The organism is Bradyrhizobium sp. WCU1, from assembly GCF_053474805.1.
In genome coordinates, this window is record NZ_CM130280.1 from 6,000,239 (window position 1) to 6,112,518 (window position 112,280).

General features: G+C 65.5%; 105 protein-coding genes (2 of these 105 running past the window's edge). 59 read left to right on the top strand and 46 right to left on the bottom strand.

What is annotated here, in order from left to right:
- Positions 1-979: the 5' portion of a caspase family protein gene (locus ACTUWL_RS27985; RefSeq protein WP_021080519.1), read on the bottom strand. Its footprint begins 740 nt before the window's first position; 979 of the gene's 1,719 nt are visible here — the first part of the coding sequence; the start codon lies at positions 977-979; the stop codon falls past the left edge of the window.
- Positions 980-1,178: 199 nt separating this feature from the next.
- On the opposite strand from ACTUWL_RS27985, the gene ACTUWL_RS27990 reads away from it, so the two are divergent.
- The 3 genes from ACTUWL_RS27990 (at position 1,179) to ahcY (ending at position 5,472) form a co-directional block, all read left to right on the top strand.
- Entirely contained in the window at positions 1,179-2,534 is a 1,356-nt protein-coding gene (locus tag ACTUWL_RS27990) for a hypothetical protein (RefSeq protein ID WP_021080520.1), read from the top strand.
- A 61-nt stretch (positions 2,535-2,595) separates the two neighbouring features.
- The gene (gene metK, locus ACTUWL_RS27995; RefSeq protein ID WP_021080521.1) at positions 2,596-3,792 is read left to right on the top strand and encodes a methionine adenosyltransferase; all 1,197 of its coding nucleotides are present in this window, start codon (positions 2,596-2,598) and stop codon (positions 3,790-3,792) included.
- Between the two features lie 252 nt (positions 3,793-4,044).
- A complete protein-coding gene (gene ahcY / locus ACTUWL_RS28000) occupies positions 4,045-5,472 on the top strand; it encodes an adenosylhomocysteinase (RefSeq protein WP_021080522.1) in 1,428 nt (475 codons plus the stop codon).
- Positions 5,473-5,997: 525 nt separating this feature from the next.
- Here the strand turns inward: ahcY and ACTUWL_RS28005 are convergent.
- The 3 genes from ACTUWL_RS28005 to ACTUWL_RS28015 all read right to left on the bottom strand — a co-directional run bounded on the left by ACTUWL_RS28005 (position 5,998) and on the right by ACTUWL_RS28015 (position 9,833).
- The gene (locus tag ACTUWL_RS28005) at positions 5,998-6,792 is read right to left on the bottom strand and encodes an IclR family transcriptional regulator (protein ID WP_021080523.1); all 795 of its coding nucleotides are present in this window, start codon (positions 6,790-6,792) and stop codon (positions 5,998-6,000) included.
- 127 nt (positions 6,793-6,919) lie between these two features.
- A complete protein-coding gene (locus tag ACTUWL_RS28010; RefSeq protein WP_021080524.1) occupies positions 6,920-8,623 on the bottom strand; it encodes an FAD-dependent oxidoreductase in 1,704 nt (567 codons plus the stop codon).
- Between the two features lie 10 nt (positions 8,624-8,633).
- Positions 8,634-9,833 (bottom strand): ABC transporter substrate-binding protein, encoded by a 1,200-nt coding sequence (locus ACTUWL_RS28015; RefSeq protein ID WP_021080525.1) that lies wholly within the window; start codon positions 9,831-9,833, stop codon positions 8,634-8,636.
- Positions 9,834-10,186: 353 nt separating this feature from the next.
- Here ACTUWL_RS28015 and ACTUWL_RS28020 point away from each other — a divergent pair, with 353 nt between their 5' ends.
- Positions 10,187-11,116, top strand: a complete 930-nt coding sequence (locus ACTUWL_RS28020; RefSeq protein WP_021080526.1) for an aspartyl/asparaginyl beta-hydroxylase domain-containing protein — start codon at positions 10,187-10,189, stop codon at positions 11,114-11,116.
- A gap of 225 nt (positions 11,117-11,341) precedes the next feature.
- On the top strand, positions 11,342-13,045 hold the full coding sequence (locus ACTUWL_RS28025) for an NAD-dependent malic enzyme (RefSeq protein WP_021080527.1): 1,704 nt from the start codon (positions 11,342-11,344) through the stop codon (positions 13,043-13,045).
- Between the two features lie 25 nt (positions 13,046-13,070).
- Here the strand turns inward: ACTUWL_RS28025 and ACTUWL_RS28030 are convergent, their stop codons facing one another.
- The gene (locus tag ACTUWL_RS28030; RefSeq protein ID WP_291737062.1) at positions 13,071-13,343 is read right to left on the bottom strand and encodes a hypothetical protein; all 273 of its coding nucleotides are present in this window, start codon (positions 13,341-13,343) and stop codon (positions 13,071-13,073) included.
- A gap of 204 nt (positions 13,344-13,547) precedes the next feature.
- Here ACTUWL_RS28030 and ACTUWL_RS28035 point away from each other — a divergent pair, with 204 nt between their 5' ends.
- Positions 13,548-13,775 carry a hypothetical protein gene (locus ACTUWL_RS28035; RefSeq protein ID WP_021080528.1) on the top strand — a complete coding sequence of 76 codons (228 nt, stop codon included), beginning with the start codon at positions 13,548-13,550 and terminating at the stop codon, positions 13,773-13,775.
- A gap of 69 nt (positions 13,776-13,844) precedes the next feature.
- On the opposite strand, the gene ACTUWL_RS28040 is transcribed toward ACTUWL_RS28035, so the two are convergent.
- From ACTUWL_RS28040 to galE, 3 genes are all read right to left on the bottom strand, one after another.
- Positions 13,845-14,546, bottom strand: coding sequence for a fumarylacetoacetate hydrolase family protein (locus tag ACTUWL_RS28040; RefSeq protein ID WP_021080529.1), 702 nt, complete (start codon positions 14,544-14,546; stop codon positions 13,845-13,847).
- 37 nt (positions 14,547-14,583) lie between these two features.
- Positions 14,584-16,395: an ABC transporter ATP-binding protein gene (locus ACTUWL_RS28045; RefSeq protein WP_021080530.1), complete on the bottom strand. Its 1,812-nt coding sequence runs from the start codon at positions 16,393-16,395 to the stop codon at positions 14,584-14,586.
- Between the two features lie 97 nt (positions 16,396-16,492).
- Complete coding sequence (gene galE / locus ACTUWL_RS28050) at positions 16,493-17,506, bottom strand: UDP-glucose 4-epimerase GalE (protein ID WP_021080531.1); 1,014 nt, start codon at positions 17,504-17,506, stop codon at positions 16,493-16,495.
- 131 nt (positions 17,507-17,637) lie between these two features.
- Between galE and ACTUWL_RS28055 the strand changes: the two genes are divergently transcribed.
- Positions 17,638-18,684, top strand: a complete 1,047-nt coding sequence (locus ACTUWL_RS28055) for a glycosyltransferase family 4 protein (RefSeq protein ID WP_021080532.1) — start codon at positions 17,638-17,640, stop codon at positions 18,682-18,684.
- Here the strand turns inward: ACTUWL_RS28055 and waaF are convergent.
- Positions 18,666-19,730: a lipopolysaccharide heptosyltransferase II gene (gene waaF / locus ACTUWL_RS28060; RefSeq protein WP_106940357.1), complete on the bottom strand. Its 1,065-nt coding sequence runs from the start codon at positions 19,728-19,730 to the stop codon at positions 18,666-18,668. The two genes, ACTUWL_RS28055 and waaF, sit on opposite strands and share 19 nt — an antisense overlap.
- A 136-nt stretch (positions 19,731-19,866) precedes the next feature.
- Between waaF and rfaD the strand changes: the two genes are divergently transcribed.
- The 6 genes from rfaD to ACTUWL_RS28090 all read left to right on the top strand — a co-directional run bounded on the left by rfaD (position 19,867) and on the right by ACTUWL_RS28090 (position 27,842).
- Positions 19,867-20,847, top strand: coding sequence for an ADP-glyceromanno-heptose 6-epimerase (gene rfaD / locus ACTUWL_RS28065; protein ID WP_021080534.1), 981 nt, complete (start codon positions 19,867-19,869; stop codon positions 20,845-20,847).
- 18 nt (positions 20,848-20,865) lie between these two features.
- Positions 20,866-22,338: a D-glycero-beta-D-manno-heptose-7-phosphate kinase gene (rfaE1, locus tag ACTUWL_RS28070; protein WP_021080535.1), complete on the top strand. Its 1,473-nt coding sequence runs from the start codon at positions 20,866-20,868 to the stop codon at positions 22,336-22,338.
- Positions 22,339-22,346: 8 nt separating this feature from the next.
- The gene (locus ACTUWL_RS28075) at positions 22,347-23,627 is read left to right on the top strand and encodes an O-antigen ligase family protein (protein ID WP_021080536.1); all 1,281 of its coding nucleotides are present in this window, start codon (positions 22,347-22,349) and stop codon (positions 23,625-23,627) included.
- A 100-nt stretch (positions 23,628-23,727) separates the two neighbouring features.
- Positions 23,728-25,641 carry an SDR family NAD(P)-dependent oxidoreductase gene (locus ACTUWL_RS28080; protein WP_448212494.1) on the top strand — a complete coding sequence of 638 codons (1,914 nt, stop codon included), beginning with the start codon at positions 23,728-23,730 and terminating at the stop codon, positions 25,639-25,641.
- A 48-nt stretch (positions 25,642-25,689) separates the two neighbouring features.
- Complete coding sequence (locus ACTUWL_RS28085; RefSeq protein ID WP_021080538.1) at positions 25,690-26,904, top strand: glycosyltransferase family 4 protein; 1,215 nt, start codon at positions 25,690-25,692, stop codon at positions 26,902-26,904.
- A complete protein-coding gene (locus ACTUWL_RS28090; RefSeq protein ID WP_021080539.1) occupies positions 26,901-27,842 on the top strand; it encodes an NAD-dependent epimerase/dehydratase family protein in 942 nt (313 codons plus the stop codon). Before ACTUWL_RS28085 ends, ACTUWL_RS28090 begins: the two co-directional genes overlap by 4 nt.
- A 4-nt stretch (positions 27,843-27,846) precedes the next feature.
- Here ACTUWL_RS28090 and ACTUWL_RS28095 read toward each other — a convergent pair whose 3' ends face one another.
- Together ACTUWL_RS28095 and ACTUWL_RS28100 are read right to left on the bottom strand one after the other, a co-directional pair.
- Positions 27,847-28,857, bottom strand: a complete 1,011-nt coding sequence (locus ACTUWL_RS28095; protein ID WP_021080540.1) for a 3-isopropylmalate/(R)-2-methylmalate dehydratase large subunit — start codon at positions 28,855-28,857, stop codon at positions 27,847-27,849.
- Between the two features lie 28 nt (positions 28,858-28,885).
- Entirely contained in the window at positions 28,886-29,854 is a 969-nt protein-coding gene (locus ACTUWL_RS28100) for a lysylphosphatidylglycerol synthase transmembrane domain-containing protein (RefSeq protein ID WP_021080541.1), read from the bottom strand.
- 344 nt (positions 29,855-30,198) lie between these two features.
- On the opposite strand from ACTUWL_RS28100, the gene ACTUWL_RS28105 reads away from it, so the two are divergent.
- The 6 genes from ACTUWL_RS28105 (at position 30,199) to ACTUWL_RS28130 (ending at position 38,638) form a co-directional block, all read left to right on the top strand.
- Entirely contained in the window at positions 30,199-31,611 is a 1,413-nt protein-coding gene (locus ACTUWL_RS28105; protein ID WP_021080542.1) for a mannose-1-phosphate guanylyltransferase/mannose-6-phosphate isomerase, read from the top strand.
- Positions 31,612-31,859: 248 nt separating this feature from the next.
- Entirely contained in the window at positions 31,860-32,876 is a 1,017-nt protein-coding gene (locus ACTUWL_RS28110) for a Gfo/Idh/MocA family protein (protein WP_021080543.1), read from the top strand.
- A gap of 50 nt (positions 32,877-32,926) precedes the next feature.
- Entirely contained in the window at positions 32,927-34,078 is a 1,152-nt protein-coding gene (locus ACTUWL_RS28115) for a DegT/DnrJ/EryC1/StrS family aminotransferase (protein ID WP_021080544.1), read from the top strand.
- A 43-nt stretch (positions 34,079-34,121) separates the two neighbouring features.
- Entirely contained in the window at positions 34,122-35,651 is a 1,530-nt protein-coding gene (murJ, locus tag ACTUWL_RS28120) for a murein biosynthesis integral membrane protein MurJ (RefSeq protein WP_021080545.1), read from the top strand.
- A 128-nt stretch (positions 35,652-35,779) separates the two neighbouring features.
- Positions 35,780-38,089: a xanthine dehydrogenase family protein molybdopterin-binding subunit gene (locus ACTUWL_RS28125; RefSeq protein ID WP_021080546.1), complete on the top strand. Its 2,310-nt coding sequence runs from the start codon at positions 35,780-35,782 to the stop codon at positions 38,087-38,089.
- Positions 38,090-38,191: 102 nt separating this feature from the next.
- A complete protein-coding gene (locus ACTUWL_RS28130; RefSeq protein ID WP_021080547.1) occupies positions 38,192-38,638 on the top strand; it encodes a c-type cytochrome in 447 nt (148 codons plus the stop codon).
- Between the two features lie 106 nt (positions 38,639-38,744).
- Here the strand turns inward: ACTUWL_RS28130 and ACTUWL_RS28135 are convergent, their stop codons facing one another.
- Positions 38,745-39,167, bottom strand: a complete 423-nt coding sequence (locus ACTUWL_RS28135) for a CHRD domain-containing protein (protein ID WP_021080548.1) — start codon at positions 39,165-39,167, stop codon at positions 38,745-38,747.
- A 166-nt stretch (positions 39,168-39,333) separates the two neighbouring features.
- Here ACTUWL_RS28135 and ACTUWL_RS28140 point away from each other — a divergent pair, with 166 nt between their 5' ends.
- On the top strand, positions 39,334-40,257 hold the full coding sequence (locus tag ACTUWL_RS28140; RefSeq protein ID WP_021080549.1) for a c-type cytochrome: 924 nt from the start codon (positions 39,334-39,336) through the stop codon (positions 40,255-40,257).
- Between the two features lie 71 nt (positions 40,258-40,328).
- On the opposite strand, the gene ACTUWL_RS28145 is transcribed toward ACTUWL_RS28140, so the two are convergent.
- Together ACTUWL_RS28145 and ACTUWL_RS28150 are read right to left on the bottom strand one after the other, a co-directional pair.
- Positions 40,329-40,733, bottom strand: coding sequence for a hypothetical protein (locus ACTUWL_RS28145; protein WP_146160385.1), 405 nt, complete (start codon positions 40,731-40,733; stop codon positions 40,329-40,331).
- Between the two features lie 29 nt (positions 40,734-40,762).
- Positions 40,763-41,410 carry a formylglycine-generating enzyme family protein gene (locus ACTUWL_RS28150; RefSeq protein WP_448212501.1) on the bottom strand — a complete coding sequence of 216 codons (648 nt, stop codon included), beginning with the start codon at positions 41,408-41,410 and terminating at the stop codon, positions 40,763-40,765.
- A 453-nt stretch (positions 41,411-41,863) separates the two neighbouring features.
- Between ACTUWL_RS28150 and ACTUWL_RS28155 the strand changes: the two genes are divergently transcribed.
- Together ACTUWL_RS28155 and ACTUWL_RS28160 are read left to right on the top strand one after the other, a co-directional pair.
- A complete protein-coding gene (locus ACTUWL_RS28155) occupies positions 41,864-42,823 on the top strand; it encodes a DUF4399 domain-containing protein (RefSeq protein ID WP_448212503.1) in 960 nt (319 codons plus the stop codon).
- A gap of 86 nt (positions 42,824-42,909) precedes the next feature.
- Entirely contained in the window at positions 42,910-44,160 is a 1,251-nt protein-coding gene (locus ACTUWL_RS28160; protein ID WP_021078024.1) for a caspase family protein, read from the top strand.
- Between the two features lie 112 nt (positions 44,161-44,272).
- On the opposite strand, the gene ACTUWL_RS28165 is transcribed toward ACTUWL_RS28160, so the two are convergent.
- Positions 44,273-44,521: an Lrp/AsnC ligand binding domain-containing protein gene (locus ACTUWL_RS28165; RefSeq protein ID WP_021078023.1), complete on the bottom strand. Its 249-nt coding sequence runs from the start codon at positions 44,519-44,521 to the stop codon at positions 44,273-44,275.
- A gap of 207 nt (positions 44,522-44,728) precedes the next feature.
- On the opposite strand from ACTUWL_RS28165, the gene thiD reads away from it, so the two are divergent.
- The 4 genes from thiD (at position 44,729) to ACTUWL_RS28185 (ending at position 48,705) form a co-directional block, all read left to right on the top strand.
- Complete coding sequence (gene thiD / locus ACTUWL_RS28170; RefSeq protein WP_021078022.1) at positions 44,729-45,526, top strand: bifunctional hydroxymethylpyrimidine kinase/phosphomethylpyrimidine kinase; 798 nt, start codon at positions 44,729-44,731, stop codon at positions 45,524-45,526.
- Positions 45,527-45,757: 231 nt separating this feature from the next.
- On the top strand, positions 45,758-46,570 hold the full coding sequence (locus tag ACTUWL_RS28175) for a UDP-2,3-diacylglucosamine diphosphatase (RefSeq protein WP_021078021.1): 813 nt from the start codon (positions 45,758-45,760) through the stop codon (positions 46,568-46,570).
- On the top strand, positions 46,567-47,658 hold the full coding sequence (locus ACTUWL_RS28180; protein WP_021078020.1) for a glycosyltransferase family 4 protein: 1,092 nt from the start codon (positions 46,567-46,569) through the stop codon (positions 47,656-47,658). Before ACTUWL_RS28175 ends, ACTUWL_RS28180 begins: the two co-directional genes overlap by 4 nt.
- A gap of 57 nt (positions 47,659-47,715) precedes the next feature.
- Complete coding sequence (locus ACTUWL_RS28185) at positions 47,716-48,705, top strand: threonine/serine dehydratase (protein WP_021078019.1); 990 nt, start codon at positions 47,716-47,718, stop codon at positions 48,703-48,705.
- Positions 48,706-48,764: 59 nt separating this feature from the next.
- Here ACTUWL_RS28185 and ACTUWL_RS28190 read toward each other — a convergent pair whose 3' ends face one another.
- Together ACTUWL_RS28190 and ACTUWL_RS28195 are read right to left on the bottom strand one after the other, a co-directional pair.
- On the bottom strand, positions 48,765-50,348 hold the full coding sequence (locus ACTUWL_RS28190; RefSeq protein WP_021078018.1) for a caspase family protein: 1,584 nt from the start codon (positions 50,346-50,348) through the stop codon (positions 48,765-48,767).
- Positions 50,349-50,485: 137 nt separating this feature from the next.
- Complete coding sequence (locus ACTUWL_RS28195) at positions 50,486-51,790, bottom strand: hypothetical protein (protein ID WP_021078017.1); 1,305 nt, start codon at positions 51,788-51,790, stop codon at positions 50,486-50,488.
- A 75-nt stretch (positions 51,791-51,865) separates the two neighbouring features.
- Here ACTUWL_RS28195 and ACTUWL_RS28200 point away from each other — a divergent pair, with 75 nt between their 5' ends.
- On the top strand, positions 51,866-53,065 hold the full coding sequence (locus ACTUWL_RS28200) for an MFS transporter (protein WP_021078016.1): 1,200 nt from the start codon (positions 51,866-51,868) through the stop codon (positions 53,063-53,065).
- On the opposite strand, the gene dgcA is transcribed toward ACTUWL_RS28200, so the two are convergent.
- Entirely contained in the window at positions 53,035-54,036 is a 1,002-nt protein-coding gene (gene dgcA / locus ACTUWL_RS28205) for an N-acetyl-D-Glu racemase DgcA (protein WP_021078015.1), read from the bottom strand. The genes ACTUWL_RS28200 and dgcA overlap by 31 nt on opposite strands.
- A gap of 144 nt (positions 54,037-54,180) precedes the next feature.
- On the opposite strand from dgcA, the gene ACTUWL_RS28210 reads away from it, so the two are divergent.
- From ACTUWL_RS28210 to ACTUWL_RS28220, 3 genes are all read left to right on the top strand, one after another.
- Entirely contained in the window at positions 54,181-55,314 is a 1,134-nt protein-coding gene (locus ACTUWL_RS28210; protein WP_021078014.1) for an MlaE family ABC transporter permease, read from the top strand.
- 2 nt (positions 55,315-55,316) lie between these two features.
- Positions 55,317-56,087 carry an ABC transporter ATP-binding protein gene (locus ACTUWL_RS28215; RefSeq protein WP_021078013.1) on the top strand — a complete coding sequence of 257 codons (771 nt, stop codon included), beginning with the start codon at positions 55,317-55,319 and terminating at the stop codon, positions 56,085-56,087.
- A 133-nt stretch (positions 56,088-56,220) separates the two neighbouring features.
- Positions 56,221-57,093 carry an MlaD family protein gene (locus tag ACTUWL_RS28220; protein ID WP_021078012.1) on the top strand — a complete coding sequence of 291 codons (873 nt, stop codon included), beginning with the start codon at positions 56,221-56,223 and terminating at the stop codon, positions 57,091-57,093.
- A 39-nt stretch (positions 57,094-57,132) separates the two neighbouring features.
- On the opposite strand, the gene ACTUWL_RS28225 is transcribed toward ACTUWL_RS28220, so the two are convergent.
- Both ACTUWL_RS28225 and ACTUWL_RS28230 read right to left on the bottom strand, forming a co-directional pair.
- Positions 57,133-57,630, bottom strand: a complete 498-nt coding sequence (locus ACTUWL_RS28225; RefSeq protein ID WP_021078011.1) for a hypothetical protein — start codon at positions 57,628-57,630, stop codon at positions 57,133-57,135.
- 105 nt (positions 57,631-57,735) lie between these two features.
- A complete protein-coding gene (locus ACTUWL_RS28230) occupies positions 57,736-63,633 on the bottom strand; it encodes an apolipoprotein A-IV repeat region-like domain-containing protein (protein ID WP_106940359.1) in 5,898 nt (1,965 codons plus the stop codon).
- Between the two features lie 380 nt (positions 63,634-64,013).
- Here ACTUWL_RS28230 and ACTUWL_RS28235 point away from each other — a divergent pair, with 380 nt between their 5' ends.
- Positions 64,014-64,391 carry an Hpt domain-containing protein gene (locus ACTUWL_RS28235; RefSeq protein ID WP_021078008.1) on the top strand — a complete coding sequence of 126 codons (378 nt, stop codon included), beginning with the start codon at positions 64,014-64,016 and terminating at the stop codon, positions 64,389-64,391.
- A gap of 162 nt (positions 64,392-64,553) precedes the next feature.
- Positions 64,554-64,874: a 2Fe-2S iron-sulfur cluster-binding protein gene (locus tag ACTUWL_RS28240; protein ID WP_021078007.1), complete on the top strand. Its 321-nt coding sequence runs from the start codon at positions 64,554-64,556 to the stop codon at positions 64,872-64,874.
- Positions 64,875-64,880: 6 nt separating this feature from the next.
- Here ACTUWL_RS28240 and ACTUWL_RS28245 read toward each other — a convergent pair whose 3' ends face one another.
- A complete protein-coding gene (locus ACTUWL_RS28245) occupies positions 64,881-65,342 on the bottom strand; it encodes an acyl-CoA thioesterase (protein ID WP_021078006.1) in 462 nt (153 codons plus the stop codon).
- A 163-nt stretch (positions 65,343-65,505) separates the two neighbouring features.
- On the opposite strand from ACTUWL_RS28245, the gene ACTUWL_RS28250 reads away from it, so the two are divergent.
- Positions 65,506-66,534, top strand: coding sequence for an NAD(P)/FAD-dependent oxidoreductase (locus tag ACTUWL_RS28250; protein ID WP_021078005.1), 1,029 nt, complete (start codon positions 65,506-65,508; stop codon positions 66,532-66,534).
- Between the two features lie 123 nt (positions 66,535-66,657).
- Positions 66,658-67,230, top strand: coding sequence for a DUF2147 domain-containing protein (locus tag ACTUWL_RS28255; RefSeq protein WP_035650739.1), 573 nt, complete (start codon positions 66,658-66,660; stop codon positions 67,228-67,230).
- 52 nt (positions 67,231-67,282) lie between these two features.
- Here the strand turns inward: ACTUWL_RS28255 and ACTUWL_RS28260 are convergent, their stop codons facing one another.
- The 3 genes from ACTUWL_RS28260 to ACTUWL_RS28270 all read right to left on the bottom strand — a co-directional run bounded on the left by ACTUWL_RS28260 (position 67,283) and on the right by ACTUWL_RS28270 (position 70,719).
- The gene (locus ACTUWL_RS28260) at positions 67,283-69,241 is read right to left on the bottom strand and encodes a pyruvate,orthophosphate dikinase (protein ID WP_021078003.1); all 1,959 of its coding nucleotides are present in this window, start codon (positions 69,239-69,241) and stop codon (positions 67,283-67,285) included.
- A 102-nt stretch (positions 69,242-69,343) separates the two neighbouring features.
- Entirely contained in the window at positions 69,344-70,420 is a 1,077-nt protein-coding gene (locus ACTUWL_RS28265) for a lysylphosphatidylglycerol synthase transmembrane domain-containing protein (protein WP_021078002.1), read from the bottom strand.
- Positions 70,421-70,446: 26 nt separating this feature from the next.
- Positions 70,447-70,719 (bottom strand): hypothetical protein, encoded by a 273-nt coding sequence (locus ACTUWL_RS28270; protein WP_146160386.1) that lies wholly within the window; start codon positions 70,717-70,719, stop codon positions 70,447-70,449.
- Positions 70,720-71,026: 307 nt separating this feature from the next.
- On the opposite strand from ACTUWL_RS28270, the gene ACTUWL_RS28275 reads away from it, so the two are divergent.
- Positions 71,027-72,445 carry an MFS transporter gene (locus tag ACTUWL_RS28275; protein ID WP_021078001.1) on the top strand — a complete coding sequence of 473 codons (1,419 nt, stop codon included), beginning with the start codon at positions 71,027-71,029 and terminating at the stop codon, positions 72,443-72,445.
- 198 nt (positions 72,446-72,643) lie between these two features.
- Entirely contained in the window at positions 72,644-75,046 is a 2,403-nt protein-coding gene (locus ACTUWL_RS28280; RefSeq protein WP_021078000.1) for a bifunctional diguanylate cyclase/phosphodiesterase, read from the top strand.
- Positions 75,047-75,235: 189 nt separating this feature from the next.
- Here ACTUWL_RS28280 and ACTUWL_RS28285 read toward each other — a convergent pair whose 3' ends face one another.
- On the bottom strand, positions 75,236-76,534 hold the full coding sequence (locus ACTUWL_RS28285) for an adenylate/guanylate cyclase domain-containing protein (protein ID WP_021077999.1): 1,299 nt from the start codon (positions 76,532-76,534) through the stop codon (positions 75,236-75,238).
- 271 nt (positions 76,535-76,805) lie between these two features.
- Entirely contained in the window at positions 76,806-77,240 is a 435-nt protein-coding gene (locus ACTUWL_RS28290; protein ID WP_021077998.1) for a hypothetical protein, read from the bottom strand.
- Between the two features lie 44 nt (positions 77,241-77,284).
- On the opposite strand from ACTUWL_RS28290, the gene ACTUWL_RS28295 reads away from it, so the two are divergent.
- The 3 genes from ACTUWL_RS28295 to ACTUWL_RS28305 all read left to right on the top strand — a co-directional run bounded on the left by ACTUWL_RS28295 (position 77,285) and on the right by ACTUWL_RS28305 (position 79,074).
- Positions 77,285-77,950 carry a hypothetical protein gene (locus ACTUWL_RS28295; RefSeq protein WP_373010542.1) on the top strand — a complete coding sequence of 222 codons (666 nt, stop codon included), beginning with the start codon at positions 77,285-77,287 and terminating at the stop codon, positions 77,948-77,950.
- A 72-nt stretch (positions 77,951-78,022) separates the two neighbouring features.
- Positions 78,023-78,616, top strand: a complete 594-nt coding sequence (locus tag ACTUWL_RS28300) for a YdcF family protein (protein ID WP_021077996.1) — start codon at positions 78,023-78,025, stop codon at positions 78,614-78,616.
- A 98-nt stretch (positions 78,617-78,714) separates the two neighbouring features.
- Positions 78,715-79,074: a hypothetical protein gene (locus ACTUWL_RS28305; protein ID WP_021077995.1), complete on the top strand. Its 360-nt coding sequence runs from the start codon at positions 78,715-78,717 to the stop codon at positions 79,072-79,074.
- 573 nt (positions 79,075-79,647) lie between these two features.
- Here the strand turns inward: ACTUWL_RS28305 and ACTUWL_RS28310 are convergent.
- Positions 79,648-80,991, bottom strand: a complete 1,344-nt coding sequence (locus ACTUWL_RS28310) for an aminotransferase-like domain-containing protein (RefSeq protein WP_021077993.1) — start codon at positions 80,989-80,991, stop codon at positions 79,648-79,650.
- A 181-nt stretch (positions 80,992-81,172) separates the two neighbouring features.
- Between ACTUWL_RS28310 and ACTUWL_RS28315 the strand changes: the two genes are divergently transcribed.
- Entirely contained in the window at positions 81,173-81,409 is a 237-nt protein-coding gene (locus tag ACTUWL_RS28315) for a DUF1127 domain-containing protein (protein ID WP_021077992.1), read from the top strand.
- A 143-nt stretch (positions 81,410-81,552) separates the two neighbouring features.
- Here the strand turns inward: ACTUWL_RS28315 and ACTUWL_RS28320 are convergent, their stop codons facing one another.
- Positions 81,553-81,978: a universal stress protein gene (locus ACTUWL_RS28320; RefSeq protein WP_021077991.1), complete on the bottom strand. Its 426-nt coding sequence runs from the start codon at positions 81,976-81,978 to the stop codon at positions 81,553-81,555.
- A 155-nt stretch (positions 81,979-82,133) separates the two neighbouring features.
- Entirely contained in the window at positions 82,134-82,676 is a 543-nt protein-coding gene (locus tag ACTUWL_RS28325; protein ID WP_021077990.1) for a SixA phosphatase family protein, read from the bottom strand.
- A gap of 94 nt (positions 82,677-82,770) precedes the next feature.
- Between ACTUWL_RS28325 and ACTUWL_RS28330 the strand changes: the two genes are divergently transcribed.
- From ACTUWL_RS28330 to ACTUWL_RS28350, 5 genes are all read left to right on the top strand, one after another.
- Complete coding sequence (locus tag ACTUWL_RS28330) at positions 82,771-84,273, top strand: NAD(P)/FAD-dependent oxidoreductase (RefSeq protein ID WP_021077989.1); 1,503 nt, start codon at positions 82,771-82,773, stop codon at positions 84,271-84,273.
- 64 nt (positions 84,274-84,337) lie between these two features.
- Positions 84,338-84,838 (top strand): peptide-methionine (R)-S-oxide reductase MsrB, encoded by a 501-nt coding sequence (gene msrB, locus ACTUWL_RS28335; protein WP_021077988.1) that lies wholly within the window; start codon positions 84,338-84,340, stop codon positions 84,836-84,838.
- Positions 84,839-85,068: 230 nt separating this feature from the next.
- Complete coding sequence (locus ACTUWL_RS28340; protein ID WP_021077987.1) at positions 85,069-86,889, top strand: flagellar hook-basal body complex protein; 1,821 nt, start codon at positions 85,069-85,071, stop codon at positions 86,887-86,889.
- A gap of 46 nt (positions 86,890-86,935) precedes the next feature.
- Complete coding sequence (flgK, locus tag ACTUWL_RS28345; protein ID WP_021077986.1) at positions 86,936-88,813, top strand: flagellar hook-associated protein FlgK; 1,878 nt, start codon at positions 86,936-86,938, stop codon at positions 88,811-88,813.
- Positions 88,814-88,820: 7 nt separating this feature from the next.
- A complete protein-coding gene (locus ACTUWL_RS28350; RefSeq protein WP_021077985.1) occupies positions 88,821-90,701 on the top strand; it encodes a solute carrier family 10 (sodium/bile acid cotransporter), member 7 in 1,881 nt (626 codons plus the stop codon).
- A gap of 132 nt (positions 90,702-90,833) precedes the next feature.
- On the opposite strand, the gene flbT is transcribed toward ACTUWL_RS28350, so the two are convergent.
- Positions 90,834-91,265 (bottom strand): flagellar biosynthesis repressor FlbT, encoded by a 432-nt coding sequence (gene flbT / locus ACTUWL_RS28355; protein WP_021077984.1) that lies wholly within the window; start codon positions 91,263-91,265, stop codon positions 90,834-90,836.
- 230 nt (positions 91,266-91,495) lie between these two features.
- Positions 91,496-91,648 (bottom strand): hypothetical protein, encoded by a 153-nt coding sequence (locus ACTUWL_RS28360; RefSeq protein WP_158267774.1) that lies wholly within the window; start codon positions 91,646-91,648, stop codon positions 91,496-91,498.
- Here ACTUWL_RS28360 and ACTUWL_RS28365 point away from each other — a divergent pair.
- From ACTUWL_RS28365 to ACTUWL_RS28375, 3 genes are all read left to right on the top strand, one after another.
- Positions 91,635-92,795, top strand: a complete 1,161-nt coding sequence (locus tag ACTUWL_RS28365) for a flagellin N-terminal helical domain-containing protein (protein WP_021077983.1) — start codon at positions 91,635-91,637, stop codon at positions 92,793-92,795. The genes ACTUWL_RS28360 and ACTUWL_RS28365 overlap by 14 nt on opposite strands.
- 207 nt (positions 92,796-93,002) lie before the next feature.
- The gene (gene flaF, locus ACTUWL_RS28370) at positions 93,003-93,368 is read left to right on the top strand and encodes a flagellar biosynthesis regulator FlaF (RefSeq protein ID WP_021077982.1); all 366 of its coding nucleotides are present in this window, start codon (positions 93,003-93,005) and stop codon (positions 93,366-93,368) included.
- Positions 93,369-93,396: 28 nt separating this feature from the next.
- The gene (locus tag ACTUWL_RS28375; protein WP_021077981.1) at positions 93,397-93,759 is read left to right on the top strand and encodes a hypothetical protein; all 363 of its coding nucleotides are present in this window, start codon (positions 93,397-93,399) and stop codon (positions 93,757-93,759) included.
- Positions 93,760-93,775: 16 nt separating this feature from the next.
- Here ACTUWL_RS28375 and ACTUWL_RS28380 read toward each other — a convergent pair whose 3' ends face one another.
- The 4 genes from ACTUWL_RS28380 to ACTUWL_RS28395 all read right to left on the bottom strand — a co-directional run bounded on the left by ACTUWL_RS28380 (position 93,776) and on the right by ACTUWL_RS28395 (position 96,329).
- Entirely contained in the window at positions 93,776-94,162 is a 387-nt protein-coding gene (locus ACTUWL_RS28380) for an LctP family lactate transporter (RefSeq protein ID WP_021077980.1), read from the bottom strand.
- A 161-nt stretch (positions 94,163-94,323) separates the two neighbouring features.
- Positions 94,324-94,824: a hypothetical protein gene (locus ACTUWL_RS28385; RefSeq protein WP_021077979.1), complete on the bottom strand. Its 501-nt coding sequence runs from the start codon at positions 94,822-94,824 to the stop codon at positions 94,324-94,326.
- Positions 94,825-94,848: 24 nt separating this feature from the next.
- Positions 94,849-95,205, bottom strand: coding sequence for a flagellar assembly peptidoglycan hydrolase FlgJ (gene flgJ / locus ACTUWL_RS28390; RefSeq protein WP_021077978.1), 357 nt, complete (start codon positions 95,203-95,205; stop codon positions 94,849-94,851).
- Positions 95,205-96,329 (bottom strand): flagellar basal body P-ring protein FlgI, encoded by a 1,125-nt coding sequence (locus ACTUWL_RS28395; RefSeq protein ID WP_021077977.1) that lies wholly within the window; start codon positions 96,327-96,329, stop codon positions 95,205-95,207. The genes flgJ and ACTUWL_RS28395 overlap by 1 nt, the downstream gene beginning before the upstream one ends.
- 264 nt (positions 96,330-96,593) lie before the next feature.
- Between ACTUWL_RS28395 and ACTUWL_RS28400 the strand changes: the two genes are divergently transcribed.
- Positions 96,594-97,007, top strand: coding sequence for a flagellar assembly protein FliX (locus ACTUWL_RS28400; protein WP_021077976.1), 414 nt, complete (start codon positions 96,594-96,596; stop codon positions 97,005-97,007).
- A 39-nt stretch (positions 97,008-97,046) separates the two neighbouring features.
- On the opposite strand, the gene ACTUWL_RS28405 is transcribed toward ACTUWL_RS28400, so the two are convergent.
- Entirely contained in the window at positions 97,047-97,433 is a 387-nt protein-coding gene (locus tag ACTUWL_RS28405) for a winged helix-turn-helix transcriptional regulator (protein ID WP_021077975.1), read from the bottom strand.
- A gap of 103 nt (positions 97,434-97,536) precedes the next feature.
- Between ACTUWL_RS28405 and ACTUWL_RS28410 the strand changes: the two genes are divergently transcribed.
- Together ACTUWL_RS28410 and dksA are read left to right on the top strand one after the other, a co-directional pair.
- Positions 97,537-98,148, top strand: coding sequence for an NAD(P)-dependent oxidoreductase (locus ACTUWL_RS28410; RefSeq protein ID WP_021077974.1), 612 nt, complete (start codon positions 97,537-97,539; stop codon positions 98,146-98,148).
- A gap of 210 nt (positions 98,149-98,358) precedes the next feature.
- Positions 98,359-98,724, top strand: coding sequence for an RNA polymerase-binding protein DksA (dksA, locus tag ACTUWL_RS28415; protein ID WP_021077973.1), 366 nt, complete (start codon positions 98,359-98,361; stop codon positions 98,722-98,724).
- Between the two features lie 346 nt (positions 98,725-99,070).
- Here the strand turns inward: dksA and ACTUWL_RS28420 are convergent, their stop codons facing one another.
- Positions 99,071-99,499 (bottom strand): winged helix-turn-helix transcriptional regulator, encoded by a 429-nt coding sequence (locus ACTUWL_RS28420; protein WP_106940362.1) that lies wholly within the window; start codon positions 99,497-99,499, stop codon positions 99,071-99,073.
- Positions 99,500-99,594: 95 nt separating this feature from the next.
- Between ACTUWL_RS28420 and ACTUWL_RS28425 the strand changes: the two genes are divergently transcribed.
- Entirely contained in the window at positions 99,595-100,623 is a 1,029-nt protein-coding gene (locus ACTUWL_RS28425; protein ID WP_021077971.1) for an SDR family oxidoreductase, read from the top strand.
- 107 nt (positions 100,624-100,730) lie between these two features.
- Complete coding sequence (locus ACTUWL_RS28430; protein ID WP_021077970.1) at positions 100,731-101,516, top strand: 2-keto-4-pentenoate hydratase; 786 nt, start codon at positions 100,731-100,733, stop codon at positions 101,514-101,516.
- Between the two features lie 12 nt (positions 101,517-101,528).
- Here the strand turns inward: ACTUWL_RS28430 and ACTUWL_RS28435 are convergent, their stop codons facing one another.
- Together ACTUWL_RS28435 and ACTUWL_RS28440 are read right to left on the bottom strand one after the other, a co-directional pair.
- On the bottom strand, positions 101,529-101,918 hold the full coding sequence (locus tag ACTUWL_RS28435) for a ClpXP protease specificity-enhancing factor SspB (protein WP_021077969.1): 390 nt from the start codon (positions 101,916-101,918) through the stop codon (positions 101,529-101,531).
- Positions 101,919-101,984: 66 nt separating this feature from the next.
- Positions 101,985-102,737 (bottom strand): carbonic anhydrase, encoded by a 753-nt coding sequence (locus ACTUWL_RS28440; protein ID WP_021077968.1) that lies wholly within the window; start codon positions 102,735-102,737, stop codon positions 101,985-101,987.
- A 694-nt stretch (positions 102,738-103,431) separates the two neighbouring features.
- Between ACTUWL_RS28440 and ACTUWL_RS28445 the strand changes: the two genes are divergently transcribed.
- The 5 genes from ACTUWL_RS28445 (at position 103,432) to ACTUWL_RS28465 (ending at position 106,517) form a co-directional block, all read left to right on the top strand.
- The gene (locus ACTUWL_RS28445; protein WP_035650642.1) at positions 103,432-103,755 is read left to right on the top strand and encodes an ArsR/SmtB family transcription factor; all 324 of its coding nucleotides are present in this window, start codon (positions 103,432-103,434) and stop codon (positions 103,753-103,755) included.
- Entirely contained in the window at positions 103,752-104,183 is a 432-nt protein-coding gene (locus ACTUWL_RS28450) for an SRPBCC family protein (protein WP_021077966.1), read from the top strand. The genes ACTUWL_RS28445 and ACTUWL_RS28450 overlap by 4 nt, the downstream gene beginning before the upstream one ends.
- A 150-nt stretch (positions 104,184-104,333) precedes the next feature.
- Positions 104,334-104,567: a hypothetical protein gene (locus ACTUWL_RS28455; protein WP_021077965.1), complete on the top strand. Its 234-nt coding sequence runs from the start codon at positions 104,334-104,336 to the stop codon at positions 104,565-104,567.
- A gap of 34 nt (positions 104,568-104,601) precedes the next feature.
- Positions 104,602-105,036: a DUF1801 domain-containing protein gene (locus ACTUWL_RS28460; RefSeq protein ID WP_021077964.1), complete on the top strand. Its 435-nt coding sequence runs from the start codon at positions 104,602-104,604 to the stop codon at positions 105,034-105,036.
- Between the two features lie 578 nt (positions 105,037-105,614).
- Positions 105,615-106,517: a phosphatase PAP2 family protein gene (locus ACTUWL_RS28465; protein ID WP_021077963.1), complete on the top strand. Its 903-nt coding sequence runs from the start codon at positions 105,615-105,617 to the stop codon at positions 106,515-106,517.
- A 78-nt stretch (positions 106,518-106,595) separates the two neighbouring features.
- Here the strand turns inward: ACTUWL_RS28465 and ACTUWL_RS28470 are convergent, their stop codons facing one another.
- From ACTUWL_RS28470 to flgF, 7 genes are all read right to left on the bottom strand, one after another.
- A complete protein-coding gene (locus ACTUWL_RS28470; protein WP_146160388.1) occupies positions 106,596-107,138 on the bottom strand; it encodes a hypothetical protein in 543 nt (180 codons plus the stop codon).
- A 45-nt stretch (positions 107,139-107,183) separates the two neighbouring features.
- Positions 107,184-107,477 carry a hypothetical protein gene (locus ACTUWL_RS28475; RefSeq protein WP_021077961.1) on the bottom strand — a complete coding sequence of 98 codons (294 nt, stop codon included), beginning with the start codon at positions 107,475-107,477 and terminating at the stop codon, positions 107,184-107,186.
- A gap of 100 nt (positions 107,478-107,577) precedes the next feature.
- A complete protein-coding gene (locus ACTUWL_RS28480; protein WP_035650731.1) occupies positions 107,578-108,021 on the bottom strand; it encodes a hypothetical protein in 444 nt (147 codons plus the stop codon).
- A 373-nt stretch (positions 108,022-108,394) separates the two neighbouring features.
- Positions 108,395-109,147, bottom strand: coding sequence for a flagellar basal body L-ring protein FlgH (flgH, locus tag ACTUWL_RS28485; protein ID WP_021077959.1), 753 nt, complete (start codon positions 109,145-109,147; stop codon positions 108,395-108,397).
- A 5-nt stretch (positions 109,148-109,152) separates the two neighbouring features.
- A complete protein-coding gene (gene flgA / locus ACTUWL_RS28490) occupies positions 109,153-110,208 on the bottom strand; it encodes a flagellar basal body P-ring formation chaperone FlgA (protein ID WP_035650636.1) in 1,056 nt (351 codons plus the stop codon).
- A 2-nt stretch (positions 110,209-110,210) separates the two neighbouring features.
- Complete coding sequence (gene flgG / locus ACTUWL_RS28495) at positions 110,211-110,999, bottom strand: flagellar basal-body rod protein FlgG (RefSeq protein ID WP_021077957.1); 789 nt, start codon at positions 110,997-110,999, stop codon at positions 110,211-110,213.
- A gap of 16 nt (positions 111,000-111,015) precedes the next feature.
- Complete coding sequence (gene flgF / locus ACTUWL_RS28500) at positions 111,016-111,780, bottom strand: flagellar basal-body rod protein FlgF (protein ID WP_021077956.1); 765 nt, start codon at positions 111,778-111,780, stop codon at positions 111,016-111,018.
- A 382-nt stretch (positions 111,781-112,162) separates the two neighbouring features.
- On the opposite strand from flgF, the gene fliL reads away from it, so the two are divergent.
- Positions 112,163-112,280, top strand: the beginning of a protein-coding gene (gene fliL, locus ACTUWL_RS28505; RefSeq protein WP_021077955.1) for a flagellar basal body-associated protein FliL. It continues 371 nt past the right edge of the window; the window shows 118 of its 489 coding nt (coding positions 1-118); its start codon is at positions 112,163-112,165; its stop codon lies beyond the right edge, outside the window.

Consider the following 112,280-nt stretch of genomic DNA (forward strand, 5'->3'; position numbering starts at 1 on the left):
GGGCTGCCGGAACTGCCGCGGCCGGCGCCGGCGGTGCGGGCGCGGGGCTGCTCTCGGCGGCAGGCGCTGCTGCGGTCTTGCGCGGTGCCGCGTCGGCCTCCTTGAGCAGCGCGAGCCGCACCTTCGCGGTGGCCTGGTTGGCCTTGCTGCCGGCGTCGGAGGCGACGCCCTCGAGCGCGGCGGCGTAGTCGTCCTTGGCATGCGCAGCGTCGCCCTTCGCCTCGTAGGCGAGACCGCGCTGGGTATAGGCCGAGATCAGCACGCTGCCGGGCGGCGTCATGATGTTGGCCGGCGCCTTCGCCTTCGCGAGCCGGATCGCTTCCGTCGTGTCCGCGATCGCGCGCGCGATGTCGCCCTTGGCGCGCCAGATCACGGCGCGGCGGATCAGCGGCTGCGGCAGTGATGGATCGATTCTGACAGCCTCGTTGATGTCGGCGAGCGCGCCGTCGAGATCGCCGAGCGCCTGCTTCGAGGCGCCGCGGTTCTGATAGGAGAACGCCGAGCTCGGATCGGCCTTGATCGCGGCATCATAGTCGGTGATCGCCCTGGCGTAGTCGCCCTTGCTGCGATAGGCGTTGCCGCGGTTGTGGAAGATGATGCCGCTCGGCCCCAGGCGCAGCGCGTCGTTGAAGTCGGCGATCGCGATGTCGTACTCGCCCTTGTCGTAATAGGCCGAGCCGCGCAGATTGTAGACGGCAGTGCTGGACTTGAGGCGCAACGCCTCGGTCGCGTCCGCAATCACCTGCGCGTAGTTGCCCTTCTTGTTCCAGCCGACCGCACGCCAGAAATGAATGGTCGCGAGCTTCTCACCGGAAAACACCTTCAACGCGATGATCTTGGTACAGGCGTCGATCATCTGATCGGCGGGCGTTGTGTCGGTCGTACAGAGCGGGCCGAGCTGGGCGTGCGTCTGTGCGACACAGGGCGCCGCCGACAGCATGGCAGCAAGCAGGCAGGGGATCAGGAGCAGGCGGCGCATCGGTTATCCCAGCGGGGTGAGCCGTCAAGATGATCGACGACGGCGAGGCGGTCCAAAGGGCGATCCAGGGGGCAATCCATGACTGTTTGGTGATTGGGCCGTGGAGGGGGTTCAACTGGTGGGAAAATGGTGGTAAGACGTCGCCACACACAATCTCTGCCCACTTTTGTCCCACTCGCCGCGGCCCGCTCCAGGCTTCATGAAGAACGACGAAATCCTCAGCCAGATCACGGATTTCTGCCGGCGCTCCGACATGGCGGAGACGACGTTCGGCCGCCGTGCCGTCAATGACGGCAAGCTGGTGCACCGGCTGCGCGAGGGCAAGCGGATCACCATCGATACGCTCGACCGCATCAACGGCTTCATCGCAACCTCGACCCCGGGCGGCGTGGCGCCGCCGCGCGGCCTCGTGGTGCCGCCGGAAAAGCGCGATCCCAGGGGCAATTTCCGCTTCTTCGAGAACCGCCAGCGCTACCTGCTGTTCGTGCACACCTGCAGCGAGAAGCGGGTGATCGCTGACCGGGTCGCGCTGGAACTGGCGGCGATCCACCCCCGACCGCCGGCGCTGCGGGTGTTCGACGCCGGGATGGGCGACGGCACGGTGCTGGCGCGCGTCCTGCGTGCCATGCATGGCCGCTTCCCACATATGCCGTTCTATGTCGCCGGCAAGGAACTGAGCCTGGAGGACGTCCGCCTCACCCTCGACAAGGTGCCGGACCGGCTGTTCGAGCATCCGGCGAGCGTGTTCGTGTTCACCAACATGTATTACGCCGAGGCGCCCTGGCTGACGCCCAAGAACTCCGCAGCGGCCGCCAGCATGATCTGGCACGAAGTGGCCCTGCGCGGCGCCTCCTCGGGTGATTTCGAGGCCCAGATCGCGGAACTCGGCCCGTTCCTGGAGCAGAATTGGCGGGCCAATCTCAGCCCAGGCAATGCGATGCCGATCTACGAGCGGCCGGTGGCGCTGGTGCTGTACCGGGACGATCACCGCTTCCTGCTCGATTCCATTATTCCGCGGGCCGGCCGCGCCGAGGCCAATTTCGATCTCGTGATCGCCTCGCAGCCCTACCGCGCCAAATCCTCGGTGAATTTCCGCGCCAAGCGGATCATCGCGCCGCTGGCGCGCGCGCTGCGCGGCGGCGGGCGGTTGATAGGAATCCACTCCCACGGAGGCGATCCCGGGCTGGAAATCATTCAAGCCGTCTGGCCCGGAGAAAATCCTTTCGCCGTCAGCCGTCATGAGATACTGCGCGCGGTGAAATACGAGTTGGGCTCGGCGGGCCGCGAGCTGAACTTCAATGCCTACGCCGATAACCGTTCGATCTTCCGATATGATATGGAGGCGCTGCCTAATGAGGTGACCGGCTCGATCGGAACCTCGACGGCCTTTGCTGCGTGGAATGCGGCGGTGTATGTCGCGCAGATCGAAGATGAGCGGTTGACCGAAACGACCGAAAACGGACGAGCTCTCGAGGCCACGCGCGAAGTTCTCCGCAAACACAACGGGCTGTGGTTTTACGACGAATCCTACGTCATCTCGCGACGGCGAGACTGACATTCCGGGGACATATTCACCAACCAACGTCGGGACATCGACGAAACAAGGGGTTTGCTTGATGCGCGCGTCTTATCTCTTCACCAGCGAGTCGGTCTCGGAAGGCCATCCGGACAAGGTCTGCGATCGTATCTCGGATGAGATCGTCGATCTGTTCTACCGCGAGGGACCGAAGGCGGGCATCGATCCGTGGCAGATCCGCGCGGCGTGCGAGACGCTCGCGACCACCAACAAGGTGGTGATCGCCGGCGAAACGCGCGGCCCGAGCTCGGTCACCAACGAGCAGATCGAGGGCGTGGTTCGCTCTGCGATCAAGGACATCGGCTACGAGCAGGACGGCTTCCACTGGAAGACCTGCGACATCGAGATACTGCTGCATCCGCAGTCGGCCGATATCGCGCAGGGCGTCGATGCGCTGCAGCCGGGCGAGGTCAAGGAAGAGGGGGCCGGCGACCAGGGCATCATGTTCGGTTACGCCACCAACGAGACGCCCGACCTGATGCCGGCGCCGATCTTCTACGCCCACAAGATCCTGCGGCTGATCTCGGAAGCGCGCCACTCCGGCAAGGAGAAGGTGCTGGGTCCGGACTCCAAGAGCCAGGTCACCGTGCAGTACGAGAACGGCAAGCCGGTCGGCGTCCGCGAGATCGTGGTCTCGCACCAGCATCTGGTCGAGGACCTCACCTCGAAGCAGATCCGCGACATCGTCGAGCCGTATGTGCGCGAGGCGCTGCCGAAGGAGTGGATCAGCAACAAGACGATCTGGCACATCAATCCGACCGGCAAGTTCTTCATCGGCGGTCCCGACGGCGACTCCGGCCTGACCGGTCGCAAGATCATCGTCGACACCTATGGCGGCGCGGCTCCGCATGGCGGCGGCGCGTTCTCCGGTAAGGATCCGACCAAGGTCGACCGTTCGGCTGCCTACGCTGCGCGCTATGTCGCCAAGAACATCGTTGCGGCGGGTCTTGCCGACCGCTGCACGCTGCAGCTCGCCTACGCGATCGGCGTGGCGCGTCCGCTGTCGATCTACATCGACACCCACGGCACCGGTAAAGTGTCGGAGGACGAGCTCGAGAAGGCGGCCGCCAAGGCAATGGATCTGACGCCGCGCGGCATCCGCACCCATCTCGATCTCAACCGCCCGATCTACGCGCGCACCTCGGCCTACGGCCATTTCGGCCGCACGCCGGACAATGAAGGCGGCTTCTCCTGGGAGAAGACCGATCTCGTCGAGCCGCTGAAGCGCGCGCTCTGATTTTCTCACCTCGCCCCGCCTGCGGGGAGAGGTCGCCGCGAAGCGGCGGGTGAGGGGGATTCTCCGCGAGCTCAGCGCGCGGGTAGAGCCCCTCACCATAGCCGATGCTCTGCATCGGCGTTCTTCAAGGACGGCGGCCGAAGGCCGCCTATGCCTCTCCCCGTAAGAACGGGGAGAGGGAGATGATCGTGCAACATCGCGTTCCGCTCGCTTTGTAACTGACACGCTGGATTCACCCACTAGGAAACCGACATGAACGCCCCCACGAAGCCCGGCTTCACCGACTACATCGTCAAGGACATTGCGCTCGCCGATTTCGGCCGCAAGGAAATCTCGCTGGCCGAGACCGAAATGCCCGGCCTGATGGCCACCCGCGAGGAGTTCGGCCCCAAGCAGCCGCTGAAAGGCGCGCGCATCGCGGGCTCGCTGCACATGACGATCCAGACCGCCGTGCTGATCGAGACGCTGGCCGCGCTCGGCGCCGACATCCGCTGGGTCTCCTGCAACATCTACTCGACCCAGGATCACGCTGCCGCCGCGATCGCCGCCGCCGGCATTCCGGTGTTCGCCATCAAGGGCGAGACGCTGACCGAGTATTGGGACTACACCGCCAAGCTGTTCGACTGGCACGGCGGCGGCACGCCCAACATGATCCTCGATGACGGCGGCGACGCCACCATGCTGGTGCATGCCGGCGTGCGCGCCGAGCAGGGCGACACCGCGTTCCTCGACAAGCCGACCTCCGAGGAGGAAGAGATCTTCTACGCGCTCGTGAAGCGCCTCCTGAAGGAGAAGCCGAAGGGCTACTTCGCCGAGATCGCCAAGAACATCAAGGGCGTCTCGGAAGAGACCACCACGGGCGTGCATCGCCTGTACGAGATGGCCAACAAGGGCACGCTGCTGTTCCCGGCGATCAACGTCAACGACAGCGTCACCAAGTCGAAGTTCGACAACCTCTATGGCTGCCGTGAATCGCTGGTCGACGGCATCCGCCGCGGCACCGACGTGATGCTGTCGGGCAAGGTCGCGATGGTTGCGGGCTTCGGCGACGTCGGTAAGGGCTCGGCCGCCTCGCTGCGCCAGGCCGGCTGCCGCGTCATGGTCTCCGAAGTCGATCCGATCTGCGCGCTGCAGGCGGCGATGGAAGGCTATGAGGTCACGACCATGGAAGACGCAGCGCCGCGCGCCGACATCTTCGTCACCGCCACCGGCAACAAGGACATCATCACCATCGAGCACATGCGCGCGATGAAGGATCGCGCCATCGTCTGCAACATCGGCCACTTCGACAACGAGATTCAGATCGCGAGCCTTCGCAATCTGAAGTGGACCAACATCAAGCCGCAGGTCGATGAGATCGAGTTCCCCGACAAGCACCGCATCATCATGCTGTCCGAAGGCCGTCTCGTGAACCTCGGCAATGCGATGGGCCATCCGTCCTTCGTGATGTCGGCCTCGTTCACCAACCAGACGCTGGCGCAGATCGAACTCTGGGCCAACAACAAGGACGGCAAGTACGCCAAGAAGGTCTACGTGCTGCCGAAGACGCTCGACGAGAAGGTCGCCCGCCTGCACCTCGCCAAGATCGGCGTCAAGCTGACCGAGCTGCGCAAGGACCAGGCCGATTACATCGGCGTCAAGCAGGAAGGTCCGTACAAGTCGGATCGCTACCGCTACTGAGCTGCGCTGACTGCAATCGATGAACTGAAGAGCCCCGGCATCGTCCGGGGCTTTTTGCTGCGCTGTTTTGCCGGCGGGCCTCCCCATTCGTCGTCCTGGCGAAAGCCAGGACCCATAACCATCGCAATCGATCGTGAGCGGGACCTCGGCCCCCAGCGTCGCGCAACAACGCGCGGTTGGGGTAATGGGTCCTGGCTTTCGCCAGGACGACGACGAGGATGTTTCGCGATTCAGAACATAAAACACGCGGTGTCATCACCCGCGAAAGCGGGCGATCCAGTATTCCAGAGACGGCTGGGCTTGAGCCGAGAGGCCGCGACGTACTGGATCGCCCGGTCGAGCCGCGCGATGACAGCGTGGAATGGGGCGCGGCTTCGTATCCGTAGGCCTCGGAGCAATAGACAGAACCATGCGTCATTGCGGGGCGTGCGAAGCACGAACCCGGAATCCATTCATCCAAGAGTTATGCGGTCCGACGGATTCCGGGCTCTCGCTTCGCGAGCCCCGGAATGACGACGGAAAGACTCACTCCGATGCCCGCGCCGTCCCGTGCCCCAGCTGCCGCGAGATATCGCCGGCACAATCGCGCAGCGCGGTTGCGATTGCGCTGTCCCAGCCGGCGTCGAATGTGCCTTCCGGGCCCATCGCGGTGATGACGACGGCGACGTGGCCGGCATGATCGAAGACCGGAGCGGCGAACGCGTTGACGCCGGGCAGGGGATCGCCGATCGCGCGCGCGAGACCGCGGCTGCGGACCTCGGCCAGCATCTCGGCGGCCTTTGCGTTGATCGGCTCACGTTTCGGATTGTAGCCGACGCCGAGCCGATCGAGGCCGCTGTCGAGCGCTGCCTTGACGGCGTTCGGCGGCATGAAGGCGGCGAAGGCGCGGCCGGTCGCGGTCTCCAGCAGCGCCACCACGGATCCGACGCGCATCGCGATATGCACGGGATGGCTCGGCTCCTCGAGCCGCACCACGGTGGCGCCATGGGTGCCCCACACCGACAGCGACACCGCATGATTGATGCTGTCGGCGAGCGCGGCGATCCTGGGCGTCGCGATCCGCACCGCGGAGAGCCGGCGCAGGCTGATCAGGCCGAGCTCGAGTGCCAGTGCCCCGATCTCGTAGCGGCCGGTGCTCTCGTCCTGCTCGATCAGGCCGATGCGGGAAAAGCTGACCAGATAGGGATGCGCCTTGGCCGGCGGCATGCCGGCCTCCCGGGCGAGGTCGCGCAGCATCATCGGCTCGCCGCTGCGGGCGAGCGCCCGGAGCAATTCTCCGCCGACCTCGATCGATTGTATGCCGCGGCTTTCTCTCGTCATGTGGCTCCGTTCGTTTTCCTGCGCCCGCACTTAGCACGTAGGATGCATGGCCACAGTCGAGCCGTCGACCCTTCGAGACGGCTGCGTTGCGGCCTCCTCAGGGTGACGGAGTGTTGACCGTCCTCTGCTAGGCCGCGGCACCCGCCAGATGCTTGCCCGCGATGTAGCCGAAGGTCAGCGCGGGGCCGAGCGTGATGCCGGCGCCGGGATAGTTGCCGCCCATGATACTCGCCATGTCGTTGCCGGCGGCATAGAGGCCAGCAATCGGCTGGCCGTCGGCGTCGAGCGCGCGGGCGTTGGCGTCGGTGCGGATGCCGGCATAGGTCCCGAGATCGCCGATCACCATCTTGATCGCGTAGAACGGCCCGCGCTGGATCGGCGCGATGCAGGGATTGGGCCCGTGCAGCGCATCGCCCTGGTAGCGGTTGTAGGCACGCGAGCCCTTGCCGAAGGCGGGATCGCGTCCCTCGGCCGCCAGTTTGTTGAATTCGGCGACGGTGGCCCCGAATGCGCCGGCGTCGATGCCGGCCTGCGCGGCGAGCTCGGACAGCGTCGCGCCGCGCTTGAGATAGCCGGTCTTCAGATGGTGCCCGAGCGGCATCGGGCGCGGCGGCACGCAGCCGAGACCGTATTTGCGCAGCGTCTCGTGATCGCAGACCAGGTAGGCCGCGATCTCCTCGCCGGGCTTCGCCGCTCTGATCATCGCCTGCACGAAGTCGTGGTAGGAATTGCCTTCATTGGCAAACCGCTTGCCGTCACGCAGGACCGCGATCACGCCGGGCTTGGCGCGATCGATGAAGTGCGGCATCACGCCCTTCGAGCCGTCCTTGCGCGTGGTGACCGAGACCGGCACCCACGCCGCCGCGTTCGGCAGCGAGTCCTCGACGCGGCCGCCGGCGGCTTCCGCGAGCCGCAGACCATCGCCGGTGTTGCCGGTCGGGCCCGGCGAATAGTGCTCCTTGCCGGTCGGCGCATGCGGAAACATCTTCTGGCGCCGCGCCACGTCATGGGGAAATCCGCCGCAGGCGAGCACGACGCCGCGCTTTGCATTGACGCGGATGGTGTGGCCCTCGCGCACGACGATCGCGCCGCGCACCACGCCGTTGTCGACGATCAATTCGCGCACCGGTGAATTGAGCCAGAGCGGGATATTGAGATCGAACGCCGATTTTGCCAGCCGGCCGGCCAGCGCATTGCCGTTGGTCAGCGTCATGCCGCGGCCGTTGCGGATCACGTCAGCGGCGTGTTTCGACAGCCGCTTGGCGACATAGGCCGCCGAGGTGATCGACCGCGTCGCGCGCATGAAGTGCACGATCTCCTTGCCGGAGCCGAGCATCATGCCGAACACGGTGAGCTCGGGCAGGGGGCTGCCGAGATCCTTGAGGGCCGGTCCAAGCTCGTGGGCGTCGAACGGCCGCGTCACCATCGAGCGGCCGCCCTGCGCGCCGCCGGGGGCTTCGGCATGGTAGTCCGGGAAGGTCAGCGGCATGTCGAAACGCACTGCGGTCTTCGTCGTGAAGAAGTCGACCGCCTTTGGCCCTTCGGTCAGGAACGCATCGACGCGCGCGGCATCGAAGCTGTTGCCGGCCTCGTGGCGCAGATAGGTCCTGGCCTGATCAGGGCTCTCCTCGATGCCCCACGCCCTGGCCAGCGAGGTGCCCGGAATCCACAGCCAGCCGCCGGAGCGCGCCGTGGTGCCGCCGAACCGCGGCTCCTTCTCGACGACGAGGACCTTCAGGCCGTGATGGCCGGCAGTGACCGCCGCCGACAGCCCGGCGCAGCCGGAGCCGACGACGAGTGCGTCGCAATCATACGTTTCTTCGTTAGCCACGTGATCGATCCTATTTCTTCAGCAGCGGGCACTTGGATTCGGAGACCGGACGAAACGCATCCTCGCCCTTCACCGTCTTGATGATGTCGAGATAGTCCCAAGGCTTCTTGGATTCCGAGGGCTTCTTCACCTTCGCCAGGTACATGTCGCGGATCACGCGGCCGTCCTCGCGCAGTCTGCCGCCGTGCACGAAGGTGTCCTCGATCGGCAGCTCGCGCATCTTGGCCATCACCTTCTGCGGATCGTCGGTGCCGGCAGCCTGGATCCCCTTCAGATAATGCAGCACCGAGCCGTAGACGCCGGTCTGGATCATGGTCGGCATCACGTTGGTGCGGGCGAAGAACTTCTTCGACCAGGCGCGCGTCTTCTCATCCATATTCCAGTACGACGCTGTCGTCATGTAGGTGCCCTGCGCGGCGTTGAGCCCGATGGCATGCACGTCGGTGTCGAACATCAGAAGGCCGACCAGCTTCTGGCCGCCCTGCACGAGGCCGAACTCGCCGGACTGCTTGATCGAATTGTCGGTGTCCTGGCCGGCATTGGCGAATGCCACCACGTCGGCCTTCGAGCTCTGCGCCTGCAGCGCAAAGGAGGAGAAGTCTGCCGTGTTGGTCGGATGCTTGACGCCGCCGAGCACCTTGCCGCCCATCTCGTTGATGAAGCGCGTGGCATCCTTCTCGAGCTGCTGGCCGAACGCATAGTCCGCGGTGATGAAGTACCAGGACTTGCCGCCCTCCGCGATCACCGCCGAAGCCGTCACTTTCGACAGCGCATAGGTATCGTAGGTGAAGTGCACGGTGTTTGGGCTGCACAGCTCATCGGTCAGCGAGCTCGCGCCGGGGCCGGAGAGCAGCGCGATCTTGTTGCGCTCGCGCACCATGTTGTGCACGGCGATCGCGATGCCGGAATTGGGAATGTCGACGACCGCGTCGACCTTGTTGTTGTCGAACCAGCCGCGCACGATCTGCACGCCGACATCGGTCTTCATCTGGTGGTCAGCGGAGACGATCTCGATCGGCTTGCCGAGCACGGTGGGGCCGAATTCCTCGACCGCCATCTTGGCCGCCTCGACCGAACCCGGGCCCGAATTGTCGCGGCCCCAGCTCGACAGGTCGGTCAGCACGCCGATGCGCACGACGTCATCGGAAACCTGGGCGCGAGCAGCCGTCACCGTCGCCGCGAGGATGGCTGTCGCCAAAACGTGTCTCATCGTTCCTCCCTTGGATGTCCGGGCTCTCCGGCGCGCAATCCAAAGAGTTAGATATTATCGAATTAGTTTGTCAATGGCGAAAAGACATGTGTGAATATTGCCACAAGGTTGCGACTTCGAATGCGGCGGTGCTTCACATTTGGTGAGTGTTCGCTTACATGGCTCATCCGGGATGGCACTGCGCGGCTCCAGCTCACGCCAGAGCTTGCGGCAGTACCAAGTCACTATGAACAGGGGAATTTTCGCGGACGGCGACGCGCTTCGCCGCCCGGGGCAGGGCCACCCGTCGCCGGGACCGGCTCTGCAGGGGCGGTGCATCAAGAGGGTCGGCGGACTGCGATCATAGACGGATTATGTTGAGACAGCTCTTCGCGCCGCAGCTCGTTATTCTCTACGCGCTGGTGGCCTCCACACTTTACGTGCACTTCCGCGGCAAGCAGCGGTTGCGCTTCGCGCGCCAACTCGGCGATCACTCGACCTATCTCGCGCCCTACAATGTGCTGATGTATGCGGGCTCGGCCGTGCCCAACACGCCGGTGATCCCGGTCGAGCAGTTTCCCGAGCTGAAGAAGCTCTCCGACAATTGGGAGACCATCCGCGACGAGGCGACCCGGCTGTTCGACGAGGGCTTCATCCGCGCCGCGGCCAAGAACAACGACTGGGGCTTCTATTCGTTCTTCAAGAGCGGCTGGAAGCGGTTCTATCTGAAATGGTACGACGACTTCCTGCCGTCGGCACGCACGCTGTGCCCGCAGACGGTGGAGCTGCTCAATTCGATCCCGAACGTGCACGGCGCGATGTTCGCGATGCTGCCGCCCGGCGGCAAGCTCGGCGCGCACCGCGATCCGTTCGCGGGCTCCTTGCGCTATCACCTCGGCCTGGTGACGCCGAACTCGAACCAGTGCCGCATCCTCGTCGATGGCGTCGAATGCGTCTGGCGCGACGGCGAGGCCTTCATGTTCGACGAGACCTTCATCCACAGCGCCGAGAACAAGACCGACGTCAACCGCATCATCCTGTTCTGCGATGTCGAGCGTCCGATGAAGTACGGCTTCATGACGGCGATCAACCGCTGGGTCAGCCACAACATCGTCAAGGCGTCGGCCACCCAGAACGTCGACGGCGAGCATGTCGGCGCGCTGAACAAGGTGTTCGGCAAGCTCTACGAGGTCCATCTCGCGAGCCGCAAGGTCAAGGAATGGAATCGGAACGTGTACTACACGCTCAAATATTCCGTCACCGCGCTGATCCTCGGCCTGATCGTGGTGTCGGCGCTGCGGTGATGCGCGGGGCGGATTGCGTTCCCTCCGGCCTGCGACCGAGCAATCCCTGCGCTTGATGCAGGAAAGCAAAAGCCCCGGAGCGATCCGGGGCTTTGTCTTTGGGCGCTCGCCCCGGACTTCACGCATCTTTGGCTGGCCATCTCGCCCCGGATGGGTTTTGTCTCCGATCCGTTGCGCGGCGGTGATACAGTTTCACTCGGCGTTTCGTATCGAGGGGATATTGTCATGTTGCAGACCGCTGCAGATTTTGCCACTACCGCGCTGAGCGGCTACGAGCTGTTGGCCGATCCGCAGCTGAACAAGGGTACGGCGTTCTCCGAGGCCGAGCGCGAGGCGTTCGACCTGCACGGCCTGCTGCCGCCCAACATCCTGACGCTGGACGAGCAGGTCTCGCGCCGCCTCGAGGCATTGCGCGGCTACGAGACCGACATCGAGCGCTATGCCTTTCTGCGCGAGCTGCAGGACACCAACGAGACTCTGTTCTACGCGCTCCTGGTCAGCAACCTGGAAGAGCTGCTGCCGATCGTCTACACGCCGACCGTCGGTGAGGGCTGCCAAAAATTCAGCCGGCTGTTTCGCAAGCCACGCGGGCTGTTCCTCAGCATTCCGCACCAGCACCGGATCGACCGCATCTTCGCCCATCCGCGCTTCGATCACGTCGAGGCCATCGTGGTGACCGACGGCGAGCGCATCCTTGGTCTCGGCGACCAGGGCGCCGGCGGCATGGGCATCCCGATCGGCAAGCTTGCGCTCTACACCGGCTGCGGCGGCCTTCACCCCGCGACTACGCTGCCGATCATGCTCGATGTCGGCACCGACAATCCCGACTGCCTGGCCGATCCGCTCTATATCGGCTGGCGCAACGAGCGCGTCCGCGGCCAGCAATATGACGATTTCATCGAGGCGTTCGTCTCGGCTGTCGTGAAGCGCTGGCCGCACGTCCTGCTGCAATGGGAAGATTTCGCCAAGAACAATGCGACGCGGATGCTCGAGCGCTATCGCGACCGGCTCCTGACCTTCAACGACGACATCCAGGGCACCGCGGCGGTGGCGACCGGCGCCTTGCTGTCTGCGATCAACGTCACCGGCGTGCCGCTGACCGAGCAGCGCGTCGCCGTGCTCGGCGCAGGCTCCGCCGGCTGCGGCATTGCCAGCCTGATCCGCGCCGCGATGGTCGATGCCGGCCTCTCGGAGAGCGATGCGGCGAAGCGCTTCTTCATGGTCGACCGCGACGGGCTGTTGCTCGAGGGCATGAGCGGGCTCGCGCCGTTCCAGCTGCCTTTCGTGCAGAACAAGCAGGCGATTGCCGGCTGGCAGCTCAGCCATCCCGACAAGATCGCGCTGCTCGACGTCGTGCGCAACGCCAAGCCGACGGTCCTGATCGGCGTCTCCGGCCAGGCCGGCGCATTCTCCGAGCCGATCGTCCGCGCGATGGCCGAGTGCAACAAGCGGCCGGTGATCTTCCCGCTGTCGAACCCGACCTCGCGCGAGGAGGCGACGCCGGCCGACATCGAGGCATGGACCGAGGGGCGGGCGCTGATCGGCGTCGGCAGCCCGTTCCCGCCGATCACCCGCGATGGCGCGCGCTTCAAGGTCGACCAGACCAACAATTCCTACATCTTCCCTGGCGTCGGTGTCGGCGCGCTTGCGGTCGGCGCCAGCCGGATCAGCGACGGGATGTTCATGGCCGCCGCCAAGGCACTGGCCAGCGTCTCGCCGGCCCGCAACAATCCGAAGCACAATCTGCTGCCGCCGGTCAGCGCGCTGCGCGAGGTGTCGCAGACGGTTGCGCTGGCGGTGGCGTTGCAGGCGCACAAGGAAGGGCTCGCCAAGGATGTTCCGATCGACGAGGTCGAGGCGCGCATCCAGGCCAAGGTCTGGACCCCGCGCTACGTGCCGTATCGGCGCACGGGCGGGAACGCGACCTGATCGCGGATGCCGCGACGTCGTCAGCCTAGCAGCCGCGGCAAATGCCCCTGATCCTGCGGTCAACCATCGCGTCTTCCTGATCGATGATCTGCTGCGACGTGGCCGTCGTTGCCGGGACGTCGGCGGCGTGCGGCTGGCGATGGCCGACCGGCGCCGACCATGGCCGCGTCGCGGTTTCGTTTGCTGCGTAGACGCTGGGCTCCTGGATTGTCGGCTGCGCGAAACAGGATGTTGCCGTTGCCGCCGACAGGATAGCAGCCAAGCCAAGCTGTCTGCCAAATCGTCGAAGCTCGAACATGAGACTCTCCGTGCCGTCGCCGCCGCGTTTGCGTGCGGCCCTGATGAATGGAATGCCTCGCACGTTTCGATATTCCCCGATCCGCCCGATGTGATGCGGCGCTCGCGGTTCGGTGATCGCGCGTGATGAAATAATCCTGGGGCGCTGACGCTCCTTGGTCACAGGAGCCGAGCTTGGTCGGCTTCACCCATGCGGAGAAATCCTATGACCAAATTGACCTTCGCGGCACTTGCGCTGGTTGCGGCAGCTGCGTATTCGGCTCAGGCGTCGGCGGCCGCCCACAATGCTGCGGCGCGGCGCGCTCATGCCGCGACGCCGGCGACGACGCCGGTCAGCAACAAGACCACCGACTGCGTGCGCGCGCCGAACGTCGGATCGTTCGCAACCGCGCCCTTCACCGAACCGCCCTGCATGCCCGGTACGATGCGTTGACCACACGCAACGAAAAGCCCCGGACGTCAGGTCCGGGGCTTCTGGCTTGGCCTCATTCTCAGAGGCTGGTTATTCCGGCTTGCCGATCGTCACGGCGAGCGTGCCGACGCCGTCGACGCCGCATTCGAGCTTGTCGCCGACCTGCAGCTGCGAGACCCCGGCGGGCGTACCGGTCATGATGATGTCGCCGGCGGCGAGCTTCACCTGCTGCGAGAGCTGCCAGATGATCTCCGGCACGTTCCAGATCAGTTCGGTGAGGTCGCCCTTCTGGGCTTCCTTGCCGTTGACGGTGAGCCAGATCTTGCCCGCGGTCGGATGTCCGATCTTGGAAGCCGGCTGGATCGCGGAGCAGGGCGCCGAATAGTCGAACGACTTGCCGACCTCCCAGGGCCGCTCCTTCTTGCGCGAGGCGATCTGCAGGTCGCGGCGGGTCAGGTCGATGCCGACGGCATAGCCGTAGACATGCTCGAGCGCCTTGTCGGCGGGAATGTTCAGCCCGCCGCTCTTCATCGCCACCACCAGCTCGACCTCATGATGCAGGTCCTTGGTCAGCGGCGGGTAGGGGATCGTCGCGCCGTCAGGCACCAGCATGTCGGCATGCTTGCCGAAGAAGAACGGCGGCGCACGCTCGTCATTGCCCATCTCCCTGATATGCTCGAGATAGTTGCGGCCGACGCACCAGATGCGGCGAACCGGATAGACGCCGGTCTCGCCGACGACGGGAAGCGAGGGCTGCGGGGGAAGCGGGATGACGGTGGAGGCGGCGTTCATGTGGGTCTCGCTGCTCTTGAGGTGAAGTTCGACTGGTCTAGCCGGTGGCGCTGATCGGCGCCAGTGCCAGCGGCGACGGGTCGTGGTGGTGCTGCAAGCGGAAGAACGAGGCGTAGCGGCCGCCACGGCGCAGCAGTTCCTCGTGACGCCCGCGCTCGACGATCTCGCCACCCTCGACCACCAGGATCGCATCCGCATGCATGATGGTGTGCAGGCGGTGCGCGATCACGATCGTGGTGCGGCCCTGGCAGAGATGCTCGATCGCCTCCTGCACCTGCTTCTCGGACTCCGAGTCGAGTGCGGCGGTGGCCTCGTCGAGCAGGATGATCGGCGCGTTCTTGATCAGCGCGCGGGCGACCGCGATGCGCTGGCGCTGGCCGCCGGACAGCTGGGCGCCGTGCTCGCCGACCGGCGTGTCGTAACCGAGCGGGAAGCTCATGATGAAGTCATGCGCGCAGGCGGCCGTGGCCGCGTCGATGATCTCGGCCTCGGTGGCGCCGCCCTTGCCGAAAGCGATGTTGGCGCGGATGGTGTCGCGGAACAGATAGACGTCCTGGCCGACATAGGCGGTCTGCTGGCGCAGCGATCTGCGTGAGACCGACAGGATCGACTGTCCGTCGATCAGGATGTCGCCCTCGCGCGTCTCGAAGAAGCGCAGCAGCAAGGCGAGCACCGTCGATTTGCCGCCGCCGGAGGGGCCGACCAGCGCGGTGACCTTGCCGGGCTCGGCTGTGAAGCTCATGCGGTTCAGCACCGGCTCGCCGGGCCGATAGGCGAAGTTGACGTCGCGCAGCTCGATCCGCGCGTCGGAGAGTTTCAGCGCCGGCTTGTCGTCGTCGGCCTGCTCGCTGGCCGGGCTGTCGACCACCTCGAGCAGCATCCGCGCGCCGACCAGCTGGCTGTTGAGGTCGATGTTGAGCCGCGCCAGCCGCTTCGCCGGCTCGGTCGCCATCAGGAAGGCGGTCAGGAACGTGAAGAACTGGCCCGGCGTCGAGCCGAGCGCCACCACGCTGTAGCCGCCATACATCAGGCAGCCGGCGACGGCAAAGCCGCCGAGCATCTCCATCAGCGGGTTGGAGCGGTTGGCGACGCGCGCCATCTTGTTGGCGTTGTTCTCGACGGTCGCGATGTGCTCGTCGATCCGCTGCTGCATGGCGTCTTCCAGCGTGAACGCCTTCACGGTGCGGATCCCCTGCAGCGATTCCTGCATCGTCTCCATGATGTCGGCGGTGCCGGTGAACTGGTTGTAGGCGAGCCCCTTGATCCGCTTCACCAGCTTGCGCAGCATCAGCATCGCCGGCGGCACCGCCACGAGCCCGATGAACGACATCAGCGGATCCTGCCACACCATCACGGCGAGCATGCTGATCAGCATCAGGAAGTCGCGGCCGATCGCATTCACCAGCATGTTGAGCACGTCGGTGATCGACTTGGCGCCGGCGGTGAGCCGCGCCAGGAACTCCGACGAGTGCCGCTGCGAGAAGAAGCCGATGCTCTCGCTCATCAGCTTGGCGAATAATTGCCGCTGATTGCTGGCGAGAATGGCGTTCGAGATCTTGTTCAGGATCACCATGTGGCCGTAGGTCGCCACACCCTTGATGAACAGCAGCACCACCGTGATCCCGGCGAACATGGCGATGCCGGGGATGTTCTTGTCGACATAGGCCTGGTTGATCACCTGGCCGAGGACATAGGTGGCGCCGGCGGTCGAGCCGGCCGCGATCGCCATCAGGCCGAACGCCATCAGATAGCGCCGCCAGTAGGTAATCCCTTGTTCCATGATCAGGCGGCGGATCAGGATCGCCGCGCCATAGGGATCGTCGGTAATTTTCTTTGGAAACTGAGCCATCCGCTTTCCATTGACGGCGGGCAGCGCCGGCCGTCAGGGTTGCGGACCTCCTTGCCCGCTTGGCGGGGCTTTTTCAAGCACAATAACGGCTTGATTTTTAGGCCGATTCTGCCTGCCGGGCGGAGCCGCCGCGTTCCCGGAACAGCTTCTCCTCCCAGGCCAGCGCATGGCTCGCGATGGTCTCGAGATCATCGTAGCGCGGGGTCCAGTCGAGGGCTGAACGGATCCTGGTGGTGTCGGCCACCATGGTCATGATGTCGCCGGGCCGGCGCGCGGCGTAGGCGACCGCGAAATTGCGCATCGAGACCCGGCGCACCGCCTCGATGGTCTCGAGCACGGAATAGCCGCGGCCGTAACCGCAATTCATCGTCACCGATTGCCCGCCGCTGCGCAGATAGGCCAGCGCCGAGCGGTGCGCCTCGACCAGGTCGCTGACATGGATGAAGTCGCGCACGCAGCTGCCGTCCTGGGTCGGATAGTCGGTGCCGAACACGTCGATCTTGGCGCGCTGGCCGGTCGCGGCCTCGACCGCGATCTTGAGCAGGTGGGTGGCGCCGATGGTGGATAGCCCGACGCGGCCCTTCGGGTCGGCACCGGCGACGTTGAAGTAGCGCAGCACGACGTAGCTCATACCATGGGCCGATGCGACATCGTGCAGCATGATCTCGGTCATCAGCTTCGACGAGCCGTAGGGCGACAACGGACGCGTCGGCGCAATTTCCGGCACCGGCACCTGGTCCGGATTGCCGTACACCGCGGCTGTCGAAGAGAAGATGAAGCGGCTAACGCCGCCCCTCACCGCGGCGTTGAGCAGGCTGCGCGTCGTCATGGTGTTGTTGCGGTAGTAACCGAGCGGATCGCGCATTGAGTCCGGCACCACCACCGAGCCGGCGAAATGGATGATGCTGTCGATGCCGTGCTGTGCGATCACGCCCTCGACGAGGTTCTCGTCGCCGGCATCGCCGATGAACAGCGGCACGACTTCGGGCAGGAACGCAGAGAAGCCGGTGGAGAGATTGTCGACCACGACGACGCTCTCGCCGGCATCGACCAGCGCATGGACCATGTGACTTCCGATATAGCCGGCACCGCCGGTCACGAGCACGGTCATGTCTAGAGCTCTCCCGATATCTTTAACGGGCGATGCTAGCGGGAGTGCGGTGAAGAGGGGGTTTCGCCGCGGCCGAACTGGCCACTATGCTTAATGTTGCGTATAGGAACTGGCGCGAAACGGAGACTTGCGTGCCGATCGAGAACACAGCTGCCGGCGAGCTCGAGCTCATCGTGCCCAATCTGCACCGGCGTTATTCCGGTGTCACTGCGACCAACCGCATGGTTGCACCGAAGCTTGCAAAGATGTTTCGCGCAGGCTGGCTCGGCTCGCATCGCCCCGACGGCATCGATGCGATGGGATTTGTCGATCTGATGCGGCTGTGGCGGCGCGCGCGGCCACTGATCTGGCACGCGCGGCGCAACGACGAGATGATTGCGGGGCTCGCGCTGCGCGCGCTCGGCTGGCCGTTGAAACTGCTGTTCACCTCGGCCGCGCAGCGTCATCACACCTGGTTGACGCGCTGGCTGATCCGCAACATGGACGCGATCATCGCGACCAGCCCGCTGTCGGCCTCCTACCTGACGCGCGAGGCCACGGTGGTGATGCACGGCGTCGACACCGACCGTTATGCGCCGCCGGCCGATCGTGCGGCCGCGTTTGCCGAGAGCGGATTGCCGGGCCGCTACGCGATCGGCTGCTTCGGTCGGGTGCGCGCGCAGAAGGGCAGCGACGTGTTCGTCGAGGCGATGTGCCGCCTGCTGCCACGCTATCCTGATTTCACCGCAATCATCGTCGGCGCCGTGGTGCCGGAGCAACTGGCCTTCGCGGGCGAATTGAAGCGCAAGATCGAGGCCGCCGGGCTGCAATCGCGCATCATCATCACCGGCGAATTGCCGATCGAGGATGTCGTGCGCTGGTATCAGCGGCTGACGATCTACGCCTTCACCTCCCGCAACGAGGGCTTTGGCCTGACCTTGATCGAGGCGATGTCGGCCGGCGCGGCGCTGGTGGCGGCGCGCGCGGGCGCGGCCGAGTTCGTGGTTGAGGACGGCGTTACCGGCGTGCTGACGCCGCCCGGGGATGCCGACGCGCTGGCGGCGACGCTCGAGCCTTTGATGCGCGATCCGGCTGCGGCTGCGGCGATGGGCGGGCGGGCGCGCCAACGAGTTGTGGATAAGTTCAGCCTCGATGCGGAAGCCGGCGCGATCGCCAAGGTCTATCGCGCGTTGATCTGAGCCAGCACGCGCTGTGCGATCTCCACGACCTCCTCGGCCGCGATGTCGCGCATGCAGCGGTGGTCGTTCATGGTGCAGACCGTGCGCTGGCACGGCTGGCACGGCAGCTTGCTCCTGGTCTGTCGCACCGTCGCGGCGAGGGGATTGAGGGGCGCCCAGAGGTAGGGATCGGTCGGGCCGAAGATGCCCATGGTCGGGGTGCCGATCGCGGCCGCGATGTGCATCAGCCCGGAATCGTTGGCGATCGCGACACTGGCCGCAGCCATCGCCAGCGCGCCGTTGCGCAGATCGGTGCCGGTGAGATCGCGGATCCGTGGGCCGCCGGCTGCCACAATCTCCTGCGCCAGCGCCTTCTCGCCGGGCCCGCCGACCACCCAGACGTCGAAACCGCGCTCGGCGAACAGCCGCGCGGCTTCCGGATAATAGGTCCAGCGCTTCGAGGCGCCGACCGAGCCGGGGCCCAATGCGATGGCCGGACCGGTACCGAGGCCGTTGGCCTGCCGCCACCGGTTGACCTCGTCGGCCGGAACCCGAAGCTGCGGCACCGGCCATTCCGGGGGACGGGCCGCGCCGTCGGGCAATGCCAGTACGGCGTTCTTGTCGATGAAGCGCGGCTGCTTCTTTTCACCCCACCGCATCGCGTTGATCAGGCCGAACCGCGCTTCGCCGAAGAAGCCGATCCGCTCGGGGATGCCTGCCAGGGCCGGCGCGATGGCCGACTTCCAGGTCCGCGGCAGCACCAGCGCGGTGGCGTAGTTCCGCTTCCGGAACTCGGCCGCCAGCTCCCGCTGCCGGGCCAGCGCCAAACGGCTGCGCGGCAGGTCGAACACGATCGCGGACCGCACCCCCGGCATATAATCGACCAAAGGGGCGCAAAGGCTGGACGTCAGGAGGTCGACCGGCCGATTCGGCCACCGCTTCCGCAACACCCGGACCACGGTCTGGCCGCGCACGAAATCGCCGATCCAAACATAGGGCACGACGAGGATAGGTCTGGTATCCTCGGTGTCCTGAGTTTCGATATCAGATATTGAATCAATATTCATTTCTAAAAGGGCCAAGGCCGGACCGAGCGCGGGCAAGTCGGTAACCGGTTCGCGATAAGAGGTAAAGCCGTCGTTGCCTGTGGCGCGGGAGTGGGGCAAAGCTGGCGGCTGCAAAGGAATCTGGCGGGATTTCATCATGTTTCTGGTAACCGGGGGCGCCGGTTTTATCGGATCGAACGTCGTGGCCGCGTTGAATGACGCAGGCCGCAGCGATGTTGCGGTCTGCGATATCCTTGGACAGGACGGCAAGTGGCGGAACTTGGCCAAGCGTCAGCTGGCCGATGTCGTTCCCCCGGCCGAGATCGGCGACTGGCTGAAGGGGCGGCGGCTGACCGCCGTCATCCACCTTGGCGCCATTTCGGAGACCACCGCGACCGACGGCGATCTGGTGATCGAGACTAATTTCCGTCTCTCGATGCGGTTGCTCGACTGGTGCACCGCGAATGCAACCCCGTTCATCTATGCCTCGTCCGCCGCGACCTACGGCGACGGCGAGCAGGGGTTTGACGACGACGCATCGGTCGAGGCGCTGAAGCGGCTGCGGCCGATGAACCTGTACGGCTGGAGCAAGCAGCTGTTTGACCTTGCGGTCGCGGAGCGCGCGGCGAAGGGCAAGCCGCTGCCGCCGCAATGGGCCGGGCTCAAATTCTTCAACGTGTTCGGCCCGAATGAATATCACAAGGGCCCGATGATGAGTGTGCTGGCGCGCCGCTTCGACGACATCAAAGCGGGCCGCGTCGTGCAGCTGTTCAAGTCGCATCGCGAGGGCATCGCCGACGGCGACCAGCGCCGCGACTTCATCTATGTCGACGATGTCGTGCGGGTGATCATCTGGTTGATCGCGACGCCGCAGGTCTCCGGGCTGTTCAATGTCGGCACCGGCAAGGCGCGCAGCTTCAGGGACCTGATCGTCTCGGCCTACGGCGCGCTCGGTCGCGAGCCGAACATCGAATATGTCGACATGCCCGAGCAGATTCGCGGCAGTTACCAATACTTCACCGAAAGCGTCGTCGATCGTCTCGCACGCGCCGGATACAATGGCGGCTTCACCCGCCTGGAAGACGCGGTCGGGGCCTATGTGAACGGCTTCCTCGATCGCGCGGATCGCTATCGCTAGAGCGGATGACGGTGACTGATGTTCGATTTTGAAGCGATCTCGCGTGCAATGTCCGGCCAGACCGTGCTCTGCGTCGGTGACCTCATGCTCGACGAGTTCGTCTATGGCGAGGTGTCGCGGATCTCGCCGGAGGCGCCGGCGCCGGTGATCGCGGTCAGGCGCAGCGAGACCAATATCGGCGGCGCCGGCAACGTCGCGCGCAACATCGCCTCGCTCGGCGGGCGCTGCATTTTCGTCGGCCTGATCGGCGAGGATGCCGCCGGCACGGTGCTCTCGGAGGCGCTGGCGAAAGAGGCCAGCATCGAGACCGTGCTGGTGCGCGACGCCGCGCGACCGACCACGCGCAAGGTGCGCTTCGTCTCCGAGCAGTTCTCGACCCATATGCTGCGCTCCGATTGGGAGCTCGCCGCGCCGGCCGCGCCCGCCATCGAGCAGCAGCTGATCGATACGATCCTGCCGCAGCTGGCGCGCGCCGACATCGTGCTGCTGTCCGACTATGCCAAGGGCGTGCTCACCGCGCGCGTGATCCGCAACGTGATCGACGCCGCGCGGCAGGCGCACAAGCGGGTGATCGTCGATCCCAAGAGCGCCAATCTTGCGATCTATCGCGGCGCGACCGTATTGACGCCGAACCGCAAGGAATTCGCCGAGGCAACCCGCAGCCGCGCCGATAGCCAGGACAGCATCGCGCAGGCGGCGCCCGATGCGATCTATCTCGCCGACTGCGAGGCGATGCTGGTGACCCAAGGCGAGCGCGGCATGACGCTGGTGACGCGCGAGGGCGGATCGATCCACGTGCCCGCGCTGCCGGTCAAGGTGCGCGATGTCTCCGGGGCCGGCGATACCGTTGCGGCGGCTCTGGCGCTGGCGCTCGCCGGCGGTGCCGACTGGGAAGGCGCGCTGCGGATCGCAAGCGCCGCGGCGGCGGTTGCGGTCGGCAAGACCGGCACCGCGATCGTCAGGTCGGCCGAATTGCGGCGAAGGATTCTGCCGCATGCGTCGCTGGCAGCCGAGGAGAAGATCGTCCCGGCCGGCGGCGATATCGATGCCTATCTCGAGGAATGGCGCCGGCAGGATCTGCGCATCGGCTTCACCAATGGCTGCTTCGACATCCTGCATCCCGGCCACGTCAAGGTGCTGACCGCCGCGCGCGGCGCCTGTGACCGCTTGATCGTCGGCTTGAACAGCGATGCCTCGGTGAAGCGGCTGAAGGGGGAGGGCCGTCCGGTGCAGAACGAGCGCGCCCGGGCCGAGGTGCTGGCGGCGCTGGAAGCCGTCGACCTCGTCGCGATCTTCGAGGAGGACACGCCGATCAACCTGATCACCAAGGTGCGGCCGAGCGTGCTGGTCAAGGGCGGCGACTACACCCGCGAGCAGGTGGTCGGTCACGAGATCGTCGAGGCCGCCGGCGGCGAGGTGGTGCTGGTCGAGATCCTGCAGGGTCACAGCACGACGTCGCTGGTTGCCCGGGCCCGCGAGGGCAAGGCGTGAGCGCGAGCATGGCATCCTCGGCACCGACCGCGGCGTGTCCGGCCTGGCGCGATCCGGCGCGCTGGCACACCACGACCGATGTCGTCGCGGTCCTGATCGCACTGTCGCTGCCGTGGTCGACCTCGCTGGTCGGTATCTTCGGCGTGGTGCTGCTGATCGCGATTGCGCCGACCGTCGAGCTCCGGGCGTTCTGGACGCTGCTGAAGCGGCCGATCTGCGTGGCGCCGATCGCGCTGTTCTGCCTCGCGCTCGTCGGCACGCTGTGGTCGGACGCCGCCTGGGGCGCGCGACTATACGCGGTCGGGCCGACCGCAAAGCTCCTGGTGCTTCCGGTCCTGCTCTATCATTTCCAACGTTCGACCCGCGGGATATGGGTGTTCGTGGCTTTCCTCGTGTCCTGCACGCTCTTGATGCTGATGTCGTGGCTCGTGCTGGCCTATCCGCACCTCGCGCTCCGGGCGCCCGTGCCGGGCGAGCAGGGTGTATTCGTCAAGAACTACATCGACCAGAGCCAGGAATTTACGCTGTGCGCGGTCGCGCTGGCCTATCCGATCGTGATGCTGTTGCGGGACAAACGCATCTGGCCGGCCATCCTGCTGATCGTGATTGCGCTCAGCCTGTTCGCCAACATGGCGTTGGTGGTGGTGTCACGGACAGCGATCGTGACGGTTCCGATTATGTTCGCGGTTTTTGCGCTGCTGCATCTGCGCTGGCGCAGCATCGTCCTGATCCTTTGCGCGGCCGCCGCGTTGTCCGTGGTCGCGTGGTATGGATCGTCGCCATTGCGACGGACGGCCGAGTCATTCCAGCGTGACTACAAGCTCTACATGGAGCGCAACGAGCCGACCTCGCTCGGCCTGCGGCTCGAATTCTGGCGAAAGTCGCTCGGCTTCTTTGCCGAGGCTCCGGTCATCGGCCATGGTACCGGATCGACGCGGGGCCTGTTCGAGCGCGTCGCGACCGGCGGCGTGGCCCAGGCGTCCGGCGAGGTGATCGGAAACCCCCACAATCAAACGTTGAACGTGGCCGTGCAGTGGGGCATTGTGGGTGTGGCGATATTGTACGCGATGTGGCTAGTGCACCTGTTGCTGTTCCGCGGCGACGGTCTCGTCAACTGGATCGGGCTTCTCGTCGTGGTACAGAATATTTCAAGTTCGTTGTTTAATTCACACATCTTCGACTTTCATGAAGGCTGGATGTATGTGCTGGGCGTCGGAGTTGCGGGCGGCATGGCGTTGAAAGGGCGATCGGGGACCGATTTGGAACCCGAGCCTCCAATCCGTTCATGATCGCTGCTGTCCATGATCGCTGGCATGGGCTCCGCAGATACGCTATCAGCCTGCCAATGTCTCGTAGCGAACTCCCAGTTGCCGGCACCCCGTCCATTAGATGACGCGTCTTTCACAATTCACCCTGCGCAACTTCCTGATCCTGGCACATGACGCGCTGGCGACGACGTTTGCGTTGCTGACGAGCTTCTATCTGCGTTTCGAGGGCAGCCTCCTCACCGATCGACTGCCGCATTTGCTGCGCATCCTGCCCTGGTTCGTGCTGTTCAGCATCGTGGTCAGCTATTTTTCTAATCTGACCACGGCGAAATGGCGCTTCACCTCGCTGTCGGACGCGGTGAACATCCTGCGGGTGGCCGCGGTGCTGACGCTGGCGCTGGTCGTGCTGGACTATGTCTACTTTTTCACCGAAGCGGCTTCGCTCAGTCCGGTGTTCCTTGGCCGGGTCACGATCATCCTGTTCTTCTTCCTTGAGGTGTTCGCGCTGAGCGCGCTGCGCCTGGGCTATCGCTATTTCCGCTATTCGCGCACGCGACTTCATGCCCGGTCCGACAATGCCGCGCCGGCGCTGCTGGTCGGACGCACGGCCGACGCGGAGGTCGTGCTGCGCGGCATCGAGAACGGCGCCATCAAGCGGCTCTGGCCGGTCGGCGTGCTCTCGCCGTCGATCGCGGACCGCGGCCAGATGATCCGCAACATTCCGGTGGTCGGCGGCGTCGATGACATCGAGGCCGTGATTCGGGATTTCGAGAGCCGCCAGCGGCCGATCAAGCGCGTGGTCATGACGCCCTCGGCGTTCGAGCCGGACGCGCATCCGGAGAGCCTGCTGATGCGCGCCAGGCGGCTCGGCCTGATGGTCAGCCGCCTGCCGTCGCTGGAGGGCGGCGATGCGCCGCGACTGACCAATGTCGCGGTCGAAGACCTGCTGCTGCGCCCGAGCCAGAAGATCGACTATGCCCGGCTCGAGACGCTGGTGAAGGGCAAGTCCGTGATCGTGACCGGCGGCGGCGGCTCGATCGGTGCGGAGATCTGCGATCGGGTCGCGACCTTCGGCGCGGCGCGCCTCCTGGTCGTCGAGAATTCGGAGCCGGCGCTCTATGCGGTTACCGAGGCGCTGTCCGCGCGCGACGCCGGTCCCGAGATCGAGGGCCGGATCGCCGACATCAGGGATCGTGAGCGCATCACGCGCCTGATGAGCGAGTTCAAGCCCGACATCGTGTTCCACGCCGCGGCGCTCAAGCATGTGCCGATCCTCGAACGCGACTGGAGCGAGGGGGTCAAGACCAACATCTTCGGGTCTGTCAACGTCGCAGACGCGGCGCGCGCCGCGGGCGCGAGCGCGATGGTGATGATCTCGACCGACAAGGCGATCGAGCCGGTGTCGATGCTCGGGCTGACCAAGCGGTTCGCCGAGATGTATTGTCAGGCGATGGATCACGACCTGATGACCGAGGCCAAGGGCAAGTCGCACATGCGGCTGATCTCGGTGCGGTTCGGCAACGTGCTGGCGTCCAACGGATCCGTGGTCCCGAAATTCAAGGCGCAGATCGAGGCCGGCGGACCGATCACGGTGACCCATCCGGACATGGTCCGCTATTTCATGACGATCCGCGAGGCCTGTGATCTCGTGATCACCGCCGCGACGCACGCAATGACCCCGGCGCGGCCTGACGTCTCGGTCTATGTGCTGAACATGGGGCAGCCGGTGAAGATCGTCGATCTCGCCGAGCGGATGATCCGTCTGTCGGGCCTGCAACCAGGTATCGACGTCGAGATCGTGTTCAGTGGCATCCGTCCGGGCGAGCGGCTGAACGAGATCCTGTTCGCAAGCCAGGAGCCGACGCTCGAGATCGGCGTCGCCGGCGTCATGGCCGCCAAGCCGAACCAGCCGCCGATGTCGACGCTGCGCAAGTGGCTCGCGGCGCTGGAAGATGCGATCGAGCGGGATGACCGCGTGACCATCCGTGCCGTCCTTCAGGACGCGGTGCCCGAGTTCGGATCGAATGCCGCCTGACCGCGCCGTCCTGCGGACGATGACGCAGGACCGTTTCGAAAGCCATTGATGCCCAGTTCCCGAAAAGTCGTGGTCGCCAGCCAGCACTATCCGCCGGACCACAGCACGACCGCCGCGATCATGTCCGCGATCGCCGAACGGATCGCGCAGGAGGCGGAGGTGGTGGTGGTCTCGGGGATGCCGGGCTCGGCGAGGGCGCCGGCGCCGGGGCGGCCCGCCGTCGTCGAAATCAGGAACCGGCTGCCGGGCAAGGCGGCGCTGATCAAGCGCGCACTGGCCGAGGCGCTGTTCACCGGCCGGATGTTCTTTGCGCTGTTGTCGCGGCTGCAGCGGGGCGACGTGGCGCTCACGGTGACCGCTCCCTTCGCGCTTCCGTACGCGGTTGCCGTCGCGGCGAGGTTGAAGGGGGCCAAGTCGGCGCTGATCCTGCACGACCTGTTCCCGGACGTTCTCGTGATGGCCGGCCTGCTGCGGCCGTCCTCGCTGGTTGCGCGAGCGATGCGCGCCATCAACGCGCTGATGTTCCGTGCCCTGAACGCGGTCATCGTCATCGGCCGCGACGCCGAGAAGCTGCTGCTGCGCTATGGCGGAATGACGCCGGCCAAGATCCGCTTCATCCCGAATTGGGCCACGCTCGCCCCTGGCAATCGTCCCGTCAGCCCCGACAATCCGTTTCGCAAGGCCATTGCCGCCCGCTTCGTCGTTGGCCTGTCCGGCAATCTGGGTTTCACCCACGACCCGGATATCGTCTTCCAGGCCGCGCGGCTGTTGCGCGAGGAGCGCGATATCCATTTCCTGCTCTCGGGGTGGGGCATGGGATTCGCGCGGTTGAAGGACATGCAGGCTGCAGCGCAGTTGGCCAACGTCACGCTGGTCGACCGCGTCGCGGACAGCGAGCTGGATGCGCTGCTCTCCAGCGCGGACGCCTGGCTCATTCCCTATCGCAAGGACGTCGCCGGTGTATCGGTCCCGAGCCGGTTCTATAATCTGCTCGCGGCCGGCCGGCCGGTCATCCTGGTCTCCGAACCCGAGGCCGAGGCGGCCCTGACCGTCAGCGAGAACGGGCTCGGCTGGGTCGTCACGCCGGGGCGGCCCGATCAACTCGCCGATGCCGTCAGGCTGGCGTCGCGATCGCAGGACACAGGGATGGCCGAACGCGCCGTCGCGACCGCGCGGAGCTTCAGTCCCGAGCGGGCGCTGGCGAGCTATGCTGCGCTGGTTGCGGAGCTGTTATCCGATCGCGATGTGGAGCGGACAGCATGAATGATCGCCGCCGGACGGTTCTGGTGACAGGTGCGAGCGGCTTTGTCGGTCGCCATGTGGTGCCCGAGCTGGCGCAGAACGACTGGCTGGTGCGGCGTGCGGTGCGCACCTTGCCGCTGGATGCAAACGACGTGGCGATCGGCTCGCTCAGCCCCGCCACCGATTGGCGCGCCGCGCTCGAGGGCGTCGACGCTGTTGTTCATCTTGCGGCGCGCGTTCACCAGCAGTCCGACGAGCAGGCGATCGAGCTTTACCGCAACGTCAATATCGAAGGCACGCTGCATCTGGCGCGCTCGGCGGTTGCGGCGGGCGTTCGGGATTTCGTCTTTGTCAGCACGATCCTGGTGCATGGGCGCAGCAATTACGGGCGCCCCCCGTTCCGCGAGGACGATGTCCTGACGCCCCGCGGCCTGTACGGAAACTCGAAGGCGGCCGCCGAAGTCGGCCTCAAGGAGATCGCGCCAGGCAGCGGCATGAGGGTGACCGTGATCAGGCCGCCGCTGATCTATGGTGCCGGTGCGAAAGGCAATTTCGCCTTGCTCAAGCGCGCGGTGCTCAATCGCATGCCGCTTCCGCTGGCGTATGTGAAGAATCGCCGCGCGTTCCTGTCGGCGGAAAACCTGGCGTCGTTCATCCTGCATCGCCTGTCGCAACCGGGAAGCGATTTCGATGTGTTCCTGGTGGCCGACCGCGAGCAAGTCTCGACGCGGGAGTTCGTCGAACGGCTGGCCCGCGCGGCTGAAACCTCGCCGCGCCTGTTCTGGCTGCCGCCGCCGCTCTTGAAGATGTCGCTGACGGTGGGCGGCCGCAAGGAGGCCTATGACAGCCTGTTTGCCTCGCTTGAACTTGATCTGTCCAAGATCGCGAGCACAGGATGGCAGCAGCCGATCAGCCTGGACGAGGGGCTGAGGCGCGCGCTCAGCCGAATCGATATCTGAGCGATCAGAATGCGTGCGAGAACCGGCGCAGCTGCCAGGCGACGGCGACTGCGCCGGCCAGCAGCAGGGCGAGGTCAGCAACCAGCGAATTGAGCAGGACCGAGGCGAAAGCGAGCAGCGCCAGCACCACGTTGAGCGCAAGGACTTCGCCGACGACGCGCCACACCGTGAAGCCGTTGTCGGTCGCGCGCTGATAGAAGTGCGAGCGGTGCGCGGCCCAGAATGGCTCGCGCCGCGCCATGCGGCGAAACAGCGTGACCGTCGCGTCGGTCAGATAGTACAGCGGCAACAGCAGCGCGGCGGCGAATTGCTGATGCAGCGCGAGCTCGAGCAGGCACCAGCCGAGCAGCAGGCCGATCGGCAGGCTGCCGACATCGCCGAGGAATATCTTTGCCACCGGCCGGTTGAACGGCGCGAAGCCGAGCAGTGCGCCGCACAGCGCCGCCGCGACCAGCGCGGGAGCCGCGCCGATATGGCCGTAGCTGCCGAGCAGGGCGACCGCCACCGTGATCGGCACCGCCTCGGCCACCGTCATCAGGTCGAGCCCGTCCATGAAGTTGACGAGGTTCACGAACCAGAGGCCGGCAATCAATAGCAGGCCGCGTTCGAGCCAGAGCGGGCAGGCCGGAACGAGCCTGAGATCGCCGGGCACCGAAAACAACACGGCGGCAACGGCGGCGGCCTGCAGCAGCAGCCGCGGGATGACGGGCAGGGAGTGGATGTCGTCGGCAAAGCCCACCACCGCGATGAACAGGCAGGCCGCGAACACCGTGAAGGGAATCGCCAGGTCCGGCGATCCGGCCAGCACGATGACGATCCCCGCCGCGAGCAGCGTCGCCGCCGTGACCGCGATGCCGGCGCCTTGCGGCGTTGGAATGCGGTGCGACGAGCGTGCATTCGGCTTGGCCAGCGCCACGCGCAGCAGCACCGGCCGCGTCGCCCGGATCAGGACGGCCGAGATCGATGCAGCCAGAACCGCTGCGATCAACGACAGGAGGATCTCGAAACTGCTCATGCTGGTCTGGTCACTGCGATCCCGGGACTCACGCTTGTGATCCGGGGACTGCGATCGCCTCTGTGCCCTTGGCAGCCTTTTCCGGGCTCAGGACCCAGACCAGGCCGCCGAATACGCCGACCACGAACGACACCGCGCCGAACAGCAGCGAGATGTTGACGCCCTCATTGGCGACCAATCCGGCATAGCCGAAGGCCAGCGCCATGGTGGCCTCGCGCACGCCCCAGCCGGCGATCGAGATCGGCATCATCGTGATCAGCATGACAGGCGGCAACAGCTGGAATATCTCGCCGAAGGTGACCGGAGCCGTGATCGACTTCACCACGCACCAGGCGATCACGACGGTCACGACGTGAATGGCGATCGAAAGGGTGGCGACCCTCAAGCCGTGCTCGCGGCTGAACAGCACGCGGTTGGCGATGACCGCACAGGCGTGGATGTGGTGCGTTGCCCACCATTGCTTCAGCCAGGGCCACGGCAGCAGGCCGATCACCAGGAAGCCAAATCCGGCCGCCAGCGCCGCGAGGTCGAGCAGCAGCAGCGCCGTCCAGCCGTGGGAATCGGAAATCAGCCTATAGCTCCAGGGCAGGGTGGCCGCGATGACGACCGCCAGCGCAATCAGTCCGACCGCGCGGTCGACGAAAATCGAGTAGGTGGCCGTGCGCCAGCCCGCACCGGCGCGCGCGACGAGCCAGAGCCGCACGGCGTCGCCGCCGATCGAGGACGGCAGCGTCTGGTTGAAGAAGGTGCCGATCACGTTGAAGCGCATCGCCTGCGCGGTCCGAAGCGGCGCGCCGCACTCGACGCTGATCTCACGCCAGCGCAACACCCCGAGAAAGATCTGCAGGAACGAGACCGCGATGGCGAGGCCGAGCCAGCCCAGGCTCTCGACCTGGATGCGGGAGGCGAGATCGTACAGATTGACCTTGCGCAGCGAGAAATAGAGCAGCGCGGCCGAGATCAGGATCTTGACGGTCGAAAGCAGGATTCGGCGCATTTCGGTTCGCGCTGCCAGGTGTCAGGATGTGTCAAAAACAGCGCAAAACGCTTTCGCGCGCCCAAATTCGTCGCCTTGGTATGGTTTCCGCACCGATCTGGCAATACCCGTGCTGGTCCCTATTGCGGCAGGTGGGAAGGGGCGGCTAAACAGGCCGGAACGGGGACGTCCCGCCGCTCACCGGGAGTTTAGACCGGTAAAATCCGACCAGACGCGCGGGGGCGCGTGACCGCTCGGATCGTGCTTCCCACGTCAAAGGGGGCGCCGGCCGCGGCGGTCCGGGCCACTGGTATGCCGTCCGTGGATGGGTACGATGGACTTGCACGACAGGATTTGAGGCATCGATGGATCGACGAATTATTCCCCTGATCATGTGCGGCGGTGCGGGCACACGGCTGTGGCCGGCGTCGCGCGAGGTGCATCCGAAGCAGTTCCTGTCGCTGTTCGGGGTGCGTTCGACCTTCCAGGAGACGCTGCTGCGCGTCTCTGATCCGACCTTGTTCGAGCGTCCCATCGTGATCACCAACGAGGCCTATCGCTTCATGGTGTTGGAGCAGCTGGCCCAGATTGGCCGCGAGGCCGACGTGCTGCTGGAGCCGATGCGCCGCGACTCCGGGCCGGCCATTGCGGCCGGCGCGGCATTTGCGCAGAGCCGTGACGGCGAAGCGATCGTGCTGGCGCTCGCCGCCGACCACCTGGTGCGGGATACGGCCGCCTTCGTCGCTGCGTGCCGCGGCGGGTTGGTGGCTGCCGAAGCCGGCCGCATCGTGACTTTCGGCGTCAAGCCGGAGCGGCCCGCCACCGAATACGGCTATATCAGTCCGGGTGAGGTGGTCGCCGGCGAGGTGCGCGCGGTGGCGGAGTTCGTCGAGAAGCCGGATGCCGCGACGGCGGCGGGCTATATCGATACGGGTTATCTCTGGAACAGCGGCAACTTCATGTTCCGCGCCAGCGTGCTGCTCGACGAGTATCGCAATGTCGATGCGGACAGCATTGCCTCGGTGGAGCAGTCGGTTGCGTCAGCGACGCGCGATCTCGGCTTCGTCAAGCTCGATGCATCGGCATTCGGCGCGGCAAAGGCGATCTCGATCGATTACGCCGTGATGGAGAAGACCGCCCATGCCGCGGTGGTGCCGGTGGCATGCGGCTGGTCCGACATCGGCTCGTGGCGCCAGGTCTGGGAGCTCTCCGACAAGGACAGCCTCGGCAACGCGGCGCGCGGCGCGGCGGTGTTCGAGGACAGCCGCAATTGCAACGTCGCGACCGACCGGGCGCTGGTCGCGCTCGAAGGCGTCGACGACCTCGTCGTGGTCGCGACCCAGGACGCCGTGCTGGTGTCACGCCAGAAGGACGCCAACGGGCTGAAGCGGCTGGTCGCGAAATTGAAGGTCGCCGCGCCCGAGGTGACCGAGAACCACATCAAGGTGCATCGCCCCTGGGGCTCCTATCAGTCGGTCGACAATGGCGACCGCCACCAGGTCAAGCGCATCATCGTCAAGCCGGGCGGGCGGCTGTCCCTGCAGAAGCACCATCACCGCTCCGAGCACTGGATCGTGGTGCGCGGCACCGCCCAGGTCACCGTCAACGAGCTGGTCAAGACGGTGCACGAGAACGAGTCGATCTACATCCCGATCGGCGCGGTGCACCGGCTGGAGAACCCCGGCAAGATCCAGCTCGAGCTGATCGAGGTGCAGACCGGCAGCTATTTCGGCGAGGACGACATCATCCGCATCGAGGATGACTACCGGCGCAGCTGAGGCGTCGGTTCCCGCGCGAATGATCGGGCGTGGGACGATGTAACTCTTTGAATCAAAACGTGTCCGGATTTCGCCCTTGGCAATCGCCACATTTGAGGCGCCGTGCTATAGCGGCTGCCAACGAAGCGGGGTGATTTGCGCCGAAGGCGCGGATCGGGAAGACGGGCCTAGGTGCTGATTCCCTCGGAGCCGGTGTGGCTCCCTGAGGAGCCGGGACAACCGCCAGAACGTTACTTGGGGTCTACGATATGAATGCAAAAGTGTCCGCAGCCGGCGCGAAGGCCGATATCGGCCGCGCCTTGCGCGTCGGCGTGATCGGAGCCGGCGTGATGGGCAGCAACCATGCCCGCGTGCTGGCCGGACTGCCCGGCGTCGTGCTGATCGGCATCGTTGATCCGCTGCCGGAACACCGCACCCGCGCCATCGACCTGGTCGGCTGCCGCGCCTTCGAAACCCTCGATCAGCTGCTTGCCGAGGGCATCGATGCGGTGACGATCGCAGCTCCCACCCATCTGCATCACGAGATCGCGCTCGCCTGCATCGCGCGCAACATACATATCCTGGTCGAGAAGCCGGTCGCATCCACGGTCGAAGAGGGCCGCGAGATCGTCGCCGCCGCCGAGCGGGCCGGCGTTACGCTGATGGTCGGTCATGTCGAGCGCTTCAATCCGGCGGTCGCTGCGATCAAGCAGGCGATCTCGGGCGAGGACATCCTGTCGATCGGCATCACCCGGGTCGGCCCGTTCCCGCCGCGGATGTCCAATGTCGGCGTCGTGATCGATCTCGCCGTGCACGACATCGACCTGATCCGCTGGTTCACCGAGTCCGACATCGTCGAGGTGCAGCCGCAACTCTCGAGCGCGGTCGCCGAGCGCGAAGACATCGCGCTGCTGCAGTTCCGCACCGCCTCCGGCGTGCTCGCCCACATCAACACCAACTGGCTGACGCCGTTCAAGGCGCGCAACGTCACGGTCGCGACCCGCGGCAAGTATGTGATGGGCGACCTGCTCACCCGCCAGGTCACCGAATGTTTCGGCTTCAAGCCGGACGGCAGCTATTCGATGCGTCATCTGCCGGTCGGACACGACGAGCCGCTCCGCGCCGAACTGATCGCCTTCCTCGATGCCGTGCGTAGCGGCAAGCTGCCGGCGGTGTCCGGCGACGAGGGCGTCGCCAGCCTCGAGATCGCGATCCGCTGCCTGGAATCGCCCGCGCGGCCCGCTGCCTCGACGATGCGCAAGGGACCGCGCCGCGTCGCCGGCTGATCGTATTCACCGGCCGATTGTCATCCATTCAACACGTGCAAAGAGCTTCCATGAACCAGCATATGCAGCTTGAGCCCATTCCCTTCATCGATATTTCCGCGCAGCGCCGGCGGCTCGGCAAGTCGATCGATGACGCGGTCGCGCGCGTGCTCGACCATTGCCAGTTCATCAACGGGCCCGAAGTCACCGCCCTGGAGAAGGCGCTGGCGGACTATAGCGGCGCCAAGCATGTGGTGAGCTGCGCCAGCGGCACCGACGCGCTGCTGATGGTCCTGATGGCGAAGAATGTCGGCCCGGGCGATGCGGTGCTGTGCCCGACCTTCACCTTCTGCGCGACCGGCGAGGTCGTGACGCTGACCGGCGCGACGCCGGTCTTCGTCGATGTCGACGAGGAGACCTTCAACATCGACGTCGACTCGCTGAAGCGCGGCATTGCGACGGCGCGCGCCCGCGGGCTGAAGCCGGTGGCCGTGATCCCGGTCGACCTGTTCGGCCAGAGCGCGGATCACGATGCGATCGGCGCGGTCGCCGAGGCTGAGGGCCTGTTTGTGTTGGATGATGCCGCGCAGGGCTTCGGCGCCACCTACAAGAACCGCAGGCTCGGCACTTTCGGGCTCGCCACCGGAACCAGCTTCTTCCCGGCAAAACCGCTCGGCTGCTTCGGCGACGGCGGCGCGATCTTCACCGATGACGAGGAACTCGCGCGCACGCTGCGCAGCATCCGCGTCCACGGCCAGGGCTCGGACAAGTACGACAACGTCCGGCTCGGCCTCACGGCGCGGCTCGACACCATGCAGGCCGCGATCCTGCTCGAGAAGCTGAAGATCTTCGACGACGAGATCGCGGCGCGCAACAAGGTCGCCGAACGCTATTCGCGCGCACTCGGCAACCTCGTCGCGGTGCCGCGCGTTGCTCCCGGCTGCACCTCGGTGTGGGCGCAGTACACCATCCGCCTGTCCGAGGGCATCGATCGCGACGCCTTCGCGGCCGCATTGAAGGCGCAGGGCGTCCCGACCATGATCTACTATCCGAAGTCGGTCCATCAGCAGACGGCCTACAGCCACTATCCGGTTGCCGACGGCGGCCTGCCGGTCAGCGAGCGGCTGTCGAAGGACGTCATTGCCCTGCCGATGCATCCCTATCTCGACGAGGCGGCGCAGGACCGCGTCATCGCGGCTGTGCGCAGCGCGCTTTCGGCCTGATACGCAGCTTTTGCGTATGGTGATGATGCGCTAGAAGCAGCGCATGCTTGGGCGCATCTTCACTGTCGGCGGCTATACCCTGCTATCGCGGGTCACCGGGTTCGCGCGCGACATCATGCTCGCGGCGATCCTCGGTGCCGGCCCGGTCGCCGACGCCTTCTTCGTGGCGCTCCGGCTGCCCAATCATTTTCGCGCGATCTTCGCCGAAGGCGCCTTCAACGCCGCCTTCGTGCCGGCCTATGCCCATGTCCATGGCGAACGCGGCGAAGCCTCGGCACGGCTGTTCGCCGACCGCATCTTCACGCTGCTGTTCGCCTCGCAGGTGATCCTGCTGGTGGTCGCGATGGCGTTCATGCCGCAGGCGATGAGCATCCTCGCGCCGGGCTTCACCGAGGACGCCGCCCAGCGCCAGCTCGCGATCGAGCTGACGCGGATCACCTTTCCCTATCTGCTGCTGATCACGCTGGTGACGCTCTATGGCGGCATGCTCAACGTGATGCATCGCTTCGCCAGCGCCGCCGCGGCGCCGATCTTCCTCAACCTCGCGATGATGATGACGCTGGCGCTCGCGGCGTTCTTCCCCAGCGCCGGCCATGCGGCGGCCTGGGGCGTCCTGATCTCGGGCGTCCTGCAGTTTGCCCTGCTCGCCGGCGACCTCGCGCGCCACGGCGGCCTGCCGCGGTTCGCGCCGCTGAGGCTCGACGAAGACGTCCGCGCCTTCTTCCGTGCGCTGGGTCCTGCGACGCTGGGCTCGATGGGGACGCAGGTTGCGTTGTTCGCTGACACCATCATCGCGACCTTCCTGCCCGCAGGCGCGCTGTCGGCACTGTACTATGCCGACCGCCTCAACCAATTGCCGATCGGCGTGATCGGGATCGCGATCGGCACCGTGCTGCTGCCGGAGATGTCGCGGCGCCTGACCGCCGACGATCACGCCGGTGCGATGGCCGCGCAGCGCCGCGCGTTCGATTTCACGCTGCTGTTCTCGGTGCCGTTCGTGGCGGCGTTCCTGACGGTGGCCGATCCGATCATGCGCGCGATGTTCGCCCGCGGCGCGTTCTCCAAGGCGGACGCCGCAAGCGCAGGTGCCACGCTCGCCGCCTATGCGGTCGGGCTCATTCCCTTCGTGATGATCCGCAGCGCCGTTGCGACCTTCTATGCCCGCAAGGATACCGCAACCCCGGTGAAGGCGGCGCTGACCGGGGTCGCGGTCAACGTCGCGCTGAAGATCGCGCTGGTCGGCACGCTGGCGCAGGTCGGCCTCGCGCTCGCGACCGCGGTCGGCGCCTGGGTCAACCTGCTGCTGGTGCTGATATTCGCGATCCGACGCGGCTATCTCGTGCTCGACCGCGTGCTGATCCGCTCGTTCGGCACGTTTGCGATTTGCGGCGTGCTGCTCGCGCTCGCGCTGTGGCTGACCTCCCATTTCGCCTATGTGTGGTTCGCGCCGGTGCAGCATTTCCGCGACGAACTGATCCTGCTGCTCCTGATCGCCGTCGGCGCCTTCGTCTACGCCTTCCTGATTCTTGCGCTGTTCGGCCGCGGCTGGCTGTTCGCGCTGCGGCGCGTATAGTTTTACCTGTCAAATCAAATGCATAGGAACGGGGTGCACGACAGCGCCGCGCGCGGTGGAAAGCGGTTTGCGCTTCGCGGGCAACCACGCCAATATGCGCAAAACACACCAAGGCAATTGGAGAGACGATGGCAGCTCCCATCAAATTCGGCGTCGGACAAAGCGTGCGGCGCAAGGAGGACGACGCTCTGATTCGCGGCAAGGGCCGCTATACCGATGACGTCGCGCCATCTCCCGCATTGCACGCGTTGATGCTGCGTTCGCCGCATGCGCATGCCACCTACACCATCGATGCCGGCAAGGCCCGCGGCATGCCGGGCGTGGCGCTGATCCTGACCGCGGCCGATGTCGCCGAGCTCGGCGGCCTGCCGTGCCTGTTCAACCTCGAAACCGATCCGTTCATTGCGCCGCCTTATCCGATCCTCGCCAAGGATGAGGTGCGCCATGTCGGCGATGCCGTGGCCTTCGTGGTCGCCGATACCGTCGATCATGCCCGCGACGCGATCGAGGCGATCGACGTCAAATGGACGCCGCTGCCGGCGGTGGCCGGCCTCGTCAACGCGGTGAAGAAGGGCGCGCCGCAGGTATGGCCGGACAAGCCCGGCAATGTGCTGTTCGATGTCTCGATCGGCGACAAGGGCGCAGCCGAAGCCGCGTTCGCCAAGGCGCATGCGGTGGCCGAGATCACCATCGTCAATCCGCGCGTCATCACCAATTTCATGGAGACGCGCGCCGCGGTCGCCGAATACGACGCCAAGAAGGATCATTTGACGCTGACGATCGGCAGCCAGGGCAGCCACCGCCTGCGCGAGATCCTCTGCGACATGATCCTGAAGATGCCGAAGGAGAACATGCGGGTGATCTGCCCGGATGTCGGTGGCGGCTTCGGCACAAAACTATTTCCCTATCGCGAATACGCGCTGATCTCGGTTGCGGCGCGCAAGCTCAAGAAGTCGGTCAAATGGACCGCCGAGCGTTCCGACCATTTCATGGGCGACGCGCAGGGCCGCGACAACCTCACCACCGCGAAGATGGCGCTCGCCGAGGACGGCAAATTCCTCGGCATGGATGTCGATTTGATGGGCGACATGGGCGCCTATCTCTCGACCTTCGCGCCCTATATCCCGCATGGTGGCGCCGGCATGCTGCCGGGCCTCTATGACATCCAGGCCTTCCATTGCCGAGTCCGCACCGTGTTCACCAACACGGTGCCGGTCGATGCCTATCGCGGCGCCGGTCGCCCGGAGGCCGCCTACGTCATTGAGCGCCTCGTGGATGCCGCCGCGCGAAAACTCGGCATGACGCCCGACGCCATCCGCCGGAAGAACTTCATCTCGCCGAAGTCGCTGCCCTACACGACCGCGACCGGCAAGGTCTACGATTCCGGCGACTTCGTCGCGCATATGAAGCGCGCGATGGAGATCGCCAACTGGAAGGAGTTTCCAAAGCGCGCCAAGGCGGCGAAGAAGGACGGCCTGGTGCGGGGCATCGGCATGGCGAGCTATGTCGAGGTCTGCGGCACCATGGGCGAGGAGACCGCCAATGTGGCGCTCGATCCCAATGGCGACATCTCGATCCTGATCGGCACGCAGTCGAGCGGTCAGGGCCACCAGACCGCCTATGCGCAGATCGTCGCCGAGCAGTTCGGCGTGCCGCCCGAGCGCGTCCATGTGCTGCAGGGAGACACCGACAAGATCGCGACCGGTCTCGGGACCGGCGGCTCGGCCTCGATTCCGTCCGGCGGCGTCAGCGTGCAGCGGGCGACGCACGAGCTCGGCAACAAGCTGAAGGAGCTCGCGGCGCAGGCGCTGGAAGCCGGCGCCGGCGACCTCGAAATCGCAGACGGCCGCATTCGCATCGCCGGCACCGACCGTTCGGTCAGCTTCGCCGATCTCGCCAAGCGTCCCGGCGGCGACACATCGAAGATGAATGCGAGCGCGACCTTCGCCAGCGCTGACGGCACCTATCCGAACGGCACGCATCTCGCCGAGGTCGAGATCGATCCCTCAACCGGCATCATCAAGATCGTCAGTTACGTCATCGTCGACGATTTCGGCGTCACGCTCAATCCGCTGATGCTGGCCGGCCAGGTTCACGGCGGCGCGATGCAGGGCATCGGGCAGGCGCTGATGGAGCAGGCGGTGTACAGCCCGACCGACGGTCAGCTCGTCACCGGCACCTTCATGGACTATGCGATGCCGCGCGCCGCCGACGGGCCGTCCTTCGTGTTCGAAACCCACAACGTGCCGTGCACGACCAACCCGCTCGGCGTGAAGGGCGCGGGCGAGGCCGGCGCGATCGGCTCCTGCCCGGCGGTCGTCAACGCGATCGTCGAGGGGCTGCATCGCGAGTTCGGGATCGACCACATCGACATGCCGGCGACGCCGGAGCGGGTCTGGATCGCGATCCGCGAGGCGCAGCGCCGCCATACTCTCTGATAAATTGTCGCAGGCGGAATGAAGATTCCGCCTGCGGTGTTTGCCAACCAGGCCGGCCGCGCACCTGCGGACCGGGACAGAGCGAATTGAGGGGTTTTGCCGATGAAGCGGATTGTCGTCGTTGCTGCGATGCTGGCGTTGAGTGCGGGTGCCGTCGTAGCCGACCAGGAGCAGGTCAAGCAGACCCAGGCGCAGATGAAGGAGACCGGCAAGAACGCCGGTGCGCTCGGGGCCATCATCAAGGGCGAGAAGCCCTATGACCAGGCAACCGTCGATGCTGCACTGGCGAAGTTCGAGGACACCGCCAAGAAGCTGCCGACGCTGTTCCCCGAAAGCTCCAAGGGGCTGAAGACCGAAGGCGATTACTCGGCCGATCCGAAGATCTGGGAAGACAAGGCGGGCTTCGAGCAGCACATCGCGAGCTATGCCAAGGCCGTCGCGGACGCCAAGGGCAAGATCAAGGATGTCGACACGCTGAAGGCCGAGCTCGGTGTCATCGGCAAGCAGTGCGGCGGCTGCCACGAGACCTATCGCCTCAAGAAGGGCTGATCGTGGTTTCCGACGCTGCAGGTCTTCATTGAAGAGGGGCGGACGCCGCGTAGCGTCCGCCCCTCTTTTGTGTCGGCCTTTTGTTGTTCGATTTGCGCCGTCGGGCCTACTTGGTGACCTGGCCGCGGATCTCGCCGCCCGGGTTGGCCGCGGTGTGGACGTTGACATAGTACTTGCCGGCGAGCAGATCGGCGGCCTGCGCGTCGGTCAGCGTGGCGCTGCCTTCGACAGGGCTCGACGTCGCGTTCGGGATGGCGACCGCGACGCCGGAATTCTTGCCGGCCTCGGCAGGGCCGTGGAAATGCGCGGCGGTGGCTGGGCCTGACAGGCCGGAATATGTCAGCTTCCAGCTGAGTTTCTTGCTGGCGGCATCATAGTCGATGTCGGCAGTGCCGGTGCCCGCGCTGGTGGTGGCAGGCACTTCGGATTTGCCGTCCAGCTTCGCTGTCAGCTTCTCGGCGAAGGCCGGACCGGCGAGGGCGACGGCAGCACCGAGTGTCAGCGTGGCAAGCAAGGTCTTGTTTGGCATGGTTCTCTCCCCTTTGACGTCACAGGACGGTTGCAGTTCTTCAACAGCGGCTTCGCCGATTTATTCCCAGAATGATCGTGAGCTGCGGCAAATTTGATGAGAGCTTGTACGAAGGGTTGTCATCATACTGGTTGATACGCTAGCGCGACCAATGACGGATCGGTGAATGTTGCGACGAATTGTTCTCCTTGCCGGCCTGGCCGGCATCATCGGCATCTGCGTGTTCTGGTGGCTGACGATCCCCGCGACCGTCGCCGCGAGTGCGCTGCCGGCCTACCAGCCAAACCTGGCCAACGGCCTCACAACGTTCAATGCGGGAGGATGTTCCTCCTGCCACGCGGTGCCGAAGCAGGACGACCGCACCAAATTGGGCGGCGGCCTCGCGATACCGTCGCCGTTCGGCACCTTCTACGCGCCGAACATCTCGCCCGATCCGAATGACGGCATCGGGCGCTGGAGCGAGGCCGATTTCGTCACCGCGGTCATGAAGGGCACCTCGCCGTCGGGGACGCACTATTTCCCCGCGTTTCCCTACACATCCTATCAGCACGCCAGGGTCAACGACGTGCGCGACCTGTTCGCCTATCTGAAGACCTTGCCGCCGGTCGCCGGCAAGGTGCGCGACCACGACGTGCCGTTTCCGTTCAACATCAGGCGCAATGTCGGGGTCTGGAAATTCCTGTTCATGGACGGCAAGCCGTTCGTCGCGGATGCAAGCCGCTCGGCGCATTGGTATCGCGGCGCCTACCTCGTCAACAGCTTCGGTCATTGTGCCGAGTGTCACAGCCCGCGGAATTTCCTCGGCGGCATCATCAGCTCGCAGCGTTTCGCCGGCGGCCCGAATCCGGAGGGCGAAGGCTGGGTCCCCAACATCACGCCGCGGGGGATCGCGGACTGGAGCGCGAAGGACATCGCCTATTTCCTCGAAAGCGGACAGACGCCGGACGGCGATAGCGCCGGCGGATCGATGGTGCGCGTGATCCGCAACACCTCGCAGCTCTCGTCAAGCGATCGCGACGCGATCGCCGACTACATCAAGTCGCTGCCGCCGGTCGACGGGCCGCCAAAGCCGATGAAGAAGGGCGGCTAGAGCGGAGCACGATCTTTCGCAACACCGCGCGACGCACGTTTCCGGATCATGCTCTGGCGCAGCGGCGTGTGCTACCTGGTGACGGCCGTCGGGATGTGAGCGGTGCTGCCCAGCGGCTCGATGGAGAAGTTGATCGGCACGTCCTGGCCGTCACGGCATTTCAGGAGGCCCGAATAGCCCTGCGCTCCGGATGCCGCGAGGTGGCATTTGTCGTCGGCCAATGCCAGCGTACCCTCGACATGCGGTGGCCGCGTCGATACGTGCAGCTCGAGGGTGCCGGTCTTTTCCTCCGATCCGTTGATGCTGCAGAGCCCGACATGCCGCAATGTGATCGCGCCGGCATAGCCTGTGCTGTCAGCGGTGCCGGCGAGATTCGCCTGCATCTCCCATTCCTGCAGATAGCCGATCTGACCTTTCGCGGAGAGGGACTGCGCCAATGCAGGGCCGGCGCTGATTGCGCATGCTGCGAGCAACATGCGTGCGGCCGGTTCATGTGCACGCCGCATCACGGCAACTCTCGCACGAAGCGAAAGCCGTTGCCATAGTAGCGCACGTCGACGTCGTAGCGGAATCGCGCCGCCGAGCGGATCGCGGTCGCCGGACTGGTGAAGTTGCCGCCCCGCAGCACACGCAGCCGGCAATCGCCGCTGGTCCATGCCGAGGCGTCCTTCGGTGCGTTGCGGTAATTGTCGTTCCAGCAATCCTCGACCCATTCGGCGACGTTGCCCGCGGTGTCGTACAGTCCGAAACCATTGGGGCGGAATGAGCCGACCGGTGCCATCTTCTGCGGCGGGGGAGTGACGCAGTTCGCGCATTGGGCGCGCCCCGTGCCGACGTCGCGGCCCCACCAGTACGGTGTCTTGGTCCCGGCGCGCGCCGCATATTCCCACTCGGCTTCGGTCGGAAGCCGATACTTCTGTCCGGTGCGTTGCGACAGCCACGCCAGGAAGAGCTTGGTATCGTCCCAGCTGACATTGATGACGGGCTGGCTGCCGCGGCCCCAACCGTGATCGTCGGGCCGAAACTTGCAGGCGCCTGCGTCGGCGCATTGATCCCATTCGGCGAAAGTGACTTCGCGGCGCCCGATCGCGAACGGCCGTGGAATGGGGATCGTCCGCTCCGGCTTTTCGTACGGCGTATCGTTGGAACCCATCACGAAGTCGCCGGGCGGCAAAACGACGAGCTCCCCACAGTCTGTACAGTCGCGGAAAACGTCTCCAGGTTCAAGGCGCGACGGCTGCGTCGGAGCTTGCGCCACGGTCAGATGTTCGGGAGGCGCTGGACGATGCGAACCAGATTCACTATCCTGCCTGAGGGTTGCGGTCTTGCCGTTGGCGCCAAGTGTTGTGGCCAACGCTGTGATTGATATCACAAACAGGGAATTTATTTTCATCTATCGTATCCGGCTAAAATGCCAATGATCGTCAACGCGATTGTGCAATCAAGCGGAGCAAGAATGCTTCATTCAGCGATGATCGGCAAGCCGAGCTCCGAAGCAGACGACTAGCAGTTATCGCGCAGCCGAGATTTCAGCGCGGACAAGACTGGACACAATTTTGATGATGCGATTGGCCGCGACGACGTGGCCGGGATCGGGGAATTGCAAATGATGCGATTGCAGAAGATGCGTAGGTCTTTCCCGTCAGCGTTGGTGCCGCTTCTTGCTCTGCTCGCATTCGCCGTGCCCGCGCGAGCGCAGACCGGGGGACCGACATCGTCGCCACCTGGCGCCGCCGTCTACTTCATCGGCCTCAAGGATGGTGATTCAATTCCCCCGAAGTCGACCATCCACTTTGGCCTGCGCGGCATGGGTGTTGCGCCCGCCGGTTCGGATCGCGCGAATTCTGGCCACCATCACCTGATCATCGATGCGCCGACGCCCCCGCTCAATGTCGAGATCCCGAACGACTTCCAGCATCTGCATTTCGGGGCGGGGCAGACCGAGACCGAACTGACGCTGCCGCCCGGCGAACACACGCTGCAGCTCGTGTTCGGCGACAAGAACCATGTTCCGCATTCGCCGCCGGTGATCTCGGAGCGCATCAAGGTGAAGGTCGTCGATCCCGCCGCGGCTCCGCAGGCCGCCGCGCCGGCCCCGCCAGCTGCGGCGCCGGCGGCTGCCGCAGCACCGGCCGCCGCTCCGCCTGCCGGTCGCCGGCCATCGCCCAAGGACGCCAAGGTCTATTTCATCTACCCTAGGGACGGCAGCTACATTCCGCCGAACCCGGTGATCCGTTTCGGCCTGCTCAACATGGGCGTTGCGCCCGCGGGCTTCGACAAGCCGAACACCGGCCATCATCACTTGCTGGTGGATGCCGACCTGCCGCCGCTCGATCAGCCGATTCCGAGCGACTTCAACCATCTGCATTTCGGTGCGGGCCAGACCGAGGCCAAGATCACGCTGCCGCTCGGCCAGCACAAGCTGCGGCTGCTGTTCGCCGATTTCAGCCATACGCCGCATGACCCGGCGGTCTTCTCCGAGGTCATCACCGTCAACGTCACCTCCGATGGCCGCCCTCCGTATCGCCGGAAGCACCATCATACGCATAGGTACTATCGCTATTGAGAACGACGCTGCGACGAACCATTGCCTACGCCGCCTGCCTCGCGGCCTCGACCTTGTTTGCGACTGCGGCTGTCGCGGATCGGCGCGTGGCGCTCGTAATCGGCAATTCCGCCTATAAGAGCGCGCCGACGCTCGGCAACACGATCAGCGACGCTACCGCGATTTCGGGCCTGCTGAAATCGGCCGGCTTTGAGGTGGTGATCTCGCGCAACGATCTCGGCGTCGTCGAGTTCAAGCGCGCGGTGCGCGACTTCCTGGTCACGGCGGAGAGCGCCGATATTGCCGTGGTCTATTATGCCGGCCACGGCGTCGAGATGAACGGATCTAACTACCTGATTCCGGTCGACGCGAAGTTGAGCCGCGACTACGACGTCGACGACGAGGCGGTGGCGCTTGATCGCCTGATCTGGGCGCTGCAGTCGGTGCGCCGGCTGCGCCTGATCCTGCTCGACGCGTGCCGCGACAATCCGTTCCCGTCGCGCGTCCGGTCGGCCGGCCTGCGCTCGCAGATGCGGGGAGGTCTCGGCAAGCTGGAAGACGTCAGCGCCGACACGCTGGTGGCCTATGCCGCGAAGGCCGGCTCGGTGTCCTACGATGGCGATGGCGTGAACAGCCCCTATGCGACCGCGCTGCTGCGGCATCTCACCGAGCCTGGCGTCGATATCCGCATCGCCCTCGGTCGCGTGCGCGACGATGTGATCAGCATGACCGGGGGGCGCCAGGAGCCGTTCATCTATGGCTCGCTCGGCGGAGCCACCATTTCGCTGGTGCCGCAGCCCGAGCCGAAAACCGAGCGGGTCGCACTACCCTCGCAGGTCGCCAATCCGCCCGTCGCCGCCAAGCCGCCGGCTGTCGCCTCGCGACCGGCGCCGGCTGCCGCCGGGGCGGCCCCGACCAAGCCCGCCGTCGCGATGGTCCCGCCGGTCCAGCCTGCGCCGGCGGTGCGCGACACGGCGGATCCCGCGACGGCTTGTAGCCGCGATGAGCAGCGTCTGGCGCGATTGCGCGCCGAGCCGTCGCCTGCAGAAATCGCCAAGCTGCAACGCGAGCTGACCTGCGAACGGCTGAAGGCCCAGGTGCAGCGCCTGCTTGAAAGCGTGGCGAGCGATCCGCCGCAGCCAACCGCGCCCGAAGCGCCCAGGGCGCAGCAGGCGCAACGTCAGGCCGTACCCGCCCCGCAGTCTTCCGATGCCGACGTCTGCGCGCGAGATGCCGCGCGACTTGCCAAGCTTCGCGGCGAGCCGAGCGTCGAGGCGTTCAGGACGTTCGAGCAGGAGCTTGATTGCGAGCAGATCCGACCGCAGCTTCAGCGGCTGCGCGAAAGCCTTGGTCTCTAGAGCCTTGGTCTCTAAAGCGCGATGAGATTTGGTTGAATCATCATCGCGCTTTAGACCTTTGTTTGAGCGTGATCTTTTCGGAAAACCGCTTCGCACTTTTCCGGATCATGCTTTAGCGAGCGCCGCCGAACGCCTTGAAGGTGATGATGGTGAGGGTGTCCTGGATGCCCGGGATCACCTGAACCTTCTCGTTGATGAAATGGCCGATGTCGGTGTCGTGGTCGACGTAGAATTTGACCAGGAGATCGTAATTGCCCGCCGTGGAATAGATCTCCGACGCAATCTCGGCTTCCGCCAGTGCGTTGGCGACGGTGTAGGACTGGCCGAGCTTGCATTTGATCTGGACGAAGAAAGGAACCATCAAAGTCGTCTCCGGGGATTTCCGCGACTATAGGCCAAAAACGGGCGGCCAAGGCAAGGGGGCAAGCAGGCGCAAGGCAAGGCCAACTCGCGGTAAAGTCAGGCGAACTTGCTGCCAGGGGGCGTCCGGGCTAGGACACGCTACAGTCCCATTCATGATGGTCTCCTTCGTGACGGTCTCATTCGTATCAGCCGCCGGTGCCGCCAGATGACGCCGGTCGCGCTCACCATTGCCGGCTCGGATTCCTCGGGTGGTGCGGGCATCCAGGCCGACCTCAAGAGCTTTGCCGCGCTCGGGGTCTATGGCGCCTCGGCGATCACGGCGCTGACCGCGCAGAACACCACGGGGGTCAGCGGCATCCATCCGGTGCCCGCTGCATTCGTCACGGCACAGATCGATGCCGTGTTCTCCGATCTCGACGTCGGTGCGGTCAAGATCGGCATGGTCGCGCAGGCCGAAACCATCGCCGCGATCGCCGACGGCCTGCGGCGCTGGGCGCCGTGTCACATCGTGCTCGACCCGGTGATGGTCGCAACATCAGGCGATCGGCTGCTGGCCGCCGAGGCGGTCGATGCGCTGAAGACCATGCTGTTTCCGCTGGCCTCGCTGATCACGCCGAACCTGCCCGAAGCGGCGGCGCTGCTGAACGAACCGGTCGCTGCAAGTGAGGCCGACGTCGAGCAGCAGGGCAAACGATTGCTGGCGATGGGCTGTCGCGCGGTGCTGGTGAAGGGCGGTCATGGGCACGGCGCCGAGAGCATCGACTACCTGATCGAAGGCGCGCGCAGCATCGCGCTCGCGGCGCCGCGTATCGCGACATCAAACACGCACGGCACCGGCTGCTCGCTGTCGTCGGCGATCGCGGCCGGGCTCGCGAAGGGCGACGACATGGAGACCGCCGTGCGCAACGCCAAGGCCTGGATATCAGACGCGATCGCCGCCGCCGATCGCTTCGCCGTCGGCCGCGGTCACGGGCCGGTGCATCACTTCCACAAGTACTATTGAAGCCGTGTAGCCCGTTACCCATCTACGTAATCGTCGCGTTGTCCCGCCGCGATATGCGCGCAACACAACGCCCGCTGCACACAGCCGCGACCGCCGATGTCGCCAGATTGTCGCATGCGGCTGTTATCCGCAGGGCAGGGGCGCGCTGCTGATTCTCGTTAACTCTTTGTGGAGCCTCAGGTCGCGGGGATCGTCATCGCCTTGTCACAGGAATCTGTTAGGTGCACAGGCATGGGAAGTGACTCCTTGAGTGAAGAGAGCCCCGAGCGGCGCTTTCGCACTTTGTTTATCTCCGATGTCCATCTCGGAGCCCGCGGTTCGCAAGCCGACCGCCTGTTGGACTTCCTTCGCTCTCACGATGCCGACACGATCTACCTCGTTGGTGATATCGTCGACGGCTGGGCGCTGAAGTCGAACTGGTACTGGCCGCAGACCCACAATGATTTCGTGCAGAAGATGCTGCGCAAGGCGCGTAAGGGCGCCAAGGTGATCTACGTCCCGGGCAACCACGACGAGTTCTTGCGCAAATATTACGGCACGCATTTCGGCGGCATCGACGTGGTGGAGAACACCGTCCACACCGGCGCCGACGGCAAGCGCTACCTCGTGATCCACGGCGACATCTTCGACCTCGTGGTGCAGAATGCGCGCTGGCTCGCCCATCTCGGCGACAAGGCCTACGACTTCGCGATCCAGATGAATCGCTTCGTCAACTTCTTCCGCAAGATGTTTGGCGTGCCCTACTGGTCGCTGTCGCAATGGGCCAAGCTGAAGGTCAAGAAGGCGGTGAATTATATCGGCGCCTTCGAGGCCACGCTTGCCGGCGAGGCGCGTCGTCACGGCTGCGACGGCGTGATCTGCGGCCACATCCACTACGCGACGATTCATGACGAGCACGGCATCCGCTACATGAATTGCGGCGACTGGGTGGAGAGCTGCACCGCGCTCGCCGAGCACGAGGACGGCAGCTTCGAAATCATCACCTGGACCGACCCGGTGCGCCGGATCGCGCCAGTTCCGCGGGTAACGGCACGCGCTGCATGACGCATATCCTGGTCGCGACCGATGCGTGGCATCCCCAGGTCAACGGGGTTGTCCGCACGCTGACCATGATGGCACAGGCGGCGAAGTCGCTCGGGGTCGAGGTGAGCTTCCTGACGCCGGACGAGTTCCGCACCTTCGCGATGCCGAGCTATCGCGATTTGCGGCTGGCACTGCCGTACCAGGCCAAGGTCGCCAGCCTGATCGATGCGGCCAAGCCCGACAGCATCCATATCGCGACCGAAGGCCCGATCGGGCTTTCGGTCCGCCGCTATTGCCGCAAGCGCGGCCTGCCGTTCACGACGAGCTTCCACACCCGTTTCCCCGAATATGTCTCGGCGCGCACGCCGGTTCCCGAAGCCTGGGTGTGGCGCGCGCTGCGCTGGTTCCACAAGCCGAGCCGGGCGGTGATGGCGGCAACCCCGGCGCTGGCCGCCGAGTTGCGCCAGCGCGGCTTCCGCAACGTCGTGCTGTGGTCGCGCGGCGTCGATACCGCCCTGTTCCATCCACGCGATGTCGATCTCTGCCTGCCGCAGCCGGTATATCTCAGCGTCGGCCGGGTCGCGGTGGAAAAGAACCTCGAAGCATTCCTCGATCTCGATTTGCCCGGCACCAAGGTGGTGGTTGGCGACGGCCCGGCGCGAGCGGCGCTGGAGCGGAAATATCCCGAAGCCGTCTTCCTCGGCGCCCGCCACGGGGAAGAATTGGCTGAGATCTATGCCGCGGCCGATGTGTTCGTTTTCCCCAGCCGCACCGATACGTTCGGTCTCGTGCTGCTCGAGGCCTTGGCGAGCGGCCTGCCGGTTGCCGCTTTTCCGGTCACCGGCCCCCGCGACGTGATCGGCGCGGCGCCGGTCGGCGTGCTCGACGAGGACCTGCACCATGCCTGCCTGGAAGCGCTCAGCATCCCGCGGCAGGCCTGCGTCGATTTCGCCGCGCTCCACACCTGGCAGGCGTCCGCTCGGGTGTTCATCGAGCGCTGCATGAACATCCGCCCTGCCGCGCCCGACGGCGAGGGGGAAGTATTCGAATTCGGTGCCGAAGAGCACCATTTCGCGGCCTTGCCGGCCAGTCACCCAACCTCGCGCTAAACAAACTCACGCCAAAGCGTCTTGCAGGGCTGCATCCCGCCGCGATACAAATCGTGGATGACGGACACCGTTTTAAATCCACCCGTCGCTGCCGCGGACATCGATGCCGCCGCAAGGGTGGTCGCGCCGTTCGCGGTGCGCACGCCGCTCCTGACCTTCCCCGTTCTCAACGAACGGGTCGGCAGCCGGGTCTTCCTCAAGCCCGAGATGTTGCAACGGACCGGGTCATTCAAGTTCCGCGGCGCCTTCAACAAGCTCGCCTCGATCCCGCAGGACAAGCGGAGCGGGGGCGTCGTGGCGTTCTCCTCGGGCAACCATGCCCAGGGCGTGGCCGCGGCGGCCAAGATTCTCAACATGCAGGCGACCATCGTGATGCCTGCGGACTCGCCGCTCACCAAGCGCGAGCGGACCAAGTCCTATGGCGCCGAGGTCGTGCTGTACGATCGCGATCGCGACGACCGCGCGGCAATCGCCAGCGGCATCGCCAGCAAGCGCGGCGCGACCTTGGTGCCTCCCTATGACGATCCCCTGGTGATCGCGGGCCAGGGCACCGCCGGCCGCGAGATTGCCGAGGACATGGCCGCGCTCGGGCTCACACCTGATATCGTCGTGGCGCCGGCGTCGGGCGGCGGATTGATCGCCGGTGTTGCGACCGCCGTGAAGGCGAAATATCCGCAGGCCCAGGTGATCGTCGCCGAGCCCGCGGGCTATGACGATCACGCGCTGTCGCTCAAGGTCGGACATCGCGAGGCCCATGCGGTTGCGCCGCGCACCATCTGCGACGCGCTGATGGCGATGATGCCGGGCGAGCTCACCTTTGCGATCAACAGCAAGCTGCTCGCAAACGGTGTCAACGCTTCCGACGAAGAGGTTGGTGCGGCTGTCGCTTTTGCCTATCGCGAGCTGAAGCTCGTGGTCGAACCCGGTGGCGCCATCGGGCTCGCCGCGCTGCTGGCGGGGCGGATCGACGCCAGGGGCAAGAACGTCGTCATCGTGCTCTCGGGCGGCAACGTCGACGCCGACCTGTTCGCGAAGCTCGTCGCCTGAAAACAGCGGGGGCAGGGCGATGGTCGCTCTGCCCCCGTTTCGTTGTGCGGTGTGGCCGATCAGCGCCTGAAGCCGCCATGATGGCTGCCGCTCATTCCGCCGGGATACGAGCCGGACGGAGTTGGGTGGAACACGGCGCGGCCACCACCGCCTGATCGCATCCGGTCGACTTGCATGCTCTGCCGCACCGCGTGGAAGCGGTGCTGGTCGCTGTCTTTCATGACCGGGCTCGATGCGTTCTTGCCGGCATTTGCAACAGGAAGGCTCGCGACCTTGCCCTTGCCGATCGAGGTCGGCATCCCGACCGGCTTCGCCCCGGGCGCGGGCATGTTGACGATCTTGCCGCCGCCGATCTGGCCATTGCCGCCGGCGCCCTGCAGGCCCGCATTGATCGGCTGCAAGGTCTGACGATTTGAAAGCCGCGTGAATTGCATCGGCGGCACGGCCTTCGGCTGCGCCTGCAGCTTCAGCGCCTGCTGCGCATAGGGGCTGCCGGCGAAATTGTCGTGGAAGGTCTTGTAGGCGAACGGCGTGTTGGCAAGCACCGCCTTGTGCCAGGCCGCGACCTGCAGCCAGTTCGTGAGCAGGAAGCGAATGCGATCGCACAGCGGATCGCGCGGATAGAGCCGGATGAATTCCTCATAGTAGTCCGGTCGCCCCTCCGACAGCACGAAATCATAGGCTTGGCGCACCGAGCGGTTCGGCAGGTTCGATGCCATCTGCACGACAGGCTCGTTCGCGGGCGCACGCGATGCCGCGACGGTGGTGTCGCCGAAGAAATAGAAATCCGAGGTCAGCGACGAGCTCTCCCATGGCGTCTGCCGGCCGTCGGTCGTCGCGTTGACCTCGAGGCGAACGCGCTTGAACAGCTGCTCGATCGGCAGGTTGGGCTCGCGCGCCAGCCGCAGGAAGGCGTTGGTGTAGGGGCTGTGGCCGTTGTTGCCGTCCTGTGCCTCCATGCCCGGCGCGGTGGAGTAGCCGACGATCGAGCCGCTCGGCGCATCGACGACGGCAAGGCCGCGGCCGGCATCGTTGACGTTGGGGAACGGGTTGTTGCGGCAGGCATCGAGCACCACGATGCGCATCCGGCTCGGGATATTCTCGAGCGTGCCCATCACGTCGACGAGGCGCACCGAATTGCCGTCGAGGTCGGACGGCGCCGCGATCTTCGCGTCGACCGGGATCAGGTAGTTCTCCCCGGCGAGCTGCACGCCGTGCCCGGCGTAATAGATCATCGCGACCGTGCCCGTGCCGCGCGCCGCGACCTTGTCGGAGAAATCCCGCAACACCTTCACCATGTCGCCCCGCCTGAGGTCGGTCGCGGAGATCACCTCGAAGCCGGCAGAGTTCAACAGCTCGGCCATCGACTGCGCGTCGTTGCCGGGATTGGCGAGTTTCGGTGCGTTCTCGTAATTCGCATTGCCGATCACGAGCGCAACGCGCTGCTCGGGGCCGCGGAGCGCAGCCGGCGTCGTTGCGGCCGATGTTGCCGGCGGGACCGTTTGATCGATGGACGGCGCCGCCGCATGGGTTGCATTGCCGACGGTGACGCCGCCGGCCTCGGCAAACGCCGTGCTTGATCCACCGAGGCTCACCAGGCCGAGTAATGCGGCCGATATCATGATGGATGTCAGGCGGACCATCGCGCGCTCCCAATGCTGATCCCGGTGCGGGACCGGTCGCAGGGAGGCTAGACGCGCATGCGCCCGCGGTACGTGAGCTGGGTCACGCTGCGTGGGTGCTCGATAGCAGATGGATGCGTAGCGCGAACGCGTCCGCCTTACGAGAAGAACGCGATCTTCTCGGCCTGGGTCATGCGGCGGATCGGCGCGAGCGGATCGTTGGCGGCGGCGTTCGGCTTTTTCAGGAGGCCGCTGGCGATGATGGTAGAGCCGAGCGAGACCTCTGCCGCAGGAGCCGGCGCAGCCGCAACGGTGGGCGGGAGAGGCGGCGGCACCGCCGTCGGGGTAGCGATCGACGCGACAGCGACCAGTGCCGGCTCGACCTTGACCTTCGGCTCGGGCGCCGGTGCAGGCTCCGGCTGAATGGCCGGTGCAACCATTTCGTGCTCGGGCTCGGCAGCCATCGCCTCGGCGACACGCAGCTCCTCGGCGGCGCGCATTTCCTCGGCGATCGCCTCTTCGTCGACCGGATCGGGCGCGCCCATCTCCATCGCGATCAGGTCGAGCACTGCTTCGTCATGGGCGTCGGCGGCGGCCGCGTCGGTGGCGCGCGCCAGCTCGGCGGCCTCGGCTTCGGCCAGCGCAGCCTCAGCCTTGAGCCAGGCTTCGCTCGGCTGCGGGACTGTTGCTGCGGCGACCTCGGAGGACGGCGCAACCGGCATCTCGGCTTCGCCGTTCGGCGTCGCAACGGCCTCCTGAGGCGGCGCTGACGGCGTGGCGGCCAGCGTCGCATCGAGGGTGGCGCTCTCGGCGGCAGTGCTTTCGGCCGCGGGCGGCGGTGAAGGAGCGGCCGCGGCCGGTTCCGCAACCGGTGCTTCGGCCGTGACCGGCTCGGCCGCAGGCGTCGTCGCCTTGTCCGGATCGAATTCGCTGAGGCGGCGGGCCAGCGCCGCGAAGGCGGAATCCAGCACGGCCTTGGCGTCGTCCATCGATATCTGCGCAGCACCGGCCTCGATCGCGCTGGCCTGCGAATCGATGATGTCGCAGATCCGGCCGTCATTGCCGATCTCGCGCAGCCGCCAGGAGATCTCCCGAATCACCCGCACGCCCTTGCGCACCGGCGCCAGATTCGGCTCGAAGCTGATGCCGTCGAGCGCTGTGATGGCGGAGGCCCGGGCGGCCTCGATCGCACCGCGCAAGGCGTCCAGCGCCTGCGCCAGCTGCTCGTCCCTGATGGCAGCTTGGGCGGCCTGCCGCTGCGCGCTGAGGCTATCCTCGATCCGCGCCACGGCATCGAGCACCATGCGCGTATCGGCATTGCGGTTGCGCTTGGCGTATTCGCCGAGGAACCAGCGGCCCCGCGAGGTCTCCATGAAGGCCGCGCTGATCGCGGCATAGTCCTCCTCGCTCGGCAGCGCCGCGCGGGCGGATATCGGCGACAGGGCGAATGCTTCTTCGGCCATCACAATCTCTTCGCGCAAATCACTGCGCGTTACGCTAACGATCACCACGATATCGCGCGAATCGCAATTGAATTGATGTCTTCCGAATCACAAATCCCCATTGCAGCAAAAGTTGCATCGCGGCGATTCGCGCGAAGGCTCGCGGCATTCTATGCCACCCTGTTCGGCATGACCGGCGTGCATCTGCCGTTTTTCACCGTGTGGCTGAAGGCGATCGGCATCGATGCCACCTGGATCGGCATCATCACCGCGGTGCCGCCGGTGACGCGCTTCACCGTGCTGCCGCTGGTCACGGCAGTGGCGGAACGCCGCCAGATGCTGCGCGGCGCGATCATCGCCACGGGAGTAGCCACGGCGTTCGGCTTTGCCGTGATCGGCACCCAGCACCAGCCCTTCGTGCTGCTCGCGGTCTATGCGCTGACCTGCTGCGTCTGGACGCCGATGGTGCCGCTTACCGACGCCTATGCGCTGCGCGGCGTCAGGCAATTCGGTCTCACCTACGGACCGCTGCGGCTGTGGGGCTCGGCGGCGTTCGCGGTCTGTGCGCTGATCAGCGGGTTCCTGCTGCGTTATGTCGCGGAGGTCGATCTGATCTGGATCATCACCGCCGTGACCGTGCTCGGCGCGCTGGTCGGGCTGACCTTGCGGCCGCTGGGCCGTCCGGTCGCCGCAGTCGCGCACGCGGCCGGTTCGCCGCGGTTGCTGCGCAACCCGACCTTCCTCGCCATCATCGTCTCCTCGGCGCTGATCCAGGGCAGCCACGGCGCCTATTACATCTTCGCCTCGATTGCCTGGCAGCAGGCCGGTTTCAGCGGCCTGACTATCGCGGTGCTCTGGGTGCTCGGCGTGATCGCCGAGATCGTGCTGTTCGCGGCCTCACCGCGCTTCACGCTGCCGTCGGCGGTGCTGGTGATGATCGCGGCCGCCAGCGCCGTCGCGCGCTGGGCGATCACTGCGCAGGATCCGCCACTTGCGGTGCTTGCCGTGGTCCAGCTCGGACACGGCTTAAGCTTCGGGCTGACCCAGGTCGGCATCATGGGGCTGATGGTGCATCACGTGCCGGTGCATGTGATGGCGCGCGCGCAGGGCTATCTCACCGCCTGCGGCGGCATCGTCGCCAGCACCACGGCGATCGTCAGCGGCATGGTCTATGCGCGCTTCGGGCTCGGCGTCTACGACATGATGGCGGCGATGGCGGCGACCGGTGGGCTGGTGATGTGGCTGGCGCGGAAGCGACTCATCCATCACCCCCAGAGCGCGGCGTCGGGCGGATAGACCAGGCTGCCCTCGTAGCGCAGGCCGTTGTCGCGGTCGTTGGCCAGCAGCAGCGGGCCGTCGAGATCGACGAAGCGCGCGGCTTGCGCGATCAGCATCGCCGGCGCCATCGACAGCGAAGTCGCCACCATGCAGCCGATCATGATCTCGAAGCCGAGCGCGCGGGCGGCGTCCGCCATCGCGAGCGCCTCGGTCAGTCCGCCGGTCTTGTCGAGCTTGATGTTGACGGCATCATAGCGGCCGCGCAATCCGGCAAGCGAGGCGCGGTCATGCACGCTCTCGTCGGCGCAGACCGCAACCGGGCGCTCGATCCGCGCCAGCGCCTCATCCTTGCCGGCCGGCAGCGGCTGCTCGATCAGCGTGACGCCGGCATCGGCGCAGGCCTTGAGGTTGGCGGCGAGGTTGTCCTCGGTCCAGGCCTCATTGGCATCGACGATCAATTCGGAGGTTGGCGCGGCCCTGCGCACGGCGGCGATCCGCGCACCGTCGCCGTCGCCGCCGAGCTTGATCTTGAGCAGCGCGCGGTGCGCGGCCTTGGCGGTGGCCTCGGCCATTGCTTCGGGAGGGCCCAGCGAGATCGTGTAGGCGGTGGTGCGCGGTTCGGGCGCAGGCCGGCCGAACAGGTTCCAGATGCGCTGGCCGGCGCGTTTGGCCTCGAGGTCCGCCAATGCGCAATCCAGTGCATTGCGGGCGGCCCCGGCGGGCATCCGGGCTTGCAGGGCGATGCGGTCCATGCCGCCGGCAAGGGGCTCCTGCATCGCCTGGATCGCCTCCAGGGTTGCCTCCGGCTTCTCGTCGTAGCGCGGGTAGGGCACGCATTCGCCGCGGCCGATGAGGCCGCCCTGGCCGACCGCGGCCACCACGACGACGGCCTCGGTCTTGGCGCCGCGGCTGATCGTAAACGAGCCGGCGATCGGCCAACGCTCGATCCGCACGTTGAGGGAAATCGCTCCGGGCGGGGTGGAAGTCATTTTAAAGTCTACTATTTCCTGAACCGTAGCTTGCGACGCGCAACCAACTATGGCTGGTTAGTGACAGATTCGACAAGCCGATCCGGCAAGCCGCCGGAGATCTGCAGTTGCGGCGGCCAGCCGGCTTGAGGGGTAGGCAAAAAGGTGAGCGGCGACCCGACACTGGAGCGGATAGCCCAAGGCGAAGGACTGGCGTTGTGCGCGGCGGGCAACTGGACCGCCCGCTTTGCCCCTGCGCTCGAGCGGATCGTCTCCGACGCCGAGCGACTGCGCGGCAGCCGCCCTCATATCTTCATCGACGTGTCGCAGGTCGCAAGCCTCGACACGTTCGGCGCCTGGCTTATCGAGCGGCTGCGCCGTAGCCTGAGCGATGCCGGCGCCGAAGCCGAGATCGCGGGCCTCTCCGCGAACTATTCCAGCCTGGTCGATGAGGTCCGCCGCGTCGGCCCCGCGTCCAAGGCCGTGCGCGAACCGCTGCTGATCTCGGGCATGCTCGAGCAGATCGGGCGCACCGTGGCCGGGATCGGCGGCACCATCATCGGCCTCGTCGACATGCTCGGCGCGGTGCTGGCCGCGGCCGCCAAGGTGCTGATCCATCCGCGCAGCTTCCGCTTCACCTCGACGGTGCATCACCTCGAGCAGGTCTGCTTGCGCGCGGTGCCGATCGTGGTGCTGATCACCTTCCTGATCGGCTGCATCATCTCGCAGCAGGGCATCTTCCATTTCCGCAGGTTCGGCGCCGACATCTTCGTGGTCGACATGCTCGGCGTGCTGGTGCTGCGCGAGATCGGCGTGCTGCTGGTCGCGATCATGGTCGCGGGCCGCTCCGGCTCGGCCTATACCGCCGAGCTCGGCTCGATGAAGATGCGCGAGGAGATCGACGCGCTGCGCACCATGGGCTTCGATCCGATCGAGGTCCTGATCCTGCCGCGCATGCTGGCGCTGGTCTTGGCGCTGCCGATCCTGGCGTTCCTCGGCGCGATGGCCGCGCTCTATGGCGGCGGCCTGGTCGCCTGGCTCTATGGCGGCGTCGATCCGGAGGCCTTCCTGCTCCGCCTTCGTGATGCCATATCGATCGACCATTTCGTCGTCGGCATGGTCAAGGCACCCGTCATGGCCGCGGTGATCGGCATCGTCGCCTGCGTCGAGGGGCTGGCGGTGCAGGGCTCGGCGGAATCGCTCGGTCAGCACACCACCGCCTCGGTGGTGAAGGGGATTTTCTTCGTGATCGTGATGGACGGCGTGTTCGCGATCTTCTTCGCCTCGATCGGGATGTGATCATGGCGGACGAGGACATCGACGCCATCATCCGGGTCCGCGACGTCACCGTGCAATTCGGCACCACGCGTGTGCTCGACGGCCTCGACCTCGACGTCAAGCGCGGAGAGATATTAGGCTTCGTCGGCCCGTCGGGCGCCGGCAAGTCGGTGCTGACGCGCACCATCATCGGCCTCGTGCCGAAGGTCTCCGGCCGCATCGAAGTGTTCGGCGTCGATCTCGATGCCGCGAGCTCGTCGCAGCGCCGCGCCGTCGAGCGGCGCTGGGGCATCCTGTTCCAGCAGGGCGCGCTGTTCTCCTCGCTGACGGTGCGCCAGAACATCCAGTTCCCGGCGCGCGAATATCTGCGCGTCTCGCAGCGGCTGCTCGACGAGATCATGGTGGCGAAGCTGGTGATGGTCGGCCTCAAGCCTGAGGTTGCCGACCGCTATCCGTCGGAATTGTCCGGCGGCATGGTCAAGCGCGTCGCGCTGGCGCGCGCACTCGCGCTCGATCCGGAACTCGTGTTTCTCGACGAGCCGACGTCCGGCCTCGATCCGATCGGCGCCGGCGATTTCGACGAGCTGGTGCGCACCTTGCAGCGCACTTTGGGGCTGACCGTTTTCATGGTAACCCATGATCTCGACAGTCTTTACACCGCGTGCGACCGTATCGCCGTTTTAGGGAACGGTAAGATCATTGCTGCAGGATCGATCGCCGACATGAAGGCATCGCAGCATCCGTGGTTGCAGCAATATTTCAACGGCAAGCGCGCCCGAGCCGTTGTGGCCTAGCCCATGATCCCGAAGCGAGGAGACCGGTTTTTCGGACGAGATCATGCGCCAGCAGGAAATTCGAAGGGCTCGGATGCAGGCTCAGTGCGCGAGAGCCCAAGAGTAATTCAAGAGTGAATAACGCGAGCAATTGATGGAAACGCGGGCGAACTACGTCTTGATCGGGGCTTTCACGCTGGCGGTGATTGCCGCCGCGTTCGGCTTCGTGCTGTGGTTCCAGAGCCTGCACACCACCAAGCAGCGCAGCCCCTTGCGGGTGATCTTCGAGGGGCCGGCGTCGGGCCTGCGCAACGGCGGCAATGTCAATTTCAACGGTATCCGGATAGGAGAGGTGGTGTCGGTGAAGCTCGACAACCCCAGGCGCGTGGTCGCGCTGGCGATGATCGAGAACAGCGCGCCGCTCCGCAAGGACACCCTGGTCGGTCTCGAATTCCAGGGCCTCACCGGCGTCGCCGCGATCTCGCTGAAGGGCGGCGAGGAGGCCGCCCCGCCGGTGCCGCTCGATGAGGACGGCATCCCGGTCCTGACCGCCGACCCCAACGCATTGCAGGACGTCACCGAGGCGATCCGCGCCACCCTGCAAAACGTCAACCGCATCGTCGCCGACAATCAGCAGTCGGTGAAGAATTCGCTGAAGAACCTCGAGGTCTTCACCGAGGCGCTGGCGCGCAATTCCGAGAAGATCGACAACGTCATGGTCAAGGTCGACGGCGTGATGGCCAAGGCCGACAATCTGATGCTGGGCCTCAATGCGATCGCCGGCGGCAACAACGGCAGCGAGCTGAACCAGATGGTGAAGTCGATCCGCGAGCTCGCCGACAATATCGACAAGCGCTCCAATCTCCTGATCAACGACGGCCGCCGCACGCTCGCCGACATCAGCCGCGCCGTGAACAATTTCGACCGCAATCCGAGCCGGGTGATCTTCGGCGGCAGCAACAATGCCGCACCCGAGCCCGCGCCGGCTCCCGCCGCCGCAGCGCCCGGGCCACGGCGCCGGCAGTAGGCTGCGCCGCCCGTTCGGGACCGACGGCCATCCACTTTCTTACTGGGGCGCCGCCTGAGAAGGCTCGAGGGTTTCCGGAGCGAAGCGACCATAGCGGGAATATGGCTCCGGCTGCTCCGGGCGGATGCTCAAGCTGCGAATGTGGTGGGGATCGGATGTGGCACTGACGAGGCCCTGTGTGCCCGACCATTTGCCGCCGGACGTATTGCGGAGCTCATCGGAGGCAGGTCTGACCGGCGTCGTTTGAACGACGTGCGCATCGGCCGCGGGCTTGCTTACCACCGTTGTTGTCGACCACTCGCGGCCCGCAGCGTCGCGCTGCTCGTCGGGTAGTCTTGGCCGCACCGTCAACACGTGAAGGCGGTTGTACTTTGGAGGAGCCGTCAATGGATCACCACGGTCGTCAGCCGATGGTGGTGCAATCCTGATGGTCCGGATCTTCGACGGTTCAATCGGATCCGCCGTCGCGACTGCGGCAAATCCAGCTGTTCCGAGCACCGTCAGCGCGACGACGGGACGCCAGCCTGTGCGCAACATCTGAAGCCTCTCAGCTCGTTCCGGCGCAATTTTAGCCTTGCATCGGTCAACAGCAAAACGGAGGCCGTCAGGCCTCCGCTTCTATTCGCCATCAGTGTTCGCCGCTCACCCCAGCCGTCCCGCGGCGTGCGCGAGCAGGGTGTAGACCAGCCCGGTCTCCGAGGTCAGGTGGCCAGCCAGCTCCTGCTGGCCGCGGCCTTCGCGGGCGACTTCGTCGAGCAGGCGCTCGAACTCCGCGATGTAGCGGTCGACCGTCTGCTTGAAGCCGCGGTCGGAGCGGTACTTGCGGGCCACTTCGTCGAAGGCCTTCTGGCCGGCGGGCGTGTAGAGGCGTTTGGAGAACGCCTTGTTCTCGCCGCGCTGGTAGCGATCCCACATCTCCGCCGCCAGCGTGCGGTCCATCAGCCGGCCGATGTCGAGCGACAGCGACTCCAGCGGATTGGCGGCGGGCTGCTGCTGCGGACGCGGGCGCTGCTGGGCATCGCGGGCCTGCGGGGCCGGCGGCGGTGCGTCGCTGCGATTGAGCAGGTCGGAGAGCCAGCCGTCGGCGTTGTTGGGGCCGGCCGGGCTGACCGACGGAGCCTCGGTGCGGCGCGAGCTCGCCATGCCGAGATCGGGCGGCGGCAGCGTCGAGGCACTGTTGCCGTTGTCACGGACGCTGTCCCGCATCCGCAGGTCGGCGCGGCCGCCGGCGGCAGCCATCACCGGCTCTTCGTGCCGGACGCTGGCGCGGTTGGTTGAGACCACGTCGAGCCCGCGGCCGTGATGGGCGACGATGCGGTTCAGCTCGGCCAGCGCCTCGATCTGGTCGACGATCACCTTGCGCATCTGCGCGGTATTCTCGGCGGCCTCCTGCGGCATTTCCAGCACGCCGCGGCGCAGCTCGTTGCGGGTGGCCTCGAGCTCGCTGTGCATCTCGCTCGCCATCTGCTTCATCGCCGCGACCATCGCGGAGAACTTCTCCGTCGATTCCCTGAACATCGCATCGGTCTCGGCGTTGCTCTGCTGGTAGAGCTCGTTCATCGCGTCGACGGTCTGCTGGCGCTCGTTCTCGGCGGCCTGGCGCACCGCCTCGAACTGCCTGCTGATCGCAGCCGAACCGGCGCCGGCGGTCTCCGCCACCACGCGGGCGATGTCGCGGGCGCGTTCCTCGGCCGCGCCGAGCGATTCGTCGAGCAGCCCGGTGAAGCGCGACAGCCGCTGGTCGAGATCGGTGGTGCGCAGGTCGATGGTCGTGACCAGCGCCTCCAGCGCCTCCTTACGCTCGCTGACGGAGGCCGTCGTCGAGCGGTTGGCCTGCTCGACCACGGCAGCCGCCTCGATCAGCGCCTTGCCGTGGGTCTCGAACTGGCTCGACAGCGCGCCGAGATCCTCCAGCGCCTTGCCGGTCTTGCTGTTGAACACCGTGAGCTGGTCTTCCAGCGTCTGGGTCGCGACGCCGTTGCGTGAGGTGACGTCGTTCATGGCGGACACGAAGTCGGCCACGCGGGTCACCAGCGCGCGCTCCAGCGAGTTGAGGTTGTCGTGGGCGCCGGTCAACACTTCCTGCAGCAGGATGTTGCCCTCGCGCAGCCGCTCGAACAGCGCCACCGTATCGGTGCGCAGGATCTTGCTGGTCTCCTGCATCTCGGTGACGGCCGAGATCGAGACCTGGCGCGACTGGTCGATCGCCGCGCGCGAGGCCTGCTCGAGCTCCTTGAGCGACTTCGCCACCGCGCCGGTCGCCTGATCGCCGGCCGAGGTGATGTTGCGCGCGACATCGCCGCCATGCGCCGACATCGACTGCGAGAAGGCGAGGCCGCGGGTTTCGATCGCCTTCAGCGCGTCGGCGGTGGCGCGATCCATATCGCTCGCAAGTTGCGTGGTCTTGGCGGTCAGCGCCTCGACCAGCGAGCCGCGGCGGCCGTCGACCATCTGCGACAGACGCTCGGTCTGCTGCTGCACATAGGTAACGATCTCGTCGGTCTTGCCGGTCATCGCCGAGCCGAACGCGCTGGTGGCGGACAGCACCGAACGCTCGATGTCGGCGGAGGTTGTCTTGACCTTGGTCGAGACCTCGTTGGACATGGTGATCAGTGCGGCCTGCGCGTTCTGCGCCGAGGTCTGGATGTTGTCGGTGGTCTTGGCCGTGACCGAGCTTAGCGCACGCTCGATATCGGTCGAGAGCGTGCGGATCTGGGCGGCGGCATCGGCGGAGGTCGCAGCAAACGAGCTCTGGGCTTCGCGGGCGCTGCCCAGGATGGTCTGCGCGGTCTCGGCGCTGGCGGTGGTCAGCGAGCGCTCGATCTCGACGGAGATCGCGCGGATCTGGGTTGCGGCCTCGCTGGACGTCGCGACGAACGAGCTCTGGGCATCGCGCGCACTGCCGAGGATCGACTGGGCGGTGTTGGTGCCGACCGACGTCAGGGTGCGCTCGACATCGGCTGCCAGCGACTTGACGTGGTTGGCCGCCTCCGTCGACGCGGCGACGAGGGTGTTCTGCGCCTCGCGGGCGCCGGCCGTCAGCACCTCGGCGGTGCCTGAACCGGCCATCGACAGCGCACGCTGGATGTCGGCGGCAAGTGCCGACACCTTGGTCGCAGCTTCGGTCGACGCATTGACCAGCGTGCTCTGCGCTTCACGCGCGCCTGACGTGATCGATTCCGCGGTGGCGGAGCCGGCCATCGACAGCGAGCGCTCCATGTCGGCCGCCAGGGTGCGGACCAGATCGGTGGCCTCGGTGGAGGCGCCAGCCAGCGTGCTCTGGGCCTCGCGGGCGGAGGCGACGATGGATTCCGCGGTCGCGGTGCCAGCCATCGACAGCGAGCGCTCGATATCGGCCGCCAGCGTGCGGACCAGGTTGGTGGCGTCGGTCGACGCGCCGGCCAGCGTGCTCTGGGCCTCGCGGGCGGAGGCGACGATGGATTCCGCGGTCGCGGTGCCGGCGGTCGAGAGCGAGTGCTGCATGTCGGCCGCCAGCGTGCGGACGAGATTGGCGGCTTCGGTCGACGCACCAGCCAGCGTGCTCTGAGCCTCGCGGGCGGAGGCGACGACGGCTTCCGCAGTTGCGGAGCCGGCCATCGACAGCGAGCGCTCGACGTCGCTGGCGAGCGCCTTGACCTGGCCGGTGACGTCGGTCGAGGTCGAGATCAGCGTGGTCTGGGCCTCGCGGGCGCCGGTCATGATCGCTTCGGCGGCGGCGGAGCCGGACATCGACAGCGATTGCTCGACATCGGCGGCCAGCGACTTGACCTGGCTTGCGGCCTCGACCGAGGCGCTGACCAGCGTGGTCTGCGCGTCGCGGGCGCCCGACAGCACGGACGCGGCGGTGGCGCTGCCGGCTGCCTGCAGCGTGCGCTCGACGTCCTCCGACAGCGCCTTGATCTGCGAGGCGACGTCGCCGGAGGCGGAGACCAGCGAGACCTGCGCGTCGCGGGCACTGGTGAGGATCGAGTTGGCGGCGCTGGTGCCGACGGCGGTCAGCACGCTCTCGACCTCGGCCGAGCTCAGCTTGAGCTGGTTGCCGACGTCGGCGGACACGCTGAGCAGCGCCTGCTGCGCGGTGCGCGCGCCGGTCTGGATGGTTTCGCTGGTGTTGACCACGAGGTTGGTCAGCGAGCGCTCGGCGTCCTCGACATGGGACTTGATGCTCGACGACAGCAGCTCGGCGCGGGACATCAGGTCCTCGCTGGCCTGGCGGCCGCTGCTCTCGATGCGGCCGGCGACGGCCTCGACGCGGGAGCCGAGCAGGTCCTCGAACTGCGCGACGCGGGTGTCGATGTCACCGGCGATGACGCCGACGCGGCTCTCGATGCCCTGCTGGATGTCGGCGAAGCGCGCCGAGATCGTGTCTGTCAGGTTCGCGCTGTGGCCATTGATGGTGTCGGCGAGGCGGGTGCTGTGGCCGTTGATGGTGTCGACGAGGCGGATGCTGTGGCCGTCGATCGTCTCGGTGACGCCATTGATGCGGTGGTCGACCGCGGCGATCGCCTGCACGGTGCCTTCGGTCAGGGTCGTGGTGAGCAGGCCGAGGCGCGAGTCGATCGAGTGGATCGCCTGGGTGGCGCCTTCGGTCAGCTGCGTCGCGAGCGTGCCGAGATGGCCGTCGATGGTGTCGGTGACCGACTTGGCGCGGCTCTCGAAGGTGACCTCGAGCGTCTTCATGCGGCTGTCGATCGCGTCGTCGAGCGACTGCAGGCGGCCGTCGAACGAGCCGATCTTGCTGGCGAGCGAACTGTCGAACGACGACAGCTTGTCGGTCAGCGAGGCGTCGAGCGTGGTGACGCGGCTGCCGAGCGTGGTCTCGAACTGCAGCAGGCGCTGGTCGAGCGAGGCGGTGATCTCGCCGCCATTGGCGGTGACGCGATTGTCGAAGGTGTCGACATAGGTCTTCAGGCTGTCGGCGATGTCCTGGGTCCGCTGACCCATGCGCTCGACGATGTCGCCGCCGAAGGTCTTCACCGTGCGGTCGAATTCCGAGATGTGGCGGGTGATCAGCGCGCCGAGCGTGCCGGAGTCGCGGGCGAATTTCTCGGCGAGTTCGCTGCCGTGGTTCTTCACGAGGTCGTCGAACGCGCTCATCTGCAGCGACAGCGAGTCGTGCGCCGTCTCGGTCTGGCCCACCACCTTGGCGACCAGCGAATTGACGGTGACGTCGAGCGCCTCGCTCGCCCTGTCGCCGGACGTCATGATCTGGCCGGCGAGGCGGTTGCCGGCGTCGTCGATCTTGCTGACGAGGTCGTTGCTGCGCAGCTCGAGCTCGAGCAGCAGCGAGTCGGCGGAGTTCTTCAGCGAGTCGTGGACCTCCTCGGTGCGGTCGGAGATGCCGTCGACGATGGCGGACGAACGCTGCTCGAACTCGCCGGTGATGCGGTCGATGCGCTCGTTCAGCATCTCGTGGACGCGGTCGGCCAGATCGACGAACTCGTCATGGACGTGGCCGGTCTTGAAGTTGAGGCTGGTGGTCAGCCGCTCGGAGGCGTCCATCACCGCGCGCGTGGTCTCGGCGCTGGCTTCCTCGAGCCGGTCGAGCAGGTCGCCGCCGCGCTCGCCGAGCGCGAGGATCATGTTGTCGCCGGCATGGCTCAGCGCGGTCGTGATGTGCTGGCCGCGCTCTTCCAGCGCACCGGTGATGCTCTTGGCGACCTCGTCGACGCGCGAGGCGATCGCGTCCGAGATCAGCGCGATGTCGTGGCGCAGGTCGATCTGCACGCCGGAGATGGCGCTGCGCACCTGCTCGGCCTGGCCGACCAGATTGTCGCGCTGGTGGGCGATGTCCTGCAGCAGCGCGCGGATGCGTACTTCATTGTCGGAATAGGCGCGCTCCAGCGCCGCGACCTCGTTGGCGACGAGGGTCTCGAGCTCGCCGGCGCGCGCGATCGCGCGCTCGACGCCGTCGCCCATCGCCGCGACTTCGCGGCGGATCGCCTGGCCGACCGTCACCATGGAATCGGCGGCGGCGTTTTCCGGCTCGGAGAATCGCATCGCGACCTGCGCCATCGATTGCGCGATCATCTGCATGCGCTGGCCGTGCGAGGCGAGGCTGGCGAGGTAGTAGAACAGCAGGATCGGAACGGCGAACAGCGCGGCGAGGCCGGCGAGCACCAGCACGCCGGTGCCCTGGGCCATCGATGCCTGCAGGGCCGGCCAGAACGCGATGGTGAGGATGGCGCCGCCGAGCAACCAGGCGCCGGAGCAGACGAAGAACAGCGTGAAGGCGTTGCGGGCGCGCCCTCCCTGCAGGGTCTGCAGCATCTGGCCGATGGTCTCGCGATCGTCATTGGCGGCGCGGCGCGGGGCGCGCGGCTCCTCGATCGGCTCGAAGGCCGAACGATCGGAAGTCGGACGGGACTCGAACGATGTGGCGGAAAAATCCGGCGCCGACGGCGGCAGGCTGGGCGGCACCGCGCCTTCGTTGAGGGGGCTGCGGTTTTCCGTGCCCTGTTCGCTGATGTTGAGGGCTTCCTGGATGGCAGAAAGCGCGACTTCGGTGGGATCTTTGACCTTCTTGGGAGTGTTCGCCATGTTCAGTCCAAGCCCTCTCACTATCTACGCGTCGGCGAGCCTGCGATCGTCCCCACGCAAGCTCGAAGCCGGTGCCCACAAGCGGAGCGCAAGCGCCCCCCTCGGCGGCTTGTCCGCTACATCCACAAACATCCTATGGGGAGAGTGGTGCGAATGAAATGCTTGCGATTAATACTTTCTTAATCATCGTTAACAGCTTTGCGCCATAAGGCCTTATGGGTACTCGAAATTCCAGCCGCAGAGGGCCGATTGTGTCCGGAAATTGTCCAGAATCAGGCGGTTTTGCCGATCATCCCGACAACAATTCGTTAACCAGTTTCGTGATTGGCTCGCCGACGGTCCGCCGGTGAAGACCCCGGGGGAGACGACAGGGACAGGCCATGCCGCTTCATCTCGAACGGGTTGAATGGACGCAATCGCCGCCGCTCGCTCCCGGCGGCGGGCCGATCGACGTCGATCACCTTCAGCGCATGACGCTGGGCGATCCGGGGCTGGAGCGGGAAGTGCTGGCGATGTTCTCGACCCAGTCGGCCCGGATCCTTGGTGAGCTGGCCGGCTTGCCGCCCGACGCTCCGACCCATGCCCATACCCTGAAGGGATCGGCGCGGGCGATCGGGGCTTTCGGCGTCGCCGAGGCCGCCGCTAACCTTGAAACCGCGCTGGCCGGCGGTTCCGATCCGGCCCAGCCGCTTGCCGCGCTCGGGGTCGCGATTGCCGAGGCGCGCACGGCGATCGAGCTGATTCTGGGCCGGTCCTAGGCCTTCCGCATCCCCACCGGCTTGCCGCTAGCGCCTGGACGCTATCCCGGCCGGCCGGCAGGATTTCGGTCTCCGTGCTGGCGCTGTGCGGATCGACCCGTTATACGACTGCCCGGGACCTTTCCATCCATCGTCCGGCGTATTCCGGCAGCACGAGCAATCATGGCCAAAATCCACTTTATCGACCATTCCGGCGAGAAGCGCTCCATTGATATCGAGAACGGCGCAACGGTAATGGAAGGCGCGATCCGCAACGCCATTCCCGGCATTGAAGCCGAATGCGGCGGCGCCTGCGCCTGTGCGACCTGCCATGTCTATGTCGATGAAGCGTGGCGCGAGAAGGTCGGTGCGCCGTCGCCGATGGAAGAGGACATGCTGGATTTCGGCTTCGACGTGCGTCCGAACTCGCGGCTGTCCTGCCAAATCAAGGTCACCGACGAGCTCGACGGACTGGTCGTGTCGACGCCGGAACGGCAGGCCTAAGCTCCGTCACTCGCCGTCCGGGTTCACCCCGCGACGGACCCAGCGGCGGAAGTTCTCCTTGACCTCCGCCGGCAGCGGTGTCGGCCTGCGCGTCGCCTCATCGATCATCACGGTGACCGCCTTCGCCGACGCCACGCATCTGCCTTCCGAAAACACCACCTGATCGAAAGTGGTCGATGTCCGTCCGAACTTGACGAGACCGAGCCCGAGTTCGATCTGGCCCGGCCAGTGCAGCTCGGCGCGGAAATGGATGTCGAGACGCACCATGATCCAGCCGAGCCCGGCCGGCATCAGTCCCATGCTGCGGTCCTTCACCAGCGTGACGCGGCCGGTTTCAAAATAGCTCGCATAGACCGCGTTGTTGACGTGCCCGTTCGGGTCGAGATCGGCAAAGCGCACGTTGTCGGACAGGCGATAGGGGAAATCTTCCAGGCGCGGCGTGTCTTCCACGCGGACAGGGGCGTTCACGACAATCGATCTCCGTCAGTTTCCGTCCATACAGCCGAGTTACGAAGGCTCGGCAAGGGGTTGCCGCGCCGGCCGCGGTCCCTATTATGCATGTCCCGATCCGGCCCACTTGGCTGGACAGGCGAAAAGCCGTCCAGTCGACCTCAACTGAAAAGAAGCGGACATGAGCGAAGCGATCAAGACCGATGTGCTGATTATTGGCGCGGGCCCCTGCGGACTGTTCGCCGTGTTCGAACTGGGCCTGCTCGACATGAAGGTGCATCTGGTCGACATCCTCGACAAGATCGGCGGGCAGTGCGCCGAACTCTATCCCGAGAAGCCGATCTACGACATTCCCGGCATTCCCTTCGTCACCGGCCAGGGCCTCACCGATCAGCTGCTGGAGCAGATCAAGCCGTTCAACCCGACCTTCCACCTCAACGAGATGGTCGAGAGCATCGAGAAGATCGGCGATCCCTTGTTTCGCGTGAAGACCGATGCCGGCAAGGAGTTCGAAGCCAAGGTCGTGGTGATCTCCGCGGGCGGCGGTTCGTTCCAGCCCAAGCGCCCCCCGGTGCCGGGCATCGAGGCCTATGAGGGAACCTCGGTGTTCTATGCCGTGCGCAAGATGGAGCAGTTCCGCGACAAGAACATCCTGATCGTCGGCGGCGGCGATTCCGCGCTCGACTGGACGCTCAACCTGCATCCGATCGCCAAGCGCATCACGCTGCTGCACCGGCGCGACGATTTCCGCGCGGCGCCGCACAGCGTCGAGCAGATGCGTACGCTGGTGGCCGACGGCAAGATGGATCTCAGGATCGGCCAGGTCACCGGGCTCGAAGGCGCCAACGGTCAACTCTCCGGCGCGGCCTTGAAGGGCAACGACAATGCGATGTCGACGATCGCCTGCGATACGATGCTGCCGTTCTTCGGCCTCACCATGAAGCTCGGTCCGGTCGCGAACTGGGGCGTGGCGCTCGAGAACAATCTGGTGCCGGTCGACACCGCGGCGTTCGAGACCAACGTCTCAGGCATCTTCGCGATCGGCGATATCAACACCTACCCGGGCAAGCTGAAGCTCATTCTCTCCGGCTTCCACGAGGGCGCGCTGATGGCGCAGAAGGCGCACCGCTACGTGTATCCGGACAAGCGGCTGGTGTTCCAGTACACAACCTCGTCATCCAGTTTGCAGAAGAAGCTCGGCGTGAACTGATTCCACTCCAACGGAGACCAATGCCGGGGCATCGGCCATTTCCCGCGCGGCGCGGGTACTGGAACGCTTCGTGAAATGGCCGTAGTCTGCTCGTAGTCGGGTTTGATCGATCAGGTGACGATGATGCGGAACACGCTATCCAGACTCCGGCTGATCTTGGCGCTCGCCGCGGCCTTTTCGCTAACTGCTCCGCTTGCGGCTTCGGCGGCGGAGCCGACGGCGGCCGGTCTCTGGCAGAAGATCGAAGACGGCAAGACCGAGGGCTGGTTCCTGGTAATCGAGCGCAACGGCCTGTACGAAGGCATGATCGCCAAGATGTTTTCGGCGCCCGGCGATCAGCCCAATCCGGTCTGCTCGAAATGCACCGACGATCGCAAGGACATGCCGTGGCTCGGCATTCCGCTGATCCGCGACATGAAGCGCAACGGACTTGCCTATGAAGGCGGCAACGTGCTCGATCCGCGCAACGGCAAGGTCTACAAGGCCAAGATGACGCTGAGCGCCGATGGGCAGACGCTGACCATGCGCGGCTACCTCGGCATCTCGCTGTTCGGCAAGGACGAGGTCTGGACCCGGCTGCCCGACACCGCGCTGGCGCAGCTCGATCCCGCGATCGTCGCCAAATATCTGCCGGCGCAAGCCGCAGCGGTGAAGCCGCCGCCGCCTGCGCCGTTGCCCGCGACGAAGCGGCACTAGGACTCCCTACGCTCCGATCCGGATCGCGCTCGCCTTCGTGCCGTGCGCGCGTTCAGCGCTGTTCTGGCGTGGTCGGCAGTGGTGCGACCGGCTCGGACAGCACCTCGGGCACCGTGGTGTTCAGTTGCAGCACAGTGGCGGCTGCAGGCACGGCGGCATCGGCCATCGCCGCATGACCTTCGGCGCTGGGATGCACCGCGCCGCCATACACCGCCGACAGGATGCCCCATGTCGCGTCGTGGATGTCGGTCGGCTGCATCGAGGACGGCAGGCCCTGCGGATAGGTCATCGCCGCGAAATAGCTGTCATTGGCGTCGCGGATCCAGCGCGCACGCGGCAGGTAGGCGCGGTATTCGCCGGCGCTGCGGCCGCATTTCAGCGGCTGGCTCGCCGCGGCGACGATGTCGGAGACGAAGCTGTCGCCGTTGGCGGCGAAGCAGTCGCGATCGAACTCCGGATCGCTCGAGGCGCGCGCGCAGAAGCCATGGCTTGCGAACGCGTCCTGATGCGCATCGACGAAGGTCATGCGGTCGGCCTGCGGATTGCGGCAGATGATGCCGGACTGGCACTGCGCGATCGCCTTGAGTTGCGGCAGGAACTCGTTCTGCACGAAGCTCGAGACCGAGGCGAGCCGCTTGGGATCGGCGTTGAACGAGGGATGGATCTCGAAGCCGGCGCGGCCGCCGGGGCAGGGCGCGCCGCCGCTGGCCAGCGCCGGATTGGCATAGGCCGTGTAGATCACGCGCGACAGGTCGCCGCCGACGAGCGGCTTCAGCGCATCGCGCAGCTTGGCGAAATCAGCCGGCAGGTCGCGCGCCAGCGCTGAACGCGCATCGTCGACGCTGGCCATCGAGCCGCCCTGGCTGAACAGCGTGCGTTCGGTCGGCGTGTCGACGATCACGTTGGCGACGAGGCCGGAGAAGTAGATGTCGTTGGCGCCGATCGACAGCAGCAAGAGATCGAGCGCGCGGTCCGGCTGCCGGCGCTTGGCGGCTGCGAGTGCCGTGCGCAGCTCGGCGATCTGGCCGTTGACGGTGCCCGAGCAGGTGTTGGCGGTTTTCGTCGGCAGACATTCGCGCGCCTGCTGCGAGCCGAGCAGCCCGTCGGCTATGGTCGCGCCGGTGCAGGCCAGCGGCAGATAGGTTACCGCGATGTGCGGATATTGCACGGCGAGCGCAAGCGCGGTGCGGGTCTGGTAGCTGTACAGCGAACGATGGCACGCCGAATTGAGCCACAGCGCGCTCTGGCGCTGCCAGTTGGTGAGGGTGTCCGGCGCTTCGCAGGCGCGGCCGCCTTTGTAGCCGGCGCGGCTCGGTCGGTAATATTGCGCGCCGCCGAGATAGGAGCGGAAACAGAACCCTTCGTCGGAGAGCGCGATCGGGCGATCGGGATTGCCTTCACCCGATGCGATGCTGTCGCCGAGGCCCGCGATCAGCAGATCGCGCACCGCGATCGGCGTCGTCACGCGCTGGTTGGCGTCCGAGCCGCTGGCGACGTCGACGGTCGCGACGGTGGTGCGGCCGTAGCGGACGCGCAGATTGACCGGTTCGGCGCAATCGAAGGTCGAGGATTGCGGCCCGTCGCCGTCGTCGAACGACCAGGCGCAGGTCGCGCCGACCGGAACCGGGCCGGTGAGCCGCACCACGATCGGGTGATCGATCGGCGTCAGATAGCTTTCCTTGACGTTGTCGCGGCTGCACGGCTCGCTGACGCGGCCCTGCAGGTCGATGCACAGCCGGTTGACCATGTTGCGCGCCCAGCCGCGGCCGTCGCTTTGCAGTTCCAGCGCCTGTTCCGAGGCCAGCACGCTGCGGCCGAGCCCGCTTTCGACATGCAGGCGGAAGTCGCGTTCCTCGCGGAACAGGCGGAAACGGTTGCGGACCTCCCAGGAGATCGAAAGCTGGTTATCCTGCGCCCTTGCGGCCGGAGCCGATACCGTTGCGAGCGCGCTGCCGAGCAGCACGCTGCAGGCCGTCACACGAAACGAAAATCGAACCAAAAAGCCAATCATGGCGCGGTTTGACGTGAGCGGTGCGGCGAAAATAAGAGAGGCGGCTGCGGGGATCAAAAAACCGGAATCGAAAACCCGGGTCGGGGGCAGATAACGTCGCTGTTACCGTTTCAGCTGCCTGATCCGCTGCTGCCGGCTTTCGATCGGTTGCCGCACGGTCGCCGAAGCCGTGCAGGCTTGGCTCAATCGCTTGCGTTCCTGCCAGGGCTGCACCACGTTCAGCCACAGCTCGCGCATGCCCATGATCGAGATCGAGATCCCGAACGGGATCAGGAAATAGAGGATGCGGAACACCACCAGCGTCGCCAGCAATTGTTCCTTGCTGAACTCCGGCAGCGCCACCAGCATCGCGGCGTCGAACACGCCGATCGAGCCCGGGGCGTGGCTTGCGAATCCGAGCAGGGTTGCCAGGATGAACACGACCGCCAGCGAGACGAAGTCGATATGCGGCTCGGTCGGCATCAAGAGATACATCGCGAGCGCGCAGAAGCCGAGATCGACCACGCCGATGAAGATCTGCAGCAGCGTCAGCTTGGCCGAGGGCAGCACCACCTTCCAGCCGTTCTGGCCGAGCTCGCGGCGCTTGTCGCCGGTCAAGAGCCAGACGAAATAGGCGCCGATGCCGGCAAGGCAGCCGAGCGCGATCAGCCGGTTCATCGCCGGCGGCAGCAGGTCCATCGCCGACGCCGCGGCCGGGTGCCAGGCCATGCCGAAGCCGAGCACGAACAGATTGCCGAGCCAGAAGGTCAGTCCCGACAGAAAGCAGATCTTGGCGACGTCGATGGCGGAGAGGCCGTAATCGGAATAGATCCGGAAGCGGATCGCGCCGCCGGTAAACACGGTGGCGCCGATATTGTGGCCGATCGTGTAGCTTGTGAAGCTCGAGAGTGCTGCGATGCGGTAGGGGACGTGGGTCTTGCCGATCGTGCGCAGCGCGAAGAAGTCATAGAAGGTGAGCGTGCAGAACGCTCCGACCACACAGAGCGCCGCGAGCGCGATCCGGTGCGGCGCGATGTCGGTCAGCGCGGTGAGGATGACACCGGTATCGACCCCCTTCAGGGTGTGGACCAGCGAGGTGATCGCCAGCGCGATGATCAATACACTCGCGGCGATTCCGAGCCGTTTCCAGCCGATCTTTTCCTTGAAACCACGCCCAAGCGTGGTCAGCAGCCGAAGCATTCATCCTCCCGGCGAGGCGGCAAATTTCAGTGGGACCCGGTCGCGAATGGCGACGGGTGACGGGCAAGCGCACCGTACGCGATGACCCATAAGGCAAAACCGATGCGTTGTGCAGCCCTTGACAAGCCAAGCTTCGGCTTCCGTCCGGCGTCATTGTCATACTGCCTACATATGTTCTCGCTGAGCGGAATGTGAGTCGCCGCCATGTCGGCGGCTGCGAACGGATCGCCGCTTGGTCCGCTGTTCAAGGCAAATTCGTCGGTTTTTTGCCGGTTTTGCCGCCGCAGCGTCGCGGCCACAGGGCTTCCGGAACAGAGCGAATGGACGATATGCGTCAGCATGGGGACGGCAGGGCCGGCTGCGGCGTTTACCAAAGCGTGAAGTCGATCCGCGCATGCGCGTGATCCGGCTGTGGACCGCCGTTGGGGCCGGAATGAGACGCCCGGAGGGCGGTCCGTAGGTCTATTGAGGCAAAACGCCGCGCAAGATGGCTGCGGCCACATGGCCCGCCCGGCGCGACGATGCCACACTTCGATCGATGGCGAAGTGTTCGGGGGAAGCGAAGGCCTATGTCTCGCATTGGTTGCCCAGAGCGAGGTCAAGACCATGCAACAGACATCCCTGAACCTCCGGCGCATGCCGGAGCAGCACGCGGCGTCGCAACGGCAGCCGGCCGGGCTCGCGGCGACGCTGACGCTGGCCGCGATGAGCCTCGGCTACGGCGTCGTGCAGCTCGACGTCACCATCGTCAACACGGCGCTCAACGCCATCGGCGGCTCGCTCGGCGGCGGCGTCGCCGAGCTGCAATGGGTGGTCAGCGCCTACACCATCGCCTTTGCGGCCTTCATCCTGACCGCGGGCGCGCTCGGCGACCGGATCGGCGCCAAGCGCATCTTCATGGCGGGTTTTGCGATCTTCACCGCGGCCTCGGTCGCCTGCGCGGTCGCGCCTGATGCCGCGACGCTGATCGCCGCGCGCTGCGTGCAGGGACTGGCCGCGGCGATCCTGGTGCCCAACTCGCTCGCGCTGCTCCGCCACGCCTATGCGGACGACAAGGCGCGGGGACGCGCGGTCGGCGTCTGGGCCGCCGGCGCCAGCCTTGCATTGACCGCCGGCCCGTTCGTCGGCGGCGCGCTGATCACGCTGGTCGGCTGGCGCGCGATCTTCCTGGTCAACCTGCCGATCGGCCTCGCCGGGCTGTGGCTCGCCTGGCGCTTTGCCGGCGAAACCGCGCGCCATCAGCAGCACCGGCTCGATCTGCCGGGGCAACTTGCGGCGATCGCCGCGCTCGGCACGCTGGCCGGCGCGCTGATCGAAGGCGGCGCGCTCGGCTGGAGCAGCCCGTTCGTGATCGCGGGCTTCCTGCTCGCCGGCGTGTTCTCCGTGCTGTTCGTCTGGCGCGAGGCGCGCGCCGCGCAGCCGATGCTGCCGCTCTCGCTGTTCAGTCATCGAATGTTCGCGCTGACCTCGCTGGTCGGCCTGCTGGTGAACGTCGCGTTCTACGGGCTGATCTTCGTGCTCAGCCTCTACTTCCAGCAGGTCAACCGGCTCTCGGCGTTCGCAACCGGGCTGGCGTTCGTGCCGATGCTCGGCGCGGTGCTGCCGGCCAACCTGATTGCGCCGCGTGTTGCGGAGCGGATCGGTGCGCCGGCGGCGATCGCGCTCGGCGCCGCGCTCTCGGCTGCCGGATGCCTGGCGCTGCTGTTCATCGGTCCCGGCACGAGCTATCCCGCGATCTGCCTGCAACTGCTCGCGATCAGCGGCGGCCTCGGGCTCCTGGTGCCGCCATTGACATCGACGCTGCTCGGCAGCGCCGAGCCGCAGCATGCCGGGATCGCGGCCGGGGTGCTGAATGCGACCCGGCAGACCGGCAGCGTGCTCGGTGTCGCGCTGTTCGGCTCGATGGTCGGCCGGTCCGCCGCCTTCATGGCCGGCCTGCATGCGGCTCTCGTGATCTCCGCCGGCGTCCTGCTTGCCGCCGCCGCGCTGGTCTGGATCGGCGCCTCATCACAAGCACGGCCCTGAGCGAGGCTTGCCCCTCACGGGCGGTCGCCGGATGGCCAAGGCTGCCGAGAAGGCTGAATTGCGTGTGAGGACAACGGTTTTTCTCGACGGTACTCCGTGCATTCAAGGCTTCTTCACCATGCGTGGAAGCTTGCTGCGGTGCGGTTACCGTTCGTACACGAATGCGCTTGTTCTTATGGGTCCATAACGGGGGCCTATATGTATCGCGTACTCACCTGTCTCACCCTGGAACATGACTGGCGGTTGGTCGTCCTTGGTGGGGTGATCTGCCTGCTCGCCAGCGCCGTCGCGATCAGCCTGTTTCACCGGGCCCGCGCCGCACAGGGCCGCGCCCGCGAGATCTGGATAGGCCTCGATGCGGCGGTCGGCGGTTGCGGCATCTGGGCCACCCATTTCGTCGCCATGCTGGCCTACGATCCCGGCATCGAGGCCGGGTACAACATTCCGATCACGCTGCTGTCGCTGGTGCTCGCGGTTGCGATCCTGGCGATCGGCCTGGCGGTCGCAACGCTCAACGAACGCTGGTGGACGGTCGCCGCCGGTGGCGCCATCGTCGGCGTCGGTGTCGCGGCGATGCATTACACCGGCATGCTGGGGCTGGAATTGCCCGCGCGCATCGTCTGGTCCCCCGGCATCGTCGTCGCCTCGATCGCATTTGGAAGCCTGCTTGGCGCGTTCGCGCTGGTCGTTGCCGCGCGCGGCGAGCGACTTGGCATCACCGCGGCCGCGACCGGTCTCCTGACCGTTGCGATCGTCTCGCATCATTTCACCGCGATGGGCGCCGTGACGCTCGTTCCGGATCCGACCATCGTTCCCGACGGGCTTTCGGTCTCGCCGCGCGCGCTCTCGTTGATGACCGCGGTTGCCGCCTTCGCGATCCTCGGGCTGTCGCTGATCGCCTCCATCCTCGATCGCCGCGCCAAGACCGAGCTCCACAAGCAGAAGGTGGTGCTCGATACCGCGCTCGAGAACATGTCGCAGGGGCTGTGCATGTTCGATGCCGATGGCCGCATCATGCTGTTCAACGAGCGCTACAGCGAGATCATGGGGCGCAATCGCGTGCCGTTGCAGGGGCGTCTGCTGATCGACGTCCTGCAGGACCTGCATTCCATCGGCGAGTGGGACGGCGATCCCACCGAGTTCTGCAATGCGCTTGTCGCCGAAGCCAGGGCCGGCAACGGCGCGACGCGGATCGTCAACCGCAATGACCGCGCGATCCGCGTCGTCGACCAGCCGATGAAGGGCGGCGGCTGGGTCGCGACTTTCGAGGACATCACCGAGTGGCAGCAGGCCCAGGAGCAGATTTCACATATGGCGCGGCATGACGCGCTGACCAACCTGCCGAACCGGACGCTGTTCCGCGAGCAACTCGAGAAGGCCTCGAGATTGGCCAAGCGCACCGACCAGGTGGCGGTGCTCTGCCTCGACCTCGATCATTTCAAGGAGATCAACGACACGCTCGGACATCCGATCGGCGATGCGCTGCTCCGCGAGGTCGCGCGCCGGCTCGGCGAATGCGTGACCGAGCACGACACCGTGGCACGGCTCGGCGGTGACGAATTCGCCATCGTGCAGTTCTGCAGCAATTGCGAACCGTCCGTGGTGTCGTCGCTGGCAAGCTACGTGGTCGAGCGGATCGCCGCGCCCTACGAGATCGAAGGCCACCAGCTCGTGATCGGCGTCAGCATCGGCATCTCGCTCGCGCCCGAGGACGGCAAGGATCCCGACGAGCTGCTGCAGAAGGCCGATCTCGCGCTGTACCGCGCCAAGGCCGACGGCCGCGGCACCTACCGGTTCTTCGAGACCGGGATGGATGCGCGCGCGCAGGCGCGCCGCCTGCTGGAGCGTGACCTGCGGCTTGCGCTCGAGCACGACGAGTTCGAGGTCTATTACCAGCCGATCCGCGACGTCGAGGGCGACCGGGTGGTCGCCTTCGAGGCGCTGGCGCGCTGGAATCATGGCCTGCGCGGGCTGATCGCGCCCAACAATTTCATCCCCGTCGCCGAGGAAACCGGACTGATCGTCCCGCTCGGCGAGATCGTGCTGCGCAAGGCTTGCTTCGAGGCCGCAGGGTGGCCCGCTGACATCGCGGTTGCCGTCAACCTGTCTCCGGTGCAGTTCAAGAATCCGAACCTGGTATCGTCGGTGCGGGCGGCGCTGGATGCGTCGGGCCTGTCGCCGGATCGGCTCGAGCTCGAGATCACCGAATCAGTGCTGCTGCAGAACAGCGAGGCGACGCTCGCGGTGCTGCACGAGCTGCGCGGCTTCGGCGTCCGCATCTCGCTGGACGATTTCGGCACCGGCTATTCCTCGCTGAGCTATCTGCGCAGCTTCCCGTTCGACAAGATCAAGATCGACCGGTCGTTCGTGACGGACCTTGCAACGCGCGAGGACTCGATGGCGATCGTGCGCGCGGTCACCGGTCTCGGCAAGAGCCTCGGCATCGTCACCACGGCCGAAGGCGTCGAGACCGATACCCAGTTCGACCTGCTGCGTCGGGAAGGCTGCACGCAGGCGCAGGGCTATCTGTTCAGCCCGCCGCGGCCGGCGGCTGACGTCGCCAAGATGTTGCGCCGGGCGCCGGAACGGTCGGTGGCCTGACTGGCTTCTTGTCGGACGCGGTTTCTTGACGCGAGCCGGCGTCCACTTGGCTCGGGCGCTGTTCACAAATTGGCAGCGTCCGCTTCGCACTTGAATGGCGACGATGAAACGGAGATGGTGGCATGTCGGCCTTGGGACCAGATGCGGGCTCTGCGACCGCTCAGATCGAAGACTGCGGTCCTGCCAGCCTCAGCGTACGGTTGCATAGAGCTCCATCGGATCCTGGAGTCCCTTGAGCGAGTGCTTTCCCCGCTCACTGAACTGCAGGCCTGAGCCAGAGACCAGGTCCTTCACGGTCCGCGATACGAGGACTTCGCCCGCGACGGCAGACGCGGAGATGCGTGATGCAATGTGGACCGCGATTCCCAGCACGTCGTTGTCTCCAGTTTCGATCTCGCCGGTATGCAGGCCGCAGCGGACTTCAATGCCCAGCAGCCGCACAGCATCAGCAATGGCGCAAGCACAGCGGACCGCGCGGGCGGGTCCGTCGAAGGTGGCGAGAAATCCGTCTCCCAGCGATTTCACCTCACGGCCCCGGTAACGTGCGAGTTCGCGCCTCACCGTAGCATGATGTGCGCCGAGCAGGTCATGCCAATGTTTATCGCCGACTTGCTCGGCGCGTGCCGTCGAACCGACGATGTCCGTGAACAGGACGGTTGCGAGCACGCGGTGGCTTTCGGCTTCCGAGACCGATCCGGTCAGGAACTCCTCGACGAAGTCGCCGATCTGCTCGTGAATGAAGAAGAGATGATCCTGTCCGGCCAACTCGATCCACTGCGCGCCGGGGATAGTCTGCGCAATGAAACGTCCGCACTCGACGGGGATAAGCGTATCATCCTTGCAATGGATCACGAGTGTCGGCACCCGAATCGAGGACAGAACGCCGCTGACGTCGGTTTCGGCGGCCATGCGAAGGACGGCAACTGTCGCGGCGGGGCTCCCGCCCAGTCGCTCAAAGCGACCCCACCATTGCTGCATGGCCTGGTCGCTTCGGCGTGACGGTGCCCAGACGGGCAGACTTACGCCGCTCCCCCAGGCTCGATCGATGTACTTTATGAGAGGCTTGAGGACCTCGTCGGAAATTGGGAAGCGCGCAAACGTGCCGTACAGCACCAGCCGCTGGCAACGTTCAGGATAGGTCGCGGCAAACAGCGCCGCCAAGCCCCCACCCTCCGAGACGCCCAGCAAGGCCGCGCTCTTGCTTGCCGCCGCGTCCATCACCGCGCGAACATCATCCATGCGCATGTCCAGTGACGGCATTTCGGAGACCGGGTCAGACAGCCCGGTCCCACGCTTGTCGAACATGATCACGCGGGCAAAGGTCCCGAGACGAAGGAGCCATCGGGCTAGATCTGGATGCTCCCAGTAGTTCTCGATGTGCGAGATGAACCCCGGCACAAATACGAGATCAATCGCGCCATCGCCAAAGACCTGATAGGCGATATGAACTTCGCCACTCTTGGCATAGCGCGTGACTGGCACCGCCATTGTACCCTCCGACGCTCCGGCCGATAGGTCCGTGCCACGGTATCGCGAAGCCGTACTTCTGAGAAGCCCCGGCCAGTTGTAATCGAGCGACGGTCGAATGGCGGCTTGGGGTCAAGGTGCGACATCCGAGCCTCGGAACCAAGTGTCCTCTCGGACTCGGAAATCTCGGCGATGGCCCCGGAGGTCAGCAACGGGCCATAAGCCGTCTGCCGCGGCCAAGCGGAGCGACATCCGCTCTACCTCCGAGTCCGAACGTTTACGAGTAGACGCGCTAGCTCTTCCTCAGCGCAAAATAGGCGCCGCAAAACGCCATCACGGCGCCGAGGCACAAAGCGGCGAGGCCGGCGAGCACGGCGGAGATGGTCGACACCGCGCTCGGTGCGGAGGCCGCCTGGCCGGCGCCGGCCAGCATCAGCACGCCGACGACGATCAGGAACTGCCGCATCCGCTGCGGGATCTGGCCGGCCACTGCGCTGTGCATCAGATTGGCGGTGAAATAGCCGCCCGAGAACCCGACGCTCGCGATCAGCCACCAGGCGATCGCCGCACCTGCCGGCATGAACTCGTGGCTGTCGGAACGCCACAGCCCGCCGAGATCAAGCCCATAGCGCGCACCGAGCATATGCACGGCCAGCGCCAGCAGCACGCCTGAAATCATCGCGCCGCCGAGGATGAGGTAACGCGGAAAATAGGTCGTCTCGGGCATGGCTCGCTTGTAGGATAGGCACGACACTCCATGCAAGCGCGCGGATGTGTCCGAACAGGCGGAACGGCAAATTGCCAACAACGTTGCAGGCGCGGTCGGAGGCAGGCGAGGGCGCAGCCGTGCGCTATGCCTACAAGGCCTCCTTGGTCGGCTCGGCGCACCAGTTCGAGCTGACCGATGAGGGGCTGTCGTGGCGGATCGCCGGCCGATCGGGCGTGTGGGACTATGCCGACATTTCCGCCGTGAAGCTGTCGTATCGCCCGGTGTCGATGCAGCAGCAGCGGTTTCGCGTCGACATCGACCATGCCAAGGGCGGGCGGATCGCGATCCTCTCGACCACCTGGCAGACCGCGACGCTGGTCGCGCCGCAGGGCCATCTCTATCGCGACTTCATCGTCGAGCTGCATCGCCGGATGCAGGCGGCCGGCAGCACGGCGAGGCTGGTCGGAGGTCTCGGGTCGAAGACATACACCGCGGCGCTGGCCGTGCTGGCGTGGCTTGCGGTGGCGATGGTCGGATTGCTGGTGATGGCGTTGATGACCGCGAACTGGACAGGCGCGCTGTTCCTGCTCGGCTTCGCCGCGCTGTTCACCTGGCAGGTCGGCGGCTTCGTCGGCCGCAACCGCCCGCGGCGCTACGGCTTCGATCAACTGCCCGACACGCTGCTACCCAAGCCGTTGCCCAAGCCGGATCGCAATCAAGCGCAATGAAACGTGACTTCGTGCATTGCCTCGTGCGCGGCATCGTCGGCGTGTGGTGTCGCGAACGGAACGGGCAGGGGCATGGATGATCGAAGCTTGCGGATGCCGTCCGACGACGAGATCGCCGCGATCAATGCCCGGCACCTGATCGAGACGCCGCTCAAGCCCGCCGATCTGCTGTTCGTGTTCGGCACCCGCGGCGATGTCGCCGAGCTGGTCGACGCGGCTGTCCGGCTCTGGCGCGACGGCTTCGCGCGCTGGTCGATCGTGAGCGGCGGCGTCACGCCGGGCGATGTCCGCTCGGAATGCGAGATCATCAAGGGCGCCATAGTCGCGGGCGGCGTGCCGGCCGAGCGGATCCTCGAGGAGCATCGCGCGCGGAACACCGGCGAGAACGTGATCTTCTCGCTGCCGGTGATCGACGCGGCGCTCGGGCTCGCCAATATCAGCAGCGTGATCTGTCTCGGCAATAGCTGGACCGCGCGGCGCTATCCCATGACGCTGCAGCGGCACTGGCCGGAGGTCGAGAAGATGCTGGTGACGGTGGATAGCTTTGCGGTCCCGCGCGCGCTCTGGCACACCGTTCCCGAATTTCGTCGCCGTGTCCTGACGGAATGGGACAAGATCGAGCCGTACTTGGTGCGGGGATTCATCGCGCGATGGCCGGTCGCCTGAAGCACGAATCTGCACGTTCTCGCCGGCCGGATTGTAAGCGGGCTGTAAGCAACCCGCTGTAACATTGCCGTACGATTTGCTTCTAGCTGGAGTGTCAGATGACAATCCGGATCCCCCTTCTCGCTCTTTGTCTCATGCTCTTGAGTGTCGCGCCGGCTGTTTCCAAGGGCGGCAGCGTCGGCAACAAGCATGATCTGGCTGATCCTCATCACATCGATTCTCTGCCCCTCGACGTGCGGCAATATGTTGCCGGAATTTGCAAAGGTACGCCGGTCGCGCAGCACGACTTTGCGACCTACTCGCCGCAAGAAAAGCGCTGGCGGATCAACCTCGAATATCTGCAATGCGGCGCGATCGGCGAGTATCGTCGAGGCAACCAGTGCCTGGATGTCGACTTCGTCGCCGACGGCGCGCATTTTCGTCTGGCCCGGAAGACGTATGCTGCCTGTGGTTTCTAGCGTGCATCATGGGATTGGCTTGAACCTAGATCGGCAGCGGAGGTTCACCTCTCCCTTTGGGAGAGGTCGGCGCGTAGCGTCGGGTGAGGGGTTACACTCTCTCGTTAGAGCTGCGCCCCTCACCCGATTTGCTTCGCAAATCGACCTCTCCCAAAGGGAGAGGTGAAGCGAGCGCCCGGCCGAAGCCTTTCGATCACAGTTCATCATGCGTTAGCGCTTCGACCACCAGGAATAGGCTGCTGCAAGCGCGGTGATCGCGAGCGCCACCAGAATCCAGTTCTGAACTGCCGTGCCGCTGACGAGCCAATCACCCATCGTTGATTACTTGAACACCCGGCGCGAAAACGCGATCCAGGCCAGGAGCACCGCAAATGTCGGAGGCACCCAGTTCTGAATGGGAAACCCGTAGATCATGAAATATCCCGTCAACAGGCTGCGCATCAGAGCCTCTTGCGCGCGATGCTACTGCCGGTCGCTGACGGGAGACTTACAGGGGGCGCTGATGCAAAATAAAGCCGGCCGGAGATCGAAGAAGGCCGGTCGCTCGGCACGGTGTCACTCCGTCGAGCGGTGTCACTCCGTCGAGTCGAAATCCTCTTCGGTCGCGCTCAGCATTCCCGCCAGTGTCCGCAGGCCGAGGTCGAGTTGCTCCATCGGCGGCGCGGCGAGTGCAAGCCGCACTGCATTGGGCGCGTGCCCGGGCGTGGCGGCGAAGGTCGTCGACGGCGTCAACGCGATATCGCGGCGCGCTGCGGCGGCGACCAGGGTCTGCGAGCGCCAATGCGGCGGCAGGGTCAGCCAGAGATGATAGGACTTCGGGTTGGTCTGGATCTCGAAATCGGCCAGATGCTTCGCCGCGATCTGCTGGCGGCGGCCGGCGTCGATCCGCTTCAGCCGTGACAGCTCGGCGGCGGTGCCGTCGGCCATCAGGCGCTGGCCTGCGGCAAAGGCGTAGCCCGACGCGGTCCAGCCGCCCGAGCGCACCGCGGCCATGATGCTTTCGCGCAGTCGCGGCGGCGACACGATGAAGCCGAGCGCGAGACCGGGCGCGACCTTCTTCGACAGGCTGTCGAGCACGATGCAGCTGTCGGGTGCGAGCGCGGCCAGCGGCATCTCGTCATCGAGGAAGCCGTAGACGCCGTCCTCGATCACGACGAGGCCGAGCTTCTCGATCACGCGCAGCAGCTCGGCGCGGCGCTCGGCCGGCATGGTGATGCTGAGCGGGTTCTGGATCGTGGGCTGGACGTAGAGCGCAGACAGATGCGCCTCGCGGTGCGCCTTTTGCACCGCATCGGGGCGGACGCCGTGCTCGTCCATCGCGAGCGGCACCAGCGAGATGCCGAGCCGCGCGGCTATGCCCTTCACGAACGGGTAGGTCAGCGCCTCAACGCCGCAGCGGCCGCCGGGCGGCACGACGGCGGCCAGCGCCGAGGCGATGCATTGCCGGCCATTGGCGGTGAACACGATCTGGTCGGGATTCGGTGCCCAGCTCTTGCGCGCCAGGAATTCCGAGGAGATCGTCCGCGCCGCCCGCGTGCCGTAACTGGTCGCCGGCCGCAGCGCGCCCTCGAGCACCTCGGGCCGCTCCAGCCCTTCGAGGCTCTTTGCGATCATGGTCGCCTGGTGCGGCAGCAGCGGATAGTTGAATTCGAGGTCGATGCGGGCGCCGCGCGGCTCGGGTGGGGCAGCATTGCCGCGGCGCGCCTCGCCCGACACGAAGGTGCCGCGGCCGACTTCGCCGACCACCAGCCCGCGCCGCAACAGCTCGGTGTAGACCCGGCTCGCGGTCGAGACCGCGATGTTGCGGTCATAGGCGAAATGGCGCTGCGGCGGCAGGCGGTCGCCCGCCTTCAGCGCGCCGCTGGCGATCTCGGCGGCCACCGCATCCGCCAGCTTCAGATATTCGAACCGCGACATTATTGCACCGAGAGCAATGTTTTCCTTGCTCCGAGCAATGTACCGGATCATTTAGGAGGGAACAAGCCCATGATTGCACCGAGGAGAGCGCAAGCAATCCGAGGTCACGACGGCGCAGGTGCTGAAACGGCATTTGCGTCAACGGCATAGCCTTGCCGTTTGCGCGTCGAAGGAGATGATAATGACGACGATGTCCTCAGCCGCCGCAGCGCCCGCGCGGTCCAGCATGGTGAGTGAATTGCTCCGATTGCTCCGCGTGTGGGGCGATGCACTCGCGACCTATTGGGTGCGCCGCGAGGCGATCAAGACGCTGCGCCAGCTCGACGACCGGACACTGCGCGACATCGGAATCTCGCGCTGCCAGATCGAGACCGCCGTGGCCGGCAACTTTGACCTCGAGCTGGTCCGGATCCGTTGAGCCGATCCCTTGCGGGCGAGGGGGCCGGGCGAGGAAGCGGCCGCCTGACTGCTTTGCATGGGGTTGTTTTCGATATTTCGGCAGCGGCGCGCTCCTGCCGCGGTCGTTGAGATGGTACGCGGTGCGGCCGGACCGATCGCGCTTCAGTGCCGCACCACCAGCACCGAGCATTTGGCGTAGCGCACCACGTGGCCGGCATTCGAGCCTAGGAAGTAGGTGCGCATCGCCGGGCGGTGCGAGGTCATCACGATCAAATCGGCCTTCATGGTCGCGGCCTCCTCGAGGATCTCGTGATAGATGCCGCCCTGGCGGACCACGCCCGAGATGCGCCCGGGCGCGATGCCGGATTCGCGCGCCACGATCGCCAGCGCCTCTTCCGATGTTTCACGCTGCTGGCTGTCGAAATCCGCCGGCACATATTCGGCGAGCATCACCGGCGTCATCGGCAGCACGTTGAGCAGACGCACCGCGCCGTTCCAGGTTTGCGACAGTGTCGCAGCGGTTGCGATCGCAGGCTTCGCCAGATCGGTATCGGCGAGGTCGATCGGCACGAGAATGGACTTGTACATCTGCGCCTCCTGTCCGCGATTGGTCTGGAGCCGTTTGGTCCCTGTGCCAGGGACGCGCGCCTTCTTTTTCTTGCAGTAGCTCGTGGTCGACGCGAACCGGTCCCCCTGTCGCGCATCGGCAATATAACATGGCGGCGCGGCGGTGTCCGCTCGCGTCAGCCGCGCGAGGCCTGCTTCAACAGTTTAGGGCTGACGAACAGGACGAGCTTGCCGCGGCGGAAGGAGACGTCGTTCCAGTCGTCGGTCGCGAAGTCGAACACGGCGAGTCCCGAAGTCGGCAGATTGTCGGCGAGCGCGCGCTTGGCCGCCTCGTCGCCGCTGCCGGTCAGCGTCAGCGCCAGCTCGTGCATGCCGGGATTATGGCCGATCAGCATCAGCTGCTTCGGATCGGTGACCGAGGCCATCCGGATCGCGGTCAGCAGCAGCGCCGGATCGGCGCCGTAGAGTTCCGGCACGAAGTCGACTTTCGGCGCAGGTCCGGCACCCGTCAGCGCCTCGCGCACGATCTCAAAGGTCTGCGTGGTGCGGACCGCCGGCGACACCAGCGCCAGATCGGGCAACGGCGGGTGGCGCGCGATCCAGCCGCCGATCTCAGCCGCATCGCGGTGGCCGCGCTCATCGAGACGGCGGTCCTGGTCCTGCCCCGACGGCGCGTCGGTTTCGGTCTTGGCGTGACGCAGCAGCAGCAAACGGCGCATGGACTTCCATCTCGATTCGGTCTGGTCGAATTAATTCTACAGGCTCATGCCCTGGACAAGGTGACAAGCGCCGCAGCGGTTCGTAAGAAACGACATGAGCGAGACTTCCACAAGTGCGGCAGACGGCCCCGATGCGGCGGCCTCGCCGTTCCGCGACCGCCTGGCGTTCGACCTCGACGTCGACATCTGCGTGGTCGGGGCGGGGCTGGCGGGCCTGACCGTGGCCCGCGAGGCGGCGCGGCTCGGGGCCAGCGTCGCCGTGCTCGAGGGGCGCCAGGTCGGCTGGAACGCCTCCGGCCACCATCTCGGCACCGTGATGCCGGGCTTCGGCCTGCCGATCGCGGATGTGATCGAGCGCGTCGGCCTCGATGATGCCCGGCAGCTATGGGCGCTGTCCAAGGAGGGCGCCGATTATGTGCGCGCCACCGCCACCGAGGATTTGATCCCGGGCATCAGCCCAAGCGACGGCGCGCTGGAAGTCTCCAATGTCGATGTCGGCGAAGCGCTGATCGGCCGCCTGCAGACGATTGGCGAGGAATTTGCGACCGAAGTCGAAGGCTGGCAGGTCGATCGCGTCCGCAGCGTGCTCAGGACCGGCCGCTACTTCCATGGCATCTACTATCCGAAGGCGTTCCAGATCGATGGCCGCAAATATGTCCACGGCCTCGCCGCGCTGGCTGTGCGGGCGGGGGTCCGGATCTTCGAGGAGACGCCGGTCGTCAGCATCGACTTTTCGGGCATCCGCAAACGCATCGTGACGCCGTCGGCGCGCTTGCGTGCCAATCACATCGTCCTCGCCGGCAATATCCACCTCGGCGCGCCGCTGAAGCGCCTGTCCGATACGCTGCTGCCGGTGTGGCGCTACGCGGCGTTGACCGAGCCGCTCGGAGAACGGCTGGCCGAGGCGATCGCCTTTTCCGGCTCGGTCGTCGACAGCAACGGCATCGACCATTTTCGCGTCGTCGATGGCGATCGCCTGTTGTGGGCCAGTCCCGAAACCACCTGGAACGCGCGGCCGAAGCGGCTTGGTGCGGCGGTGCAGCGCCGGATTGCCACGGTGTTCCCGCAGCTCGGGAAGGTTCCGATCGCCGACACGTTCGGCGGCGCGGTTGGTGTCACCGTGCACGGCATGCCGCAGATCGGACAGCTGCGCAGAGGCCTGTGGGTGGCGAGCGGCTTCGGCCGGCAGGGGCTCAACACCTCGGCGCTCGCCGGGCAGTTGATCGCGCGCAGCATTCTGTGGGGCGATGACCGCTGGCGGCTGTTTTCTCCGTTCGAGCTGGTCTGGGCCGGCGGCACCACCGGTCGTGTCGCCGGTCATTTCGTCGGCTTGTGGGCGAGGGGCGCTGCATCCGTGGCGGGCACCCTGGCGCGCCATCGCGAGAGTGCACGTGCGAAGGAACGGCTGCGCGAGGCGCGGCTGGCCGAGGCCAATCTCAAGGCCGGAACCCGGGGACCGGCGCCGCGCCGTCCGCCGCCGGGAGCCGTGGTGCGGCCGGTGCCGCCGCCCGTGCCGCCCCGGCGGATCGGGGAGGGTGAGACGCCGTATCCTCACGCCTCGCAAGAAAGTGAGCGGATCTCCGACGGGCGGATGTAACGTCCGGCGGCGGGGTTCGTATTTGTTGGCGAACCTGTTTGCCCGTCCGCATCGGAGATGATTAATGATCGATCGCCGTATCCTGCTTGCTTCCGTCGCCAGCCTGCTGAGCTTCGCGGCCTTCCGCTGGCTGCGCGCCTCGCCGGCGCATGCCGCCGAGAAATTCGAGATCGAGAAGACCGACGCCGAATGGCGCGCGCAGCTGACGCCGCAGCAATACGAGATCCTGCGCAACCAGGGCACCGAGCGGCCGGGATCGAGCCCGCTGCTCAAAGAGCACCGCAAGGGCACCTTCGCCTGCGCCGGCTGCGATCTGCCGCTGTTCTCGTCCGAGACCAAGTATGAGAGCGGCACCGGCTGGCCGAGCTTCTACAAGCCGCTGGACAACGCTATCGGCACTACGTCGGACCGCACCTTCGGCATGCTGCGCACCGAGGTGCATTGCCGCCGCTGCGGCGGCCATCTCGGCCATGTGTTCGACGACGGCCCGAAGCCGACCGGGCTGCGCTACTGCATGGACGGCTTTGCGCTGATGTTCCACCCGGCGGCGCCGTCGGCGACCTGACAGCGTTTTCGAGCGAAGCAGGGACCGGTTCGCGTCGCGGTCAAAACTGCGCTCCCTCCCGGCAATTGTTGCCTGCCCGGCAATTGTGCCCCGGTTAAACGGCCGGGGCATTTTTTTCAAGCGCATGATTTTGTTACGTTTCGTTTCCTGGCACGACCTTTGCGACATGCTCCGCCGATGCGGCCATCTGCTGATTGCCAGCCGCCGGGAATCGAATTGGAGAACATGTCATGGGTATCTTCGGCGCACTTACGACGGCGGTCGGTGGCTTGCGCGCAGGGTCGTACGCGCTTGAGAATATCTCCGGCAACATCGCCAACTCGCAGACCACGGCCTTCAAGCGCATCGATACCTCCTTCCTCGACCTCGTCCCGCAGACCGCGCTGACCGCGCAGCTCGCCGGCGGCGTCACCGCGCAGTCGCGCTCGACCAACTCGGTGCAGGGCGACGTGCAGTCGGCCTCGGTCGCGACCTTCATGGCGATCAACGGCAACGGCTTCTTCGCGGTGCAAAAGCCCGGCGGCTTCACCGACGGCTCGCCGGTGTTCGACGGCGTCGACCGCTATACCCGCCGCGGCGATTTCCAGCTCAACAAGGACGGTTACCTCGTCAACGGCGCCGGCTATTATCTCGAGGGCGTGCGGATCGACCCGACCACCGGCAACCCCTCCGGCTCCTCGCCGCAGGTGCTGCGGTTCAAGAACGACTTCCTGCCTGCGCAGCAGACCACCAAGATCGATTATCGCGCCAACCTCGCGTCCTACCCTCTGACCACCGCGCACGACACGTCGGTGCCGGGCTCCGAGCTGCTGCGGCCGGGCGCGTTCAGCGCTGGCCATAATCCGTTGGTGCTGGGCACGCCGGCCGCGCCGTATACCGATTCCTCCGTCACCGGCGCCGCGCAGAACAACAAGCAGACGCCGCAGGCGGCGAATACCGCCGCGACCTTGCTTTCGGGCGCCTCCGGCACCGACTCGATCGCTTCCAATTTCAACGTCGGCGACACCATCACGATCAACAGCACGGTGATCACGTTCGTGGCTTCGGGCGCGGGCGCCAACCAGCTCAACGTCACCGATAGCATCGGAACGTTGCTCGGCAAGATCGACTCGATCACCGGTGCCGCTGCCACCGTCCCCCCGACTCCCTCCACAATCAGCGGCGGCAAGATCACCCTGCATTCCGGCGTCAACTCCGATCTGTCGGTGACGAGCTCGAACAACGCTGCATTCACGGCTCTCGGCTTCACCACCACTGCGCAGGCGACGCGTGGCGGCGGCGGCACGGTCGGCACCGGCCAGGTGGTCGGCAACGACAACACGACGTTCCTCAACGAGAGCGTCGCCGGCGGCGCAGTCACGGCCTACGACGTCTCCGGCGCGCCGGTTAACCTGCAATTGCGCTGGGCCAAGAGCGACAGCGCCTCGCTCGGCGCCGGCCATACCGATACCTGGAACATGTTCTACCAGGTCAATCCCAATGCGACCGGCACGCAGGTTGCGTGGCAGAACGCGAACGTGAACTTCACCTTCGCGGCGAACGGCCAGATGTCGCCGGCGATCTCGTCGGTCACGCTCAATAATGCCGTGGTCAACGGCGTGTCGCTCGGCAGCCCGGTGATCAATTTCGGCTCCGGGGGCGTGACCCAGTTCGCGGACGCCAACGGCAACGTCCAGGTCAACCAGATCCAGCAGGACGGTTTCCCGGCCGGCCAGCTGCAGTCGGTCAGCGTCTCGACCAACGGCCGCATCGTCGGCAACTACACCAACGGCCGCAACATCGACCTCGCCGAAATCTCGGTGGCGACCTTCAACGGCACCAACTTCCTCAAGCGCATCGACGGCGGTGCGTTCGAGGCGACCGACGAGTCCGGCGCGGCGCTGTTCGGCAAGGCCGGCACCATCGTCGGTTCGTCGCTCGAGAGCTCGAACACCGATATCGCCGACGAGTTCACCAAGCTGATCGTGACCCAGCAGGCCTATTCGGCCAACACCAAGGTGATCACGACGACCAATTCGATGGTGCAGGATCTCTTGAACGTCGTGCGCTGATCGCATCGATGATGCGCGTGTGAAGCAGTAAAGGCGAGTACACATCATGGGTTTGAGCCAAGCCCTCTCCACTGCGATGTCGGGCCTGCGTGCCACGCAAGCCTCGCTCTCGCTCGTGTCGTCGAACGTCGCCAATGCGGAAACGCCCGGTTACGTCAGGAAGACGCTGAACCAGGATACCGGCACCACCGGCCAGTTCGGGTCGAGCGTCCTGATCACGGGCGTCAACCGCCAGCTCGACGAATTCCTGCAGACCCAGCTGCGTACCGAGACGTCGGGCGCCGCCTACGCCGACGTCCGCTCAAGTTTCCTGTCCAATCTGCAGGGCGTCTACGGCAATCCCGACTCCACCGGCACGATCGAGGACGCCTACAACAAGTTCCTGACCGCGGTGCAGGGGCTGTCGACCAGCCCGGACTCGCAGTCGGCCCGCATCGGCGTCGTCAATGCCGCGCAATCGATGGCGCAGCAGCTCAACGCGACCTCGCAGGGAATCCAGACGCTGCGCGCCAACGCAGAGGCCGGCATCAACGACTCCATCAACACTGCGAACAATGCATTGCAGCAGATTGCGCGCCTCAATGTGCAGCTGCAGGCCACTGGCGGCACGCAGGACGCGTCGACCGCGGCGTTGCTCGACCAGCGCGACCGCTACGTCACGCAGCTTTCGCAGCTGATGGACATCCGCACCGTGACCAACAGCCAGAACCAGGTGACCGTGTTCACCAATTCCGGCGTGCAACTGGTCGGCGCCCAGGCCGCGACGCTCAGCTTCAACGCCCAGGGCACGATGACGCCCAACACGCAGTACAATTCCGATCCGACCAAGAGTACCGTCGGCACCATCACCATCACGTTTCCGCAAGGCGGCACCTATGACATGGTGTCGACCAACTCGATCCGATCGGGCAAGATCGCGGCCTATCTCGAGCTGCGCGACAACACGCTGGTGAAGGCGCAGACGCAGATCGACCAGTTCGCCGCCTCGATGTCGAGCGCGCTGTCGGACAAGACGACGGCGGGCACGGCGGCGACGGCGGGCGCGCAGTCCGGCTTCGACCTCGATCTTTCGGGACTGCAGAACGGCAATACCATCCACGTCTCCTACAAGGACAACACCACAGGCCTCACGCACAATCTGTCGATCATCCGTGTCAATGATCCGAGCGTGCTGCCGCTGAGCAACAGCGCGACCGTCGATCCGAACGACGAAGTGCTGGGAGTGGACTTCTCCGGCGGCATGAGTTCGGTGCTGGCCCAGCTCAACGGCGCGCTCGGCGGAACGGGCCTGCAGTTCTCCAACCCCTCGGGATCGACGTTGCGGGTGCTCAACGATGGCGCCGCCAACAAGGCAACCGTGACCACAGCTTCGGTCACGTCGACGGTTTCGTCGCTGACGTCGGGAGATCCGCAGCTTCCGATGTTCACTGACAATGGCGCGCTCTACACCGGCGCGATCACCGGAAACGGCTCGCAGTCGACCGGTCTTGCCGCGCGCATCAGTGTCAATACCGCCCTGGTCGGCGATCCCTCGCGTATGGTCGTGTACGCGACCAATCCGCAGACCCCGGCCGGAGACACCACACGGGCCAACCTCGTTCTGAACCAGCTGTCGAACGCCTCGTTCAGCTATTCGCCGCAGACCGGTCTCGGCACGTCAGGCGCGCCGTTCACCGGCACGCTGCTGAACTTTGCCAAGCAGTTCATCAGCCAGCAGGGCGAATCGGCGACGGCCGCCAAGCAATTGGCCGACGGTCAGGACGTCGTGCTGAATACGCTGCAGACCAAGATGGACTCGACCTCCGGCGTCAACATGGACGAGGAGATGGCGCATCTGCTCTCGCTCCAGAACGCCTATTCCGCCAATGCGCGCGTGATGTCGTCGATCAAGCAGATGTACGACGCGCTGCTGCAGATCTCGTGAGGGTAACATGTCGATCGACGGCGTAAGCGGCAGAACTTCCTATATCGGCACCAATATCCTCAACCTGCGCAATCAGCTCAATGACCTGACGACGCAGCTTGCGACCGGCAAGGTATCGACGACCTATGCGGGGCAGGGGCTCGATCGCGGCTTCGCACTCAGCCTGCGTGCGCAGATCAGCGGCATCAATGCGTTTTCCGACACCGCCACCAACCTCAACACCCGCCTGAGTGTAGCCAATCTCAGCTTGCAGGGGCTGTCCGACGTCGGCAGTCAGGTGAAGAACGCTTCGACGACGGCGACGCTGACGCTCAACGAGAACGGGCAGACCTCGGGCCAGATCACGGCGCAGGCCGCGTTCGCCAACGCGGTCGCGATGCTCAATACCCAGTCGGGCGACCGCTATCTGTTCTCCGGCCGTGCCATGGATACGCCGGCCACGGTGCCTGCCGACACCATGTTGAAGGGCACGGCGACCCAGGCCGGCCTCACCCAGCTGATCAACGAGCGCAAGCAGGCCGATCAGGGCGCCAACCTGATGGGACGCCTCAGCGTGTCGTCGCCGCCGGCGACCACGACGGTGACCAGCGTCGCTGAGGACGGCTCGCCATTCGGCCTGAAGCTGCTGTCGGTGCAGTCGTCATTGACCGGCGCCACGGTGACGCAGCCGGCCGGGACGCCGAAGTCGGCGTCGGTCGATCTCGGCGCCGTCAATCCGAAAGATGGCGACAAGATCAAGTTCAACTTCACGCTGCCCGACGGCACCACCGATGCAGTCGAGCTCACGGCAACGACGACGAACCCGCCGCCGGCCGGTTCGTTCCTGATCGGTGCCGACACCACGGCGACGACGGCCAACCTTCAGGCGACGTTGACGTCGTCCATCAAGACGCTGAGCGACACATCACTGGTCGCGGCCTCCGCGATCGCGGCTTCGAACAACTTCTTCAATCCGGTCGCGACCGTGTCGGGCGCCGCCGTCAATAACCACAACACGCCGCCGGCGCCGATCTCGGGCGCCACCGCCCTTTCGGGGGCGGCGGGCACCGATTCGCTGTCCACGAGTTTCGCGGCCGGCGACACCATCACGGTGAACGGCACCCCGATCACCTTCGTGGCCTCGGGCGCCACCGGCAACCAGGTCAACATCACCGACAGCGTGCAGACGCTGATGTCGAAGATCGACCAGATCAGCGGCACCAAGAATCCGTCGACCATCAGCAATGGCGCGATCACCCTCCACGGCGCCGATGGTCAGAACCTTGCGATCTCGAGCTCCAACACCGCAGCACTCGGCGCGCTCGGCATTGCCAACAACACGACCGCGACCCCGGCGCCGCTCAGGGTAGGGGGACCGCCCTTCAATACAGCGAGCAATCTGGTCGCGGGCACGCCCGCCAACACCGTGTACTGGTACACCGGCGAAAACGGCCCGGGATCCGCACGCGGCACCGCCCTCGCGCAAGTCGATCAGTCGATCACGGTGCAGTATGGCGCGCGCGCCAACGAACAGGCGTTCCGCTACTTGCTGCAGAATGTCGCGGTGTACGCCGCGGTGACCACCAATGCCAGCAATCCGAATGCGAACGCACAGGTGACCGCGCTCGCGCAGCGGGTCGGCGCGAATCTTGCCCCGCAGAGCGGCCAGCAGCAGATCCAGGACGTGCAGGCCGAGTTCGCCGGTGCCCAGACCGCGACCAAGGCGGCAACCGATCGCCAGACCCAGCTCAAGAGCATGTCGGAAACGATGCTCGACTCGATCGAGGGCGTCAATCAGGATGAGGTCGCGACCAAGATCCTGGCGTTGCAAACCAGCTTGCAGGCCTCGTACCAGACCACGTCGATGCTGTATCAGACCACGCTGTTGAAGTATCTGCCGATCGGCTGATTGCCCGCCTGCCTATCTCCAGCCAGCAACAAGGCCTCCTCGCGGGGGCCTTGTTCGTTCAGACCGAGAGGCTGGCGTTTCAAGCGAAATGACGCCGGTTCGCGTGAAGAAAACGCGTCAGGACGAGAAGCTCTACGCGCTCTTGCGGGTATCGTCCTGGTTGGCCTTCTGCTGGCCGCGCGCGCTTTCCAGCAGCTTCTCCTCATGCGCGATCAGCTTCTTGGATTCCTTCAGCGCGTGATAGAGATCGCCGTTGAGGATGAAGTTGTTGACGCTCTCGATGAACGGCCAGGCGCTCGGCATCGCGGTGATGATGTCGCGCACCAGGCTGAAATAGGTCGGGTGGTGCGCCATCGGGTCCGGCGACAGATACATCAGCTGCACTGCGAGATAGATCAGCTTCGCCGGCGTGTCCGCGGTCTCCGGCGTCAGGATATCCTTCTCGCGCAGGATCGGGATGCGGTCGCCGTCGATCAGGAGGCGAGCACGCTGATCGGTGTTGGTGATCACGCAATTGCCGACGATGATGCGCTCGTTCGGCTTGAGTTCGACCTTCAGGGCCATGACCGTTCTCCTTTGCCGGGCAATCGCGCGATGTCATCGCTAGCGGATCGAGGTTGTGCTCGGCACTGCTTAGCAGCCGCCGTTGCGGCCCGGGGCCGATGCGACAGCGATCCTTTCCCATGATGGTTAATGCTTGGTGAATGACGAGCCCGCACAGGCGGCGGCGTTCGGCCGGAATCGGCAGTTGTCTCAGTAGTTTTCGCGGCGAACTTCGCCCAATGGCGACAATTTTATTCTTCCGCATTTGATTTAAATGCCTTGCCGGAGATTTCTTTTTCCTTGGCGGCTTGTCCGCAGGATCGGCCATCCGCCCGATCAGAAAGGATTGGCGCGGTTTTTTCCTCAGTTTCACACCAGAAAGGTATGAAAATGTCCGGTATCATTCTCTCCTCCTCCGTTCGCCAGAACCTCCTCTCCCTCCAGTCCACCGCCGATCTGCTCTCCACCACGCAGAACCGCCTTGCCACCGGCAAGAAGGTCAATACGGCGCTCGACAACCCGACCAACTTCTTCACCGCTCAGTCGCTCGACAATCGCGCCAGCGACATCAACAACCTGCTCGACGGCATCGGCAACGGTGTGCAGGTGCTGCAGGCTGCCAACACCGGCATCACCTCGCTGCAGAAGCTGGTCGATACCGCGAAGTCGATTGCCAACCAGGTGCTGCAGAGCCCGACCGGCTACACCACGCGGTCGACGGTGAGCTCGGCGGCGGCGCTCGGCGGAACGGCGGCGAACCTCGTCGACGGCGCCACGATCAAGAGCGGTGACACCCTGGCGATCGCGGCCTCTGCCGGCCAGCCCGCCTTCACCTTCACCTTTGGTGCCAGCACGTCGCTTGCCCAGCTGAACACGTCGCTGTCGGCCAGCAATCTGACGGCGAGCCTCGACAGCTCCAACAAGCTCGTCATCACCACGACCAATGACGCGGCGTCCTCGACGATCGGTGCGGTGACCTACACCGGCACCGGCACTGCGACGTTCGGCGCCGCGACTGCCCCGGTTGCCGATGCGGCCTCGCAGTCGGCCCGTGCGGCCCTGGTGACGCAGTACAACAACACCATCTCGCAGATCACGACCACGGCGCAGGACTCCTCGTTCAACGGCATCAACCTGCTGAGCGGCGACAGCCTCAAGCTGACCTTCAACGAGACCGGCAAGTCCACGCTCAGCATCACCGGCGTCAAGTTCGACGCCGCGGGCCTCGGCCTGAAATCGCTGGCGGCGGGAACCGACTTCCTCGACAACAACTCGGCGAACAACGTGATCGCTTCGCTGAGCACGGCGAGTTCCTCGCTGCGCAGCGAAGCCTCGACGCTGGGTTCGAACCTCTCGATCGTGCAGATCCGTCAGGACTTCTCCAAGAACCTGATCAACGTGCTGCAGACCGGTTCTTCGAACCTGACGCTGGCCGACACCAACGAGGAAGCGGCCAACAGCCAGGCGCTGTCGACCCGCCAGTCGATCGCGGTCTCGGCGCTCGCGCTCGCCAACCAGAGCCAGCAGAGCGTGCTGCAGCTGCTCCGCTAAGCGCGACGACAAGCACTTCAGGAACGGCGGGGGAAACCCCGCCGTTTCTCGTTTATCTCCGGGATATTACGGTATCTGTCCATGCCGTAAGAACGGCGTATTTCGTAACGTCTGCTAACCATATTTAAAGGCGCCGGATGCATAAATATCGAGCGCTAGAATTGCGTCTCCGCGGCTCGAGAAATCCGCATCCCATCGAGGTCATTAATGTCGAATGCAGCCCAGGCCTACGCTCGTACCTCAACGACGACGGCGTCCCCACGTGAAATCGAAGCGCAGGCGCTCTTGAAGGCCGCGCGGCAGCTGCAGGAAGTCCAGGCGAACTGGAACGGCCTCGACAAGGCGCTCGATCACGCATTGCTGTTCAATCGCCGGCTGTGGTCGATCTTCCTCAGCGCGGCAGAGGGCAACGACAATCCGCAGCCGCTCGAGGTGCGTCAGAACATCGCAAACATCAGCGTGTTCGTGATGAAGCAGACCATCGACATCCAGATGAACCCGGATCCGGCGAAGCTGAAGTCTCTGATCGACATCAACTGCAATATCGCCGCCGGCCTCTCCGGCCGCGGCTGATTGACCGGTTCACGATGGAGGCCTAGCCATGGCCGACGTGTTGAGCATCCTGTCCGCCAACTACAAGGCCGCCGGCCTCACGGTGCCGTCGAAGACGCCCTATGTGGCCGTCGATCCGAAGCTCTATGAGGGCAGCTGGAGCGGCAAGTACGCCAACAACAAGTCGTTCAACATCTCGGTGTCGAACGTCGACGGCTTCCGCGCCAAGGTTCACTATCAGAGCGAAGGCACCAGCAAGTACCAGGACGTCCTGATCAAGGACGGCGCGTTCCGGGTCGGCGATACCAAGTTTTCGCTGGTGCAGCAGGGGACGGCATTGATCGCCAATGTTGTCACCGATCCGGCCACCGGATCGACCTATCTCGACAAGGCCTACGCTACACAGAAGTGAGGCTCCATTCGCCTGGTTACGCGCGGCGGTCGGTTGCGCGTGCCCGGGTCGGCGCGTCCTTGCTGAGATCGAGCGCGTGGAAATAGGCGCGGCGGCGCAAGACGGCTTCTTCCGGAAACTGCCTCACCACAAGGTTGGTGCGATTGTCGACCACCTGATAGACCACGGCGCGGGCGTCGCGATCGATGATGACCTGGTCGGTGACCGATGGGGCCCGATTTGAAATTGACGCGTTGACGGCGTTGGGGTCGATCGTGACGCGCACGCTCGGCTCCGGAGCGGTGACGCTCTGGCTCGCGGGCAATTCGGTCTTCACCGCCTTCTGCGCCGTATCGCTCGCGGGAGTGATCATCGGCGCTGCAACCGGTGCCCCCACCGGCTTGATGTTGAAATCTGTACTCATGGCAGCCTCGTAGTGCACAGGCACTAGTTTGCTCGAGTCAAATCCCAACCCCTCACGATCCGCAACTCTACGGGGAACCTCTCAATAGGGTGTTAGAGAACACGCTGAACGGCGTGCTGCCAAGGCCGCGTCGAATTGAACTAAATTGTAGGCCGTGCGCGTCAGAGCGTCCGACTGACGGCGATCGGAGTCATGTTGCGCGGACCTGGCGCGGCGCGTTGTCCGTTCGCGGTGTAGGTGTTCGGGATGTTGCGGCGCTGCACCTCGGCATTGACGCCGCGCACGATGCCTTCGGAGACGGCGTGCGCGGTCGCAAGCACCGTCAGATTGACCTGCAGCATCGCGCGGAACGTCTCGTGATGACGCCGCAGCGTCGCGAGCAGTTCGGGCTCGCTCTGCGACAGCATCTTCTGCATCGATTTCAGATGCTCCACCGCGAGCATATAGCGCCGAGACAGCTCCGATTTCTGCGCCTCGAGCCGCATGCCCTCGCGGATCTTGCCGGCGCGGACGAACTCGGTCTCCCGCTCGATGACGGCGAGCAAGCCGCCCATCACCTCGGTCAGCTCGTTGGCAAGACGCGCGACGTCGGGAGGCGTCGACGTCGCACCCCGCGCGACGGGGGCGGAGGCTGGCCGCGGCTGCTGTGGACGCTGGTTCATCGCGCTGCTCCTTGGATAGCGGAATTAGCTCTTGTTCGCCTGCTGCAGGATCAGCGAGCGGAACACGTCGTTGGAAATGCCGACGCCGCCGGACTTGGCGAAATTCTTCGAATACTCGTCGGTCAGCATCGAGCGCCACGGGCCGGTACCGACCGTGTCGCCGTAGGGACCTTCACCCTTCAGGCCGGTCGTCATCTGCGAGAACATCGAGTTCAGGAACATCGATTCGAAATCGGTCGCGGTGGCCTTCGCCTTGGTGATCTGCTGCGGCGTGAGCTTCTTCATCGCGTCCTGCAGCACCGGATCGGGACGGCCCTTGAACATCGGCATCAACGCCTTGTTCGGCATGCTGCCGGTGGTGCTGTTGATCAGGCTTGCCATCACATCACCTCGATGTCGGCTTCGATCGCGCCGGCGGCCTTGATCGCCTGCAGGATGCTGATGAGGTCGCGCGGTCCGATGCCGAGGCCGTTGAGGCCGTCGACGAGTTGCTGCAGCGAGACGCCGTCCTTGACCACCGCGAACTTCTTGCCGTCCTCGGTGACCTGCACATTGCTGCGCGGCGTCACCACGGTGCGGCCGCGCGACAGCGGATTGGGCTGGCTGACCTGCGGGGCTTCCGAGATCGTGACGGTGAGATTGCCTTGCGCCACCGCTACGGTTGCGACGCGGACGTCGCGGCCCATCACGATGATGCCGGAGCGTTCATCGATCACGATCCGCGCGGCGAGGTCGGGATCGACCTGCAACTGCTCGATCTCGGTCAGGAAGGCGACGACGTTGCCCTTGAACTCCGGCGGGATCGAGAGCTGCACCGTGGAGGGATCGAGCGGCTCGGCGGTCTTGACGCCGAGATAGTCGTTGACCGCGGCGGCGATCCGCTTGGCGGTGGTGAAGTCGGCATTGCGCAGCGCGAGCCGCACATTGGGCAGGCGGTTGAGCGCGAACTCGATCTCGCGCTCGATGATGGCGCCGTTGGCGATGCGGCCGACCGTCGGCACGCCGCGCACGACCTTGGCGGCCTCGCCCTCGGCCTGGAAGCCGGAGATCGCCAGCGTGCCCTGCGCCACCGCGTAGACATTGCCGTCGGCGCCGAGCAGGGGGGTGACGAGCAGGGTGCCGCCGCGCAGGTCCTTGGCATCGCCGAGCGCGGAGACGGTCACGTCCATGCGTGTGCCCTGGGTGCCGAACGGCGGCAGGTTGCCGGTGACCATCACCGCGGCGACGTTGCCGGTGCGGATGGTGGCGCCGCGGATGTTGACGCCCATGCGCTCGAGCATGGCTTGCAGCGACTGCTTGGTGAAGGGGATGTTGTTGAGCGTATCGCCGGTGCCGTTGAGGCCGACCACGAGGCCATAGCCGATCAGCTGGTTCTGCCGCACGCCTTCGATGTTGGCGAGATCCTTGATCCGCGACGTCGCGGCCGCGGGCATGGCGGAAGCCGCCAGCGCGAGCAGCGCGGCGCAGGCCAACCCGAATAGACTTACGATGCGGATGCCGGGCATCCTGATGCTCCCCTCGAACTCACTGGCGGATCGCGCGACACTCCCATGACGGCGATCCGCCATTAACCATGCGAGCTGCGTGCCACTTTGTTTCGTTGGGGCAATGTATTGATATATTTATCGAAATTGTCTTGCTCGCGTTGGGTTGGGGTTGGCCAGCAAGCGCGAAACTGCCGTGTGGCGGCAGAAATTGCCGGGTCGTTTACGTGTCGTTAACCATAAAACGGCGATGCTTGCGGCATTCAGGCCTGCGGGATCATGGCGATGCGCATCTACGGACCGAACGGCACCACGCTTGGCACGTCCACCAGCGCCACGCGGCGCACCTCGTCGAGCGGCTTCTCGCTGCCGGACGCGACCAGCGCGCAGGAGGAGGTCCGCTCCACCGCAGCACCAAAGGCCGCCGCCAGCCTCGATGCATTGCTCGCGCTGCAGGGCGTCGAGGACCCGACCGAACGCCGCAAGCGCTCGGTGGCCCGCGGCAAGGGCGCCCTCGACGTGCTCGACGCGCTCAAGCTCGGCCTGCTCTCAGGCAATTTCGATTCCTCAACCGTGAACCGGCTGCGTGATGCCGCGGCGAGCTTGAAGGAATCCTCCGGCGATCCCGGCCTCGACGCCGTGCTCGGCGAGATCGAACTGCGGGTCGAAGTCGAGCTCGCCAAGGCCGGGCAATACTAGGCTCTTCCCTCAATCCCCCTGTCTCACGCCACGCGCGTCTCAGGCCGCCAGTGCCTTGCGCTGGGCGTCGTAGTGGCGCTGCGCAGCCAGCACCTCCTTCAGATTCTGCTCGGCCCAGTCGCGCAGCGGATCGACCGCCTGGGCGAGTGTCGAGCCGAGCGGCGTGATCGAATACTCCACGGTGACCGGGACGGTCGCGATCGCGCGGCGGCGCAGCAGCCCGTCGCGCTCCAGGCTCTTCAGCACCTGCGACAGCATCTTCTGCGAAATGCCCTCGATGGCGCGGCGGAGCTGGTTGAAGCGCATCGGCTCGCTGCGCAGCAGCAGCAGGATCAGCACCGCCCATTTGTCGCCGACCCGGTCGAGGATCTGGCGCGTCGGGCAATTGGCGGCATAGGCGTCCGGCTTCAGGCTCGAGGCTTTCATCGGGTTACTCCGGCGTAATCAGGTGAGACAAGAGTGCCTTCTTCACACCTACATCCATTTCGCTATCTAGTCACCATCGGAAACCATCAATCGGAGACTTGAGATGAAGATCGCCATCGCCGGCGCATCCGGCCAGGCCGGCTCGCGCATCACGGCGGAACTGGCCCGCCGCGGCCACGCCGTCACCGCCATCGCCCGCAACCCGGAGAAGATCGCAACCCTGCCGGGCGTCACCGCCCGGAAGGGGGACGTGAACGACCAGGCGGGCCTCGCCGCGCTGTGGGCCGGCCACGATGCCGCGATCAGTTCCGTCCATTTCTCGGTCAGCGACCCCCTCAAGCTGATCGGGGCCGCCAAGGCCTCCGGGGTCGGCCGCTATCTGGTGGTCGGCGGCGCCGGCAGCCTCGAAGTGGCCCCCGGCGTCCGCCTGGTGACGACGCCGAACTTCCCGCCCCAGTACAAGGCCGAGGCCTCCAAGGGGGCCGAATTCCTTGACCTGCTGCGCCAGCAAAGCGACCTGAACTGGACCTTTTTGTCGCCCTCGGCGCTGTTCGTGGCGGGCGAGCGGACCGGCAAGTTCCGGCTCGGGACCGACCAGCTTCTGACCGCCGCCGACGGCAAAAGCTCGATCTCGTTTGAGGATTTCGCAGTTGCACTCGCCGACGAAATCGAGCGTCCGGCCCATCTCCGCCAGCGTTTCACGGTCGGCTATTGAGGGGGCGGGGCGGCCCCCAAGCAGGGCGGATAAGTTTGCCTGTGCAAGGCCTTGGGGGCGGCCCGCCTTTCGCGGTGGCAGATATTGTCTGTCACATGACGTGGCTATATAAGGCGCCGCGCGGAGGGGTCCTGTTCCCTCCGCCTCACAGGGACATGGCTGCCTTTGGAAAAGCTGAAGAACTACCGGCCGACTGAAAAAGAGCCTTTCATGAATGAGCGGCAGCGCGATTATTTCCGCGCCAAGCTGCTGGCCTGGAAGGATGAGATCCTCCGCGAATCGAAGGTCACGCTGCAGACGTTGCAGGAAGAGAACGTCAATCACCCCGACCTCGCGGACCGAGCTTCCTCGGAAACCGACCGCGCGATCGAACTCCGTGCCCGCGACCGTCAGCGCAAGCTGATCTCGAAGATCGACGCGGCGCTCCAGCGCATCGAAGACAACACCTACGGCTATTGCGAGGAGACCGGTGACCCGATCTCGCTGAAGCGGCTCGAAGCCCGCCCGATCGCAACGCTGTCGGTGGAGGCGCAGGAACGCCACGAGAAGCGCGAGAAGGTCTATCGCGACGAATAGTGGCGGCTGGCCACCACAGATTGATTCCGGCGCGCACCGGTCGTAGGTTCGCGCCGCCATGATGACACGTACTCTCAACATCGCATCGGTCTTCTTCCTGGGCTGATCCCGTTTCCGGCAGGAAACGCTGATCGTCCCCGCGAGCCTGGGCTCGTGGGATTCCAGTGATCCGAATGGGTCAGCCCAATTCCGCGCACCGCGGAGTATCGATGGCCCGTGGCAGTTTGAGAGACAAATATGACTCATCGGGACGACGCATGTGCGCTGAGCGGCGCACAAATCGCGCAATTCATCGAACAGGGCTTTGTCAGGATCGACGTCGATGCGGCGATAGATCGACAACAATCTACGCCAGTCCGGCTTCGACTGTCGTCTCGATTGCCAGCGCACTGCGGCGCGGGCCGTGGGTCTTCGACCACGCCAGCAGTTCGCGGAAAGCCGGCGTCAGGCCCCAGGCCGAATCCGTCAGCTCGTATTCGACCTGTAGCGGCTTCTCGGCCAGCACCTTGCGCGCCACCAAGCCATCGCGCTCGAGTTCTCGCAGTTGGCCGGTCAGCATATGCTGGGTGATCGGCACGAGCGCACGGCGCAGCGCGCCGAACCGCACGCCGCCGTGCATCAGCGTGAACAGGATCTCGAGCTTCCATTTGCCGCTGAGCGCGCCGATCGCCTGCTTGGAGTCGATCAGCAAAGTCGGGTCGGCGGGGCAGCTGCCGCAGTCACCGCCGTCACACACATCACTGGTATTGTTTTCCATACCGGTCTCGATTTTCATTCTACTTGCCAGGACAGAGATAGTGACCAGATGCGGCCTGTGCAGGGTGGGCAGCGCGATGTTCGACCCCGCCGAACCATCGAAAGGGCGAGGACATGAGCACGGTGTTGGTCACGGGCGGATCTGGTTTCATCGGCGTGCATACGATCCTGCAGCTGCTGGCCGGCGGGCATGCGGTGCGCACCACGGTGCGTAATCCGGATCGCAGCAAAGACGTGATCGCGATGCTGCGCGAGGGCGGCGCTGATACGGCCGACCAGGTCGGCTTCGCGACCGCCGACCTGCTGCGCGATGACCGCTGGCACGAGGCCGCCAAAGGTTGCGATTACGTGCTGCATGTCGCATCGCCGCTCGGTGCTCACGCGCCCGAGGACGAGAACGAGCTGATCGTGCCGGCGCGGGAAGGCACGCTGCGGGTGCTGCGCGCGGCGCGCGACGCCGGCGTCAAGCGCGTCGTCGTGACCTCGTCGTTTGCCGCGATCGGCTACGGCCATCCGCCGCAGGCGGCGCCGTTCGACGAGACGGTGTGGTCCAATCTCGATGGCCCCGACGTGCAGGCCTATCCGAAATCCAAGACGCTGGCCGAGCGCGCCGCCTGGGATTTCGTCGCGCGCGAGGGCAATGGCCTCGAGCTTGCCGTGGTCAATCCCACCGCCGTGTTCGGCCCGGCGCTCGGTCCCGATTTCTCCGAATCGATCGGCATCATCAAGGCGCTGCTCGACGGCGCGATGCCGGCGGTGCCGCGGATCCATTTCGGGCTCGTCGACGTGCGCGATGTCGCCGACCTGCATCTGCGCGCCATGACGTCGCCCAAGGCCAAGGGCGAGCGGTTCCTCGCGGTCGCCGGCGAAACCATGTCGGTGCTGCAGGTGGCCCGCCTGCTGCGCAACAAGCTTGGCAGCAAGGCGCGGCGCGTGCCCCGGTTCCAGGCGCCGGACTGGATGATGCGGCTCGCCGCGCGGCGCAATCCGCTGGCGCGCGCCGCGCTGCCGCTGCTCGGCAAGGTGCGCCGCTCGACCAGCGCCAAGGCGCAGAACCTGCTGGGCTGGAAGCCGCGCGGCAATGCGGAGATGATCGTCGCGACCGCCGAAAGCCTGATCAGGCTCGGCCTGGTCAAAACCTGACGGCCTCTCCCGTCCGGCACGCTTGCCAGACGCATCGGCGGGTGCTGAATTGCCGTGAGCAGACGGAGGCGCCACCGCGCCGCCGAGACAACTGGGAGGCTGCGCAGATGGAACGGATCCTCGCGGCCGCAAAGGCGATCGCCAGCGCGCGCCGTAGCCGCGCGCCGCTCAAGGCGCTTCCGAAAGACGTCGTGCCGCGCGACGAGGCCGAGGGCTATCAGGTGCAGTACGCGCTGCACGATCTGTTGCAGCCGCAGGTCGGCAGCCTCGTCGGCTACAAGATCGGCTGCACCAGCGCCGTGATGCAGGAGTACATCAACATCCCGCACCCCTGCGGCGGCGGCGTGTTCGAGAAGGTCGTGCATGACAGCGGCGTGCGGCTGCCGGCGGCCGACTTCGTCCATGTCGGCGTCGAATGCGAGATCGCGGTGCGGCTGGCGCGCAATCTGGCTGCGAGCGAAGCGCCTTTTACCGCCGAATGGGTCGCGGAAGCGATCGAGGCCTACCATCCCGCGATTGAGATCGTCGACGACCGCTATGTCAAATGGGAGACGCTCGGCGCGCCGACGCTGATCGCCGACGATTTCTTCGCCGCCGGCTGCGTGCTCGGCGAGGCCGTGCCGCGCATTACCGTGCCGGATCTGCGCAAGGTGGTGGGACGCGCGATGATCAATGGCAAGGAGGAGGGGCGCGGCACCGGCGCCGACGTGCTCGGCCATCCCCACAACGCGCTCGCCTGGCTCGCCAATCATCTCGCCGCCGAGGGCCGTGGCCTGCATGCCGGCCAGATCGTCATGACCGGCAGCCTGGTCAAGACGGTGTGGCTGAAGGCGGGCGATGTGGTCGTGATGGAGCTCGATGGGCTCGGCAAGGTAGAAGCGGCGTTCACCTGAGGTCACTGTTTCCTACATTTGATCGTTCGTACACATCAGGGCCTTGCCGTCCCACAGGCTCCTGACGGCGTCGAACGGCACGGCCAGCCTGGCATATTTGCGATTGAACCAGACGCCGACCTCGAAGCCGTCGTCCCTGACCACGAGGCGATCGAATTCGTGTTGCAGGATGATCGTGATCTCCTCGGGGTATTTCTCGACCACGGCGGCGGGCAGCTTCACGCCGTCGGCCCGGGTTGCGAAGGTGATGTTGACCGGCCGGTCCTCCGCGGCGCGGCGGAGCAACGCGGTCATTTCGGTCCGCTTCTGCGCGGTGTTGCAGGGCTCGACGCCGGCGCGCGCCGGCAGGGAGGCCACCAGCAGGAGCAGCGCTCCAGCAATCCGTTCGCTCCGGTGCCACATCCGCCTGCTCCATGTCGCTCACGCGACGTCGTTCTTGGCTTCAGTGGTCGCAGACCGCGCCGAGGTTCAAGTGGTTGGCCGCTTGCCGTCCGCGACCAGCTCGACCTTGCCGTCAGTCAGCCGGTAGACCGCGCCGACGATCCTGAGCTTGCCCTGATCGACCGCGGCGCTCAGGATCGGTGTCGCCGTCTTGAGCTTGGCGACGTTGTCGATGACGTTTTGCCTGATCGCGTTGGCGAGGCGGTCGCCCGGCCTGCCCTCGGTCGCCTTCACCGCCGGCGTGATCGCGCTGACCAGCGAGGGCAGGTGGCCGGGCAGGGTGGAGTTGTCCTTGAGCGACTTGATCGCGGCATCGACTGCCCCGCAGCTGTCGTGACCGAGCACCATGAACAGCGGCACGCCGAGCACTGACGACCCATATTCGAGGCTCGCGATCATCTCGTCGCTGGCGAAATTGCCGGCGACGCGGCAGACGAACAGATCGCCGCGACCGGTGTCGAAGGCGTATTCCGGCGCGATGCGGGAGTCCGCGCAACTCAGGATGCCGGCAAACGGATTCTGTCCGGTGGCCAGCGCCTCGCGCTCGTGCTTGAAATCATGCCGCCGCGACACGCCTTCGACATAGCGGAGATTGCCCTTCACCAGCCGGTCGAGCGCGGCATCCGGCGCCAGCACGTTCTGCGGCTTCGGCGGCGGCTTTGTCTCCTTGGCGGAGATCGGCGGCGCAAAGGCGAGGCCGGCGGCGGTGCATGCCGCGGCGGCGAGGAAAGATCGTCGGGAGGTCTGGCCGGAAGGTACGACGTCGCAGAGTTGGCACATCGAGGTTCTCCGTGAACAAGGACCGCATCCGCGCGATATTTGTAGGTGAAGCGCAATCTATTCGCAACGACGTGCGTTCTCGCGTGCGCGGCCGCCACGTCCACGCGTCGTCGTCCTGGCGAAAGCCAGGACCCACGACCACCGCACCGGATTGCAAGAAGGATCGTGGCCCCAGCATCGCGCAGCGATGAGCTTTCGGGGTAATGGGTCCTGGCTTTCGCCAGGACGACGGTGGTGATGGTCCAACATCGGTGTCATCACCCGCGCGCATGCGGGTGATCCGGTATTCCAGAGGCCGCAGTGCTTGAGCCGATAAGCCGCGGCGTACTGGATCGCCCGGTCAAGCCGGGCGACGACAGCTTGAGTGGGGACACAGCTTCGCACTCTCGCGACACGAATTGTCCGAGCCATGCTCTTCGTTTCGCCCTCTGCTTGCGGAGTACCCATCGTTTGCGCCGCCGACTGTTCGCTTCGCCTCCGGCGGACAAGCTGCTCTGCCGATCGCAATGCCAGCGGACAGATCGACGTTATTTAATAACCCGCGGGTTATAAAAGAGCGGGCGTTCTGGGCAGGGCTGAGCCGCCCAATAAACGCATCACCTAGCGAAACTTACCTACTCCGAATTGTCGCTTGACTAATCCATAGCCGGCTAGTTATGCATAAATACATAATCAACGGGTTATTGATCGTAAAATGCCAGACGCTCACGACATGCTGTTTCGAACCCTCGCGGACCCGACCCGCCGGGCGATCTTCGAGCGTCTGTGCCGCGAGGGCGAGCAGACCGTCAGCGCGCTGACGGCGCGGGCGAGGATTTCTCAGCCGGCGGTGTCAAAGCATCTCGGCGTGCTGAAGCAGGCCGGCCTGGTGCGCGATCGCCATGAAGGCAGGCAGACGCATTACAGCGCGCAACTCGGCGCGCTGGCGCCGCTGATCGACTGGACCAGCCAGATGGCCGGCTTCTGGCAGAACCGGTTCGATCACCTCGAAGATCTTCTCAAAAGGATGGATCAATGAACGACACCACCCGTGAGACGCGCTCGGCGATCGTCGAGCGCGAATTTCCTCATCCTCCTGAGAAACTCTGGCGCGCGCTGACGCAACCGCATTTGATGGAGGAGTGGCTGATGAAGAACGACTTCAAGCCCGAGGTCGGACACAGCTTCAATCTGCGCGGCGAGTGGGGCGGCGTGCTGGACTGCAAGGTGCTCACCATCGAGCCGCACAGGACGCTGTCCTACACCTGGAATTTCACACATGAGGATGCCGCCTACAATCTCGAGAGCGTGGTGGTGTTCACGTTGACGCCGACGGCACGCGGCACCCATCTGCGCGTCGAGCAGTCCGGCTTCCAGCCGCATCAGAAGCAGGCCTATGGCGGCGCCCATGCCGGCTGGAAGCAGTTTTTCGAGAAGCTCGATCAGCTGCTGGTGCGGGCGGAGTGAGGATTGCTGCAGCTCCATCCTCGTCATTGCGAGCGAAGCGAAGCAATCCATCGTGCCGCATGCGCGGATAAATGGATTGCTTCCGCCTTCGCCAAGGCTTCGGCAGACAAGTCGTCGCTTCAGCACAAACACATACAACAGGAGATCACATTGAACTGGAACAACTTCATCAGGCAATCGCACCGCTGGCTTTCGATCGTCTTCACGGTTGCCGTCATCATCAACATCATCGCGATGGTCTTGCAGCAGCAGGCGGTCTGGATCGGCCTGCTGGCGCTGTTCCCGCTGATCCCTATGCTGCTCAGCGGCCTGTACCTGTTCGCGCTGCCCTATCTGGCGCCGCGGCGCCGGCTCGGGGGATCGACCTCGGCATCGCAAGTATGATTGATTGGGGCAGCCGAGGAGCGAGGAGGAAGCGATGACGGCATCGGAACGGATCGACCAGATGATCGAGGATCTCGCCGACTGGCGCGGCAAGGCGCTCGCCGGCCTGCGCAAGAGCATCCTCGCTGCAGACCCCGGCATCATCGAGGAATGGAAGTGGATGGGCAGCCCGGTGTGGTCGCGCGACGGCATCATCGCGGTCGGCAACGCGCACAAGGGCAAGGTGAAGCTGACCTTCATGTATGGCGCGCAGCTCCCGGACCCCGACAAGCTGTTCAACACCGGCTTCGAGGGCAATGTGCGGCGCGCGATCGACCTGTTCGAGGGCGACAAGATCAACGCTTCTGCGTTCAAGACCTTGATCCGCGCCGCGATCGAGCTCAACCAGGCCAGGTCAAGGAAGTCGGCGAAGAAGCCGGCAAAGAAGGCGACCGCAGGCGCCCACGCGACCGCGAAGAAAAAGGCGTGAGCTGCGCCGGCATGCGGTTAAGGATCCATCCGAGATGATCACGACCAGAGCGTTTTCGAGCCGAGTGGATACCGGTTCGCGTCAAGAAAACGCGTCAAAACAAGAATCTAGAGCCCGTTCCGATTCAATCGGAACGGAATAGGCTCGCGGCAGCGTCGGACGCGGACGCCATCTCCCTGAAAATGTAGCGCAATAAATCGTTCACCATTGGACATGAAAGTCGCGCGGCCCGCTGATGGTTGTACCGGTATACCGACGCAACTTTGCGGGCGGATGCTAAACTTGTGGCTGTGGAATGAGCGGGCTTCGTGTCGAAACGCCGCGCTGGAATGGCAGTTGCAATGTTCAGTGGATTGGTTGTCCGGCCAGAGATCGTATCGCCGGCCGACGTTGGTATTGCAGCGGGGGCCTGTCCGAGAGCGGAGCAATCTCGCACTCCTCGCGTCCACCACCGTGGTAGCGGCCGGCGTTGGCCCGCACTATCGCAGCCGGCGGACGCTCACCCAATTCAGGGCGAGGATACGCACCTCGCGGTTGCCAAGCGACTGCTGCAGCTCAATTGGATATTGATCGCCGCGATGCTGGTAGTCTTTCTGGGCGCGCTTCTCCTGACCGACTTTCGGGTGCGTGCCGGCAGCTACCTCATCGTCGCAGCGGTGGCCGGCCTCTACGGATCGTTCGGATATTTCAAGATGACGTCGGCTGACAGCGATCCGCGAATCTACGTGCCCCTGTTCGTCCTGCCGCAGATCTTCTGCGTCGCCATGTTGCTCGCGTCACTCGGATACATTGCTGCGGCGGCGAACCTGCCGATGCAGGACGCCAATCTGCTCGCGTTCGACCGGTTCCTTGGTCTGGATTTCCGCGCCTATCTGGACTTCGCCAACGATCGACCGATTCTGATCGGCGTGCTCGCAAAGGCCTACAACTCCATTTGGCTTCAGCTCTTCGCGTTGCTGTCGCTGCTCGGCCTGGTCGGGCACTACCAACGCGCGGCGGAGCTTGTCCTCGCCTTCGCGACAGGCCTTATTGTGACGACCGGAATCTCGACCCTGGTTCCGGCCACCGGCGTCTACGGGGCACTCGGGCTCCTGCCGGCGGACTATTCGCATGTTGAACCAAGCGTCTACTACGACACCTTGAGAGAGCTGCCGCTCGTCCGCAACGGCACCACGAGATTGCTCGACCCGTTTGAACTGGGGCCACTCCTGACGTTTCCGAGCTTTCACGCCGTTTCCGCGGCACTGTACGTGTGGGCCTGCTGGCCGATCCGTTGGCTCAGAGGTGTCGGCTTGATCTGGAACTCGGTGATGCTGGCGGCGACGCCGATCGGAGGCGGTCACTATTTCGTCGACGTCATTGCCGGGCTCGTGGTGGCGGCGGTATCGATCCATGCGGTGAACCGCGTTGGCAGGTATCTCGCGCGATCCGCAGATCCGTTACGGAACGTCTCCCCGCAGCCTTCGACTGCGGCGACATGACAAAGCGTTCTTCTCTGCAAATCTCGGGGACAGAATGCCCTGAACGCCGGCGTCCATGCGGGCTCGCGCGCAGCGACGCTATGCTGAAATGTCGACCGCCTGGCCGGCCTTGCCGGAGTTCTTCTGGAACGACTGCTCGATCAGCACCTTGATCTTCTGCTCGACCGCGGCGCGCTGATCCGGCGTCATGTTCTTCAAATCTTGTTCCGACATGCCCATGCTCTTGAGGATGTTGGCGCGCAAGCGGTCCATCGGGCTCATCTGCGCGTATTTGAGAAATTTCTGTTCGACGGTGTCGGTGGATGAGCTGTCGCCGGCGGCTTGCGAAGACCCCGTGGCGTCGGCGATCAGCGGCTTCTTCAACTTGCCGGTCGTCATGTTGGCTGTGACCGATCCGAAGGCCGATATCGCCGTCATCTGCGCGCGCTTTCCCGTTGCAGTGCTGCAATCGCGGAGCAAATGGCGTGCCAAGCGGTGCCACTGTAAATTCAAGCGGATCGCGGTGGCGCGACGCGCGCCACACGTGCCGCGGGAAATTGCTGCCGGGTGAAGTTTGCCGATAAACCGGCCGTCACGCCTTCGTATGCACGATGACCGGACCCGCAACCCCGTTGCGGCCACTATGCTTTCGTATGCACGACCGGAGCCGCAACCTCGTTGCGGCCACTATGCTTTCGTATGCACGATGACCGGACCCGCAACCGCGGTGGCCTGCCCGACCAGCAGGGGACCGAGATTGTCGTCGATCCAGGCCAGCGCGCGGCGGTTGGCTTCCTCCGCACCGGCATGATTGTTGAACACGCTGATCGCGGTGACGGTGTCGTCGCCGGCATACACCACATAATAGGCCATGAAGCCTTCGACGTCGCTGATGATCGGGATCGCGCCTTCCTTGATCCGGCGCGCGAGTTCTTCGGCGGTGCCGGTTTTTGCCTTGGCCTGGCGGATGGCGGCATACATGGGCTTGCTCCTTCCGGCTGGATCGATCGGGCTGCGCTTCGTGCGCATGCAGGATCGTACGCCGGCTCGGGCGCGGGCGCCATCGGGAACGGGGCGCGGATCAGACGATGCGCTTGCCCGCGAATGGATTCGGCGAGCGGCGGCTGACCGCGGGCTTTGGCAGCCTGGCGAGGCCGGCAGAACCCGGCGCGGATTTCGGCGGCGGCGTGGGCGCGGCTTCCGGCTGCTGCAGAAACAGCGTGGCCTCGAACACTACGCCGGGGGCCTGCTTCGCCGTTCCCATGCACACCGCGCGGTTGCCGCTGAACGAGCCGGTCAGCTGCGCCTCGACCTCGTCGCACCCGAACACGGTGGTGAACGGGCCGTCGGCATAGCGGTGCGTCGTCAGGACCGCCGTGAAGCGGTCCTCGTCAAGCTGATAGGAGCCGCCATATGTGAACATGGCGTCGCCGCCGCTGATCCTGCCATTGTCGAGCTGGACTATTCCGGTGCCTTCGCCCCGCGGCGTCCGGAACCACGCCGCATATTGTCCGTCTCTTTGCATGACCGTCATACAAACAGAAACCCTGCGTTGTCCCCTTGCTACGTTGCAAGCGTCGCGACTGCCACTGTGCACTGCTGCGACGGTTAACGAACCGAGAAGCCGATCGCGCGATTTGCGCGAAGCGGTATCGGACTGGTGCGCGACAACAGCTTGAGTGCATGCGACCGGTCACAAGAGCCTTTCCGTCTCGATTGAATCGAAGCGGGCTCCTGGCTTGTTTTGACGCGCTCCAAATGCCACGGCCCCCGCCAGGGGAGCTGGCGAGGGCCGTGTTGGTACACCGCGCCGCGCCTAGGTTCGCGACGAGATGTGGGAGCTCGTGAAGGTCTTACTCAGGCATGATCCTCATCCGAAATCGTTCGGGATCATGCGGCTAGAAGGGCAAGAGCACGTCGAGAACCTGCTGGCCGTAGCGCGGCTGCTGCACGTCGGTGATCTGGCCGCGGCCGCCATAGGCGATGCGGGCCTGGGCGATCTTCGAGGAGTCGATGGTGTTGTCGCTCTGGATGTCCTCCGGACGCACGATGCCGGCCACGATCAACTCGCGGATCTCGTAGTTGACGCGGATCTCCTGCTTGCCCTCGACCACGAGATTGCCGTTGGGTAGCACTTGGGTGACGACCGCGGCGACGTTGGTCTGCAGCGCTTCCTGCCGGTTCACCGAACCCTTGCCGTCGCTCGAGGCCGCCGAGTCGGCAGTCAGGATGCGGCCGGGCAGGATCTTGTTCGCTTGCGTGATGGTCTGCGATCCCAGGAAGTTGGAGACGCCGGAGTCTTCCTTGTTGGTGCGGCTGCGCTGGGTCTCGTTGGCGATCGCGGCCTTGTCGGTGAAGTTCACCGTGACGGTCAGGATGTCGCCGACGCGCGCGGCGCGCTGGTCCTTGAAGAAGGCGCGAGAGCCGCTGCGCCACAGCGAGTTCGGGCTGTAGGAGGCGACCTCGGGCTTCGGCATCGGCATCTGCACCGGCTTGTAGCCGGGCTGCGTCGTCGGATTGTCGATCGACGTCAGCTTCGGCTGTTCGCCGATCTGGGAGAGACGGTCGATCGAGGAGCAGCCGCTGGCGATCGTTCCGAGTGCGATCAGCGCACCGGTCAGGATGAGGCGGTTGATACGGTACTGGGACATGAACTTTACTCGGCGTTTGGTGCGACTGAACTCAGCTTGACGGGAGCGGAATCTGACGAGGTGGCGTCGGCAACCGGCGCCGGGCGCGGGGTCGCGACCGAAATCGAGACCTCGCCGCGGCCGGTGACGACGCCGGAGACGGCGCGCTTGGATTGCAAATTCATCACGCTGACGACGTCGCCTTCGGCGCCGCCATCCATCGCCTTGCCGCGGATGGTGAGATAGATGCCGGCGGTGCGGTAGATCAGGATGACGTTCTGGTCGCGGGTGACGAGATCGGGCTTTGCCATGTCGGCGACGCGCAGCGCCTGGCCGGCGCGGAGCTGGCGGCGCACCTGCATGCCGACGGCGCTGTCGCGTGCTGCCGCGTCGCTGCCGATTTCGGCCTTCGGACGGCGTTCGACCACCACGTCGGAGGCCTTCAGCACGTCGCCGCGCTCGACATTCCGCGTCAGCACGGCGGCCTCGATGGTTTCGATCGCGGTGCCGGTGAGGCGCAGCTTGTACGGCGCCGTGCCGGCGTCGTTGCTGATCTCGAAGGTGACGTCGAAGCGCGTCGAGCGCGGGTCGTAGCGCACAGCGATCGGCTGCATCGCGCCGGTATTGGTCGACTCCAGCCTGATATCGCCGGGATCGCGGTCGAAGGTCAGCGCGATGTTGCCGGCCCGGCCGAGCCCGTGGCGGCCCTCGAGCGCGCGCGACAGCTGCTGCTCGATCTCCTTGCTGTCGATGGTGCGCGCAAGCCGCGTGACGGTGATCTCCTTCAGCTCGCGGGTGTCGACGCCGATCACCTGGTGTGAGCGCAGTACGTTCAGCACCTGTGCGACCGGCAGCGTGCCCGTGGTGCCGAGGTCCGGCGCGCGGTAGATCGCGATGCTGCCGGCGCTGCCGGCATTGTCGATCAGGTCGCCGACCCGCACGATGTCGTCCGCGACCGTAATGCTGGCGCGCAGCGTCGGCACCGCGATGGTCTCGCTGCGGCTTTGCGCGGCGGCCGAAGTCATCGAGGCCGCGAGCAGCGCTGCTGCAATCAGGAGTGAGCGGGCGATCATCGACATCATCCTCAGCGAAATAGGTTGGAGGTCGACTGCATCATCTGGTCGGCCGCGGAGACCACCTTCGAGTTCATCTCGTAGGCGCGCTGCGCTGCGATCAGGTCGGAGATTTCCGAGACCACCTCGACGTTGGCCTGTTCGAGGTTGCTCTGCTGCATGTCGCCATAGCCGTCGGTGTTGGCGATGCCGTCCTGCGGCTGGCCGGAGGCCGGTGTTTCCGTGAACAGATTGTCGCCGATCGGCATCAGCCCGGCTTTGTTGATGAAGCGGGTCAGGCCGATCTGGCCGATCGTGGTCGATGCGGTCTGGCCCGGCAGCGTCACCGAGACCTGGCCCTGCGCATTGATGGTGAGGCCGGAGGCGTTCTGCGGAATCGTGATCGTCGGCTGCACCGGATTGCCCTGCGCGTTGACGATGCGGCCCTGGTTGTCCATCTGGAACGAGCCGTCGCGGGTGTAGGTGTAGGTGCCGTCCGGCATCAGGATCTTGAAGAAGCCTTCGCCGCGGATCGCGATGTCGAGATCGTTGCCGGTCGGCGACAGCGTGCCCTGGGTCATCAGGCGCGGCGTGCCGACGGTCTTCACGCCGCCGCCGAGGTCGATGCCCATCGGCAGGATGGTGTTCTGGTCGGAGGCCTGCGCGCCGACCCGGCGCACGTGGTCGTAGATCAGGTCCTGGAACGCGGCGCGCTGCTTCTTGTAGCCGGTGGTGCGCAGGTTCGCGATGTTGTTGGAGATCACCTGAACAGAGAGTTCCTGTGCCGCCATTCCGGTCGCAGCGGTATAAAGTGCGCGCATCGGTCAGTCCCCCGGATCAGTTCGGCACGTCGGCGAGCTTCTCGATCGCCGATTTGTGCAGGTCGCTCTGCTGCTGCAGCAGCGAGGCGATTTGGGTGTAGGTCCGCGTGATCTCGATCATGCGGCTCATCTCGACGACGGAATTGACGTTCGACTTCTCGATGAAGCCCTGGCGAACCTGGGCCTTGGTGGCCGGCTGCGCCACCGCGCCTTCGCCGGGTGCGTAGAGATTGCCGCCTTCCTTGAGCAGGCGCTGGGCCTGCGCGAACGAGACCAGGCGCAGCTTGCCGCGGATCGAGTCGAGGCGGGAGGTGCCCTCGAGCACGGTGATGTTGCCGTCGGCGGCGATCGAGACGTCGTGGTCGGTCTGCTGGAAGGTGATCGGGCCGGCGGTGCCCAGCACCTGATAGCCCGAGGCGGTGACCAGCTGGCCGCGGTTGTTGATCGCCAGATTGCCCTCGCGGGTGTAGCGCTCGCCGCCCGGCGTCTGCACCACCAGGAAGGCATTGCCGTCGATCGCGACGTCGAGCGGGTTCTTGGTCTCCTCGGTCGGGCCCTGCGAGAAGTCGTGGAAGGTCGCGCGGTCCTGCACGAACGAGACGCGGCGGTCGGCGGACGCGAAATTGTCCTCGTGCGCGTTCGAGGACAGATATTCCTGGAACAGCGACCGATCGGCCTTGTAGCCGTTGGTGTTCATGTTCGCGATGTTGTTGGAAACGACATCCATCTGCCGTTCCAGCACCATCTGCTTCGATAGGCCGACCAGAAGCGTATTCTGCATCGGTGGTTCTCCCCTGTGAGGCGATCCGAACGCAGGTTCTCCCAAACCTTCACGCCGGACCCGTCGGTAACCATTGGGTTCTCCCAAACCCGCCAGTCACGCCGTGCTCTCAGCGAAAGCCGTGCCAACTTGAAATACTAAGGTATTTGAAAGGCTTAGGTCTCTGGCCGGGCGTCGGAGGGGGCGGCAGAAAGGTCTTGTTGACCATGTTTGCCCGGCAGTTTTTTCCTAGTGGAAGGTAAATCCTAAGGTTCCGTTAACCATTCGGGCCCTAGCGTTGCCGGCGATGGGGCGCGTGTGCGCCGGCGGCATTTGTATCGCGTCTTCAGGCCAAAGCTGGGGCAAATCGCGTTCGCATCCTTCAGAGTGAAGCGAGCGGACGATGGCGGACGAGGAAAAGACGGAAGGCGGCGAAGGCGCGGCCGCTCCGAAGAAGGGCAAGCTCAAGCTGATCATTGCCGTCGTCGGCTTCCTCGTCGTGCTCGGCGCGGGCGCAGGCG

Bases quoted from the DNA above. Each gene is read 5' to 3' on its own strand.
- ACTUWL_RS27990 (WP_021080520.1), top strand. From the start codon at position 1,179: ATGAAGAACGACGAAATCCTCAGCCAGATCACGGATTTCTGCCGGCGC.
- metK (WP_021080521.1), top strand. From the start codon at position 2,596: ATGCGCGCGTCTTATCTCTTCACCAGCGAGTCGGTCTCGGAAGGCCAT.
- ahcY (WP_021080522.1), top strand. From the start codon at position 4,045: ATGAACGCCCCCACGAAGCCCGGCTTCACCGACTACATCGTCAAGGAC.
- ACTUWL_RS28005 (WP_021080523.1), bottom strand. From the start codon at position 6,792: ATGACGAGAGAAAGCCGCGGCATACAATCGATCGAGGTCGGCGGAGAA.
- ACTUWL_RS28015 (WP_021080525.1), bottom strand. From the start codon at position 9,833: ATGAGACACGTTTTGGCGACAGCCATCCTCGCGGCGACGGTGACGGCT.
- ACTUWL_RS28020 (WP_021080526.1), top strand. From the start codon at position 10,187: ATGTTGAGACAGCTCTTCGCGCCGCAGCTCGTTATTCTCTACGCGCTG.
- ACTUWL_RS28025 (WP_021080527.1), top strand. From the start codon at position 11,342: ATGTTGCAGACCGCTGCAGATTTTGCCACTACCGCGCTGAGCGGCTAC.
- ACTUWL_RS28030 (WP_291737062.1), bottom strand. From the start codon at position 13,343: ATGTTCGAGCTTCGACGATTTGGCAGACAGCTTGGCTTGGCTGCTATC.
- ACTUWL_RS28035 (WP_021080528.1), top strand. From the start codon at position 13,548: ATGACCAAATTGACCTTCGCGGCACTTGCGCTGGTTGCGGCAGCTGCG.
- ACTUWL_RS28040 (WP_021080529.1), bottom strand. From the start codon at position 14,546: ATGAACGCCGCCTCCACCGTCATCCCGCTTCCCCCGCAGCCCTCGCTT.
- ACTUWL_RS28045 (WP_021080530.1), bottom strand. From the start codon at position 16,395: ATGGCTCAGTTTCCAAAGAAAATTACCGACGATCCCTATGGCGCGGCG.
- galE (WP_021080531.1), bottom strand. From the start codon at position 17,506: ATGACCGTGCTCGTGACCGGCGGTGCCGGCTATATCGGAAGTCACATG.
- waaF (WP_106940357.1), bottom strand. From the start codon at position 19,730: ATGAATATTGATTCAATATCTGATATCGAAACTCAGGACACCGAGGAT.
- rfaD (WP_021080534.1), top strand. From the start codon at position 19,867: ATGTTTCTGGTAACCGGGGGCGCCGGTTTTATCGGATCGAACGTCGTG.
- rfaE1 (WP_021080535.1), top strand. From the start codon at position 20,866: ATGTTCGATTTTGAAGCGATCTCGCGTGCAATGTCCGGCCAGACCGTG.
- ACTUWL_RS28075 (WP_021080536.1), top strand. From the start codon at position 22,347: ATGGCATCCTCGGCACCGACCGCGGCGTGTCCGGCCTGGCGCGATCCG.
- ACTUWL_RS28080 (WP_448212494.1), top strand. From the start codon at position 23,728: ATGACGCGTCTTTCACAATTCACCCTGCGCAACTTCCTGATCCTGGCA.
- ACTUWL_RS28085 (WP_021080538.1), top strand. From the start codon at position 25,690: ATGCCCAGTTCCCGAAAAGTCGTGGTCGCCAGCCAGCACTATCCGCCG.
- ACTUWL_RS28090 (WP_021080539.1), top strand. From the start codon at position 26,901: ATGAATGATCGCCGCCGGACGGTTCTGGTGACAGGTGCGAGCGGCTTT.
- ACTUWL_RS28095 (WP_021080540.1), bottom strand. From the start codon at position 28,857: ATGAGCAGTTTCGAGATCCTCCTGTCGTTGATCGCAGCGGTTCTGGCT.
- ACTUWL_RS28100 (WP_021080541.1), bottom strand. From the start codon at position 29,854: ATGCGCCGAATCCTGCTTTCGACCGTCAAGATCCTGATCTCGGCCGCG.
- ACTUWL_RS28105 (WP_021080542.1), top strand. From the start codon at position 30,199: ATGGATCGACGAATTATTCCCCTGATCATGTGCGGCGGTGCGGGCACA.
- ACTUWL_RS28110 (WP_021080543.1), top strand. From the start codon at position 31,860: ATGAATGCAAAAGTGTCCGCAGCCGGCGCGAAGGCCGATATCGGCCGC.
- ACTUWL_RS28115 (WP_021080544.1), top strand. From the start codon at position 32,927: ATGAACCAGCATATGCAGCTTGAGCCCATTCCCTTCATCGATATTTCC.
- murJ (WP_021080545.1), top strand. From the start codon at position 34,122: ATGCTTGGGCGCATCTTCACTGTCGGCGGCTATACCCTGCTATCGCGG.
- ACTUWL_RS28125 (WP_021080546.1), top strand. From the start codon at position 35,780: ATGGCAGCTCCCATCAAATTCGGCGTCGGACAAAGCGTGCGGCGCAAG.
- ACTUWL_RS28130 (WP_021080547.1), top strand. From the start codon at position 38,192: ATGAAGCGGATTGTCGTCGTTGCTGCGATGCTGGCGTTGAGTGCGGGT.
- ACTUWL_RS28135 (WP_021080548.1), bottom strand. From the start codon at position 39,167: ATGCCAAACAAGACCTTGCTTGCCACGCTGACACTCGGTGCTGCCGTC.
- ACTUWL_RS28140 (WP_021080549.1), top strand. From the start codon at position 39,334: ATGTTGCGACGAATTGTTCTCCTTGCCGGCCTGGCCGGCATCATCGGC.
- ACTUWL_RS28145 (WP_146160385.1), bottom strand. From the start codon at position 40,733: ATGTTGCTCGCAGCATGCGCAATCAGCGCCGGCCCTGCATTGGCGCAG.
- ACTUWL_RS28150 (WP_448212501.1), bottom strand. From the start codon at position 41,410: ATGGGTTCCAACGATACGCCGTACGAAAAGCCGGAGCGGACGATCCCC.
- ACTUWL_RS28155 (WP_448212503.1), top strand. From the start codon at position 41,864: ATGATGCGATTGCAGAAGATGCGTAGGTCTTTCCCGTCAGCGTTGGTG.
- ACTUWL_RS28165 (WP_021078023.1), bottom strand. From the start codon at position 44,521: ATGGTTCCTTTCTTCGTCCAGATCAAATGCAAGCTCGGCCAGTCCTAC.
- thiD (WP_021078022.1), top strand. From the start codon at position 44,729: ATGACGCCGGTCGCGCTCACCATTGCCGGCTCGGATTCCTCGGGTGGT.
- ACTUWL_RS28175 (WP_021078021.1), top strand. From the start codon at position 45,758: ATGGGAAGTGACTCCTTGAGTGAAGAGAGCCCCGAGCGGCGCTTTCGC.
- ACTUWL_RS28180 (WP_021078020.1), top strand. From the start codon at position 46,567: ATGACGCATATCCTGGTCGCGACCGATGCGTGGCATCCCCAGGTCAAC.
- ACTUWL_RS28185 (WP_021078019.1), top strand. From the start codon at position 47,716: ATGACGGACACCGTTTTAAATCCACCCGTCGCTGCCGCGGACATCGAT.
- ACTUWL_RS28190 (WP_021078018.1), bottom strand. From the start codon at position 50,348: ATGGTCCGCCTGACATCCATCATGATATCGGCCGCATTACTCGGCCTG.
- ACTUWL_RS28195 (WP_021078017.1), bottom strand. From the start codon at position 51,790: ATGGCCGAAGAAGCATTCGCCCTGTCGCCGATATCCGCCCGCGCGGCG.
- ACTUWL_RS28200 (WP_021078016.1), top strand. From the start codon at position 51,866: ATGTCTTCCGAATCACAAATCCCCATTGCAGCAAAAGTTGCATCGCGG.
- dgcA (WP_021078015.1), bottom strand. From the start codon at position 54,036: ATGACTTCCACCCCGCCCGGAGCGATTTCCCTCAACGTGCGGATCGAG.
- ACTUWL_RS28215 (WP_021078013.1), top strand. From the start codon at position 55,317: ATGGCGGACGAGGACATCGACGCCATCATCCGGGTCCGCGACGTCACC.
- ACTUWL_RS28220 (WP_021078012.1), top strand. From the start codon at position 56,221: ATGGAAACGCGGGCGAACTACGTCTTGATCGGGGCTTTCACGCTGGCG.
- ACTUWL_RS28225 (WP_021078011.1), bottom strand. From the start codon at position 57,630: ATGTTGCGCACAGGCTGGCGTCCCGTCGTCGCGCTGACGGTGCTCGGA.
- ACTUWL_RS28230 (WP_106940359.1), bottom strand. From the start codon at position 63,633: ATGGCGAACACTCCCAAGAAGGTCAAAGATCCCACCGAAGTCGCGCTT.
- ACTUWL_RS28235 (WP_021078008.1), top strand. From the start codon at position 64,014: ATGCCGCTTCATCTCGAACGGGTTGAATGGACGCAATCGCCGCCGCTC.
- ACTUWL_RS28240 (WP_021078007.1), top strand. From the start codon at position 64,554: ATGGCCAAAATCCACTTTATCGACCATTCCGGCGAGAAGCGCTCCATT.
- ACTUWL_RS28250 (WP_021078005.1), top strand. From the start codon at position 65,506: ATGAGCGAAGCGATCAAGACCGATGTGCTGATTATTGGCGCGGGCCCC.
- ACTUWL_RS28255 (WP_035650739.1), top strand. From the start codon at position 66,658: ATGCGGAACACGCTATCCAGACTCCGGCTGATCTTGGCGCTCGCCGCG.
- ACTUWL_RS28260 (WP_021078003.1), bottom strand. From the start codon at position 69,241: ATGATTGGCTTTTTGGTTCGATTTTCGTTTCGTGTGACGGCCTGCAGC.
- ACTUWL_RS28265 (WP_021078002.1), bottom strand. From the start codon at position 70,420: ATGCTTCGGCTGCTGACCACGCTTGGGCGTGGTTTCAAGGAAAAGATC.
- ACTUWL_RS28275 (WP_021078001.1), top strand. From the start codon at position 71,027: ATGCAACAGACATCCCTGAACCTCCGGCGCATGCCGGAGCAGCACGCG.
- ACTUWL_RS28280 (WP_021078000.1), top strand. From the start codon at position 72,644: ATGTATCGCGTACTCACCTGTCTCACCCTGGAACATGACTGGCGGTTG.
- ACTUWL_RS28285 (WP_021077999.1), bottom strand. From the start codon at position 76,534: ATGGCGGTGCCAGTCACGCGCTATGCCAAGAGTGGCGAAGTTCATATC.
- ACTUWL_RS28290 (WP_021077998.1), bottom strand. From the start codon at position 77,240: ATGCCCGAGACGACCTATTTTCCGCGTTACCTCATCCTCGGCGGCGCG.
- ACTUWL_RS28295 (WP_373010542.1), top strand. From the start codon at position 77,285: ATGTGTCCGAACAGGCGGAACGGCAAATTGCCAACAACGTTGCAGGCG.
- ACTUWL_RS28300 (WP_021077996.1), top strand. From the start codon at position 78,023: ATGGATGATCGAAGCTTGCGGATGCCGTCCGACGACGAGATCGCCGCG.
- ACTUWL_RS28305 (WP_021077995.1), top strand. From the start codon at position 78,715: ATGACAATCCGGATCCCCCTTCTCGCTCTTTGTCTCATGCTCTTGAGT.
- ACTUWL_RS28310 (WP_021077993.1), bottom strand. From the start codon at position 80,991: ATGTCGCGGTTCGAATATCTGAAGCTGGCGGATGCGGTGGCCGCCGAG.
- ACTUWL_RS28315 (WP_021077992.1), top strand. From the start codon at position 81,173: ATGACGACGATGTCCTCAGCCGCCGCAGCGCCCGCGCGGTCCAGCATG.
- ACTUWL_RS28320 (WP_021077991.1), bottom strand. From the start codon at position 81,978: ATGTACAAGTCCATTCTCGTGCCGATCGACCTCGCCGATACCGATCTG.
- ACTUWL_RS28325 (WP_021077990.1), bottom strand. From the start codon at position 82,676: ATGCGCCGTTTGCTGCTGCTGCGTCACGCCAAGACCGAAACCGACGCG.
- ACTUWL_RS28330 (WP_021077989.1), top strand. From the start codon at position 82,771: ATGAGCGAGACTTCCACAAGTGCGGCAGACGGCCCCGATGCGGCGGCC.
- msrB (WP_021077988.1), top strand. From the start codon at position 84,338: ATGATCGATCGCCGTATCCTGCTTGCTTCCGTCGCCAGCCTGCTGAGC.
- ACTUWL_RS28340 (WP_021077987.1), top strand. From the start codon at position 85,069: ATGGGTATCTTCGGCGCACTTACGACGGCGGTCGGTGGCTTGCGCGCA.
- flgK (WP_021077986.1), top strand. From the start codon at position 86,936: ATGGGTTTGAGCCAAGCCCTCTCCACTGCGATGTCGGGCCTGCGTGCC.
- ACTUWL_RS28350 (WP_021077985.1), top strand. From the start codon at position 88,821: ATGTCGATCGACGGCGTAAGCGGCAGAACTTCCTATATCGGCACCAAT.
- flbT (WP_021077984.1), bottom strand. From the start codon at position 91,265: ATGGCCCTGAAGGTCGAACTCAAGCCGAACGAGCGCATCATCGTCGGC.
- ACTUWL_RS28365 (WP_021077983.1), top strand. From the start codon at position 91,635: ATGTCCGGTATCATTCTCTCCTCCTCCGTTCGCCAGAACCTCCTCTCC.
- ACTUWL_RS28360 (WP_158267774.1), bottom strand. From the start codon at position 91,648: ATGATACCGGACATTTTCATACCTTTCTGGTGTGAAACTGAGGAAAAA.
- flaF (WP_021077982.1), top strand. From the start codon at position 93,003: ATGTCGAATGCAGCCCAGGCCTACGCTCGTACCTCAACGACGACGGCG.
- ACTUWL_RS28375 (WP_021077981.1), top strand. From the start codon at position 93,397: ATGGCCGACGTGTTGAGCATCCTGTCCGCCAACTACAAGGCCGCCGGC.
- ACTUWL_RS28380 (WP_021077980.1), bottom strand. From the start codon at position 94,162: ATGAGTACAGATTTCAACATCAAGCCGGTGGGGGCACCGGTTGCAGCG.
- ACTUWL_RS28385 (WP_021077979.1), bottom strand. From the start codon at position 94,824: ATGAACCAGCGTCCACAGCAGCCGCGGCCAGCCTCCGCCCCCGTCGCG.
- flgJ (WP_021077978.1), bottom strand. From the start codon at position 95,205: ATGGCAAGCCTGATCAACAGCACCACCGGCAGCATGCCGAACAAGGCG.
- ACTUWL_RS28395 (WP_021077977.1), bottom strand. From the start codon at position 96,329: ATGCCCGGCATCCGCATCGTAAGTCTATTCGGGTTGGCCTGCGCCGCG.
- ACTUWL_RS28400 (WP_021077976.1), top strand. From the start codon at position 96,594: ATGCGCATCTACGGACCGAACGGCACCACGCTTGGCACGTCCACCAGC.
- ACTUWL_RS28405 (WP_021077975.1), bottom strand. From the start codon at position 97,433: ATGAAAGCCTCGAGCCTGAAGCCGGACGCCTATGCCGCCAATTGCCCG.
- ACTUWL_RS28410 (WP_021077974.1), top strand. From the start codon at position 97,537: ATGAAGATCGCCATCGCCGGCGCATCCGGCCAGGCCGGCTCGCGCATC.
- dksA (WP_021077973.1), top strand. From the start codon at position 98,359: ATGAATGAGCGGCAGCGCGATTATTTCCGCGCCAAGCTGCTGGCCTGG.
- ACTUWL_RS28420 (WP_106940362.1), bottom strand. From the start codon at position 99,499: ATGAAAATCGAGACCGGTATGGAAAACAATACCAGTGATGTGTGTGAC.
- ACTUWL_RS28425 (WP_021077971.1), top strand. From the start codon at position 99,595: ATGAGCACGGTGTTGGTCACGGGCGGATCTGGTTTCATCGGCGTGCAT.
- ACTUWL_RS28430 (WP_021077970.1), top strand. From the start codon at position 100,731: ATGGAACGGATCCTCGCGGCCGCAAAGGCGATCGCCAGCGCGCGCCGT.
- ACTUWL_RS28435 (WP_021077969.1), bottom strand. From the start codon at position 101,918: ATGTGGCACCGGAGCGAACGGATTGCTGGAGCGCTGCTCCTGCTGGTG.
- ACTUWL_RS28440 (WP_021077968.1), bottom strand. From the start codon at position 102,737: ATGTGCCAACTCTGCGACGTCGTACCTTCCGGCCAGACCTCCCGACGA.
- ACTUWL_RS28445 (WP_035650642.1), top strand. From the start codon at position 103,432: ATGCCAGACGCTCACGACATGCTGTTTCGAACCCTCGCGGACCCGACC.
- ACTUWL_RS28450 (WP_021077966.1), top strand. From the start codon at position 103,752: ATGAACGACACCACCCGTGAGACGCGCTCGGCGATCGTCGAGCGCGAA.
- ACTUWL_RS28460 (WP_021077964.1), top strand. From the start codon at position 104,602: ATGACGGCATCGGAACGGATCGACCAGATGATCGAGGATCTCGCCGAC.
- ACTUWL_RS28465 (WP_021077963.1), top strand. From the start codon at position 105,615: ATGCTGGTAGTCTTTCTGGGCGCGCTTCTCCTGACCGACTTTCGGGTG.
- ACTUWL_RS28475 (WP_021077961.1), bottom strand. From the start codon at position 107,477: ATGTATGCCGCCATCCGCCAGGCCAAGGCAAAAACCGGCACCGCCGAA.
- ACTUWL_RS28480 (WP_035650731.1), bottom strand. From the start codon at position 108,021: ATGCAAAGAGACGGACAATATGCGGCGTGGTTCCGGACGCCGCGGGGC.
- flgH (WP_021077959.1), bottom strand. From the start codon at position 109,147: ATGTCCCAGTACCGTATCAACCGCCTCATCCTGACCGGTGCGCTGATC.
- flgA (WP_035650636.1), bottom strand. From the start codon at position 110,208: ATGATGTCGATGATCGCCCGCTCACTCCTGATTGCAGCAGCGCTGCTC.
- flgG (WP_021077957.1), bottom strand. From the start codon at position 110,999: ATGCGCGCACTTTATACCGCTGCGACCGGAATGGCGGCACAGGAACTC.
- flgF (WP_021077956.1), bottom strand. From the start codon at position 111,780: ATGCAGAATACGCTTCTGGTCGGCCTATCGAAGCAGATGGTGCTGGAA.